At 61.3% G+C, this 108501-nt stretch carries 100 protein-coding genes and 1 pseudogene (1 of these 101 cut by a window edge); 39 read left to right on the top strand and 62 right to left on the bottom strand.

The features are described from left to right. The 9 genes from HU755_RS12500 to HU755_RS12460 all read right to left on the bottom strand — a co-directional run. Positions 1-390 (bottom strand): hypothetical protein (locus HU755_RS12500; protein WP_186632988.1); only part of this gene is annotated, 390 nt, incomplete at its 3' end. Between the two features lie 267 nt (positions 391-657). Further along, positions 658-1527 carry an oxaloacetate decarboxylase gene (locus HU755_RS12495; protein ID WP_186619295.1) on the bottom strand — a complete coding sequence of 290 codons (870 nt, stop codon included), beginning with the start codon at positions 1525-1527 and terminating at the stop codon, positions 658-660. A 191-nt stretch (positions 1528-1718) separates the two neighbouring features. Next, positions 1719-2753, bottom strand: a complete 1035-nt coding sequence (gene astA, locus HU755_RS12490) for an arginine N-succinyltransferase (RefSeq protein ID WP_186632985.1) — start codon at positions 2751-2753, stop codon at positions 1719-1721. A gap of 61 nt (positions 2754-2814) precedes the next feature. Beyond that, the gene (locus tag HU755_RS12485; RefSeq protein ID WP_186632982.1) at positions 2815-3831 is read right to left on the bottom strand and encodes an arginine N-succinyltransferase; all 1017 of its coding nucleotides are present in this window, start codon (positions 3829-3831) and stop codon (positions 2815-2817) included. 119 nt (positions 3832-3950) lie between these two features. Next, on the bottom strand, positions 3951-5300 hold the full coding sequence (locus HU755_RS12480; RefSeq protein ID WP_186632979.1) for an APC family permease: 1350 nt from the start codon (positions 5298-5300) through the stop codon (positions 3951-3953). Positions 5301-5379: 79 nt separating this feature from the next. Further along, on the bottom strand, positions 5380-6132 hold the full coding sequence (locus HU755_RS12475) for an N-formylglutamate amidohydrolase (RefSeq protein WP_186551655.1): 753 nt from the start codon (positions 6130-6132) through the stop codon (positions 5380-5382). Then, on the bottom strand, positions 6116-7447 hold the full coding sequence (locus tag HU755_RS12470) for a glutamine synthetase (RefSeq protein ID WP_186632976.1): 1332 nt from the start codon (positions 7445-7447) through the stop codon (positions 6116-6118). The genes HU755_RS12475 and HU755_RS12470 overlap by 17 nt, the downstream gene beginning before the upstream one ends. Further along, positions 7444-8088 carry an isochorismatase family cysteine hydrolase gene (locus HU755_RS12465; protein ID WP_186632973.1) on the bottom strand — a complete coding sequence of 215 codons (645 nt, stop codon included), beginning with the start codon at positions 8086-8088 and terminating at the stop codon, positions 7444-7446. Before HU755_RS12465 ends, HU755_RS12470 begins: the two co-directional genes overlap by 4 nt. 2 nt (positions 8089-8090) lie before the next feature. Further along, positions 8091-8945 (bottom strand): MurR/RpiR family transcriptional regulator, encoded by an 855-nt coding sequence (locus HU755_RS12460; RefSeq protein ID WP_186619302.1) that lies wholly within the window; start codon positions 8943-8945, stop codon positions 8091-8093. A 323-nt stretch (positions 8946-9268) separates the two neighbouring features. Between HU755_RS12460 and HU755_RS12455 the strand changes: the two genes are divergently transcribed. Further along, positions 9269-9838 carry a histidine phosphatase family protein gene (locus HU755_RS12455; protein WP_186632971.1) on the top strand — a complete coding sequence of 190 codons (570 nt, stop codon included), beginning with the start codon at positions 9269-9271 and terminating at the stop codon, positions 9836-9838. Beyond that, entirely contained in the window at positions 9838-10593 is a 756-nt protein-coding gene (cobF, locus tag HU755_RS12450; protein ID WP_186632968.1) for a precorrin-6A synthase (deacetylating), read from the top strand. Before HU755_RS12455 ends, cobF begins: the two co-directional genes overlap by 1 nt. Before the next feature lie 223 nt (positions 10594-10816). Here cobF and HU755_RS12445 read toward each other — a convergent pair whose 3' ends face one another. Genes HU755_RS12445 through HU755_RS12435 form a run of 3 tightly spaced genes read right to left on the bottom strand, consistent with a single transcriptional unit; the run spans position 10817 to position 13398 of the window. Next, positions 10817-11998 carry an acetyl-CoA C-acetyltransferase gene (locus HU755_RS12445; protein WP_186632965.1) on the bottom strand — a complete coding sequence of 394 codons (1182 nt, stop codon included), beginning with the start codon at positions 11996-11998 and terminating at the stop codon, positions 10817-10819. An 11-nt stretch (positions 11999-12009) separates the two neighbouring features. Then, the gene (locus HU755_RS12440) at positions 12010-12675 is read right to left on the bottom strand and encodes a CoA transferase subunit B (protein ID WP_016774134.1); all 666 of its coding nucleotides are present in this window, start codon (positions 12673-12675) and stop codon (positions 12010-12012) included. A gap of 24 nt (positions 12676-12699) precedes the next feature. Then, entirely contained in the window at positions 12700-13398 is a 699-nt protein-coding gene (locus HU755_RS12435; protein ID WP_186632962.1) for a CoA transferase subunit A, read from the bottom strand. A gap of 288 nt (positions 13399-13686) precedes the next feature. Here HU755_RS12435 and HU755_RS12430 point away from each other — a divergent pair, with 288 nt between their 5' ends. After that, on the top strand, positions 13687-14583 hold the full coding sequence (locus HU755_RS12430; protein ID WP_186551647.1) for a LysR family transcriptional regulator: 897 nt from the start codon (positions 13687-13689) through the stop codon (positions 14581-14583). A 120-nt stretch (positions 14584-14703) separates the two neighbouring features. On the opposite strand, the gene HU755_RS12425 is transcribed toward HU755_RS12430, so the two are convergent. The 6 genes from HU755_RS12425 to HU755_RS12400 all read right to left on the bottom strand — a co-directional run bounded on the left by HU755_RS12425 (position 14704) and on the right by HU755_RS12400 (position 22279). Then, positions 14704-15543, bottom strand: a complete 840-nt coding sequence (locus HU755_RS12425; RefSeq protein WP_186632959.1) for an NAD-dependent protein deacetylase — start codon at positions 15541-15543, stop codon at positions 14704-14706. A gap of 54 nt (positions 15544-15597) precedes the next feature. Next, a complete protein-coding gene (locus tag HU755_RS12420; protein ID WP_186632956.1) occupies positions 15598-16644 on the bottom strand; it encodes a class I SAM-dependent methyltransferase in 1047 nt (348 codons plus the stop codon). 134 nt (positions 16645-16778) lie between these two features. Further along, the gene (locus tag HU755_RS12415) at positions 16779-17831 is read right to left on the bottom strand and encodes an FAD-dependent oxidoreductase (protein ID WP_186632953.1); all 1053 of its coding nucleotides are present in this window, start codon (positions 17829-17831) and stop codon (positions 16779-16781) included. Then, positions 17818-20001, bottom strand: a complete 2184-nt coding sequence (locus tag HU755_RS12410; protein WP_186632950.1) for a hypothetical protein — start codon at positions 19999-20001, stop codon at positions 17818-17820. The genes HU755_RS12415 and HU755_RS12410 overlap by 14 nt, the downstream gene beginning before the upstream one ends. 230 nt (positions 20002-20231) lie before the next feature. Continuing rightward, positions 20232-21542, bottom strand: a complete 1311-nt coding sequence (locus HU755_RS12405; protein WP_186632946.1) for a HAMP domain-containing sensor histidine kinase — start codon at positions 21540-21542, stop codon at positions 20232-20234. Beyond that, positions 21539-22279: a response regulator gene (locus HU755_RS12400; protein WP_102902756.1), complete on the bottom strand. Its 741-nt coding sequence runs from the start codon at positions 22277-22279 to the stop codon at positions 21539-21541. The genes HU755_RS12405 and HU755_RS12400 overlap by 4 nt, the downstream gene beginning before the upstream one ends. Positions 22280-22577: 298 nt before the next feature. Between HU755_RS12400 and HU755_RS12395 the strand changes: the two genes are divergently transcribed. The 5 genes from HU755_RS12395 to HU755_RS12375 all read left to right on the top strand — a co-directional run bounded on the left by HU755_RS12395 (position 22578) and on the right by HU755_RS12375 (position 25839). Continuing rightward, a complete protein-coding gene (locus HU755_RS12395) occupies positions 22578-22841 on the top strand; it encodes a DUF2790 domain-containing protein (RefSeq protein WP_016775158.1) in 264 nt (87 codons plus the stop codon). A 32-nt stretch (positions 22842-22873) separates the two neighbouring features. Then, on the top strand, positions 22874-23254 hold the full coding sequence (locus HU755_RS12390) for a hypothetical protein (RefSeq protein ID WP_186632943.1): 381 nt from the start codon (positions 22874-22876) through the stop codon (positions 23252-23254). Between the two features lie 87 nt (positions 23255-23341). Next, complete coding sequence (locus tag HU755_RS12385; protein WP_186632940.1) at positions 23342-24553, top strand: cytochrome c biogenesis protein DipZ; 1212 nt, start codon at positions 23342-23344, stop codon at positions 24551-24553. Positions 24554-24720: 167 nt separating this feature from the next. Then, entirely contained in the window at positions 24721-24993 is a 273-nt protein-coding gene (locus tag HU755_RS12380) for a DUF4242 domain-containing protein (protein WP_186551639.1), read from the top strand. A 33-nt stretch (positions 24994-25026) separates the two neighbouring features. After that, positions 25027-25839: a class I SAM-dependent methyltransferase gene (locus HU755_RS12375; RefSeq protein WP_186632937.1), complete on the top strand. Its 813-nt coding sequence runs from the start codon at positions 25027-25029 to the stop codon at positions 25837-25839. 123 nt (positions 25840-25962) lie between these two features. Here HU755_RS12375 and pcsA read toward each other — a convergent pair whose 3' ends face one another. Continuing rightward, complete coding sequence (pcsA, locus tag HU755_RS12370; protein ID WP_186632934.1) at positions 25963-26685, bottom strand: phosphatidylcholine synthase; 723 nt, start codon at positions 26683-26685, stop codon at positions 25963-25965. 257 nt (positions 26686-26942) lie between these two features. On the opposite strand from pcsA, the gene HU755_RS12365 reads away from it, so the two are divergent. Both HU755_RS12365 and ligD read left to right on the top strand, forming a co-directional pair. Next, positions 26943-27689 (top strand): tellurite resistance TerB family protein, encoded by a 747-nt coding sequence (locus HU755_RS12365; RefSeq protein ID WP_186632999.1) that lies wholly within the window; start codon positions 26943-26945, stop codon positions 27687-27689. Between the two features lie 352 nt (positions 27690-28041). Continuing rightward, on the top strand, positions 28042-30663 hold the full coding sequence (gene ligD / locus HU755_RS12360; RefSeq protein ID WP_186632931.1) for a DNA ligase D: 2622 nt from the start codon (positions 28042-28044) through the stop codon (positions 30661-30663). Here the strand turns inward: ligD and HU755_RS12355 are convergent, their stop codons facing one another. Continuing rightward, on the bottom strand, positions 30664-31065 hold the full coding sequence (locus HU755_RS12355) for a hypothetical protein (RefSeq protein ID WP_186632927.1): 402 nt from the start codon (positions 31063-31065) through the stop codon (positions 30664-30666). An 80-nt stretch (positions 31066-31145) separates the two neighbouring features. Beyond that, positions 31146-31460, bottom strand: coding sequence for a DUF2388 domain-containing protein (locus HU755_RS12350; RefSeq protein WP_186551634.1), 315 nt, complete (start codon positions 31458-31460; stop codon positions 31146-31148). 160 nt (positions 31461-31620) lie between these two features. Between HU755_RS12350 and HU755_RS12345 the strand changes: the two genes are divergently transcribed. After that, positions 31621-32274, top strand: coding sequence for a DUF2238 domain-containing protein (locus tag HU755_RS12345; RefSeq protein WP_186632924.1), 654 nt, complete (start codon positions 31621-31623; stop codon positions 32272-32274). Between the two features lie 4 nt (positions 32275-32278). Here the strand turns inward: HU755_RS12345 and sodC are convergent, their stop codons facing one another. Next, complete coding sequence (gene sodC / locus HU755_RS12340) at positions 32279-32800, bottom strand: superoxide dismutase family protein (protein ID WP_186632921.1); 522 nt, start codon at positions 32798-32800, stop codon at positions 32279-32281. Positions 32801-33043: 243 nt separating this feature from the next. On the opposite strand from sodC, the gene HU755_RS12335 reads away from it, so the two are divergent. Beyond that, positions 33044-34657, top strand: a complete 1614-nt coding sequence (locus HU755_RS12335; protein ID WP_186632919.1) for a methyl-accepting chemotaxis protein — start codon at positions 33044-33046, stop codon at positions 34655-34657. 152 nt (positions 34658-34809) lie between these two features. Here HU755_RS12335 and HU755_RS12330 read toward each other — a convergent pair whose 3' ends face one another. Next, positions 34810-35241: a nuclear transport factor 2 family protein gene (locus HU755_RS12330; RefSeq protein ID WP_186632916.1), complete on the bottom strand. Its 432-nt coding sequence runs from the start codon at positions 35239-35241 to the stop codon at positions 34810-34812. 462 nt (positions 35242-35703) lie between these two features. Between HU755_RS12330 and mqo (HU755_RS12325) the strand changes: the two genes are divergently transcribed. Then, a complete protein-coding gene (mqo, locus tag HU755_RS12325; protein WP_186632913.1) occupies positions 35704-37353 on the top strand; it encodes a malate dehydrogenase (quinone) in 1650 nt (549 codons plus the stop codon). An 89-nt stretch (positions 37354-37442) separates the two neighbouring features. Here mqo (HU755_RS12325) and HU755_RS12320 read toward each other — a convergent pair whose 3' ends face one another. Continuing rightward, the gene (locus HU755_RS12320) at positions 37443-37871 is read right to left on the bottom strand and encodes a nuclear transport factor 2 family protein (protein WP_186632910.1); all 429 of its coding nucleotides are present in this window, start codon (positions 37869-37871) and stop codon (positions 37443-37445) included. A gap of 438 nt (positions 37872-38309) precedes the next feature. Between HU755_RS12320 and HU755_RS12315 the strand changes: the two genes are divergently transcribed. After that, complete coding sequence (locus HU755_RS12315) at positions 38310-39113, top strand: OBAP family protein (protein ID WP_186632906.1); 804 nt, start codon at positions 38310-38312, stop codon at positions 39111-39113. Between the two features lies 1 nt (position 39114). Here HU755_RS12315 and HU755_RS12310 read toward each other — a convergent pair whose 3' ends face one another. Continuing rightward, positions 39115-39981 carry a CAP domain-containing protein gene (locus HU755_RS12310; protein WP_186632903.1) on the bottom strand — a complete coding sequence of 289 codons (867 nt, stop codon included), beginning with the start codon at positions 39979-39981 and terminating at the stop codon, positions 39115-39117. Between the two features lie 246 nt (positions 39982-40227). Next, positions 40228-40998, bottom strand: coding sequence for an alpha/beta hydrolase (locus HU755_RS12305; RefSeq protein ID WP_186632900.1), 771 nt, complete (start codon positions 40996-40998; stop codon positions 40228-40230). 111 nt (positions 40999-41109) lie between these two features. Between HU755_RS12305 and HU755_RS12300 the strand changes: the two genes are divergently transcribed. Further along, positions 41110-42069, top strand: coding sequence for an aldo/keto reductase (locus tag HU755_RS12300; RefSeq protein WP_186551624.1), 960 nt, complete (start codon positions 41110-41112; stop codon positions 42067-42069). Positions 42070-42223: 154 nt separating this feature from the next. Here the strand turns inward: HU755_RS12300 and paoC are convergent, their stop codons facing one another. The 4 genes from paoC to HU755_RS12280 form a co-directional block, all read right to left on the bottom strand. Next, positions 42224-44422, bottom strand: coding sequence for an aldehyde oxidoreductase molybdenum-binding subunit PaoC (gene paoC, locus HU755_RS12295; protein WP_186632897.1), 2199 nt, complete (start codon positions 44420-44422; stop codon positions 42224-42226). Continuing rightward, complete coding sequence (locus tag HU755_RS12290; RefSeq protein WP_186632894.1) at positions 44419-45375, bottom strand: xanthine dehydrogenase family protein subunit M; 957 nt, start codon at positions 45373-45375, stop codon at positions 44419-44421. Before HU755_RS12290 ends, paoC begins: the two co-directional genes overlap by 4 nt. Further along, positions 45372-45995, bottom strand: a complete 624-nt coding sequence (gene paoA, locus HU755_RS12285; protein WP_186551621.1) for an aldehyde dehydrogenase iron-sulfur subunit PaoA — start codon at positions 45993-45995, stop codon at positions 45372-45374. The genes HU755_RS12290 and paoA overlap by 4 nt, the downstream gene beginning before the upstream one ends. A 285-nt stretch (positions 45996-46280) precedes the next feature. Next, complete coding sequence (locus HU755_RS12280; protein ID WP_186632891.1) at positions 46281-48032, bottom strand: L-lactate permease; 1752 nt, start codon at positions 48030-48032, stop codon at positions 46281-46283. Between the two features lie 243 nt (positions 48033-48275). Here HU755_RS12280 and HU755_RS12275 point away from each other — a divergent pair, with 243 nt between their 5' ends. Next, positions 48276-48482, top strand: coding sequence for a hypothetical protein (locus tag HU755_RS12275; protein WP_186551619.1), 207 nt, complete (start codon positions 48276-48278; stop codon positions 48480-48482). A 48-nt stretch (positions 48483-48530) separates the two neighbouring features. On the opposite strand, the gene HU755_RS12270 is transcribed toward HU755_RS12275, so the two are convergent. Next, the gene (locus tag HU755_RS12270) at positions 48531-48803 is read right to left on the bottom strand and encodes a hypothetical protein (protein WP_186632997.1); all 273 of its coding nucleotides are present in this window, start codon (positions 48801-48803) and stop codon (positions 48531-48533) included. A gap of 336 nt (positions 48804-49139) precedes the next feature. Between HU755_RS12270 and HU755_RS12265 the strand changes: the two genes are divergently transcribed. Then, positions 49140-50222: a hypothetical protein gene (locus HU755_RS12265; RefSeq protein ID WP_186632888.1), complete on the top strand. Its 1083-nt coding sequence runs from the start codon at positions 49140-49142 to the stop codon at positions 50220-50222. Positions 50223-50688: 466 nt separating this feature from the next. Here HU755_RS12265 and HU755_RS12260 read toward each other — a convergent pair whose 3' ends face one another. Next, positions 50689-50883, bottom strand: a complete 195-nt coding sequence (locus HU755_RS12260; protein ID WP_186632885.1) for a hypothetical protein — start codon at positions 50881-50883, stop codon at positions 50689-50691. A gap of 108 nt (positions 50884-50991) precedes the next feature. On the opposite strand from HU755_RS12260, the gene thpR reads away from it, so the two are divergent. After that, entirely contained in the window at positions 50992-51531 is a 540-nt protein-coding gene (gene thpR / locus HU755_RS12255) for an RNA 2',3'-cyclic phosphodiesterase (RefSeq protein WP_186632883.1), read from the top strand. Between the two features lie 247 nt (positions 51532-51778). Here the strand turns inward: thpR and HU755_RS12250 are convergent, their stop codons facing one another. The 5 genes from HU755_RS12250 to HU755_RS12230 form a co-directional block, all read right to left on the bottom strand. Beyond that, entirely contained in the window at positions 51779-52876 is a 1098-nt protein-coding gene (locus tag HU755_RS12250; protein WP_186632880.1) for a polyamine ABC transporter substrate-binding protein, read from the bottom strand. 175 nt (positions 52877-53051) lie between these two features. Further along, on the bottom strand, positions 53052-53924 hold the full coding sequence (locus tag HU755_RS12245; protein ID WP_186632877.1) for an ABC transporter permease subunit: 873 nt from the start codon (positions 53922-53924) through the stop codon (positions 53052-53054). Beyond that, positions 53921-54835, bottom strand: a complete 915-nt coding sequence (locus HU755_RS12240) for an ABC transporter permease subunit (protein WP_186632874.1) — start codon at positions 54833-54835, stop codon at positions 53921-53923. Before HU755_RS12240 ends, HU755_RS12245 begins: the two co-directional genes overlap by 4 nt. Further along, entirely contained in the window at positions 54832-55974 is a 1143-nt protein-coding gene (locus HU755_RS12235; RefSeq protein ID WP_186632871.1) for an ABC transporter ATP-binding protein, read from the bottom strand. Before HU755_RS12235 ends, HU755_RS12240 begins: the two co-directional genes overlap by 4 nt. Positions 55975-56338: 364 nt before the next feature. Further along, on the bottom strand, positions 56339-57100 hold the full coding sequence (locus tag HU755_RS12230; RefSeq protein ID WP_186632868.1) for a gamma-glutamyl-gamma-aminobutyrate hydrolase family protein: 762 nt from the start codon (positions 57098-57100) through the stop codon (positions 56339-56341). Positions 57101-57382: 282 nt separating this feature from the next. On the opposite strand from HU755_RS12230, the gene HU755_RS12225 reads away from it, so the two are divergent. From HU755_RS12225 to HU755_RS12210, 4 genes are all read left to right on the top strand, one after another. Next, a complete protein-coding gene (locus tag HU755_RS12225) occupies positions 57383-58759 on the top strand; it encodes a glutamine synthetase family protein (RefSeq protein ID WP_007918694.1) in 1377 nt (458 codons plus the stop codon). A 180-nt stretch (positions 58760-58939) separates the two neighbouring features. Then, positions 58940-60430 carry an aldehyde dehydrogenase gene (locus tag HU755_RS12220; RefSeq protein ID WP_186632866.1) on the top strand — a complete coding sequence of 497 codons (1491 nt, stop codon included), beginning with the start codon at positions 58940-58942 and terminating at the stop codon, positions 60428-60430. A 49-nt stretch (positions 60431-60479) separates the two neighbouring features. Continuing rightward, positions 60480-61763, top strand: a complete 1284-nt coding sequence (locus HU755_RS12215; protein ID WP_186632863.1) for an FAD-binding oxidoreductase — start codon at positions 60480-60482, stop codon at positions 61761-61763. A gap of 493 nt (positions 61764-62256) precedes the next feature. Next, a complete protein-coding gene (locus tag HU755_RS12210) occupies positions 62257-62805 on the top strand; it encodes a cupin domain-containing protein (RefSeq protein WP_003226097.1) in 549 nt (182 codons plus the stop codon). A gap of 86 nt (positions 62806-62891) precedes the next feature. Here HU755_RS12210 and HU755_RS12205 read toward each other — a convergent pair whose 3' ends face one another. Then, complete coding sequence (locus HU755_RS12205; RefSeq protein ID WP_186552616.1) at positions 62892-63173, bottom strand: fructose-bisphosphate aldolase; 282 nt, start codon at positions 63171-63173, stop codon at positions 62892-62894. Positions 63174-63518: 345 nt separating this feature from the next. After that, on the bottom strand, positions 63519-63950 hold the full coding sequence (locus HU755_RS12200) for a hypothetical protein (protein WP_186632860.1): 432 nt from the start codon (positions 63948-63950) through the stop codon (positions 63519-63521). Between the two features lie 167 nt (positions 63951-64117). On the opposite strand from HU755_RS12200, the gene HU755_RS12195 reads away from it, so the two are divergent. From HU755_RS12195 to HU755_RS12185, 3 genes are all read left to right on the top strand, one after another. Then, on the top strand, positions 64118-64507 hold the full coding sequence (locus HU755_RS12195; RefSeq protein WP_186632857.1) for a hypothetical protein: 390 nt from the start codon (positions 64118-64120) through the stop codon (positions 64505-64507). A gap of 16 nt (positions 64508-64523) precedes the next feature. Continuing rightward, positions 64524-64946: an HD domain-containing protein gene (locus HU755_RS12190; RefSeq protein WP_186632854.1), complete on the top strand. Its 423-nt coding sequence runs from the start codon at positions 64524-64526 to the stop codon at positions 64944-64946. Between the two features lie 145 nt (positions 64947-65091). Further along, a complete protein-coding gene (locus HU755_RS12185) occupies positions 65092-66111 on the top strand; it encodes an AbrB family transcriptional regulator (protein ID WP_186632851.1) in 1020 nt (339 codons plus the stop codon). 180 nt (positions 66112-66291) lie between these two features. Here HU755_RS12185 and HU755_RS12180 read toward each other — a convergent pair whose 3' ends face one another. After that, entirely contained in the window at positions 66292-67068 is a 777-nt protein-coding gene (locus HU755_RS12180) for an NAD(P)H-dependent oxidoreductase (protein ID WP_186632848.1), read from the bottom strand. Positions 67069-67154: 86 nt separating this feature from the next. Here HU755_RS12180 and HU755_RS12175 point away from each other — a divergent pair, with 86 nt between their 5' ends. Next, on the top strand, positions 67155-68048 hold the full coding sequence (locus HU755_RS12175) for a LysR family transcriptional regulator (RefSeq protein ID WP_238349983.1): 894 nt from the start codon (positions 67155-67157) through the stop codon (positions 68046-68048). A gap of 255 nt (positions 68049-68303) precedes the next feature. Further along, positions 68304-69089: a DeoR/GlpR family DNA-binding transcription regulator gene (locus HU755_RS12170; protein WP_186552609.1), complete on the top strand. Its 786-nt coding sequence runs from the start codon at positions 68304-68306 to the stop codon at positions 69087-69089. Between the two features lie 122 nt (positions 69090-69211). On the opposite strand, the gene HU755_RS12165 is transcribed toward HU755_RS12170, so the two are convergent. The 5 genes from HU755_RS12165 to HU755_RS12145 all read right to left on the bottom strand — a co-directional run bounded on the left by HU755_RS12165 (position 69212) and on the right by HU755_RS12145 (position 75614). Continuing rightward, positions 69212-70495: an FAD-binding oxidoreductase gene (locus HU755_RS12165; protein ID WP_186632843.1), complete on the bottom strand. Its 1284-nt coding sequence runs from the start codon at positions 70493-70495 to the stop codon at positions 69212-69214. Positions 70496-70638: 143 nt separating this feature from the next. Then, complete coding sequence (locus HU755_RS12160; protein WP_186632840.1) at positions 70639-72003, bottom strand: glutamine synthetase family protein; 1365 nt, start codon at positions 72001-72003, stop codon at positions 70639-70641. A gap of 715 nt (positions 72004-72718) precedes the next feature. Then, a complete protein-coding gene (locus HU755_RS12155; RefSeq protein ID WP_186621509.1) occupies positions 72719-73618 on the bottom strand; it encodes a bestrophin family protein in 900 nt (299 codons plus the stop codon). 25 nt (positions 73619-73643) lie between these two features. Beyond that, positions 73644-74642 carry a GTP 3',8-cyclase MoaA gene (moaA, locus tag HU755_RS12150; RefSeq protein ID WP_186632837.1) on the bottom strand — a complete coding sequence of 333 codons (999 nt, stop codon included), beginning with the start codon at positions 74640-74642 and terminating at the stop codon, positions 73644-73646. 120 nt (positions 74643-74762) lie between these two features. Then, positions 74763-75614, bottom strand: a complete 852-nt coding sequence (locus tag HU755_RS12145; RefSeq protein ID WP_186632834.1) for a CAP domain-containing protein — start codon at positions 75612-75614, stop codon at positions 74763-74765. Positions 75615-75810: 196 nt separating this feature from the next. Between HU755_RS12145 and HU755_RS12140 the strand changes: the two genes are divergently transcribed. Further along, positions 75811-76428 carry a cell wall hydrolase gene (locus tag HU755_RS12140; RefSeq protein ID WP_186552619.1) on the top strand — a complete coding sequence of 206 codons (618 nt, stop codon included), beginning with the start codon at positions 75811-75813 and terminating at the stop codon, positions 76426-76428. Here the strand turns inward: HU755_RS12140 and HU755_RS12135 are convergent. After that, positions 76425-77138, bottom strand: a complete 714-nt coding sequence (locus tag HU755_RS12135; protein ID WP_186552618.1) for a murein L,D-transpeptidase catalytic domain family protein — start codon at positions 77136-77138, stop codon at positions 76425-76427. The two genes, HU755_RS12140 and HU755_RS12135, sit on opposite strands and share 4 nt — an antisense overlap. Positions 77139-77290: 152 nt before the next feature. On the opposite strand from HU755_RS12135, the gene HU755_RS12130 reads away from it, so the two are divergent. After that, complete coding sequence (locus HU755_RS12130) at positions 77291-78904, top strand: murein L,D-transpeptidase (RefSeq protein ID WP_186632830.1); 1614 nt, start codon at positions 77291-77293, stop codon at positions 78902-78904. Positions 78905-79265: 361 nt separating this feature from the next. Here the strand turns inward: HU755_RS12130 and HU755_RS12125 are convergent, their stop codons facing one another. The 4 genes from HU755_RS12125 to HU755_RS12110 all read right to left on the bottom strand — a co-directional run bounded on the left by HU755_RS12125 (position 79266) and on the right by HU755_RS12110 (position 82527). Continuing rightward, a complete protein-coding gene (locus HU755_RS12125; RefSeq protein ID WP_186621500.1) occupies positions 79266-79748 on the bottom strand; it encodes a transposase in 483 nt (160 codons plus the stop codon). A 245-nt stretch (positions 79749-79993) separates the two neighbouring features. Continuing rightward, positions 79994-80611, bottom strand: a complete 618-nt coding sequence (locus HU755_RS12120) for a DNA-3-methyladenine glycosylase (protein WP_186632826.1) — start codon at positions 80609-80611, stop codon at positions 79994-79996. Between the two features lies 1 nt (position 80612). After that, a complete protein-coding gene (locus tag HU755_RS12115) occupies positions 80613-81410 on the bottom strand; it encodes an isocitrate lyase/phosphoenolpyruvate mutase family protein (protein ID WP_186632823.1) in 798 nt (265 codons plus the stop codon). 34 nt (positions 81411-81444) lie between these two features. Continuing rightward, positions 81445-82527 carry a bifunctional transcriptional activator/DNA repair enzyme AdaA gene (locus HU755_RS12110; protein WP_186632820.1) on the bottom strand — a complete coding sequence of 361 codons (1083 nt, stop codon included), beginning with the start codon at positions 82525-82527 and terminating at the stop codon, positions 81445-81447. 163 nt (positions 82528-82690) lie between these two features. Here HU755_RS12110 and HU755_RS12105 point away from each other — a divergent pair, with 163 nt between their 5' ends. The 6 genes from HU755_RS12105 to HU755_RS12080 all read left to right on the top strand — a co-directional run bounded on the left by HU755_RS12105 (position 82691) and on the right by HU755_RS12080 (position 89079). Next, on the top strand, positions 82691-83110 hold the full coding sequence (locus HU755_RS12105) for a VOC family protein (RefSeq protein WP_186548067.1): 420 nt from the start codon (positions 82691-82693) through the stop codon (positions 83108-83110). Between the two features lie 104 nt (positions 83111-83214). After that, positions 83215-83490, top strand: coding sequence for a hypothetical protein (locus HU755_RS12100; RefSeq protein ID WP_186632817.1), 276 nt, complete (start codon positions 83215-83217; stop codon positions 83488-83490). A gap of 37 nt (positions 83491-83527) precedes the next feature. Continuing rightward, positions 83528-85177: a malate dehydrogenase (quinone) gene (mqo, locus tag HU755_RS12095; RefSeq protein WP_186632814.1), complete on the top strand. Its 1650-nt coding sequence runs from the start codon at positions 83528-83530 to the stop codon at positions 85175-85177. 173 nt (positions 85178-85350) lie between these two features. Continuing rightward, positions 85351-85956 (top strand): biliverdin-producing heme oxygenase, encoded by a 606-nt coding sequence (locus tag HU755_RS12090; protein ID WP_186632811.1) that lies wholly within the window; start codon positions 85351-85353, stop codon positions 85954-85956. Further along, positions 85953-88190, top strand: coding sequence for an ATP-binding protein (locus HU755_RS12085; RefSeq protein ID WP_186632808.1), 2238 nt, complete (start codon positions 85953-85955; stop codon positions 88188-88190). The genes HU755_RS12090 and HU755_RS12085 overlap by 4 nt, the downstream gene beginning before the upstream one ends. Positions 88191-88491: 301 nt before the next feature. Continuing rightward, complete coding sequence (locus HU755_RS12080; RefSeq protein WP_186548057.1) at positions 88492-89079, top strand: LysE family translocator; 588 nt, start codon at positions 88492-88494, stop codon at positions 89077-89079. 137 nt (positions 89080-89216) lie between these two features. Here HU755_RS12080 and HU755_RS12075 read toward each other — a convergent pair. From HU755_RS12075 to HU755_RS12065, 3 genes and pseudogenes are all read right to left on the bottom strand, one after another. Continuing rightward, positions 89217-90048 (bottom strand): annotated as a pseudogene (locus HU755_RS12075) (AraC family transcriptional regulator). Positions 90049-90082: 34 nt separating this feature from the next. Then, complete coding sequence (locus HU755_RS12070) at positions 90083-90586, bottom strand: VOC family protein (RefSeq protein WP_186632805.1); 504 nt, start codon at positions 90584-90586, stop codon at positions 90083-90085. Between the two features lie 127 nt (positions 90587-90713). Next, a complete protein-coding gene (locus tag HU755_RS12065; protein WP_186632802.1) occupies positions 90714-91067 on the bottom strand; it encodes a DUF6124 family protein in 354 nt (117 codons plus the stop codon). 390 nt (positions 91068-91457) lie between these two features. On the opposite strand from HU755_RS12065, the gene HU755_RS12060 reads away from it, so the two are divergent. After that, entirely contained in the window at positions 91458-91850 is a 393-nt protein-coding gene (locus tag HU755_RS12060; protein WP_186548048.1) for a GFA family protein, read from the top strand. 5 nt (positions 91851-91855) lie between these two features. On the opposite strand, the gene HU755_RS12055 is transcribed toward HU755_RS12060, so the two are convergent. Continuing rightward, positions 91856-95290, bottom strand: a complete 3435-nt coding sequence (locus HU755_RS12055; protein ID WP_186632799.1) for a hypothetical protein — start codon at positions 95288-95290, stop codon at positions 91856-91858. A gap of 190 nt (positions 95291-95480) precedes the next feature. Here HU755_RS12055 and HU755_RS12050 point away from each other — a divergent pair, with 190 nt between their 5' ends. Next, on the top strand, positions 95481-96446 hold the full coding sequence (locus tag HU755_RS12050; protein ID WP_186632796.1) for a diguanylate cyclase: 966 nt from the start codon (positions 95481-95483) through the stop codon (positions 96444-96446). Between the two features lie 186 nt (positions 96447-96632). Here the strand turns inward: HU755_RS12050 and fabI are convergent, their stop codons facing one another. The 8 genes from fabI to gloB form a co-directional block, all read right to left on the bottom strand. Then, positions 96633-97427: an enoyl-ACP reductase FabI gene (fabI, locus tag HU755_RS12045; RefSeq protein WP_007906751.1), complete on the bottom strand. Its 795-nt coding sequence runs from the start codon at positions 97425-97427 to the stop codon at positions 96633-96635. A 19-nt stretch (positions 97428-97446) separates the two neighbouring features. After that, entirely contained in the window at positions 97447-99057 is a 1611-nt protein-coding gene (locus tag HU755_RS12040; protein WP_186632793.1) for an ABC transporter ATP-binding protein, read from the bottom strand. 1 nt (position 99058) lies between these two features. After that, positions 99059-100078: an ABC transporter permease gene (locus HU755_RS12035; RefSeq protein WP_007910587.1), complete on the bottom strand. Its 1020-nt coding sequence runs from the start codon at positions 100076-100078 to the stop codon at positions 99059-99061. A gap of 1 nt (position 100079) precedes the next feature. Beyond that, complete coding sequence (locus tag HU755_RS12030; protein ID WP_186548040.1) at positions 100080-101153, bottom strand: microcin C ABC transporter permease YejB; 1074 nt, start codon at positions 101151-101153, stop codon at positions 100080-100082. A 4-nt stretch (positions 101154-101157) separates the two neighbouring features. After that, positions 101158-102999 carry an extracellular solute-binding protein gene (locus HU755_RS12025; protein WP_186632790.1) on the bottom strand — a complete coding sequence of 614 codons (1842 nt, stop codon included), beginning with the start codon at positions 102997-102999 and terminating at the stop codon, positions 101158-101160. Continuing rightward, complete coding sequence (locus HU755_RS12020; protein ID WP_186632788.1) at positions 102996-104828, bottom strand: extracellular solute-binding protein; 1833 nt, start codon at positions 104826-104828, stop codon at positions 102996-102998. Before HU755_RS12020 ends, HU755_RS12025 begins: the two co-directional genes overlap by 4 nt. Positions 104829-105070: 242 nt before the next feature. Further along, a complete protein-coding gene (locus tag HU755_RS12015) occupies positions 105071-106534 on the bottom strand; it encodes a transglycosylase SLT domain-containing protein (protein WP_186632785.1) in 1464 nt (487 codons plus the stop codon). Positions 106535-106633: 99 nt separating this feature from the next. Continuing rightward, positions 106634-107401 carry a hydroxyacylglutathione hydrolase gene (gene gloB / locus HU755_RS12010; protein WP_186632782.1) on the bottom strand — a complete coding sequence of 256 codons (768 nt, stop codon included), beginning with the start codon at positions 107399-107401 and terminating at the stop codon, positions 106634-106636. Positions 107402-107467: 66 nt separating this feature from the next. On the opposite strand from gloB, the gene HU755_RS12005 reads away from it, so the two are divergent. Continuing rightward, the gene (locus HU755_RS12005; RefSeq protein WP_186548029.1) at positions 107468-108226 is read left to right on the top strand and encodes a class I SAM-dependent methyltransferase; all 759 of its coding nucleotides are present in this window, start codon (positions 107468-107470) and stop codon (positions 108224-108226) included. Between the two features lie 90 nt (positions 108227-108316). Further along, positions 108317-108501 carry the beginning of a ribonuclease HI gene (rnhA, locus tag HU755_RS12000; protein WP_007910572.1) on the top strand. The gene runs 286 nt beyond the window's last position, so 185 of the gene's 471 nt are visible here — the first part of the coding sequence; the start codon lies at positions 108317-108319; the stop codon falls past the right edge of the window.

Below are 108501 nucleotides of genomic sequence, written 5' to 3'. Positions count from 1 at the left end.
CCCGCCCGGGCGAGTGAGCTTGACCTGCACCTGCATGACTTCGGAGGGTTGATCCGTGCCGCCCAAGGGCTTGACCGAATAGGACACCGCGAACAGGCCATCGACCATGTGCCGGGAAGGCACGAACATACTCAGTTGCGTTTTGACTTCGGTCTGGTCGACGGTTTCAACCCACACGTTTTGCCCGGTGCCCCAGAAGATGGTCAACTTGTCGCCAACCGCCATGTTCCCCCACGGACCCGCCTGGCACTGCAGACCATAAAGTGGAAAATTGCCCAACGCGGCCGCGATGTTGATGCCCCAGATTTTCACCGGAGTTTCCGCTACCGGGCCGGTGCGACCAGGGATATCGAGTTCCGCGAGTACGAGGGGGTTGCTGGGGCTGGACATGGCGCTGACTCCGTGGGCAAAGGCGACGGAGTGAGTTAACGCGTATTGGTGGGCTTGCGCACCTGTCAGATCTGACAGGTGCAGACGGGCATCCGACGGGTGGTGCGGGTTTCGAGTTGTGCTTGTAAGAAACACGGAGTCAGTGCCGGCCCCTTCGCGAGCAGGCTCGCTCCCACAGGGGGTCTTTAGCGATCACAGGTTTTGGGTCCGCCACGGACCAAATGTGGGAGCGAGCCTGCTCGCGAAGGGGCCGGTGCAGCGTTCACATCACTCCTTGACGCTCATGTATTCCTTGGCCCAGAGAATGTATTCCTCCGGCTGGGTATAAGTGTGCGTCAACTCGGTGGCGCTCAGGTCGGAGGCCTGGGTGAAGATCTGCCGCTGTTCGCGCAGGCTGTCGTAGGTTGCCTTGATCGCCGCGAAATAGGCGCCATGCCCGTCGATGGTTACGCGCACGCCAAGTTCGGCCAGGCGCTTGTCGTCGCGCAGCGCCGGGTTGCCGTAAGTCACCAGCATCAGCGGCACCGTCAGGTGTTCGGCGATTTGTTCCAGTTGATCGAAATCCTGCACGCCGACCATGCAAATGCCATCGGCGCCCGCGGCTTGATATTGGCGGGTGCGGCTGATGATTTCCTGGATCGGCAGAATGCCGGCGTTGGTGCGGGCGATGATCGCCATTTCCGTGTCGACCCGCGCTTCCAGTGCCGCGCGGATCTTGCCGACGCCTTCGGCGACCGTGATCAGGTCAGTGGATTTGCGGCCAAATTGCGCAGGCAGCAGGGTGTCTTCGATGGTCAGGGCGGCAATGCCGGCGCGTTCCAGTTCGACAATGGTGCGCATCACGTTGAGGGCGTTGCCGTAACCGTGGTCGGCGTCGGCGATCACCGGCAACTGGGCGACACGGCCGATGCGTGTGGCCTGTTCGGCGAACTCGCTGAGGGTGATCAGGGCAAAGTCCGGTGCACCCAGCACCTGCAACGAAGCCACCGATCCACCGAGAATCCCCACTTCAAAACCGAGGTCGGCCGCGATGCGCGCCGACATAGGATCAAACACCGAGGCCGTGTGGTAGCAGGTGTCGGAGGCCAGTAACTGACGAAAATTACGGCGCAAATCTTGATGAGAAAGCCTGGTCATACGAGTTCCACCAATACAAAGGAATGGAAAGGCTTGAGCAAAGGTGTCAACGCCGAAGAATGAAAAGGCTATCACGCGAATGGGTCAATAATCATGACGAATTTGTCGGGGAGCCGTTTATGGCAGTCCCGAGCTGAAAGGATTCATCTTCGAAACGCGAGCAAGGTCCTCGCCACGGGGGGAGCGGCGTATCAGGCAGCGGCGGCCTGCTGTTGCTGATGGGGCAGCAGCACCGCCCGCACCGAATTGCCCGGTTGCAACTGCAGGCGTTTGGCGGTGAGACGGTCGATCGCCAGGCTGTCGCCGACTCGTCGGGCGCGGGCTACGGTGATTCGGCAGTTCTCCAGACGGCGGTTGTGGATCAGCCACAACGGCGCCTGGTCGTCCGGGCTGCCGAGGCTCAGGGTCAGTTCAAGGCTGTCGCGCACGGTGCGGATATTGCGCACCGGCGCTTCGATCACCGGGCCACCGTCAAAAATATCGATATAGCCTTTGTGGGCAAACCCCTCGGCCTGGAGGATTTTCAGCGCAGGCTCAGTGTTCGGATGCGTCTGGCCGATAGCCGCCTGAGCCGCCTCGGTGAGCAGGCAGGTGTACAGCGGCTGACGCGGCATCAGTTCGGCAATAAAGGCTTTGTTGCCCAATCCCGACAAGTGGTCGGCATGGCTGAAGTCCATCTGGAAGAAGTGCCGGCCCAGGCTGTCCCAGAACGGCGAACAGCCTTGCTCGTCGGCATTGCCGCGCAGTTCGGCAATCATCTTTTCGCCAAACAGGTGAGGAAACTCGGCGACGAACAGCAGGCGGCCGAGCGATAGCAGGCGGCCGTTGCTGCCGACGCGCTGGTCATGGCGCAGGAACAGCGAGCACAGCTCCGATTGGCCGGTCAGCTCGTTATTGAGAAATAACGTCGGAATTTGCCTTTGAATGCCCAGGTCCGGCGCTGAACTGACGGTCACGCCGAGCCGGTAGTTGTACCAGGGCTCGCGCAGGCCAATGGCGCCGGCCATTGCGCTGACGCCGACCACGCGCGATTCGTCGTCTTCGAGTACAAACAGATAATCGGCGTCGGCGCGCTCCACCTGTTCGGCGAACGCGCGCTGTGCCCAGCGCACCCGGTGAGCGAGGCGGTCTTCGTTGGCCGGCAGGGTCGTGAACCCCGGGCCCGCCTGCTGCACCAGGGTCATCAAGGCGGGCAGGTCGCTGACTTTGACCGGACGGACAATCATGCTGTAGCTCCTTTTGCGCGCCTGGCGGGGCGCTGTCGTGGGGTTCGGAACCGGGCGCGGTTCACAGGGCAATCAGCCGGATCGGGCTGCCCTCGGTCACGTTCAGCGCCGCACAGAGGGCGGGGGTGAGGCACAGCGGTTGATCGGGTTGATAATCGAGTTCGGCCACTACGGCTCGAAAACCGTGCAGTGCATCGTTGCTCAGCAGGTAACGCCCGCGCGCATCGATGTGTGGCTGTTGTTGCACCGCGACAGTTTGGCTGCGTGCGATCGAGCGGATGTTCGTCGTGCGCGCATACAGCGTCGGGCCGGCATCGAACAGGTCGATGTAGCTGTTGGTCTCAAAACCTTCCCGCGCCAGGATGTCGAACGCTTCCTGGCCGTCCGGGTGAATCTTGCCAATACAGTCCTGCGCCGCTTGCGGCAACATCGGCACGTAGATCGGGTATTGCGGCATCAGTTCGGCGAGGAATGTCCGGCTCTGCAATCCGCACAGGCGTTCGGCTTCGAGGTAGGGCAAGTCGAAGAAATGTTTGCCCAGTGCATCCCAGAACGGTGAATGGCCGTCTGCGTCGCTGTAACCGACGATTTCGGTAATCACCGTCTCGGCAAAACGTGGCGCGTGTGCGGCGATGAACAGCAGGCGCGCCCGTGACAGCAGCTCGGAAAATGCTGTGCGCACCAGCGTCGGATCGATGTGGAAACCGCGCAGCAAGGTGTGGCCGCTGAGGTCATGGCACAACGACAATGCCGGCACGCCGTGTTCGATGTTCAGCTCCCGCGAGGCACTGGTGAAGTGACGGTTGCGCAGGCTGTAGAACGGCTCGTTGAAACCGGCGGTGGCGAGGATCTCCGAGCAGCCGAGCAGTTGCTGGCTGTCGAGGTCTTGCAGGACGAAAAAATAGTTTTCCGGGCCCTGCGCTGCCGCTTCGCTGTCGAACGAAGCGCAGGAGGCGGCAATCTTGTCGCGCAGGCGTTCGCGGTCGTCAGGCAACGAGGTCACGCCGACCAGACTGTCGCGGGCCAGTTGCTGTAGCTGGGGCAGGTCGCTCTGCTCGACCGGGCGTAAGACCAGCATGGATGTAACTCCTGTATCAAAAGGCTTGGCGCGTTCGCCAAGCCTGACTATCACTGTCGGTGTCCACGCGATAAATCGGCGGTCGCCTGATTTGTTGTCAGACGCCGCTCTTTTTCTTGTCAGCCGTTGCTCGGGTCAGGCAGCGCCGTACTGGCGCCAAGCTTGTTGAGGAAAAACAGATAGACCAGACCCAACGCAATCCAGATCAGCCCGAGTTTCTGGGCATCGACGCCCATGTTGTACATGATGGCCGCAACGATGCTGAAGCCGATCGCCGGGCAGAGCAGATGGCGTACCACCCGACCGGACTTCTGCCGACGCCAGTAGTAGTTGATGACCGTCAGATGCAGCAGCATGAAACCGCTGAGCGCGCCGAAGTTGACCAGCGAGGTGAGGGTGTCGACCGAGTTGATGAACAGATAGCAGATCACCAGCGACAGCACCGCCACCAGATAGATGCTCAGGTACGGTGTGTTGTGTTTCGGATGAACCCTGGCGAGCACTTTTGGCAGTTTGCCGTCGCGGGCCATGCCAAACAGCAGGCGCGACACCGCAGCCTGCGACGTGATTGCCACGGCGACGCCCCAGGCCAGAGCGGTTGCCACGGCGGTCAGCGTGGCCAGCCAACTACCGGCGGCGATTTCGGCGATTTCATAGAACGCGGTGTCGGCGGACTTGAAGCCCATGCCGGCCGCCAGGTCGGTGGCGATCCAGGTTTGCGCGACAAATATCACCCCCATCACCAATAGCGTGATCAACGCCGCTTTGCCGACGCTCTTGCCCGGGTCGCCCTTGATTTCCTCGGCAAGCGTGGAAATCGCATCGAAGCCCAGGAACGACAGCACCGCAATCGACACCGCTTGCATCAGCAGGGCGAAGTTGAAGGTTTCCGGGTGATACAGCGGCGCCAGCGTCAACTCACCATTGCCGCCGCCACTGTGCAGGGCAGTCCAGGCGTAGAACAGAAAAATGCCGAGGACCACCAGCTGCGCGAGCAGAAAGACAATGTTCATCCGCGCTGTGAAGGTGATGCCGCGCAGGTTGACGAACGTCGCGCTGACCAGGAACGCCAGAATGAAGCCGACCTTGGGAATGTCCGGATACAGATGGTTCAGGGCCATCGCCGCATACACATACAGCAGCGGCGGAATCAGCAGGTAATCGAGCAGCATCAGCCAGCCGGCGATGAAACCGACATGTTGATTCAGGCCGCGCTGCGCGTAGGAATACACCGAGCCCGCAATCGGAAAAGCGCGGGCCATGCTGCCGTAGCTCAGCGCCGTGAACAGCATTGCCACCATGCCGATGATGTACGCCAGCGGCACCATGCCCGGCGCTTCGGCGTTGACGTAGCCATACACACCGAACGGGGCGATGGGAATCATGAAGATCATCCCGTAAACCACCAGATCGGTTAGGGTCAGACTCCGTTTCAACTCTTGTTTGTAGCCGAATTCTTCAATTTCCATGAAGCGCAACTCCTTGTCTGGCAATCGGTCGTTTCAGTTGTTATGGCGGTCGATCATTTACAGCGTCAGCAGAGTTTTCCTACAACAGTGGTGCGAGGTAATCGGCCCAGCGCGACACGTCTTCGCGGTTGCGCAGCAGATCGTTGCGCACCTCGATCAGCACCGAGTCCAGGCCCCGGGCATCACCATGGACCGGCACTGTCATGTCGCCCAGCGGGTCGATCCGGTATGGCTGGTTGCCCGCCACTTTCAGCGAGTGTTTGTCGAGACCGTCGAGTACGCGTTGGGCGTAGGCCTGCGCCTGGCCGAACAGCACGCCGATTTCCAGCGGTCGCGGCTGGCCGTAATACACCGGGGTGAAACTGTGAATCCCTACGACCCGCACCGGTTGGCCTTGGGCAATGCGCTCGTCGATCAGCGTCTGCAAGCGCGCATGAAACGGCTTGAACAACTTCTGCCGGCGGTACTCGCGGGTGGCTTCGTCAAGCTCGCGGTTGCCCGGAATCTGATAGATCTCGCTCTGCGTCGGAATACTGTCGGGCGCGTGGCGTGGGCGGTTGAGGTCGATCAGCAGTCGCGAGTAGTTGGCGCTCAACAGCGTCGCATTCAGTTGCTGCGACAGTTGCTCGGCCAGTTCCAGGGCGCCAATGTCCCAGGCGATGTGTTCAGCCGCCGCTGCATCGTCCAGGCCCAGATTGTTCAGGGCCTTGGGGATGTAGCGACTGGCGTGCTCGCACACGAGAATCAACGGCGTCGTCGACTGCTCGCGACTAAGGTTATAGACCGGTCGGGTGTATAACCCCAGTTCGGCGGATTCAGTACAGGCGTGCATAGTGCTCACACAAGTCAGCGGGCGAGAGCTGTTCCGTCAGCGCCAGTTCCTCGGTTTTAAGGGCGTGGTAGGTGTCGAGCAACGGCTTGGGCAGCCATTCGTTGAAGGCGCCGCTGTCGCGCAGGCAATCCAGCGCCTGCGCCAGCGAGGCGGGCAGGGCAACAATGCCCCGGGCCTTGCGTTGCTCGTCGTTGAGTGAATCGGGAATCTCGTCGGTGATTGCGTTCAGCGCCAGTCGTTGCTCGATGCCCAGGCGGCCGGCGATCAGCAGTGCGGCCATGGCCAGGTGTGGCGAGGCGGTGGCGTCCATGGCGCGGAACTCCAGATTGAATTGCCGGGCCACGGACTTGCCGCCCAGGGTCACCGTCGGGCAGATGCGCAGCGCCGCCTCACGGTTCTGTTGCCCCAGGCAGGCGTAGGACGCGCTCCAGTGATGCGGCTGCAAGCGCTCGTACGACACCGGCGTCGGTGCAGTGAACGCACACAAGGCCGGCAAATAGTGCAAGACGCCAGCCGCCCAGTGTTGGCCAATTTGCGACAGGCCATTGATGGTGCCGGCGTCGTACAGCACCGGCTGGCCGGCGAGGTCGAGCAGGCTGATGTGCAGATGCACGCCGTTGCACACGGCATTGGCGGCGGTCTTCGGCGCGAAACTCAGCGCCAGGCCCATCTGCCGGGCGATCTCGCGGCTGATCTCGCGCACGTTCACCGCGCGGTCTGCCGCGGCCACGCCGAGTGTCGGTCGGCAGGTGATTTCGTATTGATGCTTGCCGTATTCGGGCAGGAACATTTCCGGCTCGACGCCGCCGGCGCGTAAAGCGCTGAGCAGCCAGCCGCCGAATTCGGCGCCCTGACGCTGGGCTTCCAGGGAAAACGCCGAATGTTCGGCGATGCCCGCGTGCAGGTTGAATTCGTGTTCGAAGGCAGCATTGACCTGCAAGCCCAGCGTCTCGCGATAACGCTCGATCTCATCGCGCAGCAACGTGCGCGGGCAGGCGCCCCACGGTCGGCCATCGGTCTCGCGAATGTCGCCGTGAATGAAGTCCAGCGCCGGCGCGTCGGCGTCCGGGCCAGTGCCGACGGTGACGCGGCTGCTCAGGTCGGGAATCAGGCGCAAGTCGCCATACGCGCCCCACGGGTTGGTTGAGGCAATGATGTCTTGCGGGGTCAACGCGCTGTTGGCCGGCACCCAGCCGCAACCGGCCACTTCATAATGCTCCAGCTCATCGGTGGGAAACGAGCGGCCCCGGGTGATGCCGATCAGGTCGGTGGTCACCAGGGTCGTCATCGGCAGCGGCGTCAGGCGGGCGCTCATGGCTGCATCTCCTGCAGACGGCCGAGCACAGTGGCGGTGTCGGTGATCCAGCAGTAACCCTTGATCGCATTCAGGCAGGCGTGATGGCGTTCGGCGCTGTAGGTGGCGCAGGCGTCTTCGACCAGCGTCACCAGGTAGCCACGGTCGGCGGCGTCGCGCACGGCCATGTCGACGCACTGGTCGGTGACGATGCCGGCAATGATCAGGTGGCGGGTTTCGAGGTTGCGCAGCACGTAGTCGATGGCGGTCGAGTTGAACACGCCGGAGGAGGTCTTCGGCAAGATGACTTCATTTTCCAGCGGAGTCAGCTCGGCGATTACCTGTGCCTGCGGGCTGCCCTTGGGCAGGTGCATGTCCGACAGCTTGTGGTCCAGCGAGCGGTCGCGGCCATCGGCGGTCAGGCTTTCGATCAAGGTATGCAGGACGTTTTGCCGGGCCTGACGAAAAGCCCCGAGCAAGCGCTGCTGATTGGGTATGACCTGCCCACGGGCACGCTCAAGGAAATACGCCGCGTCCGGGTCATTGAGGTGAGGATCGAACTGTGGTTCGAGCCAGGCACGCTGCATGTCAACCAGGAGCAATGCCGTGTGGTCGGTGACAAACGGCAGATCCCGCGGCGAGCGGTGGGGAAGGCTGAACATCCTTATTTATCCTCCAGCAGGTGGGTGGCGAAGTCGTTGCGCAGGGCGTCGATGCCTTCCAGGCGATCGGCCAGATCCGGGCCGCGCTGGGTCAGGCAGGCAATCAGCGCCTCGACCTGTGCCAGCGCCGGCACCATGGTGTCGAAGGGCGACGCCGATTCCACCGGCGCGCTGATGATCAGGTCGGCCATTTCACGCAGTGGCGAGGCATAGATGTCGGTGAACAGCACCACCCGGGCGCTGTGGTTTTTTGCCGCCGCGGCCACGCGCAGGGCCTGGGTCTGATAACGGCGATAGTCGAACACCAGGACGACGTCCTGACGTTGCAGATCGAACAGCCGGTCAGGCAGCAGTGCGTTGTCTTCCAAAGCAAAACAACCCGGACGCAACAGGCGCAGATGGTTGAGCAGGTAGGTGGCCATCAGGCTGCTGAAACGACCGCCAAAGCAATACACCTGATGCCGGGTGTCGAGCAGCCATTCGGTGAGGATGCGCACGTCTTCCGGCTGGGTCAGCGATTGGGTGTCTACCAGCAAGCGATGGCTCTCGCCCAGATAATGGCCCCAGACGTCGTCTTTATTGTGCTGGGCGCGCGGTTGTAACAGCGTGCGTGGCGAACGCAGGCGATGGTCCATGTCGCTGAGCAAGGCATCCTGAAATTCGGCATAGCCGCTGAAACCGAGCTTTTTTACCAGCCGGACGATGGTCGGATCACTGACGCCGGCGTGTTCGGCCAGCCGCGCCATCGGGCCAAGGCCATTGCGTGGATACTGATCAAGCAGCGCGCGAACGACTTTGCGCTCCGACGGCGTAAGATCCAGGCCGGGGTTGGTGATCAGATCTCTAAGAGGGGGCATCCGGGCTCCTGCTGGATGAGGGGGTTGTTGAATTCGCTTCACAATCCGTTAAAAGAGTATTTATGTAACTGTGGCTACATGTCTAGTGAATTTTTGTAGCTGTTTAAGCGGCCCCGAAACAGGGCAAACAGCCCGTATCAAAAGGGCTACACGTAAGTCGATCTGCCTTGTAGTCCATCGCCTACGACAGCGTGCGAAATTGCCGTCTTTGCGCTTGCCAGCGCTACAGTGCATAACCATGAGGCCCCCTGTTTCCGTCGGTCTACTCCAAAAAACGGCGGCACCTCCTTGATTCTCAATAACCTTCAACCGAGTGAAAGCATGTGCAAAGCAGCCGTTTGACATTGATCTGCCATGCGCGAACCGTCGCACAGAAATTGGCGATATTTCCTACTGACGAGCCTGTTGAAAATTCGTGTCAGGCGTCCGACCTTTTTCCTACACGTTTCAGCGCTGCACGCCGGCTGATCTGCGGTCCGGAACTGCGTACCCGGCAGACTGCCGCGTGGTTCGGTGCGGATGCTCAGGTGGAGCCAGCGCTACGCGATTGCGATTGGGGGCGCTGGCAGGGTCGAACGCTCAAGGATTTGCAGGCGAGCGAGGCCGATGCGTTGCAGCGCTGGCTGAGCGATCCGCAGGCCGCCCCTCATGGCGGCGAGTCAGTGGCGCAGTTGCGTGCACGGGTCGCGAATTGGTTGTGTGAAGTTCAGCTCAATCCGGGGCATGTGGTTGCTGTGACCCATCCTTACGTCATGCGTGCGGCTTTGCTGCACGTGATGCAGGGCGCGGCGTTCAACGCGATTGATGTCGAACCGCTGTCGACCGTCGAGTTGCAGTTCAACGGCCTCTGGCGGTTACGTTTGCCTGGGGCTGACCTCCAAGGAGCACGCTGATGAAACACTTGCTGGTGATCGGTATCGGTGCCGGGAATCCGGACTACATCACAATGCAGGCAGTGAAAGCGCTGAATCGGGTCGATGTGTTCTTCCTGATGGATAAAGGTCAGCGCAAGCACAAGCTGATCGATTTGCGCCGCGAGATCTGTGAGCGCTACATCACGCAGCCCGCGTACCGCTTCGTCGAAGCACACAGCCCGGAGCGCGCGCGTGGCGACGTCGACTACGCCACAAGCGTCGATGAGCTGAACCGCGCCCGGCAGCAGACCTTCGAGCGCCTGATCAATGACGAATTGGCCGACGGTCAGTGCGGCGGTTTTCTAGTGTGGGGCGACCCGGCGTTATACGACAGCACGGTGCGCATCCTCCAGGCGATCCTGGCTGCCGGGACGTGTGTTTTTGATTTCGAAGTCATTCCTGGCATCACCAGCGTTCAGGCCTTGGCGGCGCAACACAAAGTGCCGCTGAACGCGATCGGGCGCTCGGTGGAAATCACCACGGGACGTCGCCTGGCGGCGGGGCAGGCGAGTGAGGCGGACAGTCTGGTGGTGATGCTTGACGCCGAGGACGCGTATCAGCGGGTGGCGGATCGGCAGACGGAGATTTTCTGGGGGGCTTACCTGGGCACGCCGGACGAAATTCTCCTCAGCGGCCGGCTGGCGGATGTCGCAGACGAGATTGAACGGGTGCGCAAGGCGGCGCGGGCGCAGCATGGGTGGATCATGGATACCTATTTGCTGCGTAAGCCCTGAATTGTCAGTGGACGTGCCGGCGCTATCGCGAGCAGGCTCACTCCTACAATTGACTGGGTTCACAATTCAAATGTAGGAGTGAGCCTGCTCGCGATGACGGCGGCACATTCACCACAGATTCTGGACAGCAAAAAGAAACCCGGTGCAACGCCAGTCGCACCGGGTTTTTTGTTGCCAGCCCACCGCCGATGTCGTGGATCCGCGATTGGCCTTGAACGCTGTATCAGGCGCGTTCCAGCGCCAGCGCCACACCCTGACCGCCACCGATGCACAAGGTCGCCAGACCTTTTTTGGCATCGCGCTTGATCATTTCATGCAACAGCGTGACCAGCACGCGGCAGCCCGAGGCACCGATCGGGTGGCCGAGGGCGATGGCGCCGCCGTTGACGTTGACCTTGTCCAGGTCCCATTGCAGATCCTTGGCCACCGCCAGCGATTGTGCGGCGAACGCTTCGTTGGCTTCGATCAGGTCGAGTTGGTCAAGGGTCCAGCCGGCCTTGTCCAGGCAACGGCGCGTCGCCGAAACCGGGCCGATGCCCATGATCGCCGGGTCAACACCCGCATTGGCGTAAGCGGCGATGGTTGCCAGCACGGGCAGGCCCAGGGCTTTGGCTTTCTCGGCGCTCATCAGGATCACTGCGGCCGCGCCGTCGTTCAACGACGAAGCGTTGCCGGCGGTGACGCTGCCGTCCTTTTTGAAGGCCGGGCGCAGTTTCGCCAGGGACTCGGCGGTGGTATCGCCGCGTGGCTGTTCGTCAACCTTGAAGGCGACAGGATCGCCCTTGCGCTGCGGGATCAGAATCGGGGTGATTTCATCAACGAAGCGACCAGCCTCAATCGCGGCAGCCGCTTTTTGCTGAGACGCGGCAGCAAACGCGTCCTGTTGCTCGCGGCTGATCTCATATTTGTCGACCAGATTTTCGGCGGTGGTGCCCATGTGGTAATCGTTGAAGGCGTCCCACAGGCCATCGCTGATCATCGTGTCGACGATTTGTGCGTGGCCCATGCGCAGACCGGTGCGCGCGCCCGGCATGATGTAGTTGGACAGGCTCATGTTCTCCTGACCGCCAGCGATGATCACCTCAGCGTCGCCGCAACGGATCGCTTGTGCGCCGAGGTGCAAAGCCTTGAGGCCCGAGCCGCAGACCTTGTTCAGGGTCATGGCCGGTACGGCGTGGGGCAGGCCGGCCTTGATTGCGGCCTGGCGCGCCGGGTTCTGGCCTGCACCGGCGGTCAACACCTGGCCCATGATCACCTCATCGACCTGCGCACCGTCCAGACCGGTCTGTTCGAGCAACTGGCGGATCACCGCCGCGCCCAGATCCACCGCGGAAACATTGGCCAGGGCACCCTGGAAACTGCCGATCGCGGTACGCGTGGCGGCAACAATGACGACGTCTTGCATTTTCAAATTCCTCACTGGGCAGCGAACTGCATTTCCGGTACGTGATCCGGGACGATCAGTTTACCAGCGGTTTTGGCGACGATTTCCTCGACGCTGACGCCAGGTGCGCGTTCCTTGAGGACAAAAGCGCCATTTTCGATTTCCAGATAGGCGAGGTCAGTCAGTACACGCTTGATGCAGCCGGCGCCGGTCAATGGCAGGCTGCATTTGGCTAGCAGCTTGGACTCACCGTCCTTCGACGCGTGGGTCATGATGACAATGATGTTGTCGGCACCGGCCACCAGATCCATCGCGCCGCCCATGCCTTTCACCAGTTTGCCGGGGATCATCCACGAGGCGATGTTGCCCTCGACGTCCACTTCGAATGCGCCAAGCACGGTCAGGTCAACGTGGCCGCCGCGGATCATCGCAAAGGATTCGGCGGAATTGAAGATCGACGCGCCGATGCGTGCGGTCACGGTTTGTTTGCCGGCGTTGATCATGTCGGCATCGATGGTTTCTTCGGTAGGAAAAGGTCCCATGCCGAGCAGGCCGTTTTCCGATTGCAGCATGACTTCCATGCCTTCGGGAATATAGTTGGCGACCAGGGTCGGAATGCCGATGCCGAGGTTGACGTAGTAGCCGTCCTGCATTTCGCGGGCGACGCGCTGAGCCATTTGTTCGCGGGTAAGTGCCATGTTGTTGTTCTCCGTAGCCCTGAATTATTTGCGGACGGTGCGCTGTTCGATGCGTTTTTCGAACGTGCCGCAAATGACCCGATCGACGTAAATGCCCGGGGTGTGGATCTGGCTCGGGTCCAGCTCGCCGGGCTCGACGATTTCTTCGACTTCGACCACGGTGATTCTGCCGGCGGTGGCGGCCAGCGGGTTGAAGTTCTGCGCGGTGTGGCGGTAGACGACGTTACCGAAGTGGTCGGCTTTCCAGCCTTTGACGATGGCGAAATCACCGGTGATGGATTCTTCCATCAGGTACTTGCGCCCGTTGAATTCACGCACTTCCTTGCCTTCGGCGACCGGGGTGCCGACCCCGGTGGCGGTGAAGAACGCCGGAATGCCGGCGCCGCCCGCGCGCATCTTCTCGGCGAGGGTGCCCTGCGGCGTGAGGATGACCTCGATTTCGCCCTTGAGCAGTTGGTCTTCGAACAGCTTGTTTTCGCCAACGTAAGAGGCGACGACCTTGCTGATCTGACGGTCGGTGAGCAGCACGCCAAGACCGAAGCCATCGACGCCGCAGTTGTTGGAAACCACCGTGAGGTCGCGGGTGCCCTTGCGCTTGATCTCGGCGATCAGGTTTTCCGGAATGCCACACAAGCCGAAGCCGCCGGCGATGATGGTCATGCCATCCTCAAGCCCGGCCAGGGCTTCCTCGTAGGAACTCACACGCTTGTCGAAACCTGCCATAGGCACCTCTTTTATTATTTGCGGGCGGCTGGCTAGCCGAATGGTTGGAGTGTCGCGCTGATAGATATATTTGTTAAGTTGATTTTTACGGTTGATTGATTGATAAAGCTCAATAACGATTTGGTCGTTCCCACGCTCCGCGTGGGAATGCCTGCAGGGACACTCCGCGTCCAGTGATGCGGAGCATCACGGGCTGCATTCCCACGCCGGAGCGTGGGAACGATCAAACGATCAGTAACCGAGGCGTGCAGCTTGACGCTTGCAGCTTACAACTGGAGCGAAGCGACCATGACCATCAAACAGATCCGCGCCTTTCTCGCCGTGGCCCAGAGCCTGAGTTTCGCCGTGGCCTGCGAGCGTCTGCATTTATCTCAATCGGCGTTGAGCCTGACTATCAAGGCGCTGGAAGAAGGCCTGGGCGGGCGTCTGTTCAGCCGCAACACGCGTAATGTGGCGCTGACGGCAGAAGGCGAATCCTTGCTGCCACTGGCGCGGCGGCTGATTGCAGACTGGGACAACGCCGAAGACGAAATGCGTCAACGCTTCAGCCTGCAACGCGGGCGCGTGACGCTGGCGGCGATGCCGTCGTTTGCCGGCAACTTGCTGCCGCCGATCCTGAAGACGTTTCGCGCGCGATATCCCAACGTCAACGTTACGGTCAACGACGTGATCAACGAGCAAGTGCTGGAAATGGTTCGCGATCGTCAGGTTGAACTGGGCGTGGCATTTGAGCCCATGCAAAACACCTCGATGACCTTCACGCCGTTGTACCGGGATCGCTTCGTGGCGGTGGTGCCGATGGATTCGCCGTTGGCGCAGCGCGGCGAGATCGATTGGCAGACGTTACTGCAAGAGCCATTTATTACCTTGCAGCGACCATCGACGGTGCGGGTGATGCTGGAGGAGCATTTGCAGGCGCGGGGGATGAAATTGCCGGTGGAATTCGAAAGCCACCAATTGGCGACCGTCGGCAGAATGGTCGCCAGTGGCCTGGGCGTCAGTGCGGTTCCGGCATTGTGTGCCGGGCAAATGCAGGAGCTGGGCGCGCACTGCCTGACCTTGAAGGATTCGGTGGAACGCGCCATCGGCGTGCTGACCGAGCCGGGCAATGAACTGTCGGCAGCGGCGCAAGCATTATTCGACATTCTCCAGCAGGAAAACCTGAGTGAACGCCTGCCTTCCTGACCCCAAGGCAATCCCCCTGTAGGAGCGAGCCTGCTCGCGAAGGCGTCCTGCCAGTCAATGTCTTCGGTGCAGACAGATCGCCTTCGCGAGCAAGCCCGCTCCCACAGGGAAGTGGTGTGGTCAGGAAAGAAGGCGTTCGGTCAGCAGCGGCAACAGCTGTTCGCAAGACGCTTCGATCTTCAGGTCGAGCAAATCGTCCGCGCGAGTCTTGCCCAGATTGAGCGCAATCAGCGGCTTGCCGCGGTCAGAGATCACCCGGCACAGGCGAAACGCCGAATACGCCATCAACGAAGAACCTACCACCAACATTCCCGCGGCATGCTCTGCCGCGGCCATCGCCCGGGCGGCGGTGTGTTGCGCGACGTTCTCACCGAAAAATACGACATCCGGTTTCAACCGCTCGCCGGCACAATGAGGGCAATGCGGCACCTCGAAGCGCGCCTCGAACGCCGGGTCGAGCAGGGTGTCGCCATCGGGTGCCTGGACGGCGTCCACGCCCGCCAGATACGGGTTTTGCCGCTCCATCAACTGCTGAATTGTGTCGCGCTCACTGCGCTGGCCGCAATCCAGGCACAGCACACGATGCAAGTTGCCATGCAATTCGATCACATCAGCACTGCCTGCCTGGTCGTGGAGGGCGTCGACGTTTTGCGTGATGAGGTCGCGGAGCAGCCCATGGCGCTGCAGCGCGGCCAAGGCCTGGTGCGCCGCATTCGGCTGCGCCTGGCGCACCTTCGGCCAGCCGAGCATGGCCCGCGCCCAGTAGCGACGACGAGACTCCGCGGCCGCGAGGAATTCCTGATACATCATCGGCTGCCGGCCACGGCGTACGCCTTCGCTGTCACGGTAATCGGGAATGCCCGACGGTGTGCTGATCCCGGCACCGGTCAGCACGAGAAAATCGCCATCGGCCATCGCCTGTTGCAGCGTGTCGAGGTCGCGGGTCGGGCTGTCGAGCATGGTCAGCACTCCAGAGTGGGCAGTGCCAGCAGGTTAGCACGCGATCCGCATCGTCTACTTGCGCGCCTCCAGAATCAGGTTGAACGGCGTCTGCGTGGCCCGACGGAACTGCTTGAATCCGGCCTCGGTAAAGACTTTGCGCAGGCGCATTTCACCGGCTTGGGCACCGAGGCCGAGGCCGACCTCCTGAGACAGCGAGTTGGGGGTGCAAATGAATGTCGAAGCCGCGTAAAACAGGCGTCCGACCGCGTTGAAATTATCGTCCAGCTTGTCGTTGGCGAACGGTTCGACCAGCAACACGGTGCCATCGTCTTTCAGCGAGTCGTAAGCGTGGCGTGCGGCTCCGACTGGGTCGCCCATATCGTGCAGGCAATCGAAAAAACAGATCAGATCGTAGTCGTCGCCGGGGTAGTTTTTTGCCGTGGCCTCGAAGAAGCCGGCCCGGTTGCCGACACCACCTTCTTCGGCCCGTTGGGTGGCGACCGTAATCGACGGCGCATGAAAGTCGAAACCGACAAACTGCGACCGGGGAAAGGCCTGAGCCATGATTACCGTCGAGGCGCCGTGACCGCAGCCGATGTCGGCGACTTTGCCACCGCGTTCGAGTTTGGCCACTACGCCGTCCAGCGCCGGCAGCCATTCGGCGATCAGGTGGCCCTTGTAGCCGGGGCGGAAGAACCGCTCGGTGCCGGAGAACATGCATGGATGGTGATCGCCCCATGGCAGGGCGCCGTTGCCGCGCATGGCTTTGACCAGTTTGTCCTTGTCATGGAAAAACGACGCCACCACCCCGAGCCCGCCGGCGACATACACCGGCGAGTCTTCCACCGCCAGCGCCAGCGCTTGTTCTTCCGGCAGACGGAACTGGCCGTCACGGTGTTCCATGTAGCCGGACGCCGCGTGTGCGCTGAGCCATTCGCGCACCAGACGCGGGTTGCAGGTGGTTTTCGCGGCGAGGGCTTCGGGGCTGATCGGTTGGCTGTCGGCCATGGCCCGGTACAAGCCGAGCTCTTCGCCGACGATGACATTGGCCAGCATGGCCGCGCCGCCCATATCGTTGAGCAATTTGCCCATGAATTCGTTGAGTTTCGCCTCATTCATCACGTGTGCTCCTGAAACAGGATCACCGTCCGGCGGCGTTGAATGTCGAGGCAGGCGCCACCGGGCGGTGGTCACGGATTAGGGCAGGGCACCGCTGAAGTCCTGCGTCCCCCTCGACTGGGTAATGAATGAGTCTAGCTCGGTTTTGCGGGGCAGCCGAGCCATTGTGGCGGGTAGGGATGCTGGCGGTAGAAGTGGCGCAGTTGGGTCGCGTCGTGTTCAAACCAGGCATGCAGCCATTGCCGGTATTGCGCCTGTACCGCCGCTTCTAATATTGGCCGCCGAAGGCAGTCGTGAACCGCTTGTGCCGCCTGCATGCCGCTCATCAGCGCCTTGAGCACACCATGCGACGCCGCCGGATCGAGCCGGCTTGCACAGTCGCCGACCAGAAAATAGCCGTTGCCGGCGGCGGCCTTGCTGATACGCCAGCTGACGTCGGCGCCGCGGATCGGACCGGCTTGCGGCAATACGCGCAGCGCTTCGGGCAGCATTTGCCGGTCAGCGTTTTGCGCCCGATCAGTTGCGAATGCCAGGTTTGTCCAGTGCAGCAATTGTGTCTGGACCTGAGCGATCCAGGTCCAGCCGTAAGGCCCGGCCAGCAGGTGCGGGGTGTTTGCGTAAGGACCGAGACAGCCGTGGAGATAACCATAGCGCACCTGGAGCGGCGGTGAACCCGCTTGATCCGGCAGCGCCAATTGCCGGCCCAGCCAGCCAGTGGCGCCGCTGGCATCGATCAGCCAGGCAGCGTGCAGGCAACCGCTGTCAGTTTCCAGGCCTGTCACGCGGGCATCGAGAGTGAGCACTTTGCTCGCGCGGCACGGCTGGCGCACCTGCACGCCGAGCCGCCGTGCTTGTTGCAGCAAGGCGCCATCGAGGTCGGCCCGGGCAATCTGGAAACCCCGCCACGGGCCATTCTCATCCGCGCCAAAGGGGCTGAAACGCGGCGGGCCATCCCAGTGTATCCAGTGCCCGTCAAAACGCATGGCTGCCGGGGAGCATAATTGTCCGGCGACGCCGAGTTGTTGCAACAACGGCTCGATGCCCGGATGCAGACTTTCGCCGGGGCGAAATCGTGGGAACGGCCGGCGCTCGACCAAAGCAACCCGAAGGCCTCGCTGGGCGCAACTGATCGCACAGGCGCAGCCTGCGGGACCGGCGCCGACAACAACGACATCAAACCGCGTCACTGACGACCTGCCAGGGCAGAGCGTCAGGTTTCATCAAAATGGCATCGGCGCTGACCAGCAGAATCACCTGTTCCTCGACCTCGACGTTGCGCAACTTGAAGTCCTCTTCGGCAATCTGCACGGCGCCGCGCTTGTACATGAAAAAACGCAACACCCAACCTTCGAGGATCAGTCCGGCCTCCTGTTGCGCCGTGTCCAGTTCACCGTCGGGACGCTGCACATCGCGCAGCGACAACAGGGGCCAGGCGTTGCGCAGGGCTTTGTCGTTATCAGCGCCGAGCGCGCGGTACACCCGATACATCGACAAGACACGCTGCTCATAGGCCCGCTGCGACGTTTTGCCGGTCATGCTCAGGGAGAAGTGGCCGTCGAGGGCCACCTGGGTGTAGTCGGCGTGGGCATAGGCGCGATACTGAACAATCAGCCGATCCTCCTGGACAATCAGTTGTGGCCCGCGCTGGTCGTCCCAGGCAACCGCGCCGTCCCCACCGATTTCCTGACCCGTCAGCGGAATAATGCTGTGCAGGCTTGAGCGGGGTTCGAAGACTCGCGCCGAATCCGGTGCCACCCCCGGCCAGAAGGAACCCAATGCCGCGCAGATTTTCGCATCTTCGGGGAATGGGCTGGCCATCTGATAGCCGGCCAGAATGTTGAGCCATTGCGCATCGGCTGCTGGCCGCCGAACCCAGCCGACTTCCCACCCCGGGCCAAAAACGCCGGCAGCGCTGTCGGGCAGCGAAGACGGGCGCAAGACCTCGGGATGTGACCTCTGACCTTGAGCCGGGTCGCCATGCTCGGCCAGCGCGACGATTGCCGTCACGCCGCGATCGGCGGGCGAAAATAACTGGTCTTTCAAGTCGAGGTTGGCGCAGTAGCGCACATTAGATAGCGCTTGCAGTCGGGCATGCCAGATATCGGGGCTTGTGAGTATCGGTTCGTCGTTGACCCATTGCAGCAATTTGCGCTGCGTGCACAGTGGGTAAAAGTCGGGAGGGCCGATCACCGAATAGGCGGCGATTGCTGGCAAGCTGTCCGCCAGCGCCGGACAATGCGGCCGCACCCAGCCATCGGCTGTGGCGTCCTGATAATGCAAGGCCCGATAGCCACCCTGGCGCACGAGCGCTTCGACGTCCTCGCGCTGGTTAAGGTCCTCGATACGGCCGTCCTCTGTGACCTTGTGGCGACCGTGGACCATCCCGCCGGTGTTGGCCGGCATCAGGAATGACAGCGGCTGGCCCTGAAACTCGACGGGTTCGACCAGGCGCGTTCGCGGTTGCGGCAGCAGCAGACCCGGGCCGAAGTCTTCGGCGTCTGCCCAGTGGGCCAGCCCCGCACTCACGACGAAAGGCGGCTGGCTGATTTCCGGTTCTTGCCAGCCCGTGCCGCTGTGACGCAAATGGACGTGGCGCAGCTTTTCGTTGACCTGATGATTCTCCAGCGTCACCGCCAGTGCCATGGCGGCCAGGCACTGCGGGCCATCGAACAGTTTGTGCAGCGGCACCCAGAACTCCAGGCCAGGATCGACCTCGCCCTGAAAGTCCATCGGTCCAAAACGCTGGGCATCGCCGGGCAACTGCATGGCAATCCAGGCGCTGTAGCGTACCGGCATCACGCGGATGCCGTGGGCGTCGTTGTCGACAAACGGCAGAAAGCTACGCAGCCTGGCGTCATAGCGGGCGGGCGCGGTGCCGACACGGGCGATGCCGGTGCGCGAAAAGCACAGGTCGGCGTGTCGGCCATGCACGGTGTCGGCGGCGCAGCGATACTCGCTGGCAAACGCGACCACCGCCAACGGCGCGCCCCGGGCGGTCAGGCGCAGTTGCTCCAGCGTGGGCGGATCAAGGCTGTAGACATAGTTCAGAACGGTCTCGATTTCGCCGGCCGTGGGGAACAGCTGCAAGGCCTGACCTTTGTCATCGACTGTCACTCGCGGCGACGCCAGCGCGTGATACAGCAAGCTGCGCGAAGGCGCCGCCGCTGTTACTGCGCGCTCACCGTCCGCGGCGAAGTCTTCAAATCCTGGCAGCGCTCGGTTGATGGCCAGCGTTCGGCCCAGCTCAGCCGCCAGCGGTTCGGCGAGCAGGTCCAGCCCATGGGCCAGCATCAGCGAATGCCAGCCGCCGGGTGCCAGTCGCCGGCAGATCTGAGTGACGGATTCGAGCAGAGCCATGGCGGCACCTCGGTACGATTCGGGCGAATCGTCATGAGACAGCAGAGCGCTGTGGGCCGCTACTGTCAGATCTGACAGTAGCGGGGCGTGAGGGTCACGCCATCAACAGTAAAGCCCTTTGCTCAAGCGCAACAGTCGGTCGATTCCGGCGAGGCTGTAGGCACATGCCCAAGGTGTTGTCGGTGCTGGGGTGGCCTGCAAAACAGCTTTAAACACGAGGGTTCGAAAGCTTAGCCATGCAGCGGTAATTTGAGTTCGGCACACAGTCCGCCGCCGTCGCGGTTGCTCAAACTCAGAGACCCGCCCAGCGCCATGGCCAGTTGTTGGGCAATCGCCAGGCCCAGGCCCGTGCCACCGGTGTCGCGGTTGCGCGAGTTCTCCACGCGGTAGAACGGCTCCATCACCTGCGCCAACTCATCCTCGGCGATGCCCGGGCCACGATCCAGGACTTTCACCGACAGACTGTTGCCATCCGCTTCGACCTGCAATTGCGCGGCGCCGGCGAATTTCAGCGCGTTATCGGTCAGGTTCACCAGCACCCGGCGCAGTGCCTGCGGACGGGTGTCGATCACGGCTTTGCTTTTGCCGCCGAGCTGCACGTCCTTGCCCATGTCCTGGTAATCGAACACCAGACTGTCTAAAAACGAGTCGAGATCGGTGCGCCGACTTTCCTCGGTAGCGCCGTGGATACTTCGGGCGTAGGCCACGCCTTCACGCACCAGATGCTCGATCTCGCCGAGGTCGCTGCTCAGCTTGTCTTTTTCCACCGAGTCGTCCATGAATTCGGCGCGCAGTTTCATCCGCGTGATCGGCGTTTGCAGGTCGTGGGAAATCGCTGCGAGCAACTGCATGCGTTCCTTCAGGTAGGCTGCGATGCGCGTCTGCATGGCGTTGAACGCCCGCGCCGCGTGGACCACTTCGGTCGGGCCATGCTCGTCGAGCTTGATCGGGTGCGCGTTGGGGTCGAGGGTTTCCACCGCGTTGGCGAGGCGAGTGAGGGGGCGGATGGCGATGCGCACGGCAAGCCAGGTGCACAGGATCAGCAGCGCCAATTGGCCCAGCAGCACCACCGGCAACCACGGTGAAAGTGGCACCATCGCCGGACGTATATCAATGGTCACCGGGCTGCCGTCACTCAGGCGCAGGTGGCCCTGGAAATGCCGCCTAGGCCCGCCGGGAATTTCGGTAAAGACCACCGGGTAGGTGGCGCCAATGGCGGCGGTGATCGAGGCGATCGCCACCGATTCATCCCCTGAGGTGACCGGCATGCCCGGCTCGCCTTCATTGAGCAGGTAGGCGTAATTACGCCGCGCCAGGCGCGGCAGCCAAGCCTCGCGCTCGGCGGCGGGCAAGCGATCGAGGATCGCCATCGAGGTCGCAACATCGGTTTCGAGGTTGCCGAGCATGGTGCTTTTGGCGCTCTGGTAACGCTCGTAATACTGCGCGCCGAACGACAGACCCTGGGCCAGAATCAGCCCGATCAGGAAAATCAGCGACAGACGCGAGGCGAGGGTGCGCGGCCATTGCAGCTTGAAATTCATGCCGGCGCCCCGAGCAGTTCGACTGGCAGGGAAAACACATAGCCTTCACTGCGCACGGTCTTGATGTAGGCCGGCTCGCGGGCATCGTCGAGCAGACGCTGGCGCAGGCGGCTGACCAGCAAGTCGATGGAGCGGTCAAACAGATCGGCGTCGCGGCCCTGGGTCAGGTTCAGCAGTTGATCGCGGCTGAGGACCCGTTGCGGGTGATCGAGAAACACCCGCAGCAAGCGATATTCGGCGCCGCTGAGGGCGACCATGGTGCCGTCCTTGTCCAGCAAATGGCGGGCCGAGGTGTCCAGTTGCCAGCGGCCAAAGGCGAGCAAGCGCCCGGCTTCAGTGACCACCAGATTTGGCGGCAACATCCGTGTGCGGCGCAGCACGGCGTTGATGCGCGCCAGCAATTCACGGGCGGCGAACGGTTTGGTCAGGTAATCGTCGGCACCCATTTCCAGGCCGATGATGCGGTCGGTTTCATCGTTGCGCGCGGTGAGCATCAACACCGGCGTGGCCTTGTGTTTGCCGACGCGCAGTTCCCGACACAGCTGCAGGCCATCGTCGCCGGGCATCATGATGTCGAGCACGATCAGGTCGACGGTGTTGGCTTCGAGAAAACTGCGCATCTGCCGACCATCGGCGACCACTGTGGTACGCAGGCCGTTTTTCTTCAGGTAGTTACCCACCAGTTCACGGATCTCGCGATCGTCGTCGACGATGAGAATGTGATCGACATGTTCCATCGGTTGCAGCCTCTGTGGGAAGGGGGAATGCCGTGCAGTCTATAGCGCCGTTAGCCGCACGCCTGCCTGCCTTTGTATTGCAGTGTATCTGCCGCAACGGCGGATACACGATGACGCAAAAACGCGATTTTTTCGGGGTTTTGTATCGCTGTGTATCTATGCCGGACGTGGATACACAGCGAGTGATTCTCGTCCTTTCCTGACACAGACGCGATACCTCAAGAGCCTCAAATAGGCTCCATCGAGGCACACACAGATCGCCTCGGCTCAAACCCACTGAAGCCTTGAGGACACCACCATGAACAACAAATCCGTATTCGCCGCCTGCCTGTTCGCCGCGCTGAACATCTGCACTCTGTCGGCCCACGCCGAAGCTGACGTCAGCCGGCAAACCTACACCTACGGCACGCATCTGGATATCCAGAAAGTGCTGTCGATGACTGAGGACACCTCGGTGACCTGCGGCATCACCGAGGCGCGCATGACCTACCTCGATTCCGCCGGCAAGACCCGCGAGCTGGATTACAGCAAATTCGCTGACGGCTGCAACAACCAGAACTGAGTCATCCCCAACTTTCTGCAAGGAGTTTTGTCATGAACAACGTCTCGCGCTTTTTAACCGCTGTTGCCTTTTCCTTCGCCGGTGTTGCGGCCCATGCCAACAGCGCCGTCGAACAGAGCAGTTGCGCCAGCAGCACCTGCTTCCAGCTGACGACGGTGGCGAAGGAGGGCAGCGATGCACTGATCGCGGCCGATGGTTCCAGCCGCACGCCGCAGGGCCAGATGGTCGCCGCCGATGGGTCCAGCCGCACACCGCAGGGCCAGTTGGTCGCCGCTGATGGCTCCAGCCGCACGCCACAAGGCCAGACCCTCGCCGCGGATGGCTCCAGCCGTACACCTCAAGGCCAACTGGTCGCAGAAAACGGTACCAGTCGCACGCCTCAAGGGCAGTTGCTCGACGGCCAGAACGCATGAGTCACGGCGTCAATAAAGCGCGCTAGCGAGGGGGTGTTTCCCTCGCTGGCCGGTTGCGTGCCCAGCCCCCATTCAAGGTGACCCCCTATGTACCTCATTGCATTTCTCGGCGGTCTGCTGACCGTCCTCAGTCCCTGCATCCTGCCGGTGGTGCCGTTTCTGTTCGCTGGCGCCAACCGTACGCGTTCCTCGATCTTGCTGACCCTCGGCGGCATGGCGCTGACCTTCGCGCTGATCTCAAGCCTCGCCGTGGTCAGCAGCGAGTGGGTGATTCAGGCCAGTAACACCGGCCGCCACGTTGCCTTGGTCGCGATGGCGCTGTTTGCCCTGTCGCTGATCTCGGCACGCGTCGGCGACTGGCTGACCCGGCCCTTTGTTGCGCTGGGCAACCGCCTCGATCAGGACACCCGTAAACGTGCCGGCCCGATGGGCTCGATCATGCTTGGCGTTGCTACCGGTCTGCTGTGGGCGCCGTGTGCGGGGCCGATCCTCGGGGTGATTCTCACCGGTGCGATGCTGCAAGGTGCCAATGCGCAGACCAGCCTGTTGCTGCTGGCTTACGGCGCCGGCAGTGCCTTGTCGCTGGGGACATTGATTTTCGCCGGGCGCGGTCTGGTCAATCGGCTGAAACCGTCGATCCCGTTCAGCGGCTGGTTGCGTCGCGGTGCCGGGGTGGCAGTACTTGCGACCGTTGCAGTGATCTCGACGGGCGCAGACAAAACCCTGCTCGCCGGCACGTCCTCCGAGGGCGTCGCCAGCGTCGAGAAAAACGTTCTGGAAAACGTACCGAAAGTGGTCGATTACTTTGTCAGCAAGGTCCGCGCCGATTCGATGATGGATGAAGCCAAAGGCGCCATGCCGTCGCTGTCCGGCGCCGTGCAGTGGCTCAATTCACCCGAGCTGAGCCCCGAGTCTTTGCGCGGCAAAGTGGTACTGGTGGATTTCTGGACCTACGACTGCATCAACTGCCAGAACACTCTGCCGTACGTCAAAGAGTGGGCCAGGAAATACGAGAAGGACGGCCTGGTGGTAATCGGTGTCCACACTCCCGAATATGGCTACGAGCGCATTATCAACAACGTCAAGGATCAGGTGAAAAAGCTCGGTATCACTTACCCGGTAGCCATCGACAACAACTATGTGATCTGGCGCAACTTCAACAATCAATACTGGCCGGCGCACTACTTGATCGACGCCAGGGGCCAGGTGCGTTACAGCCACTTTGGCGAAGGTCGCTACGAGGCGCAGGAGCAAATGATCCAGCAGTTGCTGAAAGAAGCGAAGGCGCCCGAGGCGTAAACCCACAACCTGTTGCAGCGGCTTAACAGATTGCCACCACTCATCGGCAAAGCCGCTGTTTTACTGCTCTGCCGGACGATCGGCAAGGACGCCGCAGCGCCTCGGCGCGATAGTGAGGGAGCAGGGCCACTGCCGACCCTGCGACACAGCAAGAACGCGAGGTTGCCATGCCCAGATTCGTGATTGAACGCGAGATTCCGGGTGCAGGGACGCTGTCGGAACAACAACTCAAAACAGTGTCACAGACCTCCTGCCAGGTATTGCGTGAACTCGGGCCGCAGGTGCAGTGGCTGCACAGCTACGTTACCGCCGACAAAATCTATTGCGTCTACATTGCACCCGATGAAGACCAGGTGCGCGAGCATGCCCGGCTTGGTGGGTTTCCCGCCAACAGCGTGGCACGGGTGATGCGGGTCATCGACCCGACCACGGCCGAGTAACGGCATACCCAATCTGTAGCGGAGCTCGAAGCCATGAGTACCCCGATTGATCTCACTACCTTAAAGGAACGTCAGAAAGTCGCCTGGGCCAGTGGCGACTACGCCGTGATCGGCACCACCTTGCAAATCGTCGGCGAAAACCTCGCCGAGGCCTGCGACCTGCGCTGTGATGAGCAGGTGCTGGATGTCGCGGCCGGCAATGGCAATGCGACGCTGGCGGCGGCGCGGCGCGGTTGTGTGGTGACCTCGACCGATTACGTCGCGGCACTGCTGGAGCGCGGCCAGGATCGTGCCCGGGCCGAGCATCTCGAGGTGATATTTCAGGTGGCCGATGCCGAAGCGCTGCCTTTTCCCGATGAGAGTTACGACGCTGTACTGTCGACGTTCGGCGTGATGTTCGCACCCGATCAGGTCGCGGCCGCTGCTGAACTGGGGCGGGTATGCCGACGCGGCGGACGCATCGGTCTGGCCAACTGGACGCCGGAAGGTTTCGTCGGCCAGATGTTCAAAACGCTCGGCCAGCATCTGCCACCGCCAGCCGTTGCTCAGCCACCGTCCAATTGGGGCTCGGATGCGTGGCTGCACAAGCACTTCGACGATCGCGACTTTGTCGTCCGCGTGACCCGCAGCCACTTCAATTTTCGCTACCGCTCGGCGGCGCATTTCATTGACGTCTTTCGCCACTGGTACGGGCCTGTGCACAAAGCGTTCGCGGTGTTGCCGGGGGAGGGCGGGCAGGCGCTGGAGGATGATTTGACGGCGTTGCTCAATCGCTCGAACCGGGCGGGGGAGGATTCGCTGGTGGTGCCGAGCGAGTATCTGGAGGTGGTGATTACCAAGCGCTGACTTTGGATTAACGGAGATCCCCTGTAGGAGTGAGCCTGCTCGCGATAGCGGTGTATGAGTCAAATAATGGTTGGCTGACACACCGCTATCGCGAGCAGGCTCACTCCTACAGGGGAGATGTGATTATTTCATCTGCGGCCGATCAAACCACTCCAGCGCAGTGCGCCAGATGCAGATCCCCAGGAAGTAAGCCGACATCAACAACCACAAGCCCATCACCAACGGGTTGATCAGCGGGTGATTGAGCACCAGCGACAAGCTGCACAACAGCCAGATCGCCGTCACCGCAATGTTGATCGGCATGAACCGGCGCACGCGGAACGGGTGCAGAAACTTCATCCGCGTCACGGTCAGCAATGCCAGACCGATCACCGTGAGAAAGGTAATCCATGGCCCCGGGCCAATGATGTACAGACACAAGGCAACCACGTTCCAGGCTGCCGGGAAGCCGACAAAGTAGTTGTCCTTGCTCTTCATGTTGACGTTGCAGAAGCAGAACAGCGACGACACCAGAATCAGCGACACCGTCAGCAGCAAGGTGTATTCAGGCAGGGGAATGTAGCGATAGATAAACAGCGCCGGGATGAATACGTAGGTCAGGTAATCGATCACCAGATCGAGGATCGAGCCGTCGAAACTCGGCAGTACCGATTGTACGTTGACCTTGCGCGCCAGCGCGCCATCGAGGCCGTCGACGATCAGCGCTACGCCCAGCCACATCAGGCAATGGATCGGCTGGTTTTCCAGCAGGGCCAGGGTGGCGAGGAAGGCGGTCACCACGCCGGTCGCGGTAAAGCCATGGGCGCCCCATGCTTTGAGCCTGGCAATGTGTACGGTCGATATCACGGGGGCGTTCTCCAAAAAGTGAAGCAAGCCGGGTATCGCCCTGGGAAAAAGGGCGTCGGCAAACCGGGTCGGGTTGCAGCTATCGACCGGTCTGGCTGGGATAAGGTTCACCACCCTTCAATCTTAGCTCGCTGACGAAAAATGTCTTGCCTGACAAGCCATCGGCGAACCGGCGTCAGCCCAACGGTGCTGGCGCTGCGGCCATGGCGGTCTATCGTTGCCTGACGCAATGGGGCGAGGCCCTTGAGGAAGACGTCATGAATACCAGCGATTTGCTCGAACAATTACTGCGAGGCCAGGCCTCGGCGGGACAACAACGCGGGGCTTCGGCCAGTGACGGTTTGGGCGGACTGGGCGGATTGCTCGGCGGCCTGTTGGGCGGCGGCAGTCAGGCCGGGGCGGGTGGTGCGACTTCTTCTGGCGGGCTTGGTGGCCTGGGCGGTTTACTCGGTGGCTTGCTCGGCGGTGGCGGGCTCGGCGGTGCACTGGGCGGCGGCAGTCGAAATCGCGCCGGTGGCACGAATTACGCAGCATTGGCATCGCTGGGAATGATGGCCTACCAAGCGTATCAAGCCTGGCAACGCAGCCAGGCCAACACGGCGCCGCAACAGATGCCACAGACCGCCGACTTGCTCGCCGGCCCACAAATCGAAACCCACAGCCACGCGGTACTGCGCGCCCTGATCGCCGCCGCCAAGGCTGACGGGCGCATCGACGCATCGGAAAAGCACCTGATCAGCAGTGAAATCGGCAAGCACACTGCCGACCCGCAATTGCAGCAATGGCTCGACGCTGAAGTCGCCAAACCGCTGGATCCTGCTGAAGTAGCGCAGTCTGCGCAAAACGACCCAGCCGTAGCCGCCGAAATGTATCTGGCGAGCGTGATGCTGGTCGACGATCAACAGGGCGCCGAACGCAGATATCTGGATGAGCTGGCGTCAGCGTTAAAAATCGATCCTGACCTGCAGGTGCATCTGGAACAGCAGGCCAAACGGCGAGCCTGAAGCAACATCAAAAGATCGCAGCCCACGAAGGGAATCCCCCAAGCGCAACGATACGGCGCGAGCAGGATCGCTGACTGGTAGTGTTCAGATAATTTGTGGCTGGCTCAGGACCCGTGTGGGAGTGAGCTTGCTCACGAAGGGGGCGGTGCATTCACCATCGATGCTGGCTGACCTGACGCCTGCGCGAGCAAGCCCGGACACAGGGGATTTTTTGCCAGCCGATGCAATTGCTGGATGTGTCGCTACCAGCCCCGGCCGCTCCATCCGTCCGGGGCTTTTTTACGTCGATTGAATTTTTCCGCTGCCGTGTCGCTCTTCTGCATAACAGAACCCGTCTGCAATCGGTGCGCCCATGAACAGCAACCTCGACGATTACAACCGTATGCGCGATTTTTCGGCGACTTCGGAACCGGCGGCGGTCAAGCGCCCCGGTCGCAGGGCCGCCAAAGACCATGCCTTGCAGTTCTGCATCCAGAAGCACGACGCTTCGCACCTGCATTACGACTTTCGTCTGGAGCTTGATGGCGCCCTCAAGAGCTGGGCTGTGCCGAAAGGGCCTTCACTGGACCCCAAGGTCAAGCGCCTGGCGATTCACGTCGAGGATCATCCACTGGATTACGCCACGTTCGAGGGCAGCATTCCCGAGGGGCACTATGGCGCCGGTGACGTGATTGTCTGGGATCGCGGTGTATGGATTCCTCTCGAGGATCCGCACAAGGCCTACGCCAAGGGCCGGCTCAAGTTCGAATTGCAGGGCGAGAAACTGGCCGGGGTGTGGAATCTGGTGCGCACGCACATGCCGGGCAAGAAAGAGCAGTGGTTCCTGATCAAGCATCAGGACAACGCCGCGCGCCCGCAGGATGACTTCGACGTATTGGTGGCCGAGCCCGACAGCGTGCTCAGCGAGCGCACGATTGTCGGTAAATCTGCGCCCGCCGCCGATAAGGCCAAACCGGTGAAGAAGGCCCCGGCCAAACCGCGCAAGCAAGCGTCCGGCCAGCTCACCGGTGCACGCAAGGCCAAGCTGCCGGCGCTGATCAAGCCGGAACTGGCGACCCTGGTCGACAGCGCGCCCGAAGGGCAGTGGAGCTACGAGATCAAATTTGACGGCTACCGGATCATGGCGCGGATCGACCACGATGAGGTTCAGCTGTTCACCCGCAACGGCCATGACTGGACGCACAAACTGCCGCAACAGGCCAAGGCCCTGGCCGCGTTGGGTCTGGAGTCGGCCTGGCTCGACGGCGAAATGGTCGTCGCCAACGAGCAGGGCGTGCCGGATTTTCAGGCCCTGCAAAACGCCTTCGATGCCGGACGCAGTGGCAACATCGTTTATTACCTGTTCGACGTGCCGTATCTCAACGGCGTTGACCTGCGCGACGTGCCGGTCGAAGAGCGTCGCGCCGCGCTGAGCACGATCCTCGGCGCGCAGCCAGAATCCTCGCTGCTGCGCTTTTCCGAAGCCTTCGAAGAAACTCCTGATGCGCTGCTCAATAGCGCTTGCCAGATGCAGATGGAAGGTCTGATCGGCAAACGCCTCGGCTCGCCCTACCTGTCGCGGCGCAGCGGTGACTGGATCAAGCTCAAGTGCAAACATCGCCAGGAGTTCGTCATCGTCGGCTACACCGATCCGAAAGGTGCGCGCAGTGCGTTCGGGGCTTTGCTGCTTGGCTTGCATGACCGTGACAGCGGCGAGTTGCGCTACGCCGGCAAGGTCGGCACCGGCTTCAACGAAACCACGTTGAAAAGCATCCTCGCCCAGCTCAAACCGTTGCACGCCAAAAGCGCCGCGGTGGTCAACCCGCCCAGCGGTTTCGAGGCCAAAGGCGTGCACTGGCTGAAACCCAGGTTACTGGCCGAAGTGGCGTTTGCGGAAATGACCAAGGACGGCTCGGTGCGCCACGCCGTGTTCCATGGATTGCGCGACGACAAACCGGCCAAGGACATTACAGAGGAGCGACCGAAGCCTGTGAAAGCTGCCAAGTCTGAAAAATCCGCAAAGAGCGAAACAACCAAAACCGCCGCGAAGAAACCGGTGAAGAAAGCCGCTGCCAGCAAAGCCGAAACCGCGCCGTCGCAGTCGGGGCTGGCTGGCGGCAAGGTGCGCATCACCCACCCGGATCGGGTAATCGACGCGGTCAGCGGCACCACCAAAATGCAACTGGCGCAGTATTACGCCAGCGTCGCCGAATATATCCTGCCGCAACTCAAGGATCGCCCCGTGGCGCTGGTGCGTGCGCCGGATGGCATCGCTGGCGAACTGTTCTTCCAGAAAAACGCCGAACGCCTGGCGATCCCCGGCATCACTTCGCTGGACAAGGACCTCACCGGCCAGCCCGTGATGCTGATCAACAATGCCGAGGCGCTGATTGGTGCGGTGCAGATGAGTACGGTCGAATTGCACACCTGGAACGGCACGACCGTCGACCTCGACAAGCCTGATCGCTTTGTCCTCGACCTCGATCCGGACCCGGCGTTGCCTTGGAAAAGCATGGTCGAAGCCACCGCGCTGACTCTCACCGTGCTGGACGAATTGGGCCTCAAGGCCTTTCTGAAAACCAGCGGCGGCAAGGGCATCCACCTGGTGGTGCCGCTGACCCGCAAGCACGGCTGGGACGAAGTGAAGGACTTCAGCCACGCCATTGTCAGCCACATGGCCAAGCTGTTGCCGGACCGTTTTTCTGCGGTGTCCGGGCCGAAAAACCGCGTAGGGCGGATCTTCATCGATTACCTGCGCAACGGTCTGGGCGCCACCACTATTTGTGCCTACGCGGCGCGCGCGCGCGAAGGCATGCCGGTGTCCGTGCCGGTGTTTCGCGAGGAAGTCGCCGAAATCAAGGGCGGCAATCACTGGAACATCCACAACGTCCATGAGCGCCTGGCCGAGGTCGGCGAGGAGCCTTGGGCGGACCTGAAGAAAACCCGACAGACCATCACCGCCGAAATGCGTAAACGCGTCGGCCTGAAAAAATGATCAGGTGTCGCGCAGCAAGTCGTGGGCGTTGAGCAGTTCGAAGGCGATTTGCGGGTGGTTTTCCAGGCCCTTGCGAATCGCCGCCGGGATCGCCGCGCGAGTCTTGCGGCACAGGCCGGGCAAGTCGTCGATTAGAATGGCGATACCGCGCATGGTGCGCACTTCGTTGAAGCCGGGAGCAACGTCGACGCGGATGCCCAGTTGCTCAAACATGCGCTGCTGCAGGCGTTTGAGATCGTCGAGGTCTTTGAGTTGTTCCAGGCGCGCCAAGAGGATTTTTTCCTCGGCGCGAGTCAGGCGCAGAATGCGCAGATCTGCACCGGGCGTTTCCAGCAACGGATCGCGCCCGCAGATGCAGGCGCCGGGTGGGCAGGGAGAGCGCAGGGGCACGGTCGTCGTCATGGCCTCCATCATAGAGGCCGTCGGACAGTTTTGCCTATGTGCACTCAGCGGCCGTCCATCGGCCGCTGCTTCCCTCGTGGCTACTGATGCAAGCCTTCGTATTGCACCAGAATGGCGTTGGCCAGGTCTTCGTCACTGGCATTGAGGCCAGGGTTGGCCTGGCGCACCTGTTGCAGTACCGACTCAAGATAAACCCCACGGATGGCCCCGCCGCTGGCGACAAAGGCAGACACGTCGTCACGGGCCGGAATCACCATTTTGTCGTCCTTGAAGGTCGAGTACAGCGACGCGGAGACACCCGCCGAGGTGGCAACATCACCCGCATCGACGCGGGCCAGCGCCGAACCGACCGGCAGGCAGAGAAGTAAAGAAGAAACCAGGACTAACTTGCGCATGACGTGTTCCTCCACAAGCGCGAAGCAAAAAGGAAGGGACTGCATAACGTCAGAGGTGAACCGCGCGCGGGAGTTCCGTACGCGACGAAAACGCAACGGTGAGGAACCGGGCGAAGCGGCGAAGGGTCTACCGCATGCCTGCATTGCCGAGAAACGAATCATGCTCGTCAGAGTCAGCCACAATGTTGTACGCCCCGCAGATCCGCGAATCGAAGCCGCATTGTTCGGCGCATTTGTCCTGTTGACCATCGTGCTCGGCATTGCCCCGCGCAGCCGCGCCGACTGGTTGCTGGAGAATGTCCTCGCGGTGGCGCTGGTGTTGACCCTGCTGCTGGCGCATCGGCGTTTTCGCCTCTCGACACTGTCGCTGGGGATGCTCTTCGCCTTCCTGTGCATCCATGAAGTAGGCGCCCATTACACCTATTCGCGAGTGCCTTACGATCAGTGGAGCACGCTGCTGACCGGCGTCAGTGTCAACAAGACCCTTGGCCTGGAACGCAATCACTATGATCGGCTGGTACACCTGAGTTACGGATTGCTGTTGGTCTGGCCGATGCGCGAAGTGCTGCTGCGCCTGACGCCATTGCGCGGCGCCTGGCTGACGCTGCTGACCTTGAACGTGGTCCTCGCAACCTCGGCGTTGTACGAATTGATCGAGTGGGTGGGCGGCGCCTATCTGGGGGATGACACCGGCCAGGCGTTCGTCGGCGCGCAGAACGATCCGTGGGATTCGCAGAAAGACATGGCCCTGGCGCTGTTCGGCGCCGGGCTGTCTTTGCTGGTATTGGCAGGTTGGCGCCGAGCGCCGCGCTGAAGGCTCAGATCACCCCACAAGCCATGCGATCGCCGCCACCGCCCAGTGGTTTGGGCGTATCGGAATGGTTGTCGCCACCGGCGTGAATCATCAGCGCGTGGCCTTCGATCTCGGCGATTTTCTTCAGGCGCGGGGCGAGCACCGGATAGTTAGCCACGCCGTCCGCCGTCACGTACACCGCTGGCAAGTCCCCCAGATGGCCGTCGGCGTATGGACCGAGGTGCTTGCCGGTTTTCTGCGGATCAAAATGCCCGCCCGCCGCCAACGCGGCACCTTTGACGCCGTCCTTCACGCCGGCCTCGCAACTGCCGTTTTCATGGACGTGAAAGCCGTGAACGCCGGCCGGCAGCGATTTCAGATCGGGCGTGAACAGCAGACCATACGGGGTCTCGCTGACCGTGATCGAGCCGATCGCCTGCGGCGCACCGTCGGCACTGACCAGGTTGATCGCGACTTTTTCCGTTGCTGCCTGTGCCGAACCGATGGCGAAGGTGCCGAGCAGACCTAACCACAATGCGGGTTTCATTAGCGTTTCCTTTAGCTGCATGAGTGTTCTTGACGACGGACTCGATACCTTGCCTGAGTTAACCGGCGATGAAGGCGAATCCATCGGCGCTGCAAAATGTGACTGGCCGCTCAAAGCAAAAGTTTTGCCGGATTCAAGTCGGTGCTGACATCAGCCGATACGCTCTGTGTCGGCAGGTATAGCGAAATAGGCTTAACTGAAACCCGACAAGCGCAATTCCGCGTGTCCAGGGGAGATTCCACGGTGTCGATCAAACTGCGTTTGGTGTTGCTGATTGCGACCAGTCTGTTGACGGCGCTGATCGTGAGTCTGGTCAGTTATGTCGGTAACCAGCGGATGGCTGCCGCCGTCAGCGACAATGCCGCCAGCATGAGTGCGCTGCGCAACCACATGGAAGCGGACATGATGCACGACGCCCTGCGCGCCGATGTTTATTCGGCGCTGCTGGTCGGCCTGGGCAAAAGCACCAGTACCGCCGCTGAAGTGCGTGAGTCGATTGCCGAGCACGCCGGGCATTTTCACCAAGTGCTCGAAGACAACCTGAAACTGCCGATCAACCCGACCTTGCGCACGGCGCTGGAGCAAATCAAGCCGAGCCTCGACACCTACATCAAGACCGGCGAACAGATCGTCGCGGTGGCGCTGGACAATCCGGACGCTGCCCAGCAACAGCTTGGCACCTTCAATAGCGCGTTTACCCAGCTCGAAGAGCAAATGGGCGCGCTCAGCGAACTGATCGAAAGCAACACCCTGCACACCAGCGAAGGCACCGAAGTTGCCATCCGCCACGCCAACCTCGCGTTGGGCGTGGTGCTGATTGCTGGCCTGGTGTTGCTGCTGGGGCAGGGGCGCTGGGTCATCCTGAGTATCATGGGCCCGCTCAAATCTGCCAGTCGCATTGCTGAAAGCATCGCCCATGGCAATCTCAGCGAACCGATCATCGAACCCGCCGGTAAAGACGAAGCCAGTGTTCTGATCCGCACGCTGGCGACGATGCAACGGGATTTGCGCAACATGATCGATGTGGTGCGGCGCAACGCCCACGGCGTCAGCGGCATGAGCGAGCAACTCAGTCAGGGCTGCCATCAGGTCGCCGACAGCAGCCAGCAACAAAGTGTCGCCGCCGGTACGATGGCGGCCGCCGCCAGCCAGATGACCGCCAGCATCGAAGAAATCACCCGCCACGCCGAACGTGCCCTGCACATGGCCAATCAGGCCGAAACCCTGGCCAAGGAGGGCGGCGGGGTGATTCATCAAGTGGTCAGCGACATGGACGACATTGCGCGTTCGGCGCAACAGTCGGCGCAGGTGATTCGCACGCTGGACCAGGAATCCGAGGCGATCTTCAACATCATTCAAGTGATCAAGAGCATCGCCGACCAGACCAACCTGCTGGCGCTCAATGCCGCAATTGAAGCCGCACGCGCCGGCGAACAGGGCCGCGGCTTTGCCGTGGTGGCCGATGAAGTGCGCAGCCTGGCGGCGCGCACCAGCGCCTCGACCCAGGAAATCGCCGCGATGGTTGCGCGCATCCAGAGCAGCACCCGTGAGGCGGTCAGCAGCATGGAAGCCGGCGTGGCGCAAGTCGACAAGGGCATGGCAGTGACGGCCGAGGTGGAGCGGGCAATTCGCGAAATCCTTGAAGCCACACTGAACACCACGCAACTGGTCAACGACATCACCCGCACCATTGGCGAGCAGAGTCACGCCAGCAATGAGATTGCTCATCAGGTGGAAACGATTGCCGGGATGTCCGAGGGCAATAGCCGGGTGATCGGGCAGACAGCTACGACGACAGATGAGTTGTCGAATCTGGCGGGGCAGTTGGCGCAGTCGGTGGATCGGTTTCGGCTTTGAAATTCAGTTGAGTCAGGCGGTTTTATAGTGCCTGGCCGGCCGCCTTCGCGAGCAAGCCCGCTCCCACATTGGAATGCGTTCTCCTGTGGGAGCGGGCTTGCTCGCGAAGAGGCCAGCCCGGCCAACACACATTCAGGCCAATGGGGTCTGAATCAGAACTTGAACGCCTGCCGCCCGATCAACAACCACTTGCCACCCTGCTTCTGCCAGATCTGAAAATTTTCGATCTCAGTCGGAATCACTTCGGTACCCTTCAACGCCTGCGCGGAAAAATGGTTACGCACCAGCGCGGTATCGCCAGACAGCGTGATGGTCTGCTTTTGCATTTCCAGGGTCTTGAATGCACTTCGGCCGCTTTCGATGTCGGCGATGAATTCCTTTTTGTCCTGGATTTTGCCGCTGGAGTGGCCATAAGTCAGGTTGGGCGCGGTGAGTGCGTTGAGCCCGGCGATGTCCTTGTGCAGCATCGCCTGGGTCAGGTGATCAACCGCTTGGGCGACATCTTTCTCGGCCGGGGCAGGGGCGGCGATGGCGTAGCCGCTGAAGGCGCAGAGAAAACCGATCAGGAGGCGGGTCTTGTTCATTGAAGATTTTCCTTGTTGTTATGGGTTGTTGACTGCTGAATTCATCAGTCATCGTACAACGTAGCAGGTTCTTTCGGGATTGTGCAGCGTCGGCGGGTCATGTTCGGCGCTTGTTGGCCGATAAGTGCCTGAGTGCAAAAAGACTTTCAGGTCAGGAAGCGACGCGCGAGTTTGCCCTGACGTGATATTCTTCGCGCCAACTTGGTTTGACCTAATTCGGTTGGCCTGCCTTTTGGGGCGGGCCGACGGGATCCCTGTCGCTCAAGCAGCTGAAGCCAATAACGATAAGAAGTCAGTTCAGAAGGGACATTAACTGAGGTCGATGCGGCATGTCGGCCTTGTGTGCCCACCCGTCAATATTGAAGTGTGCCGTCATCCGCGACGCGAGCCTGAGCGTCAGCCAAGCGGAGCGCATACAGATAACAGCGGCGGGCGGAAGGCGTTTTATCATAGGTGCAACAGATGTTTAAAAAAGTGAACACAGCCTTGCTGGGGCTGGCTTTGGCGATGGGGATGTCGTCCGCCAATGCTGAAGAAGCAAAGAAAGTTGACGTCCTGCTGATCGGCGGCGGCATCATGAGCACCACCTTGGGTGTGTGGATCAATGAGCTGGAGCCGAGCTGGTCGATGGAAATGGTCGAGCGCCTCGATGGCGTCGCCCTGGAAAGCTCCAACGGCTGGAACAACGCCGGTACCGGTCACTCGGCGCTCGCCGAGCTGAACTACACCCCGGAAGACGACAAAGGTAACGTGACGATCCCGAAAGCTGTCGAGATCAACGAAGCGTTCCAGGTGTCCCGTCAGTTCTGGGCCTGGCAGGTTCAGCAAGGCGTTCTGAAGAACCCGCGCTCGTTCATCAACACAACTCCGCACATGAGCTTCGTGTGGGGCGATGACAACATCAAGTTCCTGAAAAAGCGCTACGAAGCCCTGCAAGCGAGCCCGCTGTTCGCTGGCATGCAGTACTCCGAAGACCCGGCTGTGATCAAGAAGTGGGTCCCGTTGATGATGGAAGGGCGTGACCCGAACCAGAAAATCGCGGCCACCTGGAGCCCGCTGGGAACGGACATGAACTTCGGCGAAATCACCCGCCAGTTCGCCGCGCACCTGCAGACCAAGCCTAACTTCGACTTGAAACTGTCGAGCGAAGTCGAGGACATCACCAAGAACGCCGACGGCACCTGGCGCGTCAGCTACAAAAACCTCAAGGACGGCAGCAAAACCGAAACCGACGCCAAGTTCGTGTTCATCGGCGCTGGCGGCGGTGCCCTGCACCTGCTGCAGAAGTCGGGCATTCCTGAAGCCAGGGAATACGCAGGCTTCCCGGTGGGTGGCTCGTTCCTGGTGACCGAGAACCCGACCATTGCCGAGCAGCATCTGGCCAAGGCCTACGGTAAAGCGTCGGTTGGCGCGCCACCGATGTCCGTTCCGCACCTGGACACCCGTGTTCTGGACGGCAAGCGCGTCATCCTGTTTGGCCCGTTCGCGACCTTCAGCACCAAGTTCCTCAAGGAAGGCTCGTACCTGGACCTGCTGACCAGCACCACCACCCACAACATCTGGCCAATGACCAAGGTCGGCATCAAGGAATACCCGCTGGTCGAGTACCTTGCCGGTCAACTGATGCTGTCGGATGAAGACCGTCTGAACGCGCTGAAGGAGTACTTCCCGAACGCCAAGGCTGAAGACTGGCGTCTGTGGCAAGCCGGCCAGCGCGTGCAAATCATCAAGCGTGATGAAGCCGCGGGCGGCGTGCTGAAACTGGGCACCGAGATTGTTACCTCGCAAGACGGTTCCATCGCCGGTCTGCTGGGCGCATCGCCAGGCGCGTCGACCGCTGCACCAATCATGCTGAGCGTGCTGAAGAAAGTCTTCAAAGACAAAGTCGCGACCCCTGAGTGGCAGACCAAGCTGCACCAGATCGTGCCTAGCTACGGCACCCAGCTGAACAGCGATCCGGCCAAAGTGGCCGCAGAGTGGGCCTACACCGCCAAGATCCTCGAACTGCCGACGCCTCCGGTGATCGGTCAGGCCGCTGCTCCGGCAGCCGGCGCTGCGGCTCAGAAGGCTGTGGCACCGAAGGAAAGCGCTGCACGTGACATGGCTCTGTAACTAGAACCCTGACACACAAAACCCACTGAACCGGCGACGGTCAGTGGGTTTTTTTGTGGCCTGGATTTGGAAGGAGCGTAGGGGTGAGTTCAGATTTTCGCGTTCGCCAGGTAGGCACCCAACCGCCGGCCCATTTCCTCGCCCAACGCCTGCAACCCGCTCAGCGGCCGCACCATCACTTCAAACTCGATAATCTTGCCGCTGCCGTCGAAGCGAATCATGTCGATGCCTTTGAGTTCTTTCGTACCGACCCTGGCGCTGAATTCAAGAATCACGTTCAAGCCATCGGCGGTGGCCAGCTCGCGGTGATAGGTGAAATCCTCAAAGACCTCGAACACGGTGTTAAGGATCATGGCCACCACCGGCGCGCCAGGGTAGGGCGTGTGGGCCATGGGCGAGCGAAACACGGCTTGCGGATCAAGCAGTTCGGGAAGGGCGGTGAGATTGCCGCTGCGAATCATCTCGTGCCAGCGCTCGAGGGATGCGCTGACATTGGGCAATAAGGCGAGATCGGGCATGGTCACTCCTGTTTTTTATTGTTGTTCGACGGCAATGACTCTAGATCAGTCCGGCTGAAATGGAATCCTTGAATATCAAACTGAATACCTGCCTATGTCGGAAGCGGATCAGATGCGCATCTGATCCGTATTTTTCAGTCTCATCTGCCTCTGTATCTAACACAGCCACACGCTCAAAATGCCCGGCAGTGCAGTCACTCGCGACAAATCTTCATCCCGAAGCGTCCGGTGCACCGCAGGTTTGGCATTGAGGAGAGCTGTATGTACAAGATGGCGTTTTTTCTCGGCGGTTTTCTGACCCTGACCATTCTGATTGGTGTCCTCGCAACGATTTCTCCGGTCTGATCCCGGCGCATTTTTTCGAACTCTGTCGTTCTCCTGCTTTCAGTTACAGAACAGGGCAAGCCAGCCCGCCACTGAATGATCGAGGAGCGAAACATGCGTAGCACGACCTTGCAGGGACGTTGGGTTCCCGTGGGCTTGATGGTTGCGGCCCTGACCGGTTGCGCGATGAGCAACACCGAGTCACCGGTGCAGTCGCCCGGTCAATCCAAGGCGTCCGACACGGAGATGCTTGAGGTGGGCGCGCAATGGCTGCAGGACAAGCCGCCGATCCGTGCGTTGAACATGTACCTGGATGGCTTCCATTTCTATAACGGCCATCCTGGCGCACAGATGGAAGCGCATCACTACTGTTCGGCGCTCAACGAAGAAGTGTTTCAGTGCGTGATCTACGACGGCAACACCGCCGAAGCCAAGTTGATGGGCGTGGAGTACATCATCAGCCAGCGTCTGTTCACGCAGTTGCCTGCCAAGGAAAAGGCGCTGTGGCACAGTCACGCGCACGAAGTCACCTCAGGTCAGCTGATCGCGCCAGGCATTCCACAAGTGGCGGAAACCCGTCTGATGGAAAAACTCGCCAATACCTACGGCAAGACCTGGCACACCTGGCACACCGATCAGGACAAGCAACTGCCTTTGGGCGTGCCGCAATTGATGATGGGCTTCACTGCTGACGGTCAAGCGGATGCGCAAATGGTCCGCCAGCGCGATCAGCGTCTGGGCGTCGACAGCGCCGAGAAGAAACAGGCTCGCGCCGGGATCAAACCGGCGCCTGTTGCGCCTGGGGCTGACGCCTGGCAGAAGGGCAACGTTGTGCAGATCAAGGATCCGACCGGACACCAGCACCTCATGCCGCGCCCGGCCACCCCCGGCGATGAAAACGCCCGCAGCCAGCCGTGACTTACGGCGCGCCGAACAGCATCGTCCAGTAGACGCCCTTATCACTGCGCGATTCACTGGCGAACCCCGCACCCACCTGCGTGAAGATCGGGCTCATCAGGTTGGCGCAATGGCCAGGGCTGGCCAGCCAGCCCGCCATCGCCTTGCCGGGCGAGCTTTGTCCGGCGGCAATGTTCTCGCCCACTTGCCGACCACGATAACCGGCAGCCCGGGCGCGATCGGCGGGCATGTCGCCGTCAGGGTCGCGGTGGGCAAAGTAGTTGCCATACGCCATGGCTTTGCTGTGTCCCTGTGCCGCTGCGCCCAGTGCTGCATTCCAGCTCAGTGGCCGGGCCGCGGCGAAACGCTGGCGTCCGCACATCCGCGGACGGGCGCGGGCGGCGTTGACCTCGGCGAGCAAGGCTTTGCCAACGCTGCGGTTATCGCCGACGCGACGGTCGAGCACCGGTTGCGCGAGCACCACTTGCCACTGATTGCGCGAACGGCTGACGCCGATATCGGCATAGCTGGCATCCAGCAAGGCGGCGCAGTAATCACTCTGCAACAGGTCGAAAGCCTCGTCGGCGTCCTCGGCACCGACAATGCGAATGCTGCGCACCGCGACGGCCGAATACCCGGACGACTTCAACGCTTCCCGCATGCCGCCGCCATAGCGATAGCCGATCGGCAAGGCCAGATTCGCCTGCAACGTCAGAGGCGCCAGGCGTTGTCCCGGCCGGCGCTCGCAGCGCTGCGGATGCGCACGATAGTCGTTGATGGCGGCCACCAGTTGTCGCTCCGCTCCGGCATGGACGGTTGGCACAAGCAGTGGCGACAGAATCAGCAGGCACAGCGAAAGCAGGCGAGACGAACGAACGGCGTGGCGCATGGGACGGGCAGCTCAAGGGGGGACAGCGCTAAAGTGGGAGAGCCGCGCAGGGCGGCGCGAATAGGACTGGGGTTTGCGGACTTGGTTCAGGGGCGGCGGGGGCATTTTTAAACTTGCATAATGGTGTCGTCTGGACCGACGCCATCGCGAGCAGGCTCACTCCTACAAGTGCAAGGCATTCCAAATGTAGGAGTGAGCCTGCTCGCGATAGGGCCAGTGGAAACAACACCTCACTCAGGCCCGACCTCAGCGATTCAACACATCCCCCATCCACCGCCAATATTCTCCCCGTCCGGAAATCGAGTTATGCCCCGAATCCGGTACCACCTTCAGCGTCGCCACGCCTTGAGGGAAACTTTCGAACAACCGCTGCGTGCTGCTGCGTCCAATCACTTCGTCATCACTGGCCGCCAACAACAACGTCGGCACGCGGATATGCGCCGCGTACTTGCCCGATTCGAAACGATCCTTGAGTAACCACTTCACCGGCACCCATGGGTATTGCTGCCCGGCGATTTCCTCGAGGCTGTTGAACGGCGTCACCAATATCAGCTTCTGCACCGGCCGCTGGCTGACCAGACGCACCGCCACGCCCGAGCCCAGACTTCGTCCGACCACGGCAATTTGCGGGTGGCTCGCATACACCTGATCGAACAATGCCAGCGCATCTTCGGCAATCGCCGCTTCGGAAGGTGAGCCAGTGCTGCCGCCAAAGCCCCGATAGTGCAAAAAATACAGCGCGTAATCGGGAAACGCCTCGGCAAATTCCTCAAGATTGCGCGAAACGTCTTCGGCATTACCGCCGAAATAGATCAGTGCCCGCGATCCGCTGCGCTCGCGAGTGGTCACCCAAACCTCCGCGTCCGGCATCGACAGCTTCAGCCGTGTATCTTCAGAGGTTACTGCGGCAGGCTGTGGAAAATAGATCAGCGAACGCTGAAACACGAACAGCGCCGCACACAGCACCAGGTACACGGCAACGATGAAAACGACGAGTGACATCAGCGTTCGGGACATTCGGCTACTTTTAACGGGGTGAGGGGTTTGCTGTCGCAGTGTAGTTCAGCAACTGCGCCTGACAGCCGTCGCACACAACATGCAACAGATCCGCGCAGCAGGAGGACCCGCATGCGCCACACTGAGGGTTACTCCCGTCGTCGCTTGCTGAGGCTGGCTGCCGAGGCGACGGCGGTTTTTACGGTTGATCGAGCGCTGGCCGCTGTCTTGCCGCCGACCCTCACTTCGCCGGACAAGGCAGGAGAGCAGACTATGCAGACCCGTACCATCCCTTCCAGCTCCGAGTCGCTGCCCATGGTCGGGTTGGGCACTTATCGCGGTTTCGACGTCGCCCCGGGTGATCCGGCTTACAAACAGTTACCGGCGGTACTCAGCGAGCTGTTTCGCAAGGGCGGCACGGTGGTCGACAGCTCGCCCATGTACGGCCGCGCCGAGCAGACCACCGGCGAGTTGCTGTCGATTCACGAACCGCGCTCGCCGGCCTTTCTGGCAACCAAAGTGTGGACCCGTGGACGCGAGGAGGGCATCGCGCAGATGGAGCAGTCGTTCAACCTGCTGCAAACCGAACGCATCGACTTGATGCAGATCCATAACCTGCTCGACTGGAAAACCCACCTGCCGACGCTGCGCGAATGGAAAGAGCAGGGACGGATTCGCTATATCGGCATCACGCATTACACCTCCTCGGCCTACGACGAAGTTGAAGCCGTCCTGAAAGCCGAAAAGCTCGATTTTCTGCAAATCAATTACGCCCTCGACGACCGAGGTGTCGAGAAACGCATTCTGCCGCTTTGCCGCGAACGTGGAGTGGCGGTGATTTGCAACCGGCCGTTTGGTGGCGGCGATTTGCTCGCCCGGCTCAAGGGCAAAGCCCTGCCGGCGTGGGTCTCGGATGTGCAGGTCAACAGTTGGCCGCAACTGGCGCTGAAATTTTTGCTGGCACATCCAGCGGTGACCTGTGTGATTCCGGGGACCGGCAATCCGCGTTACATGGCCGATAACGCCGGGGCGGGATTCGGGCCGATGCTGACCGATGCGCAGCGGCATCAGTTGATTGCACTGGTGGGCTGACCCCGCACAAACGTTGCTGCCCCAGCGCAACGCTTCGAGCAACAACGCAATTACCGTAGTGGCGCCACCTGTAGGAGCTGTCGAGTGCAACGAGGCTGCGATCTTTTGATCTTGCTTTGAAGATCAAAAAATCGCAGCGCCCACAGGGACGTTTTCAGATCATCTCCGGCAACGAATCAAGAAGCTTGTCCAGCGTAATCGGATACTCCCTGACTCGCGCCCCGGTGGCGTTATAGATCGCATTTGCCACTGCCGCACTCACGCCGCAAATCCCCAACTCACCGACACCCTTGGCCTTCATCGGCGAAGAAATCGGGTCGGTTTCATCCAGGAAAATCACTTCCTGATGGGGAATGTCGGCATGCACCGGCACTTCATATCCAGCCAGATCATGGTTGACGAAAAAGCCCAGGCGTTTGTCCACCGCCAATTCTTCCATCAATGCGGCGCCGACGCCCATGGTCATCGCGCCGATCACCTGACTGCGCGCCGACGTCGGGTTGAGAATCCGCCCGGCAGCGCATACCGCAAGCATGCGCCGCACGCGCACTTCGCCGGTGGCGGCATCGACGGCGACTTCGACAAAGTGCGCGCCGAAGGTCGATTGCTGGTATTTCTCGGCCAGATCACCGAACTCGATGCTGTCCTCGCCGACCAGTGCGCCGTTTGCCGCCGCGTTGCGCAGCGGCAGGCTTTGGCTGCCGACGCGCACTTGCCCGTCGACGAATTCGGCCTGATCTGCCGCCAGCCCCAGTCTGGCCGCCACCGCTTCGCGCAGTTTTACGCAGGCAGCGTAGACGCCTGCGGTCGAGCAGTTACCGCCGAACTGGCCGCCGGAGCCGGCTGACACCGGGAAGTTTGAATCACCCAGACGCACCACCACATCATCGAGGCCAACGCCCATCATTTCGGCCGCCGTCTGCGCGATGATCGTGTAGCTACCGGTGCCGATGTCGGTCATGTCGGTTTCCACGACGACTTTGCCATCGCGCTCCAGCCGTACGCGGGCGCCGGACTTGACCAGCAGGTTGTTGCGAAACGCCGCGGCGACGCCCACGCCGATCAGCCAACGGCCTTCTCGGTGCGTGCCCGGCTTCGCCTTGCGCTGATTCCAGCCGAACTTCTCGGCACCGGTCTGCAGGCATTTGATCAGTTGGCGTTGGGAGAATGGCCGCTCGGTTTTCACCGGATCGACCTGGGTGTCGTTGAGAATGCGAAATTGCACCGGGTCCATGTTCAGCTGTTCGGCCATTTCGTCCATGGCGATTTCCAGCACCATCAGCCCCGGCGCTTCGCCGGGCGCGCGCATGGCGTTGCCCTCAGGCAAGTCGAGCGGCGCCAGGCGCATGCTGACGCGGCGGTTTTGCGCGGCGTAGAGCAGTTGGCTCGGCTGCGCGGCGAGTTCGACCTTGCCGTCCGCCAGGTTGCCCGACCAGCCTTCGTGGGCAATGGCCGTGAGCTTGCCGTCAGCGGTTGCAGCCATGCGGATGCGCTGAATCGTCGCCGGGCGGTGGGTGGTGTTATTCGCCATCTGCGGGCGGGCCAGGGCGACTTTCACCGGTCTGCCGGCCATGCGCGCGCCGAGGGCGGCCAGGATCACGTCGGCGCGGATGAACAACTTGCCGCCAAAACCACCGCCGATGTACGGCGAGACCAAACGGACATTTTCCTTCGGCAGGCCGAGGGTTTTCGCGATGTCACCGACACTCCAGGCGACCATCTGGTTCGACGTCCACACGGTCAGCTGATCGCCTTCCCATGCGGCCAGTGTCGCGTGCGGTTCCATCATCGCGTGGGACTGGTCAGGGGTGGTGTAGGTCTGATCGAACTGCACCGGCGCCGCGGCAAACGCCTTGTCAAAATCACCGTGATTGACGTCAGGCAACTCGTCTTTCGGCTCGACGCCCAGATCTTTGACGCTGGCCAGATCGAACTTGCCTTCCGTGGTTTCGTAATCAACCTTGACCCATTGCGCGGCGGCGCGGGCTTGTTCGAAGGTCTCGGCGACGACCAGTGCGACGGCCTGCTGATAGTGCTGGACTTCAGGCCCGGCGAGCAGGTGCGCGGCGTTGTAATCGCCCTTGGCGAGCTTGCCGGCGTTCTCGGCGGTGACGATCGCCAGCACGCCCGGCGCGGCTTTGGCCTCGTCCAGATGAATCGCTTTGATCCGGCCTTTGGCGATGGCCGAATCGACCATGAAGCCGTAAGCCTGGTTGGCTGCTGCCTCATGTTGCTCGTAGGCATAAGTGGCCTGGCCACTGGTTTTCAGCGGACCTTCGATGCGCTCGGTGGGTTGGCCGACGACCTTCAGGCGGTCGATGGGGTTGGTGGTGGCGGGCGTGTCGAATTTCATGCCGTTTCCCTCGCTTGCGCCAACACCGAGGCCAGCGTGCGCTCGACCAGTGTCAGTTTGAATTGGTTGTCAGCGGTAGGTGTCGCGCCTTCGAGCAGGCGTTCGCTGACCGCTTTTGCGCCTTTGGGCAACAGCGCGTCTGCCGCTTCGACCCGCCACGGTTTCGGCGCGATGCCGCCGACCGCCACGCGGCCGCTGCCGTCCTTTTGCAAGATCAAACCCACCGAGACCAGCGCAAAGGCGTAGGACGAGCGGTCGCGCACCTTGTGATAAATGTGCGTGCCACCGACCGGAGGCGGCAGCGTTACGGCGGTAATGAATTCGCCGGGCGCGAGGCTGGTTTCGATATTCGGTGTGTTGCCCGGCAACTGATGAAAGTCAGCCATCGGGATACTGCGCGTGCTGCCGTCGGGTTTCACCGTTTCAATCTGCGCATCGAGGGCGCGCATGGCGATGGCCATGTCGCTTGGGTGGGTGGCAATGCACGCGTCACTGACGCCGATGATCGCCAATTGCCGTGTGACCCCGCCGATGGCTGCGCAGCCGCTGCCGGGATTGCGTTTGTTGCAGGCTTGGTGCGTGTCGTAAAAGTACGGGCAGCGGGTGCGCTGCAACAGGTTGCCGGCGGTGGTCGCCATGTTGCGCAGTTGCCCCGACGCGCCGGCGAGCAGGGCGCGGGAAAGCAGGGCGTAATCCTTGCGCACCCGCGCATCGGCGGCCAGATCGGTGTTGCGCACCAATGCGCCGATGCGCAGGCCGCCCTCGGGCGTGGCTTCGATCTGATCCAGGCCGAGGTGGTTGATGTCGATCAGGTGCACCGGGGTTTCGATGTCGAGTTTCATCAGGTCGAGCAGGTTGGTGCCGCCGGCGATGAACTTCGCGCCCTGGACTTGCGCAGCTTGTGCGGCGGCTGCGGCAGGCGAGTCGGCGCGGCTGTAATTGAAGGCTCTCATGCCGGCACCTCCGCGACTTCAGTGATGGCTTCGATGATGTTCGAGTAAGCGCCGCAGCGGCAGATGTTGCCGCTCATGCGCTCCTGCAATTCGGCGGCGATCAGCTTCGGCGGCTCGGTCAGGCTCGGGCTGACGTGGCTGGGAATGCCGTCGCGGATTTCCTTGAGCACGGCGACCGCCGAGCAGATCTGCCCCGGCGTGCAATAGCCGCATTGATAACCGTCGTGCTTGATGAATGCGGCTTGCATCGGATGCAGTTTGTCCGGCATGCCGAGGCCTTCAATGGTGGTGACCTCGCTGCCCTCGTGCATGACCGCCAGGGTCAGGCAGGCATTGATCCGCCGCCCGTCGGCGATCACCGTGCAGGCGCCGCACTGGCCGTGGTCGCAGCCTTTCTTGGTGCCGGTCAGGTGCAGGTGTTCGCGCAGGGCATCGAGCAGGGTGGTGCGGTTGTCGACATCCAGCGTTTGCGGTTTACCGTTGACGTGCAGGGTGACTTTGCTCATGGCCGGTTGCTCCAGACTGGCCGCGTAGGCCTTGAGGCTGATGAAAGGGGGCATTGCGAACGCCGTCGCGGTTACGGCGCCGAGGATCATGAAGTTGCGTCGGGAAATCGGCATGATTCGATTCCTTGTCTCATCGGGCGGCAGGATTGCAAAAAGGCCCAAAGGGGCGCGCCGGCATGCATGCCAGTCTCGTTAAGGAGTGACCGCCGGAGAGGGGAAAAGGTTTTGTCGGATTTGCGCTAAAGGGTTATGTGCTGGATTCATCAATCTTCAAAACAACACAAACCCCCCTGTAGGAGTGAGCCTGCTCGCGATAGCGGTCCGTCAGTTGATACTGATTTGACTGACAGACCGCTATCGCGAGCAGGCTCGCTCCTACAGGGGAGATGTGTTTTCCAGTTAATGCCCTACTACCATCGAGGTAAACGGCGGCACATACGCCTGCAATGTCACCAGCCCGCCAACCAGGATCGCCAGCACGATGGAGTGGAAGAACACGTAACGCAGGATCTCGCCCTCATGTCCGTACCAGCGGGTCGCCGTGGAGGCGACGACGATGGATTGCGCGTCGACCATTTTGCCCATCACGCCGCCGGAACTGTTCGCTGCCGCCATCAGCACCGGGCTGATCCCGAGCTGTTCCGAGGTCACCCGTTGCAAACCGCCGAACAGCACGTTCGACGCGGTATCGGAGCCGGTCAGTGCCACCCCGAGCCAACCGAGCAGGGTGCCGAACATCGGGTAGAAAATCCCCGTCGCGGCGAACGCCAGCCCCATCGTCGCATCCAGCCCCGAATACCGCGTGAGAAAGCCCAGCGCGAGCATCGCCGCAATGGTGATCAGCGAAAACCGCACCACCCACAACGTGCGCAGGTACTGCCTGATCAACTGCGGGATCGAATAGCCCATCAGCAAGCCGCCCACGATCGCCGCCAGCAAAATCCCGCTGCCGGTCGCGGTCAGCCAAGTGAATTTGTACACCGCTTCCTCGGCTTTCGGTGCCGCGACCACTGGCGGGACTTTTTCGATCTGCAGGTGGAGGCTGGTAAAGGTCACTGCCGGGGCGAAGAGCGGATTGGCCTCGCGCATGGGTTTGCCTTGCGCATCAAGCTTGGCCGACTGCGTGACCGGATCAATCACCGGGCGCGTATCGAACATGTTTTTGAAACCCTGGGTGCCCCATGCAAACACGAACACGGTGAGGATGATCCACGGCATCCATGCGCGCATCACCGCCGGGCGCGCCTGATCGCTGAACGCGGCGCTGGCGGTGATGTTTTCTTCATCAACCTTTGAATCGTCGACGCGGCCGGACAGCGCCGCCGAGGTGTGAATGCTCGCCGGTTTCCAGACTTTCAAAAACAGCGTCAGACAGGCCATGGAAATCAGCGCGGCGATCACATCCACCAGCATCGGCCCGTGGTAGTTCGACACGACGAATTGCGGGATGGCGAAACTGACGCCGGCCACCAGAATCGCCGGCCATACCTCAAGCATCTTGCGCCACCCGGCAAAGGCCCAGATCAACCAGAACGGCACCAGCACCGAAAAGAATGGCAACTGCCGCCCGACCATCATCGACAGCTCCATTTCGTCCAGCCCGGTGACTTTCGCCAAGGTGATGATCGGCGTGCCCAGCGCACCAAACGCGACCGGCGCAGTATTGGCGATCAGCGCCAGGCCCGATGCGGCCAGCGGCGAAAAACCCAGGCCGATCAGAATCGCCCCGGTCACCGCCACCGGGGTGCCGAAGCCCGCCGCGCCTTCGAAAAACGCGCCGAAGCAGAAGGCGATCAGCAACAGCTGCAAACGGCGGTCATCGGTGATGCGCGCCAGAGAGTCCTGCAGCACTTTGAACGAACCGTTCTCGGTGGTCAGGCGATGCAAAAAGATGATGTTAAGGACGATCCAGCCGATCGGCAGCAGGCCATTCGCCGCGCCGAACAACGCCGCCGAACCGGCCATGCCCGCCGGCATGTCGAAGGCAAAGATCGAAATGAGCAACGCTGAAGCCAGCGCCAGCAACGCTGCCAGATGCGCCTTGACGTGAAAAAACGCCAGTGCCGCGAGCATCACCACCACCGGCACGGCGGCCATCAATGTGGAGAGCACCGGGTTGCCGAACGGGTCATAAATTTGCTGCCAGACCATGGTCCACCTCTGCTTGTTGTTATTGAGGGCGCAGATCCGTTGCGTGGGGGTTGGTTGCAAGCAGTATAGGAGGCATTTCGCCGCTGTTCGGTCAGCGCAGGCGGGGCGACAAACGGTCGATAATGGCCACTGAATCATCGACCGATTGCCCGGTCGTATCTGCGGCTGCGCGCAGCGTGTTTCGAAGACACGGGCAGCGCGGCGATTTCCGTCGTCAAGACCTTGGTTTTAGGGAAGTGTTGAATGAAGCGCGCGACAACGATGCTGCTGACCGTTTGCGCCGCCGTACTGCTCGGCGGCTGTATTGCAGACTTTGATGATGACCACCGGCATGGCCGGCATTACGACCGTGATCATGGCCGCTATTACGATCATGACCGGCGCTGGGATGACCGCGATGACGATCGCCGCGACGGGCGTCGTTATTACCGTGATCGCGACGATGACTGATTGAATGAAAAAGAGGGCGTTTACCCGAAAGGGGAACGCCCTCAACGGTTAAAAATGAGCGCTCGCCCGGACGCTGGATCGCGCAGGCACGGCGGCCTCGATGTCCAGCAAATGGGTGGCGAGGATGTCGCTCAGAAAACGGAACTGATCGTTGAGGCCGACCACTTCATTGCTGAAATGATTGCTCGCGGCGGGCATCAGCAGGTCTTCGAAATCTTCGTTGAACACCAGGGTCGGCACCTTGCGGTTCACCACATGCTGTTCGTAGTAGTTGCTGCCGAACACCGGGAAACTCACGCAGAGGGTGATTGGGGTATGCATCTTCATGTGAACGCCTCGTTGTGTGTCGGATGCGCTAATCGTGCCTTTCATGAACGATGGGCGGAAGGCAATCGTGGCGATGGTGAATATCGACAATAGTGATGGTTAGCGAAGATCCCCTGTGGGAGCGGGCTTGCTCGCGAAGGCAGTGTGTCAGTCAATGCATGTGGTACCTGACACTCCGCCTTCGCGAGCAAGCCCGCTCCCACATTTGAAATGCGTTCCAACCTGTGGGAGCGAGCCTGCTCGCGAAGAGGCCGTTGCATCCACCATCACCTTTTACTGACCCACCTATACTCAAATCAGCACCTCCCTCATCCAAAGGACACCACCACCGTGAACCCGCGCGCGCTGGTCGTCGTCGCACTGTTTCTGCTGGCCGGCTGCGCCTCTTCGGCCCGGGCGCCGGTGAGTGCGCCGCAAACCGTGGTGGTGTCACCGCAAACCTGGCAGCAAATCGACCGCGACATCCTCAGCGCCTCGCAGCAGGCCACCGAGCAGGTCAAGCTATTCGCCCGTGGTTCGATGGAACATTGGCGCACGCGGGTCTATCAGCAAACTGAAGAAAATTTCATCCCGTGGTTCAGCAGCTACTGGACCCAGGAATGGCTGTCGATGAAGGTCAGTTGGTACACAATCAGCGCCGGCGGCGAGCAGGACGCTTCGGCGAAACGGCTGGCGGCGTATCTGCTTGAGCAATATCAGGAAAGAGTGTTGGCACCCGTCGCTGTAGAGATCGATCCGGATGCGATTCTTGCCCAGGCCACGGCGTTCTATGCGCAGCTGATGGCGCAGCAGATGCCGCTCATCGCCCAGCGCTATGGCGTGCCGGTGGCGCAGCTCAATGGTCGTTTGCAGAAGATCCCGGCCATCGCCCTCGGGCCACCGCCGGCGCGGGATGCTTCCTTGTTCAAGGTGATCAGCACCGAGCCGCTGAACACCCTGCCGGCCTATGCCGCGCTGATTGACAAGATCCACACCGACGGCGGCGCCAAGGGCATTTCCTCTACCGATGCGGCGATGGCCCCGGTCGCCAAGCGCGCCAGCCAGCGCATCGAAGCGGAAATGGCCCCGCGCGGCGCGGCCAGCGCAGTAGCCGCTGCCGCGGGAAAGCTGGCCGGGGCGATGATCTCAGTGGGGGTGGCCGGTATTCGCGCAATTATCCAGGCCAACGACCGCCCCGACAGCGAAGCGCTGATTCGCAGCAGTCTGGGCAATACCTTCGACAAGGCCTGGCTGAAGCTGGTGCAAAACCCGACGACCGGGGTCATGGCTGGCACGCTGCACATGGCCGGGCACATCGAGCGCAGTCTCGGTGCGGCTGATGAGTCGCCGGTGGGGCTGGGGGTGAACCGTGTCGAATGGCGTCCGGGGCAGTCGATCAGTCAACCGATCGAAGCCGGCATGCAAGGAGAATGAAAGAAGTCGGTGTCTGAACCACCGCTTTCGCGGGCAAGCCCACTCCCACACGATCTGTGGATTGCCGAAATAGTCATTACACAACAAGACCCTGTGGGAGCGAGCCTGCTCGCGAAGGCGGTGAATCAGTCACGTTTCTGCGAACTGACACACTGCATTCGCGGGCAAGCCCGCTCCCACATGATCTGTGGATTGCCGAAATAGTCATCACACAACAAGACCCTGTGGGAGCGAGCCTGCTCGCGAAGGCGGTGAATCAGTCACCTTTTTCCCAACTGACACACCGCATTCGCGGGCAAGCCCACTCCCACACGATCTGTGGATTGCCGAAATAGTCATTACACAACAAGACCCTGTGGGAGCGGGCTTGCTCGCGAAGGCGGTGAATCAGTCACTTTTTTGCCAACTGACACACTGCATTCGCGAGCAGGCTCGCTCCCACAGGATGAGTGTTCACGGGCTGTATTCACTCGGGTGAGGGGGTGGTGCGGCAACTCTTGCGGTTGCGAATCTGCTCGTCGGTGGGCCTGTCGCGCACGAATTCAAAGCGGGGTTCACCCTCGCTGTAGTGCACCAGCCATCCCCATACCAGTTCGCTTTCGTCCTGTCCGGGATGTGGTGGCCGGGCCCACCAGGGTTCTTTGCTGAGGATCTCGCGCATGGCAGCCTCCGGTTGTTGGCAATCCTTGAACTATAGCTTCCTGTCGCAAGTCGTCAGAACAGGCTGTGTAGAATCGCACGTATCACAATGAGCGAAGGGGGCAGGGCGATGATGGATGAGGTGCGCAGGGACGAACCGTCGAAGCGGCTGTTTTTCGCCCTCGGCTGCCCGCCGGCTCAGCGCAAGGCGATTGCGCAATGGCGTGCGCAGTTGGCTTTGCGAAGCGGTAAACCGGTGCCGGCCGACAATTTTCATCTGACCCTGCTGTTTCTCGGCGCGGTGCCGTTAGCGCAGATTCATGGCGTCTGCGAAGCGGCTGGCAGCGTGCGCACGCCGGGGCAGGCGTTGAGGGTTACGCTGGATCGTTTGCAGGTCTGGCAACGTGCGGGGGTTTTATCGCTGGCACCCGAGCAGGCACCGCCGGCGTTGTTGCGTCTGGTCTACGCCCTGGAGCAGGCGATGTTGCCATTCGGCTTTGAAGAGTCCACCCGTGAGTTCCGCCCGCACCTGACCCTGGCGCGCGAATTCCGAGCAGCGGAACCGGAAGTAAGCACGCCGCCGGAATTCTTGCTGCGCGCTGAACGCTTCGCTTTGTTCGAATCACACAAGGGGCGCTATCGGATGTTGCAGGACTGGTCGCTGATCTGACCGCATAAAAAAAGGCGCCCGAAGGCGCCTGCAAATTCACCCGAGCCGAGGGAGCCGGGTGAGGCCGTTCAGAGCAGAGTGCAGCGGTGGTAAGGCGCTGCGTGAACGGAATACGTTTTCCGGCACAACACCGATTTATTGTGGGAGCGGGCTTGCTCGCGAATGCGTCAGCACATTCAGTATCGCAGTTGGCTGACACACCGCTATCGCGAGCAGGCTCACTCCTACATTTTGATCACTGGCGTGCTTATTTGCCGAGCTTCACCCGGGTCCAACCCCGGGTCATGATCCGCTGCGTAGCAATCGGCTGATCCGGCACCGCATACAGCGTCGCCATCACCGCTTGCGACGGGTACGAGCCCGGTTCGTTGCGGATCGCTTCATCGACCAACGGCGTCGCGGCGGCGTTGGCGTTGCTGTAGCCGATGCTGTTGGTGACTTCGGCGATGATGTCAGGCCGCATCAGGAAATCCATGAACAGATAGGCATTGTCGACGTTCGCCGCATCGCGCGGGATGGCGACCATGTCGTAGAAGCTGCCGGCGCCTTCCTTGGGAATGCTGTAGTCGATCACCACGTGGTTGCCCGATTCCACCGCGCGGGCCTTGGCCTGCAACACGTCGCCGGAGTAACCGACGGCCACGCAGATGTTGCCATTGGCCAGATCCGAGATGTACTTGGAGGAATGGAAATACGCCACGTAGGGACGGATCTTCATGAACAGCGCTTCGGCTTCGGCGATGTGGGCCTTGTCCCTGTCGTTCACCGGATAGCCCAGGTAATGCAGGGCGGCCGGAAGCATTTCGGTCGGCGAATCGAGGAAACTGATGCCGCAGGCTTTTAGCTTCTCGGCGTTTTCCGGCTTGAACAGCAAATCCCAGGAATTGGTAGGGGCGTTGGCGCCGAGTACTTCCTTGACCTTGGACGGATTAAAACCGATGCCGATCGAGCCCCACATGTACGGGAACGCATGGGCGTTGTCCGGATCGCTGGCGGCGGCGTTTTTCAGCAGCACCGGGTTGAGATTCTTCCAGTTCGGCAGTTTTGATTTGTCCAGCGGCTGGTAAACGCCGGCCTTGATCTGCTTGGCCAGAAAACTGTTCGACGGCACGACAATGTCGTAACCGGATTTACCCGCCAGCAAGCGCGCCTCAAGGGTTTCGTTGCTGTCGAAAACGTCGTAGGTCACGCGGATGCCGGTTTCGTCTTCAAACTTCTTCACGGTGTCTGGCGCGATGTAATCGGACCAGTTGTAAACACGCAGCACCTTGTCGTTGGCCTGGGCGCCCATGACCATTGCGCCCGTTAAGGACAGTGTCAGCAGAGTCCTGCCAAACATTTTCATCGGTACAACTCCATTCTTCTTATTCAAAAACACAAACCGAAAATCCTGATGTACACAGAACTTTGTGGCGAGGGAGCTTGCTCCCGCTGGGCTGCGCAGCAGACCCAAAAAGCTGTGAGCGCTGCGCACTCAAGCGGGAGCAAGCTCCCTCGCCACAGTTGTTCATCAATGTTGCTTAGGCGGTCGCCGCACGTTGCGGCTGCCACGACTCGTTCGCGGTCTGCTCCATCGCTTCCTGAATCGCCCGCTTGCGGTTGGCTTCAGCCTTACGGCCGAAGTACCAGACGAGGAAAGTTACCAGCGACACCGCCAGCAGAATCAGGCTGGCCACGGCGTTGATCTCAGGCTTGACGCCCAGACGCACCGCCGAGAACACTTCCATCGGCAGGGTGGTGGAACCCGGCCCGGAAACGAAACTCGCCAGCACCAGGTCGTCCAGCGAGAGGGCGAAAGACATCATCCCGCCTGCCGCCAGCGACGGCGCGATCATCGGAATGGTGATCAGGAAAAACACCTTGAACGGTTTGGCGCCGAGATCCATTGCCGCTTCTTCGATAGACAGGTCCAGTTCCCGCAGACGGGCGGAGACCACCACTGCTACATAAGCGGCACAAAACGTGGTGTGGGCGATCCAGATCGTCACGATGCCACGTTCCTGCGGCCAGCCGATCAACTGCGCCATCGCCACGAACAGCAGCAACAACGACAGACCGGTAATCACCTCAGGCATCACCAACGGCGCCGTCACCAGCCCACCGAACAGCGTACGGCCCTTGAAGCGCGTCACGCGGGTCAGCACGAACGCCGCCAGCGTGCCCAGCGCCACCGCCGCAATCGCGGTGTAGCAGGCGATTTCCAGTGAGCGCACCACAGAACCCATCAGTTGCGTGTTGTCGAGCAGGCCGACATACCACTTCACCGACCAGCCGCCCCAGACCGTCACCAGTTTCGAGGCGTTGAACGAGTAAATGACCAGGATCAGCATCGGCAGATAGATGAACATCAAGCCGAAGATCAGCATGAATTTCGAAAAATTGAAGCGTTTCATCCCCGTGCCTCCATCTCTTTGGCCTGGCTGCGGTTGAACAGCAGAATCGGCACAATCAGGATCAACAGCATCACCACCGCCAGGGCGGACGCCACCGGCCAGTCGCGGTTATTGAAAAACTCTTGCCACAGCACGCGACCGATCATCAGGGTCTCCGGGCCGCCGAGCAGTTCCGGAATCACGAACTCACCGACCACCGGAATGAACACCAGCATGCAGCCTGCAATGATGCCGTTTTTGGCCAACGGCACGGTGATTTTCCAGAAGTTGTTGAAGTTGCTCGACCCCAGATCCTGCGCGGCTTCCAGCAGGCTGTTGTCGTGCTTGACCAGATTGGCGTAGAGCGGCAGGACCATGAACGGCAGATACGCGTACACGACTCCTATATAGACGGCGGTATTGGTGTTGAGGATCTCGATCGGGTGATCGGTCAGCCCGGTCCACATCAGAAAACCGTTAAGCAGGCCGTTGTTGCTGAGGATGCCCATCCACGCATACACGCGGATCAGAATCGCCGTCCACGTCGGCATCATGATCAACAGCAGCAGGACGTTTTGCGTTTCCTTGCCGGTCCTGGTGATTGCATAGGCCATCGGGAAGCCGATCACCAGGCACATCAGCGTGCTCAGCGCCGCGACCTTCAGCGAGCCGAGGTACGCCGACAGGTACAGCTCGTCTTCACCCAGCAGGGTGTAATTGCCGATGTTCAGCAGCAGCTGGAATTTCTGCTCGGCGAAGGTGTAGATCTCTGAGTACGGCGGGATCGACAGCGCCGCTTCCGAGAAGCTGATCTTCATCACCAGAAAAAACGGCAGCATGAAGAACAGGAACAGCCAGATGAACGGAATGCCGATCACCAGTTTTCGTCCGCTGGGCACCAGGCGCAGGAATTGCTGATTGAAGGTTCTCATGAGCGCAGTACCACGCCGCTGTCGTCTTCCCACCAGACGTAGACCTTGTCGTCCCAGGTCGGCCGCGCGCCACGGCGTTCGGCGTTGGCCATGAACGACTGAACGACCTTGCCGCCGGGCAGCTCGACGTAGAACACCGAGTGGCCACCGAGGTAGGCGATGTCATGCACCTTGCCTTCGGACCAGTTGTAGCGGCCTTCGGGCTGGGTGGTGCTGACGAGCATTTTTTCCGGGCGGATCGCGTAGGTGATCGACTTGTCCTGCACCGAGGTGCTGACGCCGTGACCGACGTAGATCTTCTGCTGCAAATCCGGGCTGTGAATGATCGCGTGGCCTTCGAGGTCTTCCACCACGGTGCCGTCAAAGGCGTTCACGTTGCCGATGAACTCACAGACCATGCGGCTGACCGGCGCTTCATAAATGTCGACCGGGCTGCCGATCTGCGCGATCCAGCCCAGGTGCATGATCGCGATGCGCTCGGCCATGGTCATGGCTTCTTCCTGGTCATGGGTGACCATCACGCAAGTCACGCCGACGCGCTCGATGATCTCGACCAGCTCCAGTTGCATCTGCGAACGCAGCTTTTTATCCAGCGCCCCCATCGGCTCGTCGAGCAGCAGCAGCTTCGGCCGTTTGGCCAGTGAGCGGGCGAGGGCGACGCGCTGGCGCTGACCGCCGGACAACTGATGCGGGCGGCGTTTGGCGTACTGGGTCATGTGCACCAGGCGCAGCATTTCTTCGACGCGGGCATCGATTTCGCTGGCGGGCAAACGGTCCTGCTTGAGGCCGAAGGCGATGTTCTGCGCGACCGTCATATGCGGGAACAGCGCGTAGGACTGGAACATCATGTTGATCGGCCGTTCGTACGGCGGCATGTCGGTGATGTCGACGCCATCAAGCAGAATCCGCCCCTCGGTCGGCCGCTCGAAACCGGCGAGCATGCGCAGCAGGGTCGATTTGCCTGAACCGGAGCCGCCGAGCAGGGCGAAAATCTCGCCCTGATGGATTTCCAGGGACACATCGTCCACGGCGACGGTTTCGTCGAACTTCTTGGTGACACGATCGACCTTCACCAGCACCTTTTTCGGTTGCTGATGACCTTCAAGTGCCTTCCTGTAAGTGCTGGAGGCGTTTGCCATGTGAAACTCCCAACAGGTTTCAGTTGCCTGGCCAATGTGGCCGGGCTTAAGTGGATTGCAAGCCTGTAAGTGCAATTTCAGTCTTTACGCATCCCCTGTAGGAGTGAGCCTGCTCGCGATGAGGCCATGTCAGTCGACATCTCTGTTGACTGGTCTATTGCTATCGCGAGCAGGCTCACTCCTACAAGGGGATTGCGCATGCCTGACTGAACGTGCGTTGCGAGGGCTTGTTCGGCGCCGCCGTCCTGGCTGCCTGGGTCGTACTTGTTGTTATTACAGGTGTTGTTGCTCACAACTGACGGGTGCGCGCAGGCACGCCCGACCGCTGTGGGGGCAGTCAATCGTTACGTATTCGTTACTGGTGTCAGCGCTGACTGCGCCGCGCCGCCCGTTGCCGGCACGCGGCGCCGAACGCCTGGAAAATCTTCAGGTAGTTGGGGTTGTCCAGCACCTGCCATTCCGGGTGCCATTGCACGCCGAGGGCGAAGGTCGGGCTGTGCTCGACCGAGATCGCCTCGATCAAACCGTCCGGCGCCACGGCTTCGGCGCGCAGGCCGGGCGCGAGGCGGTCGATGCCCTGGCTGTGAATCGAGTTGACCTGAAATTCATCCGGCAACTGCAGCGCTTCAAACACACCGCCGGCGAGCACGCTGACCGCATGGGCCGGTGCGTATTGCACGGCGACGTCGGGGCTGTCGGCTTCGCGGTGGTCGAGCATGCCCGGCAACTCGTGCACCTTCTGGTGCAGGCTGCCGCCGAAGGCGACGTTCATCTCCTGGAAACCACGGCAGATACCGAGCACCGGAACGCCCGCCGCGATGGCTGCACGCAATAAAGGAAGGGTGGTGGCGTCGCGCGCCGGATCGTGATCCGTGCCCGGGGCGCTGGCGGCGCCTTGATAGTGGAACGGTTCCACGTTGGAGGGCGAGCCGGTCAGCAACAGGCCGTCGAGCTGGCCGAGCAGGTCGTCGATTTCCGTCAGGTTGCCAAGGGATGGAATGACCACTGGCAACCCTTCAGCGCCCACGCTGACAGCGCGAACGTACTTGTCGCCGCTGATGTGATAGGGGTGCAGGCCAATCTGTTTGACGCACGCAGTAACGCCGATCAATGGCTTGAATGCCATTTTTATTCACCTCGAAGTGAGTCACTTGAACGAGCTTTTCCGGAGCTTAGCCTCGTTGATTTTAATTAACAACTGTCCTGTAAAAAATTCTAAACGCCGCCCGTGAAATCGCTCAGGTTTTACGGCGTTTGGCGGTTGATATGGCACGCGAGTGTTAGTTAAACCCCGAAAAATAAAGGCTGGAGGGCCAGCTGTTCGCTATTGACTTCACTTTGCCTTTCGGATTGACTGGCTGCGCAACACGGCAGTGAACATAATAATTAACAGCTAAATAGGTGCATCATGTCGGTCCCTCTGCGTACCGTTCAACTCAACGAAGCCAACGCATTCCTTAAGAAATATCCTGAGGTTTTGTACGTCGACCTTCTGATTGCGGACATGAACGGTGTGGTGCGCGGCAAGCGCATCGAACGCACCAGTCTTCATAAGGTGTACGAGAAAGGCATCAACCTGCCGGCCTCGCTTTTCGCGCTCGACATCAACGGCTCCACGGTGGAAAGCACCGGCCTGGGCCTGGACATCGGCGACGCGGACCGCATCTGCTACCCGATCCCCGGCACCCTGAGCATCGAGCCGTGGCAAAAGCGCCCGACGGCACAGTTGCTGATGACCATGCACGAGATCGAAGGCCAGCCGTTCTTTGCCGATCCGCGTGAAGTGCTGGCCAACGTCGTGCGCAAATTCGACGACCTCGGCCTGACTATCTGCGCCGCGTTCGAACTCGAGTTCTATCTGATCGACCAGGACAACGTGAACGGCCGTCCGCAATCGCCACGCTCGCCGGTGTCCGGCAAGCGCCCGGTGTCGACGCAGGTCTACTTGATCGACGACCTCGACGAGTACGTCGACTGCCTGCAAGACATCCTCGAAGGCGCGAAAGAGCAGGGCATCCCGGCTGACGCCATCGTCAAGGAAAGCGCCCCGGCGCAGTTCGAAGTCAACCTGCATCACGTTTCCGACCCGATCAAGGCCTGCGATTACGCCGTCCTGCTCAAGCGTCTGGTGAAGAACATCGCCTACGACCACGAGATGGACACGACCTTTATGGCCAAGCCCTATCCGGGTCAGGCGGGCAATGGTTTGCATGTGCACATTTCGATTCTGGACAAAGAAGGCAACAACATCTTCGCCAGCGAGGATCCCGAGCAGAACGCCGCGCTGCGACACGCCATCGGCGGTGTGCTGGAGACCCTGCCGGCGCAAATGGCCTTCCTCTGCCCGAACGTCAACTCGTACCGCCGCTTTGGCGCGCAGTTCTACGTGCCGAATTCGCCGAGCTGGGGCATCGACAACCGCACCGTTGCCGTGCGCGTGCCGACCGGTTCGGCGGACGCCGTGCGCATCGAACACCGCGTCGCCGGTGCCGACGCCAATCCGTATTTGCTGATGGCCTCAGTGTTGGCCGGTATTCACCACGGCCTGACCAATCAGATCGAACCGGGCGCCCCGGTCGAAGGCAACAGCTACGAGCAGAACGAACAGAGTCTGCCGAACAACCTGCGCGACGCTCTGCGTGAACTCGACGACAGCGAAGTCATGGCGCGCTACATCGACCCGATGTACATCGATGTGTTTGTCGCGTGCAAGGAGAGCGAACTGGCCGAGTTCGAAAACTCGATCTCTGACCTTGAGTACAACTGGTATCTGCATACCGTCTGATTACAGGCTGACATAGATCCAATGTGGGAGCGGGCTTGCTCGCGAATGCGGTGTGTCATTCACCAGTGTGTTGTCTGCCACGACGCTTTCGCGAGCAAGCCCGCTCCCACATGGATCGGGTTATCAGATTTCGTTTGGCGTGCGTTCGCCCATCCCATTCCTTTTGTCGAGCCCAAAACAATGACCAATACCCGCAACGACTGGGAACAACGCTTCCAGTCCCTGACTATCGAATCCCGTGCCTTCATCGACGGCGAATACCGCCCCGCTATCAGCGGTGACACCTTCGAATGCCTGAGCCCGGTCGACGGCCGCTTCCTCGCCGCCGTGGCCAGCACCGATGAAGCCGATGCCAACCTCGCCGTCGAAGCCGCACGCCAATCCTTCAACTCCGGCATCTGGGCGAAAAAAGCCCCGGCCGAGCGCAAGCGCATCCTGATCCGCTTCGCCGATCTGATCCTGCAACACCAGGAGGAATTGGCGCTGCTGGAAACCCTCGACATGGGCAAACCGATCAGCGATTCGATGAGCATCGACATCCCGGCGACCGCCAATGCGATCCGCTGGAGTGCCGAAGCCATCGACAAGATCTACGACGAAGTTGCCGCCACGCCGCACGATCAACTCGGCCTCGTTACCCGCGAGCCATCCGGCGTGGTCGCGGCGATTGTGCCGTGGAATTTCCCGCTGATCATGGCCAGCTGGAAATTTGCTCCGGCATTGGCGGCGGGCAACTCGTTCATTTTGAAACCTTCGGAAAAGTCGCCGCTGACGGCCATCCGCATCGCGCAGCTGGCGCTGGACGCTGGCATCCCGAAAGGCGTGTTCAGCGTGCTGCCGGGCTTCGGCCACACCGTGGGCAAGGCGCTGGCGCTGCACATGGATGTCGACGTACTGGCTTTTACCGGCTCCACGGCGATTGCCAAGCAACTGATGATTTATGCCGGCCAGAGCAATATGAAACGCGTCTGGCTCGAGGCCGGCGGCAAGAGCCCCAACGTCGTGTTTGCCGACGCGCCGGACCTGCGCGCCGCAGCCCAGGCGGCGGCCAGTGCCATCGCTTTCAACCAGGGCGAAGTCTGCACCGCTGGTTCGCGATTGCTGGTCGAGCGTTCGATTCGTGAGCAGTTCATTCCGTTGCTGGTCGAGGCGATGCAAGCGTGGCAACCGGGGCATGCCCTCGATCCGGCGACCACCGTCGGCGCCGTGGTCGATCAGCGTCAGCTCGACAACGTCCTGCGCTATATCAGCATCGGGCGTGAGCAGGGCGCCGAGCTGATTGCCGGCGGCCAGCGCAGCCTCGAAGAAACCGGCGGGCTCTACGTGCAACCGGCGATTTTCGATGGCGTGACCAACGCGATGACCATCGCTCAGGAAGAGATTTTCGGCCCGGTGCTGTCGCTGATCACCTTCGACACCGCCGAAGAAGCGCTGCAGATTGCCAACGACAGCATCTTCGGCCTCGCCGCCGGCGTGTGGACCAGCAACCTCAGCAAGGCGCACACCTTTGCCCGCGGCCTGCGTGCCGGCAGCGTCTGGGTCAACCAGTACGACGGCGGCGACATGACCGCGCCGTTCGGTGGTTTCAAACAGTCGGGCAACGGTCGCGACAAATCGCTGCACGCGTTCGACAAGTACACCGAGCTGAAAGCGACCTGGATCAAGCTCTAATTCTTTAACAGCGGCGGTCGCCAGCGTCTGGCGGCCATCGGAGAATCGTATGAAACAACAACACGTCAACAGCTACTACGCCGCCACCCGCAACGAAGTCATCGACTTCCCGGTGCTTGAAGAGGCGGTGGACTGCGATGTCTGCATCATCGGCGCGGGCTATACCGGCCTGTCGTCGGCGCTGTTCCTCAGCGAGGCCGGCTACAAAGTCACGGTGCTCGAAGCGGCGAAAGTCGGCTACGGCGCCAGCGGGCGTAATGGCGGCCAACTGGTCAACTCCTACAGTCGCGACGTCGATGTGATCGAAGAGCGTTACGGTGACAGGACTGCGGAAATCCTCGGCAGCATGATTTTCGAAGGCGCCGACATCATCCGTTCGCGCATCAAGGATTACGACATCAAGTGCGACTACCGCCCGGGCGGTATTTTCGCGGCGATGAACAAGAAACAGCTCAACGGCCTCGCCGACCAGAAGCGCAACTGGGAGCGCTACGGCAACCGCAATCTGAAGATGCTCGACGCAGCCGACATTCGTCGCGAAGTCGGCTCCGATGCATACGTGGGTGGCTTGCTGGACATGCAGGGCGGCCATATTCATCCACTGAACCTGGCGCTCGGTGAAGCGGCTGCGATCGTGCGCCTGGGCGGCAAGATCTACGAGCAATCGGCAGCGGTGGAAATCACCTACGGCGAGCCGATCACCGTGCGCACCGGCAAAGGTCTGGTGCGCGCCAAATACCTGCTGATCGCCGGCAATGCGTATCTGCCGCAAGGCCTGGATAACCGTGTCACCGCGAAAAGCATGCCGTGCGGCTCGCAGATTGTCGTCACCGAACCGCTGACCGAGCAGCAGGCGCGCGGCCTGATCACCCACAATTATTGCGTGGAAGACTGCAATTATCTGCTCGACTACTACCGCCTCACCGCCGATAACCGCTTGCTCTACGGCGGCGGCGTGGTCTACGGCGCACGGGAACCGGACGACATCGAGCAACTGATTCGCCCGAAGATCCTCAAGACCTTCCCGCAACTCAAGGACGTGAAAATCGACTATCGCTGGACCGGCAACTTCCTGCTGACCATGTCACGCATGCCGCAATTCGGCCGCATCGAGAAAAACGCCTATTACATGCAGGGCTACAGCGGTCACGGCGTCACCTGCTCGCACCTGGCCGGCAAACTGATCTCGGAAATGATTCGCGGCGACGCCGAACGCTTCAACGCCTTCGCCTCCCTGCCGCACATGCCGATGCTCGGCGGCCGCACCTTCTCCGCACCGCTGACCGCCCTTGGCGCCGTCTACTACTCGCTGCGCGACCGTTTCGGCGTCTAAGTTACCTCCCCGGCGGCGGCCCAAAAGCCCCGCCGGTTTTTCACTTTGGCAAGCGCACCGATATCCATAGTGGGAGCGAGCCTGCTCGCGAAGAGGCCAGTCCTGCCACCGAAATACTGCCTGACACACCAAAATCCCACTGTAGGAGTGAGCCTGCTCGCGAAGAGGCCAGCCCAGCCACCGAAATACTTCCTGACACACCAAAATCCAACTGTGGGAGCGGGCTTGCTCGCGAAGGGGCCATATCATCCAACACTCATGTCGCCTGACACACCGCTTTCGCGAGCAAGCCCGCTCCCACATTGACTGTATTGCCAAGGCAAAAATGACTTTTGCCCAACCATCCATCGAACCTGCTGAGCAACACCTGCAAACGTGATTTAATAGCCGCCTTTCACGGTTCCGGGACACGGGAGCAACGTGATCCGCGCGACCTGCGCGGCACCCGCCACCCACCCCCATCGCCCTTAAGTCGTTCTTACATAAGGCTGTCATGGATACGGGTTCTCGACTCAAACTAGTACGCGAAAGCTACAAACTCTCCCAGCGCGAGCTCGCCCGGCGTAGCGGCGTGACCAACGCCACCATCTCGCTGATCGAACAGAACCGCGTCAGCCCCTCGGTCAGCTCGCTGAAAAAGCTGCTCGAAGGCATACCGATGTCCCTGGCCGACTTTTTCACCTTCGACCAGCCCCCGCGCGAGCACCAATACGTCTTCCGCGCCAACGAACAACCCGACCTCGGCCGCCACGGCCTGCGCCTGCTGCTGATCGGTGCCTCCGTCCCCAGCCGGCAGATGCGCCTGCTGCGCGAGCAATACGCACCGGGCGCAAGCTCCGGCGAAGAGCCGATCGTGCATGCCGAAGGCGAAGAGTGCGGGCTTGTCACCCGTGGCACCGTGGAACTGACGGTGGACGGGCAGGTGAGTGTGTTGAATGCAGGGGATGGCTACTACTTCCCGACCACGTTGCCTCACAAGTTTCGCAATATCGGGGCGGATGAGGCTGAAATTATCAGCGCGAATACGCCGGCGAATTTTTAAAGCGAAGCTATTTAATTCGTCCGCCGTTTTCGCAAATTGGCGAACCCTAAGAAACCGCGTAATCGCGGTTTCTTCGTTTTGACTTACTAGTCGGCAAGCCCCCGCCGCTCAATCACCCGAAACACATCACTGACATCCTGCACCATGATCCTGGCGATATTGGTCACCGTGTTGATGTCGTTTTCGGCATAGTCGGGGAGGCTGGTGCAGGCGATCAGGTCGAGGTATTTGAGGACGGCGTTGAGGCGCTCGGCAAGGCAGGCGTGGAGATCGCGCAACGGGGCGTCGGCGTCGATGAGCAGCACGGGGCGTTCGGTGGCGGGGTGGGACATGTGGGCGTAATGGTGGAGCGGTTTGTGTACGGCCATTAGCGGGTCCTTTCATCGGGAAGCAACACCTTCCGTTTGCTGCGATCCATAGGGTGACAGCGGTCAGCGGCGGCTCACTTTAGGTCGCGTTTTCGCTTGTCGCAACCGGCCTGTAGGACGTAAAACCCGCCGCGCAGACGAAAAATACCGCCCCGTTTGGCGACGCAGGCGGCGTAATCCGACAATCGCACGCTCGCTGATGAAAGGGATTAGCCCACTCCCGGACTGCTTCGTAGCCCTGTGGGAGCAAGCTCCCTCGACACTCGGTGTGTTTTCCTACGAATCTTTCAGAATCCCAACGCGGTCAGCCGGGGTTTCAGTCCTGCGCAAACATCCGCTCGGCGATCACTTCGCCTTCCACTGTCCGCCACCGTTTTCACAATCAATCCTGGCCTGAGCCAAATGTTCGGCGTCGTAGTAGTACGTGGTCACATGCGCGTTGTCAGGCAGGTTCAGCGGTTTGGCGCTTTTGTCTTTGCTGGTCGAGTGCGGGTTGGCCAGGGATTCCTGGGTGAGGCGGGCAGTGCAGGTGGCCTGATAGTGATCGTCGCAGCGTTCGACTTTTTTCTTGGTCGCATTGAGGGTGTCTTTGGTTTCGTTGCTGCACGACCAGTTGATCGAGTCTACGGGCACGCCCTCGTACTCGTAGCAACTGTGAGTTTCCACCGCCGGCACCGAGGCGCTGGAGGAGCGGGTCTGGACGTCGCAGCCTTCGGCCATGACGCAGGTGGGAATAAGGCAAAACGTGGCGATCAGGAACAGCAGTCGGGTGTTCATCGGCAGTTTCCTCTCCAATGGCGCCGCGTCTGATCGATGACTGGGCGCTTGTCTGCTTTCGAGATCGCGGTGGCGCGCCAGGTTCAATCGGGTTTCCAGGCGGCGCCGTTCGCGTACACTGCGAAACAATCGGACACCTTCAGCGCCCCACGGATTGGAACATCGTCATGATCGAAATCGGCCGCCGCAACAACGCGCCCAGCTCGCAACAGCCCTTCCACGACATCTACCTGTTCCATATCGATCCAGGCCAGCCGGACACGCCGTTTTGCTTTGAGCAGTCCATGGGCGGCGGGCACATGGAGCATGGCGGTGCGCGGTTTTTGGCGCGGGATGAACTCGACGCCTGGCCCGGCGAATGGCGCGAACACTTGAAGAAGGCCGATTGCGCTTGGGTGGCCGAGTTGATCGATGCCCATCCGCAGGCCGATCAGGCCACGCTGGTGTCTTTGATCCTCCAGCGCCATCAGCAACCAAACAAGCCCGTTGGACGCCTGAACGCCATCGGCCACTGGTTCAAGCGCAACATCCGCGTCGGCGGCCGCTACGGCATCTAAACCCCGGAGAATTCCCATGGTTCAAACCCTCGAACGCGCCATTGCCATTGCCGCCACGGCCCATGCCGGGCAAGTGGACAAGGGCGGCGCGCCGTACATTCTGCATCCGCTGAAAGTCATGATGCGCATGACCACGCTGGAAGAACGCATCGTCGCCGTGCTGCACGATATGGTCGAGGATTGCGGCGTCAGTCTCGATGACTTGCGCCGGGAAGGTTTCAGCGAAGAGGTGCTGACGGCCATCGCATCGGTGACCAAGGCGCCCGGCGAGTCTTACGACGATTTTGTCGACCGCGCCGCGCAGAATGCGATCGGGCGGGCGGTGAAACTGGCGGATCTGGAAGAAAACAGCGATCTCTCGCGGATCGCCTCGCCGAGTTGGGAGGATCTGGAGCGGATCGAGAAATATCGGCGGGCGATGGCGCGGTTGCGTATGTAAGGCGTGCGGGGTTCCCTGTGGGAGCGAGCCTGCTCGCGAATGCGGCAGATCAGTTATTCATCAGTGACTGGTGAGACGCTTTCGCGAGCAGGCTCGCTCCCACAATGGATAGGGGTGTGTCAGTTGAATAGCCAGGAAGGCGACTATGAAATCCGTTTTGTGTTTGTTGATTGCTGCCGCTTTCGGCGCGTTGTTGCAGTTCGAAGGCGTACCCCACGGCCTGCTGTTGGGCTCGATTGTCGTTACCGCGTTGTTCGCCAGTAAGACCGGCATCGCCCCGGTAACCCCTTATGGCTTGGGCTACATCCAGGTCACACTGGGCATCGCCACCGGGCTGATGTTCGACGCCTGGGATAGCGAAACGGCCTCAACGATGTTGCCCAGCCTTGGCGTGCTGCTGATCTGCCTGGCTGTGCAGATCGCGTTGGCCGGATGGTGGTTGACACGCGGCGCCGGCTGGAACCGCACCGATGCACTGCTGGCGGTTTATCCCGGCGCATTGGCCGCAGTGTTCGATTTGCTTGAGTCGGAAAAGGCCTCGAGCAAAGTCATCATCGTGCACCTGATGCGGCTGCTGTTGATCACCGTGCTGGTGAGTTTGCTGATCCCCGGACACACAGCGGCGGCCGAGGTCGCCAACGACCCACTGACCACAGGCATGGCGCTGACCGCGTTCTCGGTCATTGCTTTGAGCCTGTTGCTCGGGCGCCTGCTGCTGGTAATCGGCGTCCCGGCGCCGTTCATGCTCACCGCAATTCTCGTCACCGCTGTGTTTGTGAAGTCGGGATGGCTGCATGGCTTTCACATGCCGGAGTGGAGCCTGAATCTGGCCGCACTGATTCTCGGCGTGCGCATAGGCGCACGGTTTCAGGGACTCGGCATCGCGGAACTGGCGCGACATGGCCGCACAGCTTTCGTCTCGGTAGGTTTGATGATTGTCGTCGCAGCGGTATTTGCCGAAGTGGCGGCGCGCTGGCTGGGCAGTGATCCGCTGTCGCTGTGGCTGGCGTACATGCCGGGGGCGATCGAGACAATTGCCATCGTCGCGTTTGGGGGTGGGCTGAACGTGGTGTTTATCCTGACGCATCATCTGAGCCGGATGGTGTTGCTGCATTTTGCCCCGGCGTTATGGGTACAGATGCGGCGGGTGCGCGGAGAAGTCTGATTTGTGGCGAGGGAGCTTGCTCCCGCTGGGCTGCGAAGCGGCCCCAAATCCTGATGCGTCGATACTTGGTGGCAGGATTTGCGACGACTGCGTCGCCGAGCGGGAGCAAGCTCCCTCGCCACAGAAGCGGTGTTTGTTTCACCGGGAGCAAGCTCCCTCGCCACAGAAGCGGTGTTCGTTTCAGCGGATGTGCGCTGAAAAGCCTTCCAGGTCCGGTGCTATGTCATCCTTCAACGTCAACGCCGGAATCTCATACTCCCCGCCATTCTGTTGCCGAAACCCGATCGGCCGGGCACTCCACAATTCGTCCAGGCGCAGCCCCAGTTCATCGGTGGTCTCGGCATAGCGTGCTTCGTCCATGCGACTGGTGCGATACACCACGAACGGCGGCACCACTTCAAACCCCGGGTAATACAGAATCCCGTGCTGGATCGGAAACAGCAGCTCATCCATCGGCCCGTTAATCCCGCGTGGGCTGTAATGCGACTCCCAGCCGCCGGTCGTGACGAGCAGCATCGCCCGCTTGCCCTTCATTTTGCCTTCGCCGTAACGCTCGCCCCAGCGGCTGTCGGAGTGTTCGCCGACGCCGTAGGCAAAGCCGTAAGCGTAGACGCGGTCAAACCAGCCTTTGAGAATCGCCGGCATGCTGAACCACCACATCGGGAATTGCAGGATCAAGGCATCGGCCCAGAGCAGTTTGTCTTGCTCGCGGGCGATGTCGGCGGCCTGGGTGCCGTCGGCGTAGGCGCGTTTGGAATCGAGCGAGGCGTGAAAGGGTTGCGATGGGTCGCGCTGCGGTGCGTCGTCGGCGTCGAGCACCGGTTTCCACTTCATCGCGTAGAGGTCGGAGACCTGCACGGTGTGGCCGGCCGCTTGCAGGCGCTGTACCGTGAAGTCGCGCAGTGAGCCATTGAGCGACGTCGATTCAGGGTGGGCGTAGACCAGTAATACGTTCATGTCGCGTGCTCCTTGAGTTGGATGACTGCAGGATCGTCGCTCGCCCGGTATATTTGAAATGAATGTCTGATATGTCTGGTATAGCCATGAATAATTTGAGACGCATGGATATCAATCTGCTGCTGACGCTCGATGTGTTGCTGGCCGAGCACAACGTCACCCGCGCGGCGCAGCGCCTGCATTTGTCGCAGCCGTCGGTGAGCGTGCATTTGGCGCGGTTGCGCGAGATCTTCAATGATCCGCTGTTATTGCCCGGCCCCAGAGGCATGCGCCCGACAGCCCGCGCCGATGAATTGCGCGAGCCGCTGCGTGATGCATTGGAGGCGTTGGAGAGGGCGGTGGCGCCGGCCAGTGCGTTTGACCCGGCGCAGGCGACGCACAGTTGGAAAATCGCCGCGACCGACTACGGCGAGTCCACCGTCGTGCTGCCGGCGCTCAGCCATTTGCGCGAACAGGCGCCGGGCACACGGCTGGCGATCATTGATCTGACGCCGGCGCAGATGGTCAAGCAGGCCGAGCAGGGCGTGTTCGATCTGGCCCTGCACATCAGCGAAGACGCGCCGCCGGAGCTGCACCGGCGGCCGCTGTTCACCGAACGCTATGTGCTGGCCGGGCGCATCGGCCATCCGGGGCTGATGAAGGCACCCAGTCGCGAGCAGTTCTGCGCGCTGGAACATGTGCTGGTGTCGCGCGAGGGCGGGGGCTTTTTCGGCGTGACCGACAAGGCGCTGGCCGAGGTCGGACTGGTGCGCAAAGTGGTGCTGTCGGTGCCGCACTTTCTGATGGCGATGTCGGTGCTGGCCAGCACCGATCTGGTGGCGATGCTGCCGTCACGCCTGGTGCGCGGCAATCCGGCGCTGCAAGTAGTCGATGCGCCGTTGGCGGTGCCAGGCTATGAAATGGCGATGTTCTGGGCTGAACGTGTGCACCGCGATCCGGCGCACAAATGGTTGCTTGAGCAATTGCTGGCTTCGGTCTGACGCGCTGTCAGGCGTGGCCGAGGGCAATCGCGAACGACACGACGATCATGCACGCGAAGGCGAAATTGAGATTCATCAGTTGTTCATCCTGAGGCTTTAAGAGTGAGGCCATTGTGAACAGGCGAAGCGCAAAGAAAAAATTCGCCTTGTCGATTCCAATGATCAAAATCTTTGATAGCCGCTGCGTTTGTATTTGCCAGAGGCTTTCGCTAGTCTCAGCGAAACATGCAACTACAAGCACAAACAGGCATAACCATGCACGATCATTCCATCGCCGAATTGCCTTCCCTGCGCCGGCAGAAAATCCTTTTGCTGCTTGAGCGCGACGGCAAGGTCATGGCCTCCGAGCTGAGCCAGCATTTTGCGGTGTCCGAAGACACCATCCGCCGCGACCTTGCCGAACTGGACAACGCCGGACTGGTGCAGCGCGTGCATGGCGGGGCGTTGCCGCGACCCAAGGACTCCGGCAAGGATTACTTCACCCGCCTGGATGAGACCGACGAGGTCAAAGTGCGCCTGGCGCAACTGGCGGCGCAGCACATCAAGGACGGGCAGATTGTGCTGTTCGATTCCGGTTCGACCACCTTGCAGGTGGCGCGCTCGTTACCCGCTGAAATCCGCATCACGGCCGTGACCGCTTCACCGCTGACGGCGATTGCGCTGTCCGAATACAAAGGCGTGAAAGTGATTCTGGCCGGCGGGGAATTGAATCCACACTCGATGTCGGCGAGCGGTCAGGAGGCGCTGCGATTGCTGGCGGGCATCAAGGCTGATCTGGCTATTACCGGGGTTTGTGCGATCCATCCTGAAGTGGGGATCACCTCGCTGCATTTCGATGAAGTGCCGATAAAACAGGCGATGCTCAACGGCGCGACGCAGGTGATTGCAGTGACCACGGCGGACAAGCTGGGCGCGGTGGAGCCGTTTGTGGTGGCGCCGTGTACGCGTCTGCACAGGCTGATTACAGAGCTGCATCTGGGGTCGGGAAGTGTGGAGGATTATCGGCGGTTGGGGATTGTGGTGGAGCAGTTGCCGGATTGAGGTTTTGTGTTGAATTTGAGGGCGTCTTCGCGAGCAGGCTCGCTCCCACATTCGACCGCGTTCGGGCAGATCGAACGCGGTCGAATGTGGGAGCGGGCTTGCTCGCGAAAGGGCCAGTGAAGTCAGCGCAACCGCTCAAGCATCTGGTAATACCACATCCCCACCGCCAGCAACGGGTTGCCGAGCAGATCACCCATCGGCACGCGAATATGCTGGCACGCGGCAAACGTATCGAATTGCTCCATCTGCCCGGTAATCGCCCGGCTCATGATTTCACCCATGATGTGCGTCGTGGCGATGCCGTGCCCCGAGTAGCCCTGGCAATACCAGACGTTATCCGACAGCTTGCCCAGTTGTGGAATACGGTTGATCACAATGCCCATGGCGCAGCTCCATTGATAATCGATCTGCACGCCCTTGAGCGCCGGGAAGGTGCGCTCGATGCACGGGCGCAGTTCGGCAGCAATGTCGCGTGAATCCTTGCCGCTGTAATTGGCGCCGCCACCGAACAGCAAGCGACCGTCGGCGGTGAGCCGGTAATAGTCGAGGACGAAGCGGCAGTCGTACACGGCGAGGTCTTCGGGGTTGATCTGCCGGGCCAGCTCGCCGAGCGGCGCGGTGGTGACGATGCCGCCCATGGCCGGGAAAATCTTGCCCTTGAGCTGGGCGGGTTCGAGCTTGTGATAGACGTCGCCGGCGAGCATCACCTGATTGGCGTCGATCCGGCCGTGGGCCGTTCTCACACCGGGTGTGTCGCCGTGAATGATCTCCAGCACTTCGCTGTTCTCAAAGATCAGCGCACCGAGACTCTGCGCCGCCCGCGCTTCACCGATGCACAGGTTGAGCGGGTGCAGATGCAGGTTGCGGGTGTTCTTGATTGCGCCGTGATACAGGTCGCTTTGCAGCAGATCGCGGACCTGATTGCGGTCGAGCAGACTGACTTCGTCACCTAGACCGCGACGCACGGCTTCTTCGTAGTCCTTGCGCAGGTCGCTCATGTGGCTCGGCTTGTACGCCGCGTGCAGGTGGCCGTGTTTGAGGTCGCACTGGATCGCGTATTTTTCCACGCGCTGACGAATGATTTCATGCCCGCGCCAGCGCAGGTGCCAAATGAAGTCATCGACGTCATCACCGAGTGTCGCGCGCATCTGTTTGCGCATCGCGCCGTCGCCGGACAGGCTGCCGGTGACTTGCCCGCCATTGCGCCCGGTGGCGCCCCAGCCGATTTTATGGCTTTCGACGATGGCGACTTTCAGGCCTTTTTCGGCCAGTTCCACGGCCGTGGCGACACCGGTGAAACCGCCGCCGATGATCACCACATCAACTGTGTGCCGACCTTGCAGGGGCGGGTAGTCGGTGTCCTGGTTGAGCGTGGCGGTGTAGTAGGAGTTGCAGCGAAGGGGCATGTTGGGGACCATATCAATTCAGGGTGTACGCGGTCCCTTGTAGGAGTGAGCCTGCTCGCGATGGCGGTGTGTCAGTTAAAAATCAGCTATCTGACACACCGCCATCGCGAGCAGGCTCACTCCTACAGGGGGCTGGTGAATACTCAGGCCTCGGTCAGATACCAGCGCCAATCCTGCTCACCCACCTCAGCCATGAACTGCCGATACTCGGCACGCTTCACCGCCAGATACACCCCGAGAAATTCCTGCCCCAACGCCTCCCGCGCCCACGCGGAATTTTCCAGCGCCTGCAACGATGTCAGCCAATCGGTCGGCAGCAGTTCTTTCGCCTGCGCATACCCATTGCCCTCGACCGGTGCACCCGGATCCAGCTCTTCACGAATGCCGCGATGAATGCCCGCAAGAATCGCCGCTGCCGCCAGATACGGGTTGGCATCGGCGCCGCAGATGCGGTGTTCGATGTGTCGCGTGGGTGCCGGGCCGCCCGGCACGCGCAGGCTCACGGTGCGGTTGTCGACGCCCCAGGTCGGCGCCAGTGGTGCGTAGCTGTTGGCTTGAAAACGCCGGTAGGAATTGGCGTTCGGACAGAACAGCAGCAGCGAATCAAGCAGCGAGGCGAGCATGCCGCCAATTGCTGTGCGCAGCAGCGGGGTGCCGGCCGGGTCTTCGGACGCAAACAGATTTCGGCCCTCGCCATCGGCAAGGCTGACGTGCATGTGCATGCCGGTGCCGGCCAGATCATCGAACGGCTTGGCCATGAACGTCGCTTGCATGCCGTGCTTGTGCGCCACGGCTTTGACCAGACGTTTGTAGCGCACCGCCTGATCCATCGCTGCCAGTGCCTCGCCATGTTCGAGGGTGATTTCCACCTGGCCCGGTGCGTATTCGGAAATCGCCGTGCGCGCCGGAATGCCGTGCAGTTTGCAGGCGCTGTAGAGGTCGGCGAGGAACGGTTCGATCTGCTCCAGTTCGCGCAGACCGTAGACCTGCGTGTGTCGCGGGCGGCCACCGTCAGCATCGAGCGCCGGTTGCGGTCGGCCGTTGTGATCGCGTTTCGCATCGAGCAGATAAAACTCCAGTTCGCAGGCCATCACCGGGTGATAGCCCTCGGCCCTGAGCGCGTCGATCACTTTGATCAGCAGATGGCGAGGGTCGGCGATGCTCGCTGGCAGGCCCTCGGTCGGGTGCATGCTGACCTGCACCGCCGCGGTCGGAATCTGCCGCCACGGCAGGCGCACCAGACTGCCTTCCAGCGGATAGGCGCGGCAGTCGATATCGCCGACGTCCCAGACCAGCCCGGAGTTTTCCACGTCTTCACCCTGAACGGTCAGGCCAAGGATGGTGCTCGGCAACGGGCGACCGCTTTCATAGACCGCGAGCAGTTCTTCGCGGTGCAACAGCTTGCCGCGCGGCACGCCGTTGGCATCGAGGATAAACAGCTCGATCATGTCGATGTCGGGGTTCTGCTCAAGAAACTGACGTGCGTCTTCAATGGCTGCGAATTTCATAGCGTTCACTCACGATGGCGCCGCACAGGCGCGCAGATTCGGGCCGGACTCATGGAGGGTGTCCCGGCAGGGATTTCAAATGGGTATCAGTCAGAGGTGACGCAGAACCTGTGGCGAGGGCGCTAACTCCCGCTGAGGCGCGAAGCGGCTCTCGCTTTATGATTCAAGGGCTGGGGACTGCTATGCAGTCCGGCGGGAGCAAGCTCCCTCGCCACAATGGATCTTTACTGACTGACAGAAATCAGCAGGCGATATCCGGCGGGCGTGCGGAGTGACGCAGTTTGGAGCGGCGCAGGGCCATGGGCAGATTGACGATGCGGTTCATACGCGGCCCCTGTTGCAGTGGGCGCGTATGGCAGAGACGCTCAACCTTTGGGGTTGTTGTGGTGACGTACTCATAACGCGTATTTCCGTTGGCGGAAAGCGTCGGCAGCAGGGCGAACCCCGGCGACCGGTGTGCCCGGATAGTAAGGGGGAATTTGCCGGCGTGTAAACGGGAGATTTTCCGGTGGCGCTTGCTGCGTTTGGTCTGATTGACCGAGTTGCCTTTTTCGCGAGCAGGCTAGCTCCCATATTGGAATGCATTTGAACTGTGGGAGCAGGCTAGCTCCCACATTGGAATGCATTTCTACTGTGGGAGCGAGCCTGCTCGCGAATGGCCGCACCTCGGCCCAGAGTGAACACGTCGAGGCCTAACGTCTCTTGCCGTTGTCATTCAACGCAGCACGTAGTCGTCCGGTTGCGGCGCGGGCGGCAGCGGCGACACGCCAAGTTCGTACAGCACGTCGCGCTCCAGCGTCCGCACCAATGCGTCGGTCGGCAGGTCGTTTTCATCGCGGCCGAACGGGTCTTCCAGTTCGTCGGCAATGGCGTCGAAGCCGAAGAACGTGTAGCTGACAATCGCCGTGAACAGCGGCGTCAGCCAACCGAGGGATTCTGCCATGGCGAAGGGCAGCAGAAGGCAGAACAGGTAAATCGTGCGATGCAGCAGCAGGGTGTAAGGGAAGGGCAGTGGCGTGCTCTTGATCCGGTCGCACACGGCCTGGGCCTGGGTCAGGCTGGTGAGGTGATTGGCCAGCAGTTGATAGCGCCATGGCGACAGTACGCCAGCCGATTCCAGCGCTGAACACTGCCGCCCGACCTGATGGATGATCTGCCCGCAGTGATCCGGCGCAGCCCCATCGATCGGCGGACTGACCCAGTCGGCACTGGCCCGCGCTTCGCTTTCGCCGCGCAGCCGTGCGTTCAGCGCATGGGCGAAACCGCACAGGTTGCGCAACAGCGGCGCGCGCAGGCTGGCGTCATCGATGCCTTGGGTCTCGCGCATCACCGAGCGCACGCGCAACAGCACCTCGCCCCAGGCTTTGCGCCCCTCGTACCAACGGTCATAACAGGCGTTGTTGCGAAAACTCAGGAAAATCGACAGCGACAGGCCGAGCAAAGTGAACGGTGTCGCGTTGATCTTGGCGAAATAGCTCGGCACAAGAAGTTCGATCAGCACGATCGCCGCCGCCAGCAGCGTCAGCATCAGGGTGCGCATGGCGATGCGTTTGGCGATCGAGCCTTTGAGGGTGAACAGTACGGCGAACTGATTGGGTCTCGGTCTGACGATCATCTCGCGGTCCCGGTTACGTGGCGGGTCAGCCGCCGGTCATGTTCATGAACCGCACCACCTGCACGTCGTCGTTGACTTCGAAGTTGTGCCGATACGGCTTGAGTTTCATTGCCTCGATGATCGCGTTTTCCAGGCGCTCCGGATGGCCCGGATGGGCGCGCAACACCGCTTTAAGGTCCATCGAATGCTCGTTGCCCAGGCACAGCAGCAGGCGACCTTCGACGGTCAGGCGCACGCGGTTGCAGGTGCCGCAGAAGTTGTGGCTGTGTGGCGAGATAAAGCCCAGGCGAATGTTCGGTGCTTCGGCAACGCGCCAATAGCGCGAAGGCCCTTGGGTCGATTCGGCCGAATCGATCAGGGTAAATCGCTCGGCGATACGCTCGCGAACCTGCGCGCTGGAATAGAACGACTCGGCACGGCTGTGCTCGGCAATCGCCCCGAGCGGCATCTCTTCGATAAAGGAGATATCCAGGTCGCGGTCGATGGCGAAACTCACCAGATCGTTGACCTCATGGTCGTTGCGCCCCTGCATCACCACGCAGTTGAGCTTGGTGCGGGTGAAGCCGGCAGCGCGCGCGGCATCGATGCCTTCGATGACCTGCGCCAGGTCGCCGGTGCGGGTCAGTTCCTTGAAACGCTGCGGGTCGAGGCTGTCGAGACTGATGTTGAGGCGCTTGACCCCGGCTTCGAACAACGGCTTGGCCAGCCGACCCAACTGCGAACCGTTGGTGGTCAGGCACAATTCACGCAGGCCGGGCAGGGCAGCGATCTGTTCACACAGTTGCACGACGCCGGGTCGAATGAGCGGTTCGCCGCCGGTCAGGCGGATTTTGCGCGTGCCCAAGGCGACGAAGCTTTGCGCGACCTGGAATAGCTCTTCCAGCGTGAGGATTTGCTGGCGCGGCAGAAATTGCATGTCCTCGGCCATGCAATAGACGCAGCGAAAATCACAGCGGTCGGTGACCGACAGGCGCAAATAGTCGACGCGGCGGTTGTAACCATCGATCAATTCACGCTCTGTCATAGGCCGCCTCGTGGGTGTTGGACGCCGGTATCGGGCGCAGACTGCGCAGGGTAAGGGGCGCTCGTCGTGCCGTCCAATCACTCTGGCTGACCGAGTGATTGACGGCGTCGATGAGGGTGGTCACTGCGCGCCGAACATTGCCGTCCAGTAAATGCCGGCATTGCTCTTCGGGTCGGTCGCATACGCCGCGCCGAGTTCTTTGTACTGCGGGTTCATCAGGTTCGCACAGTGGCCGGGGCTGGCGAGCCAGCCTTCGACGACCTTGTTGGCGCTGTCTTGCCCGGCGGCGATGTTCTCGCCGACCAGTTGCCCGCTGTAGCCGGCGAGTTCGGCGCGGTCGCCCGGAGTGCGGCCGTCGCCGTCCTTGTGGTCGAGGTAATTTTTATTGGCCATGTCGCGGCTGTGATCCTGGGCGACGGTGGTCAATGTCGCGTTCCAGACCAGCGGGGCCGCCGCGGCAAACGCCTGAGCGCCGCATTGGCGCGGCTGGCTGCGGGCGGTGTTGAGTTGCGCCAGCAGTTTTTGCCCTTCACTTTGCGCATCGCCCAGCTGCGCTGAGAGCAACGGCCGCGCCAGCACGATGCGCCAGTCGCGATCGACGCGGCTGACGCCGACATCGACGAACTGCGGATCAAGCACGACCTGACAGAAGCTTTCCTTGATCGCCTGCATCGCCGACGCCGCATCGCGCGGGCCGTTGAGGGTGATCGCCTGGACGTTGACCATCGGGTAACGGGCGCTGGCCATGGCTTGCTGGAGGTCGATCGCACCGCTCGCCGGCAGGCGCAGGCGAGGGTCGGCCGCCAGCGGTGGCAATTCGTTCGACGCCTGGCTGCCGCAACGCTGCGGCTGGCTGCGATAGCTGTTGATCGACTCGATCAATTGCAGTTCATCGGAGGCCAGCGCCGACGCGGCAAACACCACGCCCAGCGACAACGCGGCACAACGCAAAACCGATGGCATTAAACGCATGGAAATCCCCCTTGAGCGCAATGCGCCCATGATGCGCGAAAGGCCCCCGGTGAGCGCAATGTCTTTTTCTTTTCCAATGGTTTTTTCTACGCCACGATGCCCGCCAATTGTCCGGCTACAATCTGCGCAGGCCCCGAAATCCGGGCGTCTCACCGACGTAACACTTGGCCCGATGCGGGCGTTGAGGGAATCCACAATGCGATTAAAAAGCCTGACCGGCTGTTTCGTATTAACCCTGTTGATCCACACAAGCTCGGCGAACGCGCAGGCGCCGATCGAGGCCAAGGCTGAACAAAAAGCCGAGGTGCTGGAGGAGAAAGCGGCGGACAACGTCAGTGCGCCTGCGCCGAAATCCGAAGCGATCACGCCGACCGAGGCGCAAGCGGTAGACCCGGCCGGCGCCGCGCCGCTGGACGATCCGCTGACCTGTCTGGCGCGCAGCATCTATTGGGAAGCCAAGGGCAAGGACACCCCGGAAATGGAAGCTGTGGCGAGCGTGGTGATGAATCGCCTCGGCCACGAAGGCTTTCCCGACACGGTGTGCGCGGTGGTCAAGCAAGGCTCGGAGAGCGGCAACTGCCAGTTTTCCTGGTGGTGCGATGGCAAGCCTGATCAGGTCAAGGAGGATGCTGAATACGCGCTGGCCAAGGAAATCGCCGGCAAGGCGTTGAACCGCCAGCTCAAGGACCGCACCCGCGGTGCCCTGTATTTTCATGATCGCGGCGTGCACCCGAGCTGGGCGAAGGCGTACCGCAACACGGCGCAGACCGGCAGGTTTCTGTTCTACAAACCTGCCGGCGGCGACGCGCGTTAACTGGCGTGGGTGCTGAGAATGCTCGCCACTTGCTGCGGCTGGCAGTTCAGATAAGGCGACTTTTGCAGCCAGCGCTGGTCGGGATACCACGAGAACATGAACTGGCCATTCTTCAGGCGGTCGATCACTTGTCTGGCAATCTGCGGCCGCACGGCCGGGCAGCCCTGGCTACGGCCGATGCGCCCCTGACGCTTGCTCCATAACGGGTTCACGTAACTGGCGGCGTGGATGACGATGGCGCGGTCCCGGGCCAGGTCATTGAAGCCCGGCTCAAGGCCGTCCATGCGCAGCGAATAGCCGTGGGTGCCCTCGTAGCTTTCCTGGGTGCGGAACAGGCCCAGGCTGGACTGATAACTGCCTTCACGATTGGAAAATTGCGTGGCGAAGTTTTCCCCGGAGTTGGAACCGTGGGCGACCAGGTCGCGCAGCACCAGCTTCTTTTTGCTCAGGTCGAAAATCCACAGGCGGCGCTCGGTGGACGGTCGCGAGTAGTCGATGATCGCCAGATGACGCGAGGGCCGGGCGCCGTTGTTGACTGCGCATTGCATGGCGCTCAATGCACCTTTGAGCGCATGGGGATTGAGTTCCGGCGCGGCTTGGGCGAGGCTGGTGTAGAGAACCGGCGATGGCTTGCCGGCGGCAAATACTGGACTGGTCACGGCGACAAGGGTCGCGGTGGTCAACAGGAGTCGGCGCAAAAACGTCAACATTTTATAAAGTGTCCTCACTGGCAACATAAACGGCACTTTTGGTTCCTGACTCCCAGTCGTTACCCGCAGGCCCGAAGATCGAGCCTGACTGTTCAGCGCAGCTAATGTAAGGTTGACCGTCATCGAGACGGCCATGGATTGGAGTAAAGCAGTTGTTCAAAAAGTACGCATGCTACTTGAGCATTTGTTTGCTCGCTGCGCCGTTTGTCGCTTGCGCTGAGGAGCCGCTGCCACCCTTGCCGACGCTGGCGCCGCCGCCTGCGCCAATTCCGGTCGAGCCACGCAGCCCGTTACGCGCGGTCATGATCAGCTTGCCGCAGTCGTGTCCGGCCATCGCCGGGCAGCTCAACGGCCCGGCACTGGCACAATTGCAGGCGTTCTATGAACAACAGGACTGGATGCCGGTCTGGGCGCAGGACCCTGCACGATTGCCGACGTTGCGCACGCAATTGCAACTGTTGGTTGACGATGGCCTGAATCCGAATCGCTATGCCGTCGCGACCACCGCGCCGCAGGATGGCGAGTTATGCGCCGACATCGATATCAGCCGCCAGTACCTTCAGGCGTTGCAGGACCTGCATTACGGGCGCCTGCTGCAAGCGCATTTCGAGCCGCTGTGGCGCGTCGACGGCCCGCCGCACGATCGTCAGGCGCAACTGCTGAGCATTGCCGTGCCCGGACTGCAGGACATTGCGGCGGCGTTCGAGCTGGCCCGTCCGCATCTGGTTCAGTACCGCAACCTGCGCCACCTTTATGCGGCGCAACGACTGCAGGCCTTGCCGCAGTGGCAGTCCATCGGCAGCGGCCCGCTGCTGCGCCCGGCAATGGAAGACCAACGCGTGCCGGAACTGGCCAAGCGTCTGCACAGCGAAGGCTATCTGCCTGAGCCGGTCGCGTCCGGCAACGCCTACGAAGGCGAACTGGTGGACGCGGTGAAAAGTTTTCAGGCCAACCACTCGCTGCAGGCTGACGGCGTGGTCGGCCCGGGGACGATTGCCGAACTGAATATCAGCCCGCTGACCCGCCGCGATCAGTTGCGCATCAATCTTGAGCGGTTCCGCTGGCTGGCGCAGGACATGGAAGCCGACGGCCTGTTGGTCAACGTCGCCGCCGCAGAACTCACGCTTTATCACGGCGGCCAGCCGGTCTGGCAAACCCGCACTCAGGTGGGCCGGGCGGAGCGCCAGACGCCGCTGCTCAAATCCCGCGTCACGCGGCTGACCCTCAATCCGACATGGACGGTGCCGCCGACCATCTGGAAAGAGGACAAACTGCCGGAAATCCGCAAGGACCAGACCTTTCTCAGCCGTCATAACCTGCAAGTGCTCGATGCCAACGGCCAACCGTTGGCGGCGGCGGACATCGATTGGGACAATCCCGGCAATGTCCTTCTGCGACAGGACGCCGGCCCGCGCAATCCGCTGGGGCAAATGGTCATTCGCTTCCCCAACCCGTTCTCGGTCTACCTGCACGACACGCCGAGCAAGGCGCTGTTCGACAAGGGGCCGCGGGCGTTCAGTTCCGGATGCGTACGGGTCGAACACCCGATGCAATTGCGCGATCTGCTACTCACCCCGGCGGAAAAGGCCCGTACCGAAACCTTGCTCGCCAGCGGCAGCACCCACGAATTCCGCCTGTCGGCCCCAGTGCCCATCCTGATGACCTACTGGACCGCACAGGTCGACAGCACAGGCCAGGTGCGTTATGCGCCGGACATCTACAGCCACGACAGCGCCTTGCTGGTAGGGCTTGATCGGGCGCATTGAGGGCGAGATCGGTGGCGTTCAGGAGTTATGTGGCTGGCCCCGGACCCTTGTGGGAGTGGGCTTGCCCACGAAGGGGCCGGTGCATTCACCATCGATGCTGGCCGACCTGACCCCTTCGTCGGAACGCCGACCGGAGCAAGCCCGCTCCCACAGGGGATTGGGGGGCGCGGGGTGGTTGTGGCAGGAATGGGGCCAGTGTGGGAGTGAGCTTGCTCACGAAGAGGCCGGAACATTCAGCATCGAGGTTGCCTGACGTGACGCTTTCGTCGGAACGCCGCCCGGAGCAAGCTCGCTCCCACAAGGGATTGGGGGGCGCGGCGGGGTTGTGGCTGGCATCGGGCCAGTGTGGGAGTGAGCTTGCTCACGAAGAGGGGCATGAGGTTCTGGTGGCCCAAATCGCATCCCACAGTGGATAGTCGTCAAGCTTTTGCACCAAGCCTGCCCGCAGGGGGTTGGCCACCACATATCGAGCCATTTGTACCAGATCGTCGTCCCGCCTCAGTGCACGATCATGAAAGCCCGGTTGCCAGAGACTTCCCTCTCGACCCGCAGCCATATTCACCACCCGCGCGCTCAAGGATTTTGTTCTCTGCATCAATTCACTCAGTGACCCACGCTTCAAATCGATTAACCAGTGAAAGTGGTCCGGCATGACAACCCAGGCCAGCGAATCAGCGAAGCCCAGCTCCTGAGCTTGGCGGAATTGCTCTGCGACCAATCTACCCAATGCAACTTGTCTGAAAACAGGTGCGCGGAATAGCGTATTTGCGGTTAATAAATATATACGGTTGGGTTCGTCATAACGGCCGAGACGCAAACGATGTGAGGCTGATAGTTTTGGCATTCCCTTGCCCTCTCAAGAAGAACTGAAAGGTTAGATCTGTAGATAGAGCGGTACGGGAAGGATTGTTGGCAGGATGTGTCTGTTGAAAACCTTTCGGACTGATAGACGAGACCGTCTGATCAGACGCCTTCGTCGGAACGCCGCCCGGAGCAAGCTCCCACATGAGATCGGCGGTATCGAGATATTTTGTGTCAGGCCGAAAAACCCGTGGGAGTGAGCTTGCTCACGAAGAACGATGACACGGTCTAGACCTTGCCCACCCGCCACAAATACCAAGCCGCGACCGTGCGGTACGGCCGCCACGCCTGGCCGATGTCGATCATTTGCTTGCGCGTCGGCTGCACCTCCAGGCCTTTCAAGCGCCGATAGCCTTCGCGCACGCCGAAGTCATCTGCCGGCAGGATATCCAGGCGTTCCAGGCTGTAGATCAGCAGCATTTCCACGGTCCAGCGGCCGACGCCGCGCAGGCTGATCAGGCGCTCGATCAGCGCTTCGTCGGCCATGGCCCGGGCCGTGGCGTAATCCGGGACTACGCCGTCCAGTGTCGCCTGGGCTATTCCCTGGATCGTCGCGATCTTGCTCGCGGAAAACCCGCAACTGCGCAGCCGCGCGACATCGCAGGCGAGGATTTGCTCCGGACGCGGAAAGGGTTGTTCGGGGAACAACCCCACCAGTCGCCCGATAATCGCATCACCGGCCTTGGCATGCAGTTGCTGATAGGCAATCGCCCGCACCAGCGACTCATAAGGATCGCGCGCTGGATGAGGTTGGTGCCGGCACGGGCCGACGGCGCTGATGTGGCGCTGCCAGTCGGCATCCAGCGCGGCGAGAAAGGCGCTGGCGGCTTGATAGCGGTCGGGCATGCTACTTCAGCAAACCGTTGACTTCGCCATAGGTAAAGGCTTTGAGATCTCGGGTATCGAGCCTGCCCGTGGCGAGGAAACTTTGCACCAGCCCGCCCATCGCGCCATAGAGAAATTCGGCGATCCCGGAGCCGGCACTCAAGCGACGCACGCCGAGGGCTTGCAGTGCTTGCGGTGAAGGCAGCCCGTCGAAGCCAAGGACGTTGACCGGCAGAATGGTGCCCTTGCAGATCGCCTCGATTTCGTAGGCTGCGCTAACCCCGGCGGCAAATAGCCCATCGGTGCCTGCGGCCTGATACAACCTGGCGCGGCGCAGGGTTTCGGCAACGCGGTCTTCGGCCGGCACCAGACTGCGCAAGTACACGTCAGTACGGGCGTTGATGAACAGCTTCACATCGCGCTTCGCGGCCACGGTGCGCGCCAGTTCGATCTTGCGCGCCAGCCTTTGCGGATCGGCAGAACCGTCCTCGATATTGATCCCGACCGCGCCGGCGGCAATGACCGCATCGAGCACTTCCGCCACGCGTCCGAGGTCATCGGAATAACCGCCCTCGACGTCTACGGTCAACGGCACGCTGATCACCCGCGCGATGGCTTCGACGCTCGACACCAGACGTTCGAGGGGCAGGGCGTTGCCGTCCGGGTAACCGTGGGCCCAGGCCACCGCCGCGCTGCTGGTCGCAACGGCTCGACCACCCAAGTGTTCCACCAGCCGCGCGCCGGTGGCGTCGGCGACGTTGGTCAGGATCAGCAGGCCCTGCTGGTGTAGCTGGTGAAACCGCGTGTCGAGCGTACTCATCGAAAATCCCTTTTTATTGACTGAAAGGAGTGCGTCAGAAAGCCAGTTGTTGCGTCAGTTGCAGCGCCGCGTTTTCCAGCCTGAGCAGAAAGGCCTTGCGCGGCTGTCCTCCACCATAGCCGGTCAGCGAGCCATCCGCGCCGATCACCCGATGACACGGCACCACGATCGACAGCCGATTATGTCCGTTGGCCAGACCCACCGCACGGCTGGCACCGGGTTTGCCCAGTTGCGCGGCAATGGCGCCATAGGTGCTGGTGTGTCCGTAGGGAATTTGCAGCAGCGCCGCCCAGACCTCGCGGGCGAACGCGCTGCCCGGCAAGTACAGCGGCACGCTGAACTCGCTGAGTTTGCCCGCAAAATAATCCGCCAGTTGCGCCTCGATCTGCTGTAAATGCGCGTTATGCCCCGGTGCCACGGCGTAGCCATAACGGTTTTGCAGGGCTTCGACTTCGCGGGTCAATGCTGGCCGGTCAAGAAACTCCAGCAGCACCAGGCCACGCCGTTCGGCCATGGCAATCATTGGCCCCAGCGGCGTGGTCAGCCGCGTGAACAGCAGCGGCTCGCTGTTGGCGGCGCGTCCTGGGGTGATGTGAAAGGATTTCTGGAAGGCGTCGCGAAAACCGCTGAGCGACTCGTAGCCAGAGTCGAACGCGGCGTGGTCAATCGAGGTGCCTTGTTTGATGCCGCCCAGGGCCATGCCCAGTCGGCGCGTGCGCAGCCAGGCGTGGAAGGTCATGCTGAAATGCTGTTTGAACCAGCGCCTCAATTTCAGCGGTTCGATGCCTTCGGCCAGCAACTGCGCGTCGCTCCAGCGGCGCTCGGGGTCGGCGTCCACGGCGCTGAGCAGGCGCTGCACCCAGTCCGGGGCGACAGCCGCCGCGTCCAGCGGTTTGCAGCGCAGACAGGCGCGATACCCGGCGCACAGGCACTCGTCGGCGTGGGCGAAGAATTCGACGTTCTCCGGTTTCGGCTTGCGCGCCGTGCAACTGGGGCGGCAGAAGATTCCGGTGGTTTTCACCGCCGTGAAGAACACGCCTTCATAGGCAGTGTCGCGTTCGAGCATGGCGCGAACCATTTCGGCGTGGGGCGGCAGGACAGCGGTCTGTATGTTCATGGCTTGAGAGTAAATCCGCTTTGTCGATGGCTCCACCGGAAAATCGACAGTGAATTCCCGCAAGCCCTGAACTACTGTAGAGGCGGGTGCAGGCTGCGATCTTTTCAGGTGTAAAGCAACCGTTCACAACCTGCGCCAACCCCATCGGAGTGAGGCATCGACTATGCACCCGTTTACCCTGCGCCACATCGACCATATCGTGCTGCGCGTCGCCGACTTGCAGCGCAGCATCGACTTTTACTGCCAGGTCTTGGGCGCCGAGGTGGTCAGGCACAACGAGCCGCTGGGGCTGGTGCATCTGCGCGCCGGGACTTCGATGATCGATCTGGTCGACCTTGAGGGCGAACTCGGCCGCAAGGGCGGCGGTGCGGCCCAGGCGCAGCGGCGCAACGTCGACCACTTCTGCCTGCGCATCGAGCCGTTCGACGAAGCAGCGCTCACTGCGCACCTGCAATCGTTCGGGCTGGTCGTGGAGAAAGCGGCCAGGCGTTTCGGCGCCGAGGGTTACGGTTTGTCGCTGTACTGCTTCGATCCCGATGGCAATCAGGTCGAACTCAAAGGCGCCAGCGAAGCGCCAGATTGATGCCGGCGCGCTTCAGTAGGCATGCACCGTTGGTCTCTTGCATTGCACTCGACGCTTGCCCGGCATTCCAAACAAGTCCGATCCACACTTTTTGGAGGCAGCCAATGAGCAACCCATCCAGCAGCGACAAACCGCTCGATGACACGGTCAATCCGAATGACGACGGTTTCGTTCTCGGTACCGCCGGGCGCGATGAAGACCCGAACGCCACCACCGACTGGGACCACGCCAGCGCCGGCGGCGATGTGATGACCCCGGCCGATAGTCGCGGTCTGCCCGGTTACCCCGGGGCTGAAAAAAACGACCCGACGCGGCCCGCGCCTGACACCCGTGTGCCGGCCAACGGCGATCCATCTGTGCAGAACGACACTGCCGATTGAGCCGGTTCGCGGACCGGTACACCCCAGGAGGCTTCCCATGAAAAATCCGATGCGCCCCTGTGCGCTGCTCGCGTTGACCCTCGCCATCGGCAGCGCGCAGACGTACGCCGCAGAAACCAAACGAGTCGATGTCATGCTGGTGGGCGGCGGCATCATGAGTTCGACACTGGCGGTCTGGCTCAGCGAGCTGGAGCCGGGTTGGTCGATGGAAATGGTCGAGCGCCTGGACAAGGTCGCCGAGGAAAGCTCCAACGGCTGGAACAACGCGGGCACCGGCCATTCGGCGCTGGCCGAGCTGAACTACACCCCGGAGAAAGACGGCAAGATCGACATCACCAAGGCCGTGGAAATCAACGAGGCGTTTCAGATTACCCGGCAGTTCCTGGCCTGGCAGGTAAAAACCGGGGTGTTGAAGAGCCCGCGCTCGTTCATCAATTCGACGCCGCACATGAGCTTTGTCTGGGGCGACGACAACATCCGCTTTCTGAAAAAACGCTATGAGGCCTTGCAGGCCAGCCCGTTGTTCCGCCCGATGCAGTATTCCGAAGATCCGCAACAGATCCGGCAGTGGGTGCCGCTGATGATGGAAGGGCGCGACCCGGCGCAGAAAATCGCGGCGACCTGGACGCCGATCGGCACGGACGTCAATTTTGGCGAGATCACCCGGCAGTTCGTTGGGCACCTGCAAAACCGCGACAATTTCTCGCTCAAACTATCGACGGAAGTGCGCGACATCACCCGCAACGACGACGGTTCATGGCACGTCGAGTACAAGAACCTCAAGGACGGCACCACGGCCGCCACCGATGCCAAGTTCCTGTTCATCGGCGCCGGCGGTGCGGCATTGCCGCTGCTGCAGAAATCCGGCATCGAGGAAGCGAAAGACTACGCGGGGTTTCCGGTCGGTGGCTCGTTCCTCGTTACCGACAACCCGCAAGTGGCGCAGCAACACATGGCCAAGGCCTATGGCATTGCCTCGACCGGGGCGCCGCCGATGTCGGTGCCGCATCTGGACACGCGGGTGCTCGATGGCAAACGGGTGATTCTGTTCGGTCCGTTCGCGACGTTCTCGACCAAGTTTCTCAAGGAGGGTTCGTATTTCGATCTACCGGCCAGTACCACCCTGCATAACCTCTGGCCGATGGTGCGCGTCGGCGTGCGCGAATTCGATCTGGTGCAATACCTTGCCGGCCAGTTGATGCAATCGGACGACGACCGTTTCGCCGCGCTGCAAGCCTATTTCCCTCAGGCGAAGAAAGAAGACTGGCGGTTGTGGCAGGCGGGTCAGCGCGTGCAGATCATCAAGAAAGATGAGCAGCAGGGTGGGGTGCTCAAGCTGGGCACCGAGGTGGTGGCCTCGAAGGACGGCAGCATCGCCGCACTGCTCGGCGCCTCGCCGGGGGCCTCGACTGCGGCGCCGATCATGCTCGATCTGATGGGCAAAGTGTTCAAGGACAAACTGGCGTCTGCGCCCTGGCAGGACAAGTTGCGTCAGATTGTCCCCAGCTACGGCACGCGGCTGAACGAACATCCCGAGCAGGTCATGCAGGAGTGGCGTTATACCAGCGAAGTGCTGCAACTCACGCCACCACCAGCCATTGACCCGGCGCAGCCGGTGAACCCGCCGACCCACATCGACGCGGTGCAGCAGAAACACCTGGACAGCGATCCGGATCTCAAGCCTTGACCTCGACGGGGCTGGCGCCGGGCGAACTTTTGTCCTCCGGCGCCACTCTGACCTGGGTGACATGACGGTAGAAAAAGCGGGCCATGTGGTCAGTTTGGGCGTGCGCCGTGATAGATTTGCTCGCGTTGCGCGAACCCCCAATGGCCCAGGCGGCCCCACCTAGAGCGACCTACATGCAAGTAAAGGCCCGTGAGGTTTATGTGCCACCGGTACTGCAGGATTTGCGCGCCGGTACTGCCGAACTGCATATCGCACTGGAAAAACGCCTCCCTTTTTTCTCCGACACCCTCGATATCAACGCTTTCAAGCGGTTGATGCAGGCCTATTACGGCTTTTATCAGCCGCTGGAGCAGGCGCTGCTCGACAGTGGCGCGATCCCGCACGATTTTGACCTGACGCCGCGCTTGAAGGCTGCAACCCTGTACGCTGACCTGCAGACGCTAGGCGCTGCGTCCACAACGCTGCCACTGTGCCGCGAGCTACCACTGATCAACGCCAGCGCCGCCAGCCTCGGCGTGTTGTACGTGCTTGAAGGCGCGACGCTGGGCGGGCAGATCCTGCGCCGGGAAATCGCTGCGCGGCTGAATCTGGACGCCGACAACGGTGCCGCTTTTCTCGATATTTACGGCGCAGCCACCGGCCGGCGCTGGCGCGATTTCATCGAATACCTGGGCAGCCGCCCCCTGGACGCCGCCGAACGCGCGGCTGTCGTCGCTGCGGCACAAACCACATTCAGCTGTTTCGAGCGCTGGCTCGAAAGCCAGGAGGTACTGGCATGACCCCGCAAGACCAGGACGCTTTTGAAGAACTGCTGGCCAACTGCGCCGATGAACCGATCCGCTTTCCCGGCGCGATCCAGCCCCACGGTCTGCTGTTGACGTTGAGCGAACCAGCGCTGCAGATCATTCAGGTCAGCGCCAACGTCGAAACCCTGCTGGCGCGCACGCCGCCGTCGCTGATTGGTCAGCCGCTGCACAGCCTGATCGGCACTGAATACACCGCGCAAGTGCTGGATGCTCTGGCGCAGTCGGCGTTTTCCGAGGCGGCGCCGTTGCATTTCGAACTCAATGGCACCGCGTTCGAGGGCCTGTTGCACCGCCATCAGGGTGTGCTGATTCTGGAACTGGAAATCCATGTCAAAAACTTCCAGCCGCGCAATGTCGCCGGGATCAACATCCATCTGGGCCGCATGCTTCAGCGCCTGCAAGCCGCGACCACGTTGCAGGCGTTGTACGACATCAGCGTCAAGGAAATCCAGGCAATGACCGGTTACGACCGGGTGCTGATCTACCGTTTCGAGGAAGAGGGCCACGGCCAGGTCATCGCCGAAGCGTCCGACCCGTCAATGGAAGTGTTCAACGGCCTGTTCTTCCCGGCCTCGGACATTCCCGAGCAAGCGCGCGAGTTGTACCGCACCAACTGGCTGCGAATCATCCCCAACGCCGATTACCAACCGGTGCCGCTGGTGCCGAAGCTGCGCCCCGACACCCAGACGCCGCTGGACCTGAGTTTCGCCACCCTGCGTAGCGTCTCGCCGATTCACTGCCAGTACATGAAGAACATGGGCGTGCTGTCGTCCATGAGTATCTCCTTGCTCAAGGGCGACCGCCTTTGGGGCCTGATCAGCTGCGGCAATCGCCAGCCATTGCACGTGCCCCACGAACTGCGCATGGCCTGCCAGACCATTGGCCAGGTGCTGTCGCTGCAGATCAGCGCCATGGAAACGCTGGAACTGACTCGCCAGCGTGAAGCAAAGGTCGAGGCGCTGGCGCTGCTTAATCAGGCAATGATCGACTCGTCGCAGAGCGTCTTCGATGGTCTCGCGCAGCATCCCGCGACGCTGATGGCGCTGGTCGAAGCTGACGGCATTGCAATGATCGAAGACAAGCAGTTGCACCGTTACGGCAACTGCCCGGAGCCGGAAGAAATTCGTGCCTTGCACAAATGGCTACAGGCGCGCGACGAACCGGTCTTCGCCAGTCATCACCTGTCCAGCGTCTATCCGCCAGCGGCGCAGTATCAGTCAGTGGCCAGCGGTGTGCTTGCCATGAGCTTGCCCAAACCGGTCGATAACGGCGTGTTGTGGTTTCGCGCGGAAGTGAAGGAAAACATCAACTGGAGCGGCGACCCGCGTAAGCCGCTGGACCTGGAAAACTCCGACGCCGGCTTGCGCCTGCGCCCGCGTACCTCGTTCGAAATCTGGAAGGTCGAGATGGCCGGGATCTCGAGGAAATGGAGCCATGGTGACGTGTTCGCCGCCAACGACCTGCGCCGATCGGCCCTGGAAAACGACTTGGCCCGTCAGGTGCGGCGCGAGCAGGAAGCCGTGCGCGCCCGGGACGAACTGGTGGCGGTGGTGTCCCATGACCTGCGCAACCCGATGACGGTGATTTCCATGCTCTGCGGCATGATGCAGAAGGCGTTCAGCTCCGATGGTGCGCACACCTCGCGGCGTATCTCCACGGCCATCGACACCATGCAGCAAGCCACGGCGCGGATGAACACACTGCTGGAAGATCTGCTCGACACCTCGAAAATCGATGCCGGGCGCTACACCATTTCGCCGCAGCCGCTGGACGTCGGGCACATCTTCGAAGAAGCGCAGTCGCTGCTGACGCCGCTGGCGCAGGACAAGGACATCAGCATTTCCTTCGAGGCCGATCCCGACCTGCGTGTTCATGCCGATCCCGAGCGGTTGTTCCAGGTGCTGTCGAACCTGATCGGCAACGCCATCAAGTTCACCCCGCGCCTGGGCACGGTGGGCGTGTGCGCCAAATCGGTGGGCAATGAGATCGTCTTCACCGTGCGTGACAGCGGCGAGGGGATTGCCAAGGAACACTTGCCCCACGTGTTCGATCGCTACTGGACGATCAAGGAAGGCAACCCGACCGGCACCGGTCTCGGTTTGTACATCACCCAAGGCATCGTCGAAGCCCATGGCGGACATATTGTTGCCGAAAGCGAGCCGGGGCAGGGCAGTGAATTTCGCTTTACCGTGCCGCGTCTGGACTGAGTCGCCCTGTAGGGGGGCTGCTCGCGATGGCGTCAGTCCTGACAAATCTGTTGTGGACTGACCGAACGCTTTCGCGAGCAGGCTCGCTCCCACAGGTCTTGTGGGGTGTGCGAGATTTGAGTCTCACGCAAGACCCTGTGGGAGCGAGCCCGCTCGCGAAGACGTCAGCCCAGCCAACACTGGGCTGACTGACCCACCGCTCCCTCAGAAGATTCGCATCCTCAGGGTCATTTTCTTCAATACCGCAAATCCCCCGCTCGCTACCGTAGCCACCTCGTTCCTCGTTTGAAGCAGGTGTGCAATGAGTCTGATTCTTTCCATGGCGGCGTTTGCTCTGGCCGCGTCCATCACCCCCGGGCCGGTCAACATCGTCGCGCTGAGCAGCGGCGCACAGTACGGATTTCGCGCCAGCCAGCGGCACGTGGCCGGGGCGACGCTGGGGTTTGTGCTGTTGCTGGTGTTGATGGGGTTGGGGCTGCATCAGGCGCTGGAACTGTGGCCGTTCATGACCCGGGTGGTGCAGTGGGCCGGGGTGGCGTTCTTGCTGTTCATGGCCTGGAAACTCGCCACGGATGAAGGTCAGCTGAACGCCAGCGAGGCCGGCCGGGCGCCATCGATGCTCTATGGCGCTGTCATGCAATGGCTCAACCCCAAGGCCTGGCTGGCCTGCGTCGCAGGCATGGGTGCGTTTGTCGCCGACGGCGAGACGCGGCTGGTCTGGCAGTTTGCGGCGGTGTATCTGGTGATTTGTTATCTGTCGGTGGGCTGCTGGGCCTATGCCGGGACGTTTCTGCGCGGGTACCTGAGCAATGCCGCGGGGATGCGCTGGTTTAATCGGCTGATGGCCTTGTTACTGGCACTCAGCGCGATGTATCTGCTGTTCACCTGATTGCCAGGCTAGGCACAAGCTACCGTGGGAGCGAGCCTGCTCGCGAATGCGCTGTGTCATCCTCCACTCACTGACCCACCGCTTTCGCGAGCAGGCTCGCTCCCACAGGGGGCAGGTGTTGGCTTTCTGATAGGGCATCAGCCGCGATACTGCCCCGGCGTCGCCGCCAGATGTTGCTTGAACGCCCGTTGGAAATGCGCCTGATCGGCAAACCCGGCCTGCAGCGCCACGTCGGCAATCAACTGGCCGCTGCGCAAGCGTTCGCGGGCAAACTGGATGCGCTGGTTGACCACAAACGCATGGGGCGTCATGCCGTAACGCTGCTTGAACGCGCGAATCAGGTAGGACGGCGACAGCTGCGCCGCGGTGCAAATAGCCTCAAGGCTCAGCACCTCGGTGCAGTTCGCGGATGAAATCGGCGGCGCGTTCAAGCTTGAAATTCGGCTCAGGGACCGGCTGCTCAACCGGGTTCAGGCGCAACTGCAGATCGCTGAAAAACTCGACCGCCGCACTCTGTTTGTGCAGCACCTCTTGCTGATCGTCAACCAGCGTTTCATACAGGGCCATCAGCCTGCCGAACAGCTCGGCGTCGGCCAGATGCGTATCGGAAAACCGCCGAAACTCCAGCTCAGCCGCAAAGCCCAATTGATGCTGCAGATCCGTCAGCCACGGCGTCTCGACATACAACATCACATACGACCACGGCTGATCATTGATCGGATTGCAGGCGTGCACATCGCCCGGATTCATCAACACCACTGTGCCCGCCGCCACTTCAAACTGCGCGTGCTCATGCACATACGTGCTGCGCCCGGCGGTGATCGCACCCATCGAAAAGTGCGCATGGGAATGCCGTGCGTAGCAGACGTCGCGGCCATCGGCGATGGCGCGCGCCTCGATGAAGGGCAGGGCGTCGTTGCGCCAGAAGCGCGGGGCTTTTTCGGGATTTCTCGCGGCGGCGTGTTTCATTGTCATCTTCCCGGCAGGTCAGCGTCCGAGTGTATTAGCTCTGGCCATCGAACGCTCGCTGCAGTTCGGCGAGGTCGAGCTTTTTCATTTGGAACATGGCCTGCATCGCCCGTTGCGACTTGCCTGTGTCCGGGTCTTGCAGCATGTGCAGGAACGCCACTGGCAGGATCTGCCACGACACGCCGAACTTGTCTTTGAGCCAGCCACATTGCTGAGCCTCCACCGGTCCGCCGGCAGACAGGTTGCCCCAGAAATGGTCGATTTCTTCTTGATCCCGGCAATTGACCTGAAACGAGATCGCCTCGTTGAAGGTGAACACCGGCCCGCCGTTGAGCGCTGTAAACGCCTGGCCGTCGAGCTCGAAACTGACGGTCATCACCGCGCCGTCCGGTTGTCCGTGAAATTCCTCGCCGACCTTGCTGTAACGGGTCAGGCCAGTGATTTTCGAGTGATCGAAGATCGAGCAGTAAAACGCCGCGGCGGCTTCGGCCTGATCGTCGAACCACAGGCACGGCGTGAGTTTCTGAAGGCGTTGCATGGCGGTCATCCCCGGCAGATGAGAGGCTGGACTATCAGCGTAGTCATTTGCGCGCTGGCCGGTGATGCCGTAGATCGGCCCGTCGTGCAAGCGGATGTCACCTGCACGGGGTCGACATCACTGGCGATTACTGCGGCAAGCGCAGCTTGTCCAGCAAGCGATTGACCAACAGCTCGTTCAGCATGATCAGCTGTTGCAGCGCCAGCAGCGGTCCGCGCGTCGGGCCGCCTAGCGAGTTGGCGATATTGCCGGCCATCGCATTGGCCGAAGACAGCGATTCACAGGCCTCGACGAGCAGGGTTTCGTTATCCAGCGACGGATCGACGATGTAGAGCGGGCGAGCCTTGGGCGGTGTCGGCGGGACTTCCAGGGCTTCGGGGGTGAGGTAATAATCGAGGGCGCGGTCGGTGGCTTCCTGGACTTTTTGCGGATCGAGCGCGGGGTCGTGGGGTATTGGTGGGTTGGGGGTGACTTTGAACATGATGAAACTCCTATTGCAGATTCAAGGAGCCATCACCTTCGCTACCAAACGAGGGTGGCGGCCATACGCGGGTTGGTAGACCGGCTGCAAGAGGAACCCGGCGCTCGCGAACGAGCCCCACGCATGACCACCATATAAACCGAGCCGAAAAAATGCTCGGCATAAAGGCGTTGCCATACGGCCATTACAGACGGGCTACCAAACCCGATCACTGCTTTTTGTCAGTGACGGGCAAACGATAAAGCCAACCTCATAGCCGCGTAAGCCGGCGGATTCTGGCGTACGCGTAGGTAACGACGCAAGGTGTTGTAGGCTGGGCGTCGTAACACTGAGTGTCTTTTAAACACCATCAAGAAATTGTGTTTATCCAAGGTGCGAAGGAGATCAACCATGAACCCATACACCGGCGGCTGCCTGTGCGGCGATGTGCGTTTTCAGGCCAGCGGCCAGCCTTACCGCGTCGGGCTGTGCCATTGTCTCGATTGCCGCAAATTCCACGGCGCGCTGTTTCATGCCTCGGCGATTTTCCCCGAAGGCGCAGTGACCATCCGCGGCGCAACCGGTGAATACGCCGGGCGACATTTCTGCCCGCGCTGCGGCTCTTCGGTGTTCAATCGAACCGCCGATGAAATCGAAATCAACCTGGGCGCCCTCGATGCCCCGGATCAACTGCAACCCACCTACGAAAGCTGGACCGTACGGCGCGAATCGTGGCTGCCGGCATTTGCGCTGGCCCGGCATTACACCGGCGATCGCGAGGGCACTGGACGCTCTGAGGGCTAAGTTGCCTACGGGTTCAACGCGACCAGCGTCTGATAAAACGTCAGCCAGCGTTCATGGCTCTGGGCTGCTTCTTCCAGGCTGGGGCTTTTATTCAGTCGCAGCAGGGCCTTGGGTTCGTAGACATCGAACAGTTGCTTGACGGCTGTGCGGGCGATGGCCTCGATGCGCGGCGAGGTGAATGTTGCCGGTATGGCTTTGACGGTCGCGTCGGCCAGCGGCGCCCCTTGCAGGGGCAGTGACTTGAGCAGGCCGCGACAGGTGCTCTGGCGTCTGGTCGGCCAACCCTTCAAATAGGCCCGAGCGTCAAAGGGCAGCGTGCGCGGAACACTGTCGCTGTCGATCGGTAGCAGCGACGGCTGGATGTCGCGGCGTAAGACAATGCATGTGTCGCGCAGGCTCACTTCATACACTCGGTGCGGCGTGCCAGTGCAGGAGACGATGATTGCGAAGGGGCCGACGGGTACATTCCAGTCTGCACCGGCGGCGGGTTCGACGAAATCGTCTGGCACTGGGTGCACGCTGAAAAGCTTCAGTTCGCCAAGTTCCAGATCGAGTCGTTGTGCAAGCGGCCGTTGGCAGAACAGCTCCTTGATCATCGCAATGAGCGCCGCTTCCATGCGCCTCAACCGGGTTGCCAGCAATGGCCGAAATTGCTCGGTAACGGCGCTTAGTCGCGGCAACCCGGATTTCAGCTGCGCCAGATCCAGTTGAGGCTGAATGCACTGCCAGTCTTGCAAACCGGGCTGCAACTGATTGGCGATGTGCAGCTCGACCAGCGAGTACAAAGGGCCTGTCTCTGCGGCAGGTGCCGGCAGGCTCGGGTCGGGATTTTCGGCGATCCGCGGATGCAGGCATTTGTTTTCCAGATAGGGATTATCACTGAACACCTTGCGCAAGTCGGCCAAGGCAACGGTATACGGCGTCGGCAAAGGTCGAACAAAGGCCAGGTGCCGCTTATTGAAAAGCTCCTGGCTGTGTTTGACGAACGCAACGCCGCCCCGGCTCAGGGTGGCTGCGTCGTCCGGCCGGGTTCGCGGATAGCCGTCCATCAGGCCGCGGGCAACGGCCCAATCGACCTGTACGCCATGTTCCGAGCTCTGCACCCGGATATCCCCGACGGCGGGGAGCACCGGGTGCATGGTCAAGGTCATCAGTTCGGTGTAAGTCATCAATCGGCTGATGGCGGGCGCGTATTTTTCCAGATAGGTGACTATTTGCGTCAGCTTGACCGACGGGTAGCCACTCAGGTAGGCAATCGATTCGGGGATGTCTCGCACCAGAAACACGGGTGCTATGCCTGACAGCAGCAAGTGGGTCGCCAGGGTTTTTTGCTTGATCCGAGTCAAGGCAAACTGCTGGGTAAGGAAGCGGCGGACTTCGGTAAACGACTCGCCCCAGAAAAAACTGTCGTCCAGCGACTGATCCAGCACCTTGTTCGGTTGTCGACCGGCTTGCGGATCGAGGCTGAGGATCAGCGCGGTTATCACCAGACGCTCACGGTTGATGGGCCGTAGCTCCCTGCGGCCGGTGAGTTCCGGCGGCATCGAGTCAAGTAAATAGTTACCGAGCTTGCGCGCGCGTGGGGTGGTGAGGATCTGGTTGAGCATTGCGTCGATTTTCGCCGGGGTGACGCTTGCCTTGAGTTCACCCGCGACGCTGTCACACAGGTAGTCAATGAGCGGCTCGCTTATGTTGGTCATGAACGCCTGGGTGAGGCCGACGATCAATTGGCGTTGGCTCGTGGAAAGCTTTTTCGCCTGACTGCCGGGGCGCCCCAGCAGGTACCAGTGATGCATCGAGGCGGGGGTCATCAATTGCGAAGGTTTTACCCAGAGCGCAGTGGCCCGCGCCTCCCCTGCATTGGCCGGCAGCGGAATCTCATAGAACGTCAGCATTTGCGCAAGGCTTGCGCGGCCATCGGTGCGCAGGGTGCCTCCCGCCGCCAGCGCCAGGGGCTTGAGTGCGTTGATCAGGGGCTGCAACTTGGGCTGGTCTGCCACCGGTAGCGTCAGGCGGGTGCCGTTGTGATCCGACGCAATGGCATAAAGCTCGCCTGTGGCATCCAACGCCAGGCGGCTGTGCGGCGATAATCGCTTGCGTTTGAGCAGGCGCTGGATTTTCGCGTTGCCGCGTAATTGCAACAGCTGTGGCTGGCCCTCGGCGATGGCCCGACTCAGCGCGGACCCGGTCTCGGGACGGCTGGCCTGCTCAAGCGAAATGTTTTCCTGGTCATCGCGCCGGGCACTGAGTTCCAGAAGGCTGCGGGTCATGTGCCGACAGTCTTCGGTATCGGCGAATGCTTGCTGCCAGCCCTGAATCGATTGGCGGGCCCGGAGGAAGTCACTGACGCTGGGCAATGCTTTCCAGGTTTTCTGCCGCAGTTGGCTGACCCGTTCCCAGGCAGCGGCGAGGCTATCGGGCATGTCAAAGCCGTAGCCTTCGAGTAGCTGATCCAGGCTGAAGAAATAGTCACTGCAAACGTCTGCACCGAGGGCTTCTGCTGCGGCGCCGAGAGCGTCCAGCAGGGATGGAGGCACGGCGCCGGTCAGTGATGCGCTGAGGCGTTCGGTCAGTGTGCCGTCGCTGGCGGTCAGGAAGAACTTCTGCTGCCGTGCCGAATAGCGATAACGGGTAAATGACGCGGTCTCACCAGCGGCGGCAGCGAACGATGGATGCCGGGTAACTGCGAGGAGGGCTTGTGTGGCGCGCTGCATCGCCACCGCGAAGAAAGAGCCGTCGCTCAGGCGCACGCGGGTTTCGCCGAGTTTCAGGCGATCATAGGGCAGGCTTTGCTGCTCACGGGTATTGATCGATACCTCCAGTGCGTCAGCGACGGTGCAAAGGTCCCGAGACTGGGCGTTGCGCTCGGCCACCAGCGCAGAAGTCGTATGTCCATCGCTGTCCGTGCCGGCAAGACCACTGGCTTTCAACTCGTTGATGATGACCTGGGCCTGCAAGCGATTTTCCGGTTCGGGGTAGCCGTAGAACTCCAGCACAATGCGCCGGGCAATCTCGTACCGCGGGTTGGCGGATTTACCCCCTACGTAAGGCAGGCCCAACCCTGCGGGATCGATGATGCGGGCGATCGCAAGAATAGGCGCTGCCACTTGCCACCAGCCCGAGTTGTCATCCAGGTCGAATGTTCGGGTTTCCCTCGGCCCGTCGCCCAGGGTGCAGGCATGCAGTGTGTTGCCTTTGAGGATGAAGGTGTCCAGGTCGATGTCAAAGGCACTGGCCCATTCGAGAAAGTCCGAGCGCTCCAGGGATTGCCAGTACAACTCGATCCATTCATGCAGCAGGCTCTGCCGGGGAATGCTGATCGCGCGCGGCGTTGTGTCGCCGGGCTTTATAGTGGGGCAGGAGGACAGCTCATCGATGATCGTCTGGATGATCGGGGCGTCGGGTGGGGTCGTGTCGATGGATGATGCGGTTGCGGTCATATGCGCTCCAATAGATGGCAAAGAATGTGCGATCGATTGTCGGAGGCAGTGCCGTCGTGCGTGCGGTAGCTATGTATCGCGTCAAACCCGCCGTGTGCGTTCCGATGTGAATGGCGTGAACAGTCGGGAACTGTGAACCACGCGCCAATTCGCGCTACGCTGAATGAACGACTGCTGATGGAGTGTGCGAATGCTGGTGCCCGGAAAACCCGCCAATGAAGCTGAAAGAGTTGAAGTGCTGCACCGGCTCAAGCTGCTCGACTCGGCGCCTGAGGAGCGTTTCGATCGCCTGACGCGGCTGGCCAAACGTTTGTTCAATGTGCCGATTGCCTTGGTCACGCTGGTTGACAAGGATCGCCAGTGGTTCAAGTCCTGTGTGGGCCTCGATGCCACGCAAACGCCGCGCGATATTTCGTTTTGCGGTCACGCGATCCTGAAAGATGAGTTGATGCTGGTGCCCGACGCCAGCAAGGACGAGCGCTTTCACGATAATCCGCTGGTCACGGGCGCACCGAACATTCGCTTTTATGCCGGCTATCCGTTGACCGTGCCCCACGGCAACAAGCTGGGCACCTTGTGCCTGATCGACACGAGGCCGCGTGAGCTTGACGAGGAAGAACGCGCGCTGCTGCGTGACCTGGCGCAGATGGCCGAGCAGGAACTGACGGCCGTGCAGATCGCGAGCATGGACGAGCTGACCCTGCTGTCCAATCGCCGGGGTTTCAAACAGCTCGCCCAGCATGCGCTGGACGCCTGTGCGCGATTGAAGCGGCCGGCAACGCTGCTGTTTTTTGATCTCAACGACTTCAAGCAGATCAACGACCTCTATGGCCACGCCGAGGGCGACCACGCGCTGAAAACCTTTGCCGATGTGTTACGCATCGCTTTTCGCGAGAGCGACGTGGTCGGGCGGCTGGGCGGCGATGAATTCGTCGCGCTGCTGACCGGCACCAGCCATGTCGAAACCGCGGCGATCATGGCGCGGCTCGAGGAAATTCTTGCTGAGCGCAATGCCACCCTGGACCGTGGTTATGCGATTCGCTTCAGCGTCGGTCAGATTGAATACGACCCCGCGCGCCATGAGTCGGTGGATCGGCTGCTGGCGGATGCGGATGGCGCGATGTATGCGCACAAACAAGCGCTGAAGCGGCGCTAGCGAGGGCACCGCAGCGCCTTTGTAGGAGTGAGCCTGCTCGCGATGGGATCTGTCCAGTCACATCGTCATTGACTGACCCACCGCCATCGCGAGCAGGCTCGCTCCTACAGGGGTTTTGTGTCGTGGCGGGAGTGTGGGCAATAAAAAACCGCCGGAAGAGGCGGTTTTTTATCGGCTACACGAAGATCACTCTTCGATGTTGCCCATCGCAGTGGTGTTGAAACCGCCGTCGACGTACATGATTTCACCGCTGATGCCCGACGCCAGGTCGGAGCACAGGAAGGCGCCGGCGTTGCCGACTTCGTCGATGGTGACGTTGCGGCGCAGCGGAGTTTGCGCTTCGTTGGCGGCCAGCATCTTGCGGAAGTTCTTGATGCCGGAGGCGGCCAGGGTGCGGATCGGACCGGCCGAGACGCAGTTGACGCGGGTGCCGTCCGGGCCCAGGGAGCCGGCCAGGTAACGCACGCCGGCTTCCAGCGAAGCTTTGGCCATGCCCATTACGTTGTAGTTCGGCATGGTGCGTTCGGCGCCCAGGTACGACAGGGTCAGCAGGCTGCCGTTGCGGCCTTTCATCATTTCGCGACCGGCCTTGGCCAGGGCGACGAAGCTGTAGGCGCTGATGTCGTGAGCGATGCGGAAACCTTCACGGGTGGTGGCTTCGGTGAAGTCGCCGTCCAGTTGGTCGCCCGGGGCGAAGCCGACGGAGTGCACGATGCAGTCCAGGCCGTCCCACTTCTTGCTCAGCGCTTCAAAGACCTTGGCGATTTCTTCATCGCTGGCCACGTCGCACGGGAAGCACAGCTCAGGGCTGGAGCCCCAGCCTTGTGCGAACTCTTCGACACGACCCTTGAGTTTGTCGTTCTGATAAGTGAAGGCAAGCTCAGCGCCCTCGCGATGCATGGCGGCAGCGATGCCGGATGCGATGGACAGCTTGCTGGCGACACCGACGATCAGTACGCGCTTACCGGCGAGAAAACCCATGTGTTGCTCCTCTTTCAGGTTATTGCGCAGTGGCTGGTGCCAGAAAAGCGGCTTCCAGCAACTGCTGTGTATACGGATGTTGGGGGGCGGCAAAGATACTTTGCGCGTCTCCCTGTTCGACCACTTGGCCATGCTTGACCACCATCAACTGGTGGCTCAGCGCTTTGACGACAGCCAGGTCATGGCTGATGAACAAATACGTCAGGTTGTACTTGGCTTGCAGTGAACGCAACAGCTCCACCACTTGCCGCTGTACCGTGCGGTCGAGGGCCGACGTCGGCTCGTCCAGCAGGATCAGCGCCGGTTTCAGCACCAGGGCCCGGGCAATGGCAATTCGCTGCCGCTGCCCACCGGAAAATTCGTGGGGGTAGCGGTGCCGGGTGTCCGGATCCAGACCTACCTCCTTCAATGCCGCAATGATCGCCGCTTCCTGTTCGGTCGCGGTGCCCATCTTGTGAATCCGCAGGCCTTCGCCAACGATGTCATGGACACACATGCGCGGGCTCAGGCTGCCAAACGGGTCCTGAAACACCACCTGCATCTCCCGGCGCAACGGGCGAACCTCGTTCTGCGTCAGGCAGTCTAGCTGCTTGCCTTCAAAGCGGATCGCGCCTTTGCTGCCAATCAGCCGCAAAATCGCCAAACCCAGGGTGGACTTGCCGGAACCGCTTTCACCCACAATCCCCAGGGTCTGACCCTGAGGCAGGCTGAAATTGATGCCGTCCACTGCCTTGACGTAATCCACCGTGCGCTTGAGCAGGCCTTTCTTGATCGGGAACCAGACTTTCAGGTCCTCGACTTCGAGCAGCGGCGCGCCGATTTCATTGCTCGCCGGGCCGCCACTGGGCTCCGCGCCGAGCAATTCCCGAGTGTACGGATGCTGTGGCGAACGGAACAGCTCTGCGCACGATGCCTGTTCGACGATGCAACCGCGCTGCATGACACATACGCGATGCGCAATTCTTCGCACCAGGTTCAAATCGTGACTGATCAGTAGCAGCGACATGCCCAGGCGAGCCTGAAGTTCCTTGAGCAAATCGAGGATTTTCAGCTGAACGGTCACGTCCAGCGCGGTGGTCGGCTCGTCGGCAATCAACAATTCCGGCTCGTTGGCCAGCGCCATGGCGATCATCACTCGCTGACGCTGACCGCCGGACAATTCGTGGGGCAGGGCCTTGAGGCGTTTGTGCGGCTCGGGGATGCCGACCATCTCCAGCAGTTCCAAAGTGCGTTTGGTCGCGACTTTGCCGCTGAGGCCCTTGTGGATACCGAGCACTTCGTTGATTTGCTTCTCGATCGAGTGCAGCGGATTGAGCGAGGTCATCGGCTCCTGGAAAATCATCGCGATGCGGTTGCCGCGAATATGGCGCAGGGTCTTTTCGCTCAGATCCAGCAGATTTTGCCCGGCGTAATTGATGCTGCCGGCTGGATGGCGGGCGATCGGGTAGGGCAGTAAACGCAGGATCGAATGCGCCGTCACCGATTTGCCCGAACCGGATTCGCCGACCAGCGCCAGGGTTTCACCGCGCTTGATGTCGAAACTCACGCCCTCGACCACGCGGTGCACGCGCTCGCCGAAACCGAACTCGACGGCGAGGTCGCGCACTTCGATCAGATTGTCCTGATTCATTTCACTTCCTCGGGTCGAAGGCATCGCGAGCAGACTCGCCGATAAACACCAGCAAACTCAACATCAGCGCCAGCACGGCAAACGCGCTCATACCCAGCCACGGCGCTTGCAGGTTGGATTTGCCTTGGGCAACCAACTCACCCAGCGACGGGCTGCCGGCCGGCAAGCCGAAGCCGAGGAAGTCCAGCGCAGTGAGCGTGCCGATGGCGCCGGTGAGGATGAACGGCATGAAGGTCATGGTTGAAACCATGGCGTTGGGCAGGATGTGGCGGAACATGATCGCGCCGTTTTGCATGCCCAGCGCCCGGGCGGCGCGCACGTATTCAAGGTTACGACCGCGCAGAAACTCGGCGCGGACCACATCGACCAGACTCATCCACGAGAACAGCAGCATGATCCCCAGTAGCCACCAGAAGTTCGGCTGGACGAAACTGGCAAGGATGATCAGCAGGTACAGCACCGGCAGCCCTGACCAGATTTCCAGAAAGCGCTGCCCGGCCAGATCGACCCAGCCGCCGTAGAAGCCCTGAAGCGCACCGGCAATCACGCCGATGATCGAACTGAGCACGGTCAGGGTCAGGGCGAACAGCACCGAAATGCGGAAACCGTAAATCACCCGCGCCAGCACATCGCGGCCCTGATCGTCGGTGCCCAGCAGATTGTCCGCCGAGGGCGGTGCCGGCGCGGGGACTTTCAGGTCGTAGTTAATGCTCTGGTAGCTGTAGGGAATCGGCGCCCACAACACCCACGCATCCTTGGCCTTGAGCAGTTCGCGGATGTACGGGCTTTTGTAGTTGGCTTCCAGTGGGAATTCGCCGCCGAAGGCAGTTTCCGGGTAGCGCTTGATCGCCGGGAAGTACCAGTTGTTGTCGTAGTGCACGACGAGCGGTTTGTCATTGGCGATCAGCTCGGCACCGAGGCTCAGGCCGAACAGAATCAGAAACAGCCACAGCGACCACCAGCCACGCTTGTTGGCCTTGAACAGTTCGAAGCGGCGGCGGTTGAGAGGGGACAGGTTCATCTCAATGCTCCCGGCTTGCGAAGTCGATGCGCGGATCGACCAGGGTGTAGGTGAGGTCGCCGATCAGTTTCACCACCAGCCCGAGCAGGGTGAAGATGAACAGGGTGCCGAACACCACCGGGTAATCACGGTTGATCGCCGCTTCAAAACTCATCAGGCCGAGGCCGTCGAGCGAGAAAATCACTTCCACCAGCAACGAGCCGGTAAAGAAAATGCCGATGAAGGCCGAAGGGAAACCGGCAATCACCAGCAGCATGGCGTTGCGGAACACGTGGCCGTACAGCACGCGATGGCGAGTCAGGCCCTTGGCTTTGGCGGTGACCACGTACTGTTTGTTGATTTCATCGAGGAAGCTGTTTTTGGTCAGCAGGGTCATGGTCGCGAAGTTGCCGATCACCAGCGCGGTCACTGGCAATGCCAAGTGCCAGAAGTAGTCGAGAATCTTGCCGCCCAGGCTCAGCTCGTCGAAGTTGTTCGATGTCAGGCCGCGCAGCGGAAACCAGTCCAGATAGCTGCCGCCGGCAAACACCACGATCAGCAGGATGGCAAACAGAAACGCCGGGATCGCGTAGCCGATGATGATCGCCGAGCTGGTCCAGACGTCGAAGTGGCTGCCGTGCCGCGTCGCCTTGGCGATCCCCAGCGGGATCGACACCAGGTACATGATCAGCGTGCTCCACAGCCCCAGCGAGATCGATACCGGCATCTTCTCCTTGATCAGGTCGATGACCTTGGCGTCGCGGAAGAAGCTGTCGCCAAAATCCAGCTGCGCGTAGTTCTTGACCATGATCCACAGGCGTTCCGGGGCCGATTTGTCGAACCCGTACATGTGCTCGATTTCCTTGATCAGCGCCGGGTCCAGCCCCTGCGCGCCGCGATAGGACGAGCCTGCCACCGCCACCTCGGCACCGCCGCCGGCAATGCGGCTGGTGGCGCCTTCGAAGCCTTCAAGCTTGGCGATCATTTGCTCGACCGGCCCGCCGGGCGCGGCCTGGATGATCACGAAGTTGATCAGCAGAATGCCGAACAGGGTCGGGATGATCAGCAGCAGTCGCCGAAAAATATACGCCAGCATCTGATTACTCCGTGCCCGCAGGGTCGGCTTGCAGTTGGGTTTCGACTTCTACGGCAGGCCTGGCGTCAGGCTTGACCCACCAGGTGTTGATGCCAATGTCGTATTTGGGCGAGGTTTTCGGGTGGCCGATGTGGTTCCAGTACGCCACGCGCCAGCTCTTGATGTGCCAGTTCGGCACGACGTAATAGCCCCATTGCAGCACGCGGTCCAGCGCGCGGGCATGGGCTACGAGACTTTTGCGCGAGTCGGCGTTGATCAGGTCTTCCACCAGTTGATCGACGATCGGATCCTTCAGGCCCATGCTGTTGCGGCTGCTGGATTTGTCGGCGGCGGCGCTCATCCAGTATTCGCGCTGCTCGTTACCCGGCGAGTTGGACTGCGGAAAGCTGCCGACCATCATGTCGAAGTCTCGCGAGCGCACACGGTTGATGTACTGCGAAACGTCAACGCGGCGGATCACCAAATCGATACCAAGGTCGCTGAGGTTGCGCTTGAACGGCAGCAGCACGCGTTCGAATTCGGTCTGGGCGAGGAGAAACTCAATGACCACCGGTTTGCCGGTGGCGTCGACCATCTTATCGTCGACAATCTTCCAGCCGGCCTCTTGCAGCAGTTGGTAGGCCTCGCGTTGCTGGGCGCGGATCATGCCGCTGGCGTCGGTTTTCGGATTCTCAAAGGCTTCGCTGAACACCTGCGCCGGCAGTTTGCTGCGGAACGGCTCAAGTATTGCCCGTTGCTCGGCGTCGGGCAGGCCGGTGGCGGCCATTTCCGAGTTCTCGAAATAACTGCGGGTGCGCACGTAGGCGCCGTTGAACAGCTGCTTGTTGGTCCATTCGAAATCGAACAGCAGACCGAGCGCCTGACGCACGCGCACATCTTGAAACACCGGGCGGCGCAGGTTGAAGACGAAACCCTGCATGCCGGTCGGGTTGCTGTTGGGGATCAACTCCTTGATCAAGCGGCCCTCGGTGACGGCGGGAACGTTATAGGCGTTGGCCCAGTTTTTTGCAGCCATTTCCAGCCAGTAATCGAACTGCCCGGCCTTCAAGGCTTCGAGGGCGACGGTATTGTCGCGGTAGTAATCGGTGGTCATCGTGTCGAAGTTGTAGAAGCCACGGTTGACCGGAAGGTCCTTGCCCCAATAATCCTTGACCCGCTCATAACGCACCGAACGCCCGGCCTTCACCTCGGTGACCTTGTACGGGCCGCTGCCCAGCGGGATTTCCAGATTGCCCTTGTTGAAGTCGCGACTGGCCCACCAGTGTTTCGGCAGGACCGGCAACTGACCGAGGATCAGCGGCAGTTCGCGGTTGTTGCTGTGCTTGAACTTGAACAGGACTTTGAGCGGGTCTTCGGCGACGGCTTCGGCGACATCGCTGTAATAGCCGCGAAACATCGGCGAACCTTCTTTGGTCAGCGTCTGGAAGCTGAACACCACATCCTCGGCGCGCACCGGGTGGCCGTCATGGAAACGCGCTTCGGGGCGCAGATAGAAGCGCACCCAACTGTTGTCCGGGGCTTTCTCGATCTTGCCGGCGATCAGGCCGTATTCGGTAAACGGCTCGTCGAGGCTGTGCCTGGTCAGGGTGTCGTAGATTTGCCCGATGTCATCGGCGGGCACGCCTTTGCTGATGAACGGGTTGAGGCTGTCGAAGCCGCCGAACCCGGCCTGACGGAACACGCCGCCCTTGGGCGCATCGGGGTTCACGTAATCGAAATGCTTGAAATCGGCGGGGTATTTCGGCGGCTCGTTGTACAGGGTCACGGCGTGTTGCGGGGCGGCACAGGCCAGCCCGGCGAACAGCAAGCCGCTGGCCTGCACGAGCAGGGCGCGGATAGGGCTCATCGATCTTTCTCCGAAGACTTCAGCCACCACGCGCTCAGGCCCAGGGTATAGGGCGGCGTGGTGACAAAGGCCAACCGGTTGCGGTAGGCCAGACGGTGATAATTGAGGTACCAGTTGGGAATGCTGTAATGCTGCCAGAGCAGCACACGGTCGAGCGCCTTGCCGGCGGCGACCTGCTCGTCGCGGGTGCGCGCGGCGAGCAACTGTTCGAGCAGGTGATCGACCACCGGATTGGCGATACCCGCGTAGTTCTTGCTGCCCTTGACCCCGACCTGGCTGGAATGGAAGTACTGCCATTGCTCCAGACCCGGGCTTAAGGTCTGGCCGAGCGTCATCGAGACCATATCGAAGTCGAATTGATCGAGGCGCTGCTTGTACTGCGCGCGATCGACGGTGCGCAGGCGCGCGTCGATGCCGATGCTGTTGAGATTTTCGATATACGGCTGGTAGAGGCGCTCCAGGTTCGGGTTGACCAGCAACAGCTCGAAGCGCAGTGGTTGGCCGTGCGCGTTTTGCAGGCGTTGACCGTTGAGCTTCCAGCCGGCTTCGGCGAGCAGTGCCAACGCCTTGCGCATGCTTTCGCGCGGGATGCCACGGCCGTCGGTCTGCGGCAGCGTAAACGGCTCGGTGAACAGCTTGGCCGGGAGCTGATCCTTGTACGGCTTGAGCATCAGCCATTCATGCCCGACCGGCAGGCCGCTGGCACTGAATTCGCTGTTGGGGTAGTAACTGGTGCTGCGTTTATAGGCATCGCTGAACAACGCGCGGTTGGTCCACTCGAAATCGAACATCAGACCCAGCGCTTCGCGAGTCTTGACGTCGGCAAAGGTCGCGCGGCGAGTGTTCATGAACAGGCCCTGACTCTGGGTCGGGATCCGATGAGGAATCTGCGCCTTGATCACCTCGCCGCGGCGGATGGCCGGAAAGTTGTAACCATTGACCCAGTTCTTGGCCTGATGCTCGATGTAAATGTCGAACTCACCGACCTTGAAGGCTTCGAAGGCCACGTCGCTGTCGCGGTAGAACTCGACGTCCATGCGATCGAAATTGTACTTGCCGCGATTGACCGGCAAGTCCTTGCCCCAGTAATCCTTGACCCGTTCGAAAATCAACTGGCGTCCCGGTGTGACCGAGGTGATGCGATACGGCCCGCTGCCCAGCGGCGGCTCGAAGGTGGTGGCCTTGAAGTCGCGATCCTTCCAGTAATGCTGAGGCAGCACCGGCAACTCGCCCAGGCGCAGGATCAATAGCGGATTGCCCGAGCGCTTGAACACGAAGCGAATGCGCTGTTTGTTGAGAATGTCGACCCGCAGCACTTCCTGCAGGGCGGTGCGGTACAGCGGATGGCCGTCCTTGAGCAGCAGGCGGTAGGAAAACGCCACGTCGTAGGCGGTAATCGGCGTGCCGTCGTGAAAACGCGCCTCGGGACGCAGGTTGAACACCACCCAGCTGCGATCTTCGCTGTACTCCACCGATTGCGCGATCAAGCCATAGCTGGACGCCGGTTCATCGCCGGAGGGCGAATACTGCCCGGTGCCAACCATCAGCGGCTCGTTCAGCTCGTTGATGCCGTACTGGAGGAAATTCGCCGTGGTGACCGGGCTGGTGCCCTTGAACGTGTAGGGGTTGACCGTATCGAAGGTGCCGAACGCCATTACCCGCAAGGTGCCGCCCTTGGGCGCTTGCGGGTTGACCCAGTCGAAGTGGGTAAATCTGGCCGGGTACTTGAGCGTGCCGAATTGCGCATAACCGTGGCTCTCGGTAATCGTCGCGCTTGCGGGTGAGCTCAAGGCCAGGCTGATCAGCAGCAGGAGGAGGGGACGCTTCAAGTCAGATCTGATCCAGGCGGCTCGGGCTTTGTGGGCCGTACAGTAACAGCTTGTCTGGACAGGAAAAAGATAGCGGCTTGATGAGGGGGTAATCGCTTTCGATTGCATTTGCTTTTGGTGGGAGCGGGCTTGCTCGCGAATGCGGTGTATCAGTCACCTACCTATGCGACTGACATACCGCATTCGCGAGCAAGCCCGCTCCCACAAAAGCAAAAGCCCCTGAAATCTCAGGGGCTCTTCAATCAATGCGGCTGATAAACCGTGAGCATCTGCCCAGGCTTCAACGCCTTGCCCGCACCCGGGTTCCAGCGTTTGAGGTGTTGCATCTCGACGTTGAACCGCTTGGCCACCACATACAGGGTGTCGCCGCGCTTGACCTTGTATTGGGTCTGCTGCTTGCTCTCGGTCTTGCCTTTGGTCTTGCTGTTGGCCGCGATCACGGTGTTGACCCGGCCGGACTTGCGCGCCGGTGCACGCTGGGTGTTGTCCTGCATGACCAGGGTCTGGCCGACCTTGAGGTTCTTGCCGGTCAGCTTGTTCCAGCGTTGCAGGTCTTTCACTTCAACCTTGTTGGCCTTGGCGATGGAACCCAGGTTATCGCCACGCTTGACCCGATAAGCGCGCTTGAGCTGGGCAACCTCGGACGGATCGGCACCTTCGAACACCGGCTTCAGCGAGCGCGGGCTGATCAGCTCGTCCGGACGCATGGTCTGCAGGCTGGCGGTGAGCAATTGCGCCTTCGACGTCGGCACCAGCAAATGCTGCGGGCCGTCGATGGTGGTGCGCTGCTTGAACGCCGGGTTGAGCTGGAACAGTTCGTCTTCGTCGATGTTGGCCACGGCAGCGACCTTGGACAGGTCCATGCGCTGGTTGATTTCGACGACCTGGAAATACGGCTCATTGGCGATCGGGTTGAGGTTCACGCCATAGGCTTCCGGCGCCAGCACCACTTGCGACAGCGCCAGCAGTTTCGGCACGTACGCCTGGGTTTCCGCCGGCAACGGCAGGTTCCAGTAGTCGGTCGGCAGGCCGAGCTTCTCGTTGCGCTCGATGGCGCGGCTGACAGTGCCTTCACCGGCGTTGTAGGCCGCCAGGGCCAGCAGCCAGTCGCCGTTGAACATATCGTGCAGGCGGGTCAGGTAATCCATTGCCGCGGTGGTCGAGGCGGTGATATCGCGACGGCCATCGTAGAAGCGGGTCTGGCGCAGGTTGAAGTAACGCCCGGTGGACGGAATGAACTGCCACAGGCCCACCGCATTGGCCCGGGAATAGGCCATCGGGTTGTAGGCGCTCTCGATCACTGGCAGCAAGGCCAGCTCCAGCGGCATGTTGCGCTCTTCGAGGCGTTCGACGATGTAATGAATATAGAGACTGCCGCGTTCGCCGGCATTCTCGAGGAAAGAGGGGTTACTGGCGAACCACAGGCGCTGCTGCTCGATGCGCGGGTTCACGCCAAGGCCTTCCTGCAACTGGAAGCCCTGGCGCATGCGTTCCCAGATGTCCTGGGGAATCTGTGGGCTGGGCTTTTCAGTCAGCCAGATCGGCTTCTGCTTGGCTCGCGCAGCAATGTTCGGCGTATGCGTCGCTTCAGTCTGCGGAGCATGGCTGGAACAGCCCGCCAGCGTGGCGGACACAGCCACCGCGATGGCTTGCGCCAGGCGGGTCAATGCATCTGATTGGGCGGACTTACGTATGGATGACGACATTGGCTGGAAGTAAGTTCCGGGCAAAAATGTCGGGCGATTCTAGAAAGCGCACCCCCTGCGGTCAACCATTGAGAATTTTTGCCGTAGCCGGTGCGCTCGTCAGAACGTATCTTTCCAGGCACGCAACACTGCAAATACCTCACTCGGCGCCCGGTTTTGAGCGCCGGCCCGTTCGTCCACTTTTTCTTTAACTGATGTTTCAGTGGTACGCAAAAATGGATTGGTGAGCTTTTCCAGGGCCAGGGTCGAGGGCAGGGTCATGACGCCGTTTTGTCGTTGCTGGCTGACTTTTTCCAGACGGGCGGCAATGTGCCGATTGCCCGGTTCCACCGCCGCAGCAAACTTCAGGTTGCTCAAGGTGTATTCATGAGTGCAGTAAACCAGCGTATCTTCAGGCAAGGCGGCGAGGCGGTCGAGCGAGTGGTGCATTTGTGCAGGCGTGCCCTCGAACAACCGACCGCAACCGGCGGCGAACAGGGTGTCACCGCAGAACAGCAGGCCGTGGTGGTAATAGGCAATGTGTCCCAAGGTGTGACCGGGTACCGCGTACACGGCGAAGTCCCAGCCGAGCACATTGACCGTATCGTTGTCGTTGAGCGCCACGTCGCGCCCGGGAATGCGCTCGCTGGCCGGCCCGTAGACGGTCGCGCCGCTGGCCGCTTTCAGTCGTTCGACGCCGCCGACGTGATCATGATGATGGTGGGTGATCAGGATATCGCTCAACGTCCAGCCCGGATGGGCCTCGAGCCATGCCTGCACCGGGGCGGCATCGCCCGGATCGACCACTGCGCAGCGCTGGGTCTGATGATCCTGTAACAACCAGATGTAGTTATCGGTGAACGCGGGCAGGGCACTGATCTGTATCATCGTCGGAATTCGCCAAGCGGAAAACATTGGCGCATCTTAGAGGTTCCTGGCGCGTTGGAGAATGACATGACCGATAAAGCGTTCGCTCAGGCCGATCCCGACTGGCTGGCATTGATCAGCGCCGCCCGTGAATGGCTGGCGGGTCCGCTCGGGCAGTTTCTGCTGGATGAAGAGCGGCGCATGCTCGACGACGAGCTGGGCAGGTTCTTTGGCGGCTATCTGGTGCATTACGGCCCGTCCGCCGAAACCCCGCCGGCCGCGCCGCAGGTGCAGCGCAACGTACGCCTGGGTGCGCCGTTGCCGGGGGTCGAGATTGTCTGCGAGGAGCAGGCCTGGCCGTTGAGCGAACACGCCGCCGATGTGGTGGTGATGCAGCATGGCCTGGATTTCTGCCTGTCGCCCCACGGTTTGTTGCGTGAAGCGGCGAGCAGCGTACGGCCCGGCGGGCATTTGCTGATCATCGGCATCAATCCGTGGAGCACCTGGGGGCTGCGTCATGTTTTCGCCCACGACGCCCTGCGCAAGGCGCGCTGCATCTCGCCGTCACGGGTTGCCGACTGGCTGAATCTGCTGGGCTTCGCGCTGGAGAAACGCCGCTTCGGATGCTATCGTCCGCCGCTCGCGTCGCCCAAGTGGCAGAACCGTCTGGCCGGCTGGGAACGCAAGGCCGGTGGCTGGCAGTTGTCGGGTGGCGGTTTCTATTTATTGGTCGCGCGCAAGATTGTGGTCGGACTCAGGCCATTGCGCCAGGAGCGCCGCGAGCCGATGGGCAAGCTGATTCCGCTGCCGATGGCCAAGGTCAATCGTCGCCACATCGAACCGTAAACCTTCTTTTATTTGTGGCCGGGCCTGTCCCGGCCTCGGTCATTGTCGATCCGTGATTGGCAAGACAGGCATTTTTCTGGAAAGGCTGGCATGAGCGAAAGCGTTGAAAGCGTCGACACCGTAGAACTGTTCACCGACGGCGCCTGCAAGGGCAATCCCGGCCCCGGCGGCTGGGGCGCTTTGCTGGTGTGCAAGGGCGTCGAGAAGGAATTGTGGGGCGGCGAAGCCAACACCACCAACAACCGCATGGAACTGCTCGGCGCCATCCGTGGCCT

This window comes from Pseudomonas sp. SWRI111 (assembly GCF_014268555.1).
Classification (GTDB): domain Bacteria; phylum Pseudomonadota; class Gammaproteobacteria; order Pseudomonadales; family Pseudomonadaceae; genus Aquipseudomonas; species Aquipseudomonas hamedanensis.
This window is presented reverse-complemented; position numbering and strand designations above follow the sequence as displayed.

Bases quoted from the DNA above. Each gene is read 5' to 3' on its own strand.
- HU755_RS12495 (WP_186619295.1), bottom strand. From the start codon at position 1,527: ATGACCAGGCTTTCTCATCAAGATTTGCGCCGTAATTTTCGTCAGTTA.
- astA (WP_186632985.1), bottom strand. From the start codon at position 2,753: ATGATTGTCCGTCCGGTCAAAGTCAGCGACCTGCCCGCCTTGATGACC.
- HU755_RS12485 (WP_186632982.1), bottom strand. From the start codon at position 3,831: ATGCTGGTCTTACGCCCGGTCGAGCAGAGCGACCTGCCCCAGCTACAG.
- HU755_RS12480 (WP_186632979.1), bottom strand. From the start codon at position 5,300: ATGGAAATTGAAGAATTCGGCTACAAACAAGAGTTGAAACGGAGTCTG.
- HU755_RS12475 (WP_186551655.1), bottom strand. From the start codon at position 6,132: ATGCACGCCTGTACTGAATCCGCCGAACTGGGGTTATACACCCGACCG.
- HU755_RS12470 (WP_186632976.1), bottom strand. From the start codon at position 7,447: ATGAGCGCCCGCCTGACGCCGCTGCCGATGACGACCCTGGTGACCACC.
- HU755_RS12465 (WP_186632973.1), bottom strand. From the start codon at position 8,088: ATGTTCAGCCTTCCCCACCGCTCGCCGCGGGATCTGCCGTTTGTCACC.
- HU755_RS12460 (WP_186619302.1), bottom strand. From the start codon at position 8,945: ATGCCCCCTCTTAGAGATCTGATCACCAACCCCGGCCTGGATCTTACG.
- cobF (WP_186632968.1), top strand. From the start codon at position 9,838: ATGAAACACTTGCTGGTGATCGGTATCGGTGCCGGGAATCCGGACTAC.
- HU755_RS12445 (WP_186632965.1), bottom strand. From the start codon at position 11,998: ATGCAAGACGTCGTCATTGTTGCCGCCACGCGTACCGCGATCGGCAGT.
- HU755_RS12440 (WP_016774134.1), bottom strand. From the start codon at position 12,675: ATGGCACTTACCCGCGAACAAATGGCTCAGCGCGTCGCCCGCGAAATG.
- HU755_RS12435 (WP_186632962.1), bottom strand. From the start codon at position 13,398: ATGGCAGGTTTCGACAAGCGTGTGAGTTCCTACGAGGAAGCCCTGGCC.
- HU755_RS12430 (WP_186551647.1), top strand. From the start codon at position 13,687: ATGACCATCAAACAGATCCGCGCCTTTCTCGCCGTGGCCCAGAGCCTG.
- HU755_RS12425 (WP_186632959.1), bottom strand. From the start codon at position 15,543: ATGCTCGACAGCCCGACCCGCGACCTCGACACGCTGCAACAGGCGATG.
- HU755_RS12420 (WP_186632956.1), bottom strand. From the start codon at position 16,644: ATGAATGAGGCGAAACTCAACGAATTCATGGGCAAATTGCTCAACGAT.
- HU755_RS12410 (WP_186632950.1), bottom strand. From the start codon at position 20,001: ATGGCTCTGCTCGAATCCGTCACTCAGATCTGCCGGCGACTGGCACCC.
- HU755_RS12405 (WP_186632946.1), bottom strand. From the start codon at position 21,542: ATGAATTTCAAGCTGCAATGGCCGCGCACCCTCGCCTCGCGTCTGTCG.
- HU755_RS12400 (WP_102902756.1), bottom strand. From the start codon at position 22,279: ATGGAACATGTCGATCACATTCTCATCGTCGACGACGATCGCGAGATC.
- HU755_RS12395 (WP_016775158.1), top strand. From the start codon at position 22,578: ATGAACAACAAATCCGTATTCGCCGCCTGCCTGTTCGCCGCGCTGAAC.
- HU755_RS12390 (WP_186632943.1), top strand. From the start codon at position 22,874: ATGAACAACGTCTCGCGCTTTTTAACCGCTGTTGCCTTTTCCTTCGCC.
- HU755_RS12385 (WP_186632940.1), top strand. From the start codon at position 23,342: ATGTACCTCATTGCATTTCTCGGCGGTCTGCTGACCGTCCTCAGTCCC.
- HU755_RS12380 (WP_186551639.1), top strand. From the start codon at position 24,721: ATGCCCAGATTCGTGATTGAACGCGAGATTCCGGGTGCAGGGACGCTG.
- HU755_RS12375 (WP_186632937.1), top strand. From the start codon at position 25,027: ATGAGTACCCCGATTGATCTCACTACCTTAAAGGAACGTCAGAAAGTC.
- HU755_RS12365 (WP_186632999.1), top strand. From the start codon at position 26,943: ATGAATACCAGCGATTTGCTCGAACAATTACTGCGAGGCCAGGCCTCG.
- ligD (WP_186632931.1), top strand. From the start codon at position 28,042: ATGAACAGCAACCTCGACGATTACAACCGTATGCGCGATTTTTCGGCG.
- HU755_RS12355 (WP_186632927.1), bottom strand. From the start codon at position 31,065: ATGACGACGACCGTGCCCCTGCGCTCTCCCTGCCCACCCGGCGCCTGC.
- HU755_RS12350 (WP_186551634.1), bottom strand. From the start codon at position 31,460: ATGCGCAAGTTAGTCCTGGTTTCTTCTTTACTTCTCTGCCTGCCGGTC.
- HU755_RS12345 (WP_186632924.1), top strand. From the start codon at position 31,621: ATGCTCGTCAGAGTCAGCCACAATGTTGTACGCCCCGCAGATCCGCGA.
- sodC (WP_186632921.1), bottom strand. From the start codon at position 32,800: ATGAAACCCGCATTGTGGTTAGGTCTGCTCGGCACCTTCGCCATCGGT.
- HU755_RS12330 (WP_186632916.1), bottom strand. From the start codon at position 35,241: ATGAACAAGACCCGCCTCCTGATCGGTTTTCTCTGCGCCTTCAGCGGC.
- mqo (WP_186632913.1), top strand. From the start codon at position 35,704: ATGTTTAAAAAAGTGAACACAGCCTTGCTGGGGCTGGCTTTGGCGATG.
- HU755_RS12320 (WP_186632910.1), bottom strand. From the start codon at position 37,871: ATGCCCGATCTCGCCTTATTGCCCAATGTCAGCGCATCCCTCGAGCGC.
- HU755_RS12315 (WP_186632906.1), top strand. From the start codon at position 38,310: ATGCGTAGCACGACCTTGCAGGGACGTTGGGTTCCCGTGGGCTTGATG.
- HU755_RS12310 (WP_186632903.1), bottom strand. From the start codon at position 39,981: ATGCGCCACGCCGTTCGTTCGTCTCGCCTGCTTTCGCTGTGCCTGCTG.
- HU755_RS12305 (WP_186632900.1), bottom strand. From the start codon at position 40,998: ATGTCCCGAACGCTGATGTCACTCGTCGTTTTCATCGTTGCCGTGTAC.
- HU755_RS12300 (WP_186551624.1), top strand. From the start codon at position 41,110: ATGCGCCACACTGAGGGTTACTCCCGTCGTCGCTTGCTGAGGCTGGCT.
- paoC (WP_186632897.1), bottom strand. From the start codon at position 44,422: ATGAAATTCGACACGCCCGCCACCACCAACCCCATCGACCGCCTGAAG.
- HU755_RS12290 (WP_186632894.1), bottom strand. From the start codon at position 45,375: ATGAGAGCCTTCAATTACAGCCGCGCCGACTCGCCTGCCGCAGCCGCC.
- paoA (WP_186551621.1), bottom strand. From the start codon at position 45,995: ATGCCGATTTCCCGACGCAACTTCATGATCCTCGGCGCCGTAACCGCG.
- HU755_RS12280 (WP_186632891.1), bottom strand. From the start codon at position 48,032: ATGGTCTGGCAGCAAATTTATGACCCGTTCGGCAACCCGGTGCTCTCC.
- HU755_RS12275 (WP_186551619.1), top strand. From the start codon at position 48,276: ATGAAGCGCGCGACAACGATGCTGCTGACCGTTTGCGCCGCCGTACTG.
- HU755_RS12270 (WP_186632997.1), bottom strand. From the start codon at position 48,803: ATGCATACCCCAATCACCCTCTGCGTGAGTTTCCCGGTGTTCGGCAGC.
- HU755_RS12260 (WP_186632885.1), bottom strand. From the start codon at position 50,883: ATGCGCGAGATCCTCAGCAAAGAACCCTGGTGGGCCCGGCCACCACAT.
- thpR (WP_186632883.1), top strand. From the start codon at position 50,992: ATGATGGATGAGGTGCGCAGGGACGAACCGTCGAAGCGGCTGTTTTTC.
- HU755_RS12250 (WP_186632880.1), bottom strand. From the start codon at position 52,876: ATGAAAATGTTTGGCAGGACTCTGCTGACACTGTCCTTAACGGGCGCA.
- HU755_RS12245 (WP_186632877.1), bottom strand. From the start codon at position 53,924: ATGAAACGCTTCAATTTTTCGAAATTCATGCTGATCTTCGGCTTGATG.
- HU755_RS12240 (WP_186632874.1), bottom strand. From the start codon at position 54,835: ATGAGAACCTTCAATCAGCAATTCCTGCGCCTGGTGCCCAGCGGACGA.
- HU755_RS12235 (WP_186632871.1), bottom strand. From the start codon at position 55,974: ATGGCAAACGCCTCCAGCACTTACAGGAAGGCACTTGAAGGTCATCAG.
- HU755_RS12230 (WP_186632868.1), bottom strand. From the start codon at position 57,100: ATGGCATTCAAGCCATTGATCGGCGTTACTGCGTGCGTCAAACAGATT.
- HU755_RS12225 (WP_007918694.1), top strand. From the start codon at position 57,383: ATGTCGGTCCCTCTGCGTACCGTTCAACTCAACGAAGCCAACGCATTC.
- HU755_RS12220 (WP_186632866.1), top strand. From the start codon at position 58,940: ATGACCAATACCCGCAACGACTGGGAACAACGCTTCCAGTCCCTGACT.
- HU755_RS12215 (WP_186632863.1), top strand. From the start codon at position 60,480: ATGAAACAACAACACGTCAACAGCTACTACGCCGCCACCCGCAACGAA.
- HU755_RS12210 (WP_003226097.1), top strand. From the start codon at position 62,257: ATGGATACGGGTTCTCGACTCAAACTAGTACGCGAAAGCTACAAACTC.
- HU755_RS12205 (WP_186552616.1), bottom strand. From the start codon at position 63,173: ATGGCCGTACACAAACCGCTCCACCATTACGCCCACATGTCCCACCCC.
- HU755_RS12200 (WP_186632860.1), bottom strand. From the start codon at position 63,950: ATGAACACCCGACTGCTGTTCCTGATCGCCACGTTTTGCCTTATTCCC.
- HU755_RS12195 (WP_186632857.1), top strand. From the start codon at position 64,118: ATGATCGAAATCGGCCGCCGCAACAACGCGCCCAGCTCGCAACAGCCC.
- HU755_RS12190 (WP_186632854.1), top strand. From the start codon at position 64,524: ATGGTTCAAACCCTCGAACGCGCCATTGCCATTGCCGCCACGGCCCAT.
- HU755_RS12185 (WP_186632851.1), top strand. From the start codon at position 65,092: ATGAAATCCGTTTTGTGTTTGTTGATTGCTGCCGCTTTCGGCGCGTTG.
- HU755_RS12180 (WP_186632848.1), bottom strand. From the start codon at position 67,068: ATGAACGTATTACTGGTCTACGCCCACCCTGAATCGACGTCGCTCAAT.
- HU755_RS12175 (WP_238349983.1), top strand. From the start codon at position 67,155: ATGAATAATTTGAGACGCATGGATATCAATCTGCTGCTGACGCTCGAT.
- HU755_RS12170 (WP_186552609.1), top strand. From the start codon at position 68,304: ATGCACGATCATTCCATCGCCGAATTGCCTTCCCTGCGCCGGCAGAAA.
- HU755_RS12165 (WP_186632843.1), bottom strand. From the start codon at position 70,495: ATGCCCCTTCGCTGCAACTCCTACTACACCGCCACGCTCAACCAGGAC.
- HU755_RS12160 (WP_186632840.1), bottom strand. From the start codon at position 72,003: ATGAAATTCGCAGCCATTGAAGACGCACGTCAGTTTCTTGAGCAGAAC.
- HU755_RS12155 (WP_186621509.1), bottom strand. From the start codon at position 73,618: ATGATCGTCAGACCGAGACCCAATCAGTTCGCCGTACTGTTCACCCTC.
- moaA (WP_186632837.1), bottom strand. From the start codon at position 74,642: ATGACAGAGCGTGAATTGATCGATGGTTACAACCGCCGCGTCGACTAT.
- HU755_RS12145 (WP_186632834.1), bottom strand. From the start codon at position 75,614: ATGCGTTTAATGCCATCGGTTTTGCGTTGTGCCGCGTTGTCGCTGGGC.
- HU755_RS12140 (WP_186552619.1), top strand. From the start codon at position 75,811: ATGCGATTAAAAAGCCTGACCGGCTGTTTCGTATTAACCCTGTTGATC.
- HU755_RS12135 (WP_186552618.1), bottom strand. From the start codon at position 77,138: ATGTTGACGTTTTTGCGCCGACTCCTGTTGACCACCGCGACCCTTGTC.
- HU755_RS12125 (WP_186621500.1), bottom strand. From the start codon at position 79,748: ATGCCAAAACTATCAGCCTCACATCGTTTGCGTCTCGGCCGTTATGAC.
- HU755_RS12120 (WP_186632826.1), bottom strand. From the start codon at position 80,611: ATGCCCGACCGCTATCAAGCCGCCAGCGCCTTTCTCGCCGCGCTGGAT.
- HU755_RS12115 (WP_186632823.1), bottom strand. From the start codon at position 81,410: ATGAGTACGCTCGACACGCGGTTTCACCAGCTACACCAGCAGGGCCTG.
- HU755_RS12110 (WP_186632820.1), bottom strand. From the start codon at position 82,527: ATGAACATACAGACCGCTGTCCTGCCGCCCCACGCCGAAATGGTTCGC.
- HU755_RS12105 (WP_186548067.1), top strand. From the start codon at position 82,691: ATGCACCCGTTTACCCTGCGCCACATCGACCATATCGTGCTGCGCGTC.
- HU755_RS12100 (WP_186632817.1), top strand. From the start codon at position 83,215: ATGAGCAACCCATCCAGCAGCGACAAACCGCTCGATGACACGGTCAAT.
- mqo (WP_186632814.1), top strand. From the start codon at position 83,528: ATGAAAAATCCGATGCGCCCCTGTGCGCTGCTCGCGTTGACCCTCGCC.
- HU755_RS12090 (WP_186632811.1), top strand. From the start codon at position 85,351: ATGCAAGTAAAGGCCCGTGAGGTTTATGTGCCACCGGTACTGCAGGAT.
- HU755_RS12085 (WP_186632808.1), top strand. From the start codon at position 85,953: ATGACCCCGCAAGACCAGGACGCTTTTGAAGAACTGCTGGCCAACTGC.
- HU755_RS12080 (WP_186548057.1), top strand. From the start codon at position 88,492: ATGAGTCTGATTCTTTCCATGGCGGCGTTTGCTCTGGCCGCGTCCATC.
- HU755_RS12070 (WP_186632805.1), bottom strand. From the start codon at position 90,586: ATGCAACGCCTTCAGAAACTCACGCCGTGCCTGTGGTTCGACGATCAG.
- HU755_RS12065 (WP_186632802.1), bottom strand. From the start codon at position 91,067: ATGTTCAAAGTCACCCCCAACCCACCAATACCCCACGACCCCGCGCTC.
- HU755_RS12060 (WP_186548048.1), top strand. From the start codon at position 91,458: ATGAACCCATACACCGGCGGCTGCCTGTGCGGCGATGTGCGTTTTCAG.
- HU755_RS12055 (WP_186632799.1), bottom strand. From the start codon at position 95,290: ATGACCGCAACCGCATCATCCATCGACACGACCCCACCCGACGCCCCG.
- HU755_RS12050 (WP_186632796.1), top strand. From the start codon at position 95,481: ATGCTGGTGCCCGGAAAACCCGCCAATGAAGCTGAAAGAGTTGAAGTG.
- fabI (WP_007906751.1), bottom strand. From the start codon at position 97,427: ATGGGTTTTCTCGCCGGTAAGCGCGTACTGATCGTCGGTGTCGCCAGC.
- HU755_RS12040 (WP_186632793.1), bottom strand. From the start codon at position 99,057: ATGAATCAGGACAATCTGATCGAAGTGCGCGACCTCGCCGTCGAGTTC.
- HU755_RS12035 (WP_007910587.1), bottom strand. From the start codon at position 100,078: ATGAACCTGTCCCCTCTCAACCGCCGCCGCTTCGAACTGTTCAAGGCC.
- HU755_RS12030 (WP_186548040.1), bottom strand. From the start codon at position 101,153: ATGCTGGCGTATATTTTTCGGCGACTGCTGCTGATCATCCCGACCCTG.
- HU755_RS12025 (WP_186632790.1), bottom strand. From the start codon at position 102,999: ATGAGCCCTATCCGCGCCCTGCTCGTGCAGGCCAGCGGCTTGCTGTTC.
- HU755_RS12015 (WP_186632785.1), bottom strand. From the start codon at position 106,534: ATGTCGTCATCCATACGTAAGTCCGCCCAATCAGATGCATTGACCCGC.
- gloB (WP_186632782.1), bottom strand. From the start codon at position 107,401: ATGATACAGATCAGTGCCCTGCCCGCGTTCACCGATAACTACATCTGG.
- HU755_RS12005 (WP_186548029.1), top strand. From the start codon at position 107,468: ATGACCGATAAAGCGTTCGCTCAGGCCGATCCCGACTGGCTGGCATTG.